The 115048-nt window shown below is 71.2% G+C and carries 98 protein-coding genes and 2 pseudogenes (1 of these 100 only partly in view); 37 read left to right on the forward strand and 63 right to left on the reverse strand.

The annotated features are described in order from the left end of the window. The 5 genes from ACWDRB_RS28830 to ACWDRB_RS28850 all read left to right on the forward strand — a co-directional run. On the forward strand, positions 1 to 244 hold the final stretch of the coding sequence (locus ACWDRB_RS28830) for an amidohydrolase family protein (protein WP_449898750.1). The gene continues 605 nt to the left of window position 1, outside the view; 244 of the gene's 849 nt are visible here — the last part of the coding sequence; its start codon lies beyond the left edge, outside the window; the stop codon is at positions 242 to 244. A 43-nt stretch (positions 245 to 287) separates the two neighbouring features. Continuing rightward, complete coding sequence (locus ACWDRB_RS28835) at positions 288 to 1394, forward strand: Gfo/Idh/MocA family protein (RefSeq protein ID WP_449898752.1); 1107 nt, start codon at positions 288 to 290, stop codon at positions 1392 to 1394. Next, positions 1391 to 2392 (forward strand): LacI family DNA-binding transcriptional regulator, encoded by a 1002-nt coding sequence (locus ACWDRB_RS28840; protein ID WP_449898754.1) that lies wholly within the window; start codon positions 1391 to 1393, stop codon positions 2390 to 2392. Before ACWDRB_RS28835 ends, ACWDRB_RS28840 begins: the two co-directional genes overlap by 4 nt. 163 nt (positions 2393 to 2555) lie before the next feature. Then, positions 2556 to 3587, forward strand: a complete 1032-nt coding sequence (locus ACWDRB_RS28845; RefSeq protein ID WP_449898757.1) for a LacI family DNA-binding transcriptional regulator — start codon at positions 2556 to 2558, stop codon at positions 3585 to 3587. Beyond that, positions 3584 to 5587: a beta-galactosidase gene (locus ACWDRB_RS28850; RefSeq protein ID WP_449898759.1), complete on the forward strand. Its 2004-nt coding sequence runs from the start codon at positions 3584 to 3586 to the stop codon at positions 5585 to 5587. The genes ACWDRB_RS28845 and ACWDRB_RS28850 overlap by 4 nt, the downstream gene beginning before the upstream one ends. Positions 5588 to 5620: 33 nt before the next feature. On the opposite strand, the pseudogene ACWDRB_RS28855 reads toward ACWDRB_RS28850, so the two are convergent. Continuing rightward, positions 5621 to 6522 (reverse strand): annotated as a pseudogene (locus tag ACWDRB_RS28855) (RNA-guided endonuclease InsQ/TnpB family protein); the annotation flags it as partial. 140 nt (positions 6523 to 6662) lie between these two features. Between ACWDRB_RS28855 and ACWDRB_RS28860 the strand changes: the two are divergent. Further along, the gene (locus ACWDRB_RS28860; RefSeq protein WP_449898761.1) at positions 6663 to 8048 is read left to right on the forward strand and encodes a GH1 family beta-glucosidase; all 1386 of its coding nucleotides are present in this window, start codon (positions 6663 to 6665) and stop codon (positions 8046 to 8048) included. Here ACWDRB_RS28860 and ACWDRB_RS28865 read toward each other — a convergent pair. From ACWDRB_RS28865 to ACWDRB_RS28875, 3 genes are read right to left on the reverse strand one after another with little or no spacing between them, the layout of a single operon-like run. Beyond that, entirely contained in the window at positions 8045 to 8875 is an 831-nt protein-coding gene (locus tag ACWDRB_RS28865; protein WP_350735210.1) for an SAM-dependent methyltransferase, read from the reverse strand. The two genes, ACWDRB_RS28860 and ACWDRB_RS28865, sit on opposite strands and share 4 nt — an antisense overlap. A gap of 54 nt (positions 8876 to 8929) precedes the next feature. After that, positions 8930 to 9955, reverse strand: a complete 1026-nt coding sequence (locus ACWDRB_RS28870) for a hypothetical protein (RefSeq protein ID WP_449898763.1) — start codon at positions 9953 to 9955, stop codon at positions 8930 to 8932. A gap of 36 nt (positions 9956 to 9991) precedes the next feature. After that, positions 9992 to 10639: a nitroreductase family protein gene (locus tag ACWDRB_RS28875; protein ID WP_449898765.1), complete on the reverse strand. Its 648-nt coding sequence runs from the start codon at positions 10637 to 10639 to the stop codon at positions 9992 to 9994. 62 nt (positions 10640 to 10701) lie between these two features. Between ACWDRB_RS28875 and ACWDRB_RS28880 the strand changes: the two genes are divergently transcribed. After that, positions 10702 to 12108 carry an APC family permease gene (locus ACWDRB_RS28880; protein WP_449898768.1) on the forward strand — a complete coding sequence of 469 codons (1407 nt, stop codon included), beginning with the start codon at positions 10702 to 10704 and terminating at the stop codon, positions 12106 to 12108. A 36-nt stretch (positions 12109 to 12144) separates the two neighbouring features. On the opposite strand, the gene ACWDRB_RS28885 is transcribed toward ACWDRB_RS28880, so the two are convergent. From ACWDRB_RS28885 to ACWDRB_RS28900, 4 genes are read right to left on the reverse strand one after another with little or no spacing between them, the layout of a single operon-like run. After that, complete coding sequence (locus ACWDRB_RS28885; RefSeq protein ID WP_350735203.1) at positions 12145 to 13140, reverse strand: LacI family DNA-binding transcriptional regulator; 996 nt, start codon at positions 13138 to 13140, stop codon at positions 12145 to 12147. Positions 13141 to 13195: 55 nt separating this feature from the next. Further along, on the reverse strand, positions 13196 to 14053 hold the full coding sequence (locus ACWDRB_RS28890) for a carbohydrate ABC transporter permease (protein WP_350735199.1): 858 nt from the start codon (positions 14051 to 14053) through the stop codon (positions 13196 to 13198). Next, positions 14053 to 14937: a carbohydrate ABC transporter permease gene (locus ACWDRB_RS28895; protein ID WP_449898773.1), complete on the reverse strand. Its 885-nt coding sequence runs from the start codon at positions 14935 to 14937 to the stop codon at positions 14053 to 14055. Before ACWDRB_RS28895 ends, ACWDRB_RS28890 begins: the two co-directional genes overlap by 1 nt. Beyond that, complete coding sequence (locus ACWDRB_RS28900) at positions 14934 to 16250, reverse strand: ABC transporter substrate-binding protein (protein ID WP_449898775.1); 1317 nt, start codon at positions 16248 to 16250, stop codon at positions 14934 to 14936. The genes ACWDRB_RS28895 and ACWDRB_RS28900 overlap by 4 nt, the downstream gene beginning before the upstream one ends. Before the next feature lie 180 nt (positions 16251 to 16430). Between ACWDRB_RS28900 and ACWDRB_RS28905 the strand changes: the two genes are divergently transcribed. The 3 genes from ACWDRB_RS28905 to ACWDRB_RS28915 all read left to right on the forward strand — a co-directional run bounded on the left by ACWDRB_RS28905 (position 16431) and on the right by ACWDRB_RS28915 (position 20504). Continuing rightward, positions 16431 to 18410 (forward strand): beta-galactosidase, encoded by a 1980-nt coding sequence (locus tag ACWDRB_RS28905; protein ID WP_449898778.1) that lies wholly within the window; start codon positions 16431 to 16433, stop codon positions 18408 to 18410. Positions 18411 to 18420: 10 nt separating this feature from the next. Beyond that, positions 18421 to 19518 carry a glycoside hydrolase family 53 protein gene (locus ACWDRB_RS28910; protein WP_449898781.1) on the forward strand — a complete coding sequence of 366 codons (1098 nt, stop codon included), beginning with the start codon at positions 18421 to 18423 and terminating at the stop codon, positions 19516 to 19518. A 152-nt stretch (positions 19519 to 19670) separates the two neighbouring features. Continuing rightward, a complete protein-coding gene (locus ACWDRB_RS28915) occupies positions 19671 to 20504 on the forward strand; it encodes an SAM-dependent methyltransferase (protein WP_449898783.1) in 834 nt (277 codons plus the stop codon). 4 nt (positions 20505 to 20508) lie between these two features. Here ACWDRB_RS28915 and ACWDRB_RS28920 read toward each other — a convergent pair whose 3' ends face one another. From ACWDRB_RS28920 to ACWDRB_RS28945, 6 genes are all read right to left on the reverse strand, one after another. After that, on the reverse strand, positions 20509 to 20883 hold the full coding sequence (locus ACWDRB_RS28920; protein WP_350735188.1) for a YchJ family protein: 375 nt from the start codon (positions 20881 to 20883) through the stop codon (positions 20509 to 20511). A 5-nt stretch (positions 20884 to 20888) separates the two neighbouring features. Continuing rightward, positions 20889 to 21725, reverse strand: coding sequence for an NAD-dependent protein deacetylase (locus tag ACWDRB_RS28925; protein ID WP_449898787.1), 837 nt, complete (start codon positions 21723 to 21725; stop codon positions 20889 to 20891). 56 nt (positions 21726 to 21781) lie between these two features. After that, positions 21782 to 23542: an ABC transporter ATP-binding protein gene (locus tag ACWDRB_RS28930; protein ID WP_449898790.1), complete on the reverse strand. Its 1761-nt coding sequence runs from the start codon at positions 23540 to 23542 to the stop codon at positions 21782 to 21784. Continuing rightward, positions 23539 to 25284 (reverse strand): ABC transporter ATP-binding protein, encoded by a 1746-nt coding sequence (locus tag ACWDRB_RS28935; RefSeq protein WP_449898792.1) that lies wholly within the window; start codon positions 25282 to 25284, stop codon positions 23539 to 23541. The genes ACWDRB_RS28930 and ACWDRB_RS28935 overlap by 4 nt, the downstream gene beginning before the upstream one ends. A 132-nt stretch (positions 25285 to 25416) precedes the next feature. Continuing rightward, a complete protein-coding gene (locus tag ACWDRB_RS28940; RefSeq protein WP_449898794.1) occupies positions 25417 to 26892 on the reverse strand; it encodes a hypothetical protein in 1476 nt (491 codons plus the stop codon). Then, a complete protein-coding gene (locus tag ACWDRB_RS28945) occupies positions 26892 to 29591 on the reverse strand; it encodes a hypothetical protein (RefSeq protein ID WP_449898796.1) in 2700 nt (899 codons plus the stop codon). Before ACWDRB_RS28945 ends, ACWDRB_RS28940 begins: the two co-directional genes overlap by 1 nt. 314 nt (positions 29592 to 29905) lie before the next feature. On the opposite strand from ACWDRB_RS28945, the gene ACWDRB_RS28950 reads away from it, so the two are divergent. Both ACWDRB_RS28950 and ACWDRB_RS28955 read left to right on the forward strand, forming a co-directional pair. Next, on the forward strand, positions 29906 to 30994 hold the full coding sequence (locus ACWDRB_RS28950) for a PP2C family protein-serine/threonine phosphatase (RefSeq protein WP_449898799.1): 1089 nt from the start codon (positions 29906 to 29908) through the stop codon (positions 30992 to 30994). Between the two features lie 142 nt (positions 30995 to 31136). After that, positions 31137 to 32246 carry a pyridoxal phosphate-dependent aminotransferase gene (locus tag ACWDRB_RS28955; RefSeq protein WP_350735174.1) on the forward strand — a complete coding sequence of 370 codons (1110 nt, stop codon included), beginning with the start codon at positions 31137 to 31139 and terminating at the stop codon, positions 32244 to 32246. Positions 32247 to 32296: 50 nt separating this feature from the next. Here the strand turns inward: ACWDRB_RS28955 and ACWDRB_RS28960 are convergent, their stop codons facing one another. Beyond that, positions 32297 to 33346, reverse strand: a complete 1050-nt coding sequence (locus tag ACWDRB_RS28960; protein ID WP_449898801.1) for a glycerophosphodiester phosphodiesterase family protein — start codon at positions 33344 to 33346, stop codon at positions 32297 to 32299. A 214-nt stretch (positions 33347 to 33560) separates the two neighbouring features. On the opposite strand from ACWDRB_RS28960, the gene ACWDRB_RS28965 reads away from it, so the two are divergent. The 4 genes from ACWDRB_RS28965 to ACWDRB_RS28980 all read left to right on the forward strand — a co-directional run bounded on the left by ACWDRB_RS28965 (position 33561) and on the right by ACWDRB_RS28980 (position 38629). Continuing rightward, on the forward strand, positions 33561 to 35159 hold the full coding sequence (locus ACWDRB_RS28965; RefSeq protein WP_350735171.1) for an ABC-F family ATP-binding cassette domain-containing protein: 1599 nt from the start codon (positions 33561 to 33563) through the stop codon (positions 35157 to 35159). A gap of 113 nt (positions 35160 to 35272) precedes the next feature. Then, positions 35273 to 35488 carry a helix-turn-helix domain-containing protein gene (locus tag ACWDRB_RS28970; RefSeq protein WP_020547488.1) on the forward strand — a complete coding sequence of 72 codons (216 nt, stop codon included), beginning with the start codon at positions 35273 to 35275 and terminating at the stop codon, positions 35486 to 35488. Positions 35489 to 35639: 151 nt separating this feature from the next. Further along, positions 35640 to 36455, forward strand: a complete 816-nt coding sequence (locus ACWDRB_RS28975) for an enoyl-CoA hydratase/isomerase family protein (RefSeq protein ID WP_449898804.1) — start codon at positions 35640 to 35642, stop codon at positions 36453 to 36455. Positions 36456 to 36742: 287 nt separating this feature from the next. Further along, positions 36743 to 38629, forward strand: coding sequence for an ABC transporter ATP-binding protein (locus tag ACWDRB_RS28980; RefSeq protein WP_449898806.1), 1887 nt, complete (start codon positions 36743 to 36745; stop codon positions 38627 to 38629). On the opposite strand, the gene ACWDRB_RS28985 is transcribed toward ACWDRB_RS28980, so the two are convergent. Then, positions 38601 to 39485, reverse strand: coding sequence for a sulfotransferase family protein (locus tag ACWDRB_RS28985; RefSeq protein ID WP_449898808.1), 885 nt, complete (start codon positions 39483 to 39485; stop codon positions 38601 to 38603). The genes ACWDRB_RS28980 and ACWDRB_RS28985 overlap by 29 nt on opposite strands. Positions 39486 to 39543: 58 nt before the next feature. On the opposite strand from ACWDRB_RS28985, the gene ACWDRB_RS28990 reads away from it, so the two are divergent. Together ACWDRB_RS28990 and ACWDRB_RS28995 are read left to right on the forward strand one after the other, a co-directional pair. Next, complete coding sequence (locus ACWDRB_RS28990; protein ID WP_449898811.1) at positions 39544 to 40437, forward strand: S66 peptidase family protein; 894 nt, start codon at positions 39544 to 39546, stop codon at positions 40435 to 40437. A gap of 32 nt (positions 40438 to 40469) precedes the next feature. Continuing rightward, positions 40470 to 41339, forward strand: coding sequence for a hypothetical protein (locus tag ACWDRB_RS28995; protein WP_449898813.1), 870 nt, complete (start codon positions 40470 to 40472; stop codon positions 41337 to 41339). Between the two features lie 34 nt (positions 41340 to 41373). Here ACWDRB_RS28995 and ACWDRB_RS29000 read toward each other — a convergent pair whose 3' ends face one another. The 11 genes from ACWDRB_RS29000 to iscB form a co-directional block, all read right to left on the reverse strand. Continuing rightward, on the reverse strand, positions 41374 to 43674 hold the full coding sequence (locus ACWDRB_RS29000; RefSeq protein WP_449898815.1) for an ATP-binding cassette domain-containing protein: 2301 nt from the start codon (positions 43672 to 43674) through the stop codon (positions 41374 to 41376). 111 nt (positions 43675 to 43785) lie between these two features. After that, complete coding sequence (locus ACWDRB_RS29005) at positions 43786 to 46368, reverse strand: exo-rhamnogalacturonan lyase family protein (protein WP_449898817.1); 2583 nt, start codon at positions 46366 to 46368, stop codon at positions 43786 to 43788. Continuing rightward, the gene (locus ACWDRB_RS29010; RefSeq protein WP_449898819.1) at positions 46365 to 46985 is read right to left on the reverse strand and encodes a rhamnogalacturonan acetylesterase; all 621 of its coding nucleotides are present in this window, start codon (positions 46983 to 46985) and stop codon (positions 46365 to 46367) included. Before ACWDRB_RS29010 ends, ACWDRB_RS29005 begins: the two co-directional genes overlap by 4 nt. Beyond that, a complete protein-coding gene (locus tag ACWDRB_RS29015; RefSeq protein ID WP_449898821.1) occupies positions 46982 to 47881 on the reverse strand; it encodes a carbohydrate ABC transporter permease in 900 nt (299 codons plus the stop codon). Before ACWDRB_RS29015 ends, ACWDRB_RS29010 begins: the two co-directional genes overlap by 4 nt. Positions 47882 to 47893: 12 nt before the next feature. After that, on the reverse strand, positions 47894 to 48865 hold the full coding sequence (locus ACWDRB_RS29020) for an ABC transporter permease (RefSeq protein ID WP_449898824.1): 972 nt from the start codon (positions 48863 to 48865) through the stop codon (positions 47894 to 47896). A 57-nt stretch (positions 48866 to 48922) separates the two neighbouring features. Further along, entirely contained in the window at positions 48923 to 50356 is a 1434-nt protein-coding gene (locus ACWDRB_RS29025) for an extracellular solute-binding protein (protein ID WP_449898826.1), read from the reverse strand. A gap of 116 nt (positions 50357 to 50472) precedes the next feature. Next, positions 50473 to 51102 carry a YesL family protein gene (locus ACWDRB_RS29030; RefSeq protein ID WP_364260146.1) on the reverse strand — a complete coding sequence of 210 codons (630 nt, stop codon included), beginning with the start codon at positions 51100 to 51102 and terminating at the stop codon, positions 50473 to 50475. 123 nt (positions 51103 to 51225) lie between these two features. After that, positions 51226 to 51882 (reverse strand): DUF1961 family protein, encoded by a 657-nt coding sequence (locus ACWDRB_RS29035; protein ID WP_355200675.1) that lies wholly within the window; start codon positions 51880 to 51882, stop codon positions 51226 to 51228. A gap of 108 nt (positions 51883 to 51990) precedes the next feature. Beyond that, positions 51991 to 53010 carry a LacI family DNA-binding transcriptional regulator gene (locus tag ACWDRB_RS29040; protein WP_357742406.1) on the reverse strand — a complete coding sequence of 340 codons (1020 nt, stop codon included), beginning with the start codon at positions 53008 to 53010 and terminating at the stop codon, positions 51991 to 51993. Positions 53011 to 53303: 293 nt separating this feature from the next. Then, on the reverse strand, positions 53304 to 53960 hold the full coding sequence (locus tag ACWDRB_RS29045) for an acVLRF1 family peptidyl-tRNA hydrolase (protein ID WP_449898831.1): 657 nt from the start codon (positions 53958 to 53960) through the stop codon (positions 53304 to 53306). Between the two features lie 163 nt (positions 53961 to 54123). After that, positions 54124 to 55686 (reverse strand): RNA-guided endonuclease IscB, encoded by a 1563-nt coding sequence (gene iscB / locus ACWDRB_RS29050; RefSeq protein WP_449898833.1) that lies wholly within the window; start codon positions 55684 to 55686, stop codon positions 54124 to 54126. A gap of 496 nt (positions 55687 to 56182) precedes the next feature. On the opposite strand from iscB, the gene ACWDRB_RS29055 reads away from it, so the two are divergent. Together ACWDRB_RS29055 and ACWDRB_RS29060 are read left to right on the forward strand one after the other, a co-directional pair. After that, positions 56183 to 57208 (forward strand): EAL domain-containing protein, encoded by a 1026-nt coding sequence (locus ACWDRB_RS29055; RefSeq protein WP_449898835.1) that lies wholly within the window; start codon positions 56183 to 56185, stop codon positions 57206 to 57208. 63 nt (positions 57209 to 57271) lie between these two features. Continuing rightward, positions 57272 to 58549, forward strand: coding sequence for an aminotransferase class V-fold PLP-dependent enzyme (locus ACWDRB_RS29060; RefSeq protein ID WP_449898837.1), 1278 nt, complete (start codon positions 57272 to 57274; stop codon positions 58547 to 58549). Positions 58550 to 58558: 9 nt separating this feature from the next. On the opposite strand, the gene ACWDRB_RS29065 is transcribed toward ACWDRB_RS29060, so the two are convergent. The 7 genes from ACWDRB_RS29065 to ACWDRB_RS29095 all read right to left on the reverse strand — a co-directional run bounded on the left by ACWDRB_RS29065 (position 58559) and on the right by ACWDRB_RS29095 (position 65451). Next, positions 58559 to 59164 (reverse strand): response regulator transcription factor, encoded by a 606-nt coding sequence (locus ACWDRB_RS29065; RefSeq protein ID WP_318786876.1) that lies wholly within the window; start codon positions 59162 to 59164, stop codon positions 58559 to 58561. Then, on the reverse strand, positions 59161 to 60303 hold the full coding sequence (locus tag ACWDRB_RS29070) for a sensor histidine kinase (RefSeq protein WP_449898840.1): 1143 nt from the start codon (positions 60301 to 60303) through the stop codon (positions 59161 to 59163). The genes ACWDRB_RS29065 and ACWDRB_RS29070 overlap by 4 nt, the downstream gene beginning before the upstream one ends. Before the next feature lie 231 nt (positions 60304 to 60534). Then, positions 60535 to 61269 (reverse strand): ABC transporter permease, encoded by a 735-nt coding sequence (locus ACWDRB_RS29075; protein ID WP_449898843.1) that lies wholly within the window; start codon positions 61267 to 61269, stop codon positions 60535 to 60537. Further along, positions 61269 to 62153, reverse strand: coding sequence for an ABC transporter ATP-binding protein (locus tag ACWDRB_RS29080; protein WP_449898845.1), 885 nt, complete (start codon positions 62151 to 62153; stop codon positions 61269 to 61271). Before ACWDRB_RS29080 ends, ACWDRB_RS29075 begins: the two co-directional genes overlap by 1 nt. A 93-nt stretch (positions 62154 to 62246) precedes the next feature. Next, a complete protein-coding gene (gene hisG, locus ACWDRB_RS29085; protein WP_363969986.1) occupies positions 62247 to 63092 on the reverse strand; it encodes an ATP phosphoribosyltransferase in 846 nt (281 codons plus the stop codon). A 64-nt stretch (positions 63093 to 63156) separates the two neighbouring features. After that, the gene (locus ACWDRB_RS29090; protein WP_192785690.1) at positions 63157 to 63420 is read right to left on the reverse strand and encodes a phosphoribosyl-ATP diphosphatase; all 264 of its coding nucleotides are present in this window, start codon (positions 63418 to 63420) and stop codon (positions 63157 to 63159) included. A gap of 63 nt (positions 63421 to 63483) precedes the next feature. Further along, complete coding sequence (locus tag ACWDRB_RS29095) at positions 63484 to 65451, reverse strand: zinc ribbon domain-containing protein (RefSeq protein WP_449898849.1); 1968 nt, start codon at positions 65449 to 65451, stop codon at positions 63484 to 63486. Positions 65452 to 65874: 423 nt separating this feature from the next. On the opposite strand from ACWDRB_RS29095, the gene ACWDRB_RS29100 reads away from it, so the two are divergent. From ACWDRB_RS29100 to ACWDRB_RS29115, 4 genes are all read left to right on the forward strand, one after another. Then, positions 65875 to 66915: a LacI family DNA-binding transcriptional regulator gene (locus ACWDRB_RS29100; protein ID WP_350740085.1), complete on the forward strand. Its 1041-nt coding sequence runs from the start codon at positions 65875 to 65877 to the stop codon at positions 66913 to 66915. Positions 66916 to 67120: 205 nt separating this feature from the next. Continuing rightward, positions 67121 to 68365 carry an extracellular solute-binding protein gene (locus tag ACWDRB_RS29105; protein WP_363969992.1) on the forward strand — a complete coding sequence of 415 codons (1245 nt, stop codon included), beginning with the start codon at positions 67121 to 67123 and terminating at the stop codon, positions 68363 to 68365. Positions 68366 to 68419: 54 nt separating this feature from the next. Then, positions 68420 to 69331 (forward strand): carbohydrate ABC transporter permease, encoded by a 912-nt coding sequence (locus tag ACWDRB_RS29110; protein ID WP_350740079.1) that lies wholly within the window; start codon positions 68420 to 68422, stop codon positions 69329 to 69331. Then, positions 69331 to 70290 (forward strand): carbohydrate ABC transporter permease, encoded by a 960-nt coding sequence (locus ACWDRB_RS29115; RefSeq protein ID WP_350740076.1) that lies wholly within the window; start codon positions 69331 to 69333, stop codon positions 70288 to 70290. The genes ACWDRB_RS29110 and ACWDRB_RS29115 overlap by 1 nt, the downstream gene beginning before the upstream one ends. On the opposite strand, the gene ACWDRB_RS29120 is transcribed toward ACWDRB_RS29115, so the two are convergent. The 14 genes from ACWDRB_RS29120 to ACWDRB_RS29185 all read right to left on the reverse strand — a co-directional run bounded on the left by ACWDRB_RS29120 (position 70280) and on the right by ACWDRB_RS29185 (position 85765). Then, on the reverse strand, positions 70280 to 71287 hold the full coding sequence (locus ACWDRB_RS29120) for a glycoside hydrolase family 5 protein (protein WP_449898853.1): 1008 nt from the start codon (positions 71285 to 71287) through the stop codon (positions 70280 to 70282). The two genes, ACWDRB_RS29115 and ACWDRB_RS29120, sit on opposite strands and share 11 nt — an antisense overlap. Beyond that, complete coding sequence (locus ACWDRB_RS29125; protein ID WP_449898856.1) at positions 71284 to 73779, reverse strand: glycoside hydrolase family 2 protein; 2496 nt, start codon at positions 73777 to 73779, stop codon at positions 71284 to 71286. The genes ACWDRB_RS29120 and ACWDRB_RS29125 overlap by 4 nt, the downstream gene beginning before the upstream one ends. 2 nt (positions 73780 to 73781) lie before the next feature. Then, positions 73782 to 74837, reverse strand: a complete 1056-nt coding sequence (locus tag ACWDRB_RS29130; RefSeq protein ID WP_449898858.1) for a LacI family DNA-binding transcriptional regulator — start codon at positions 74835 to 74837, stop codon at positions 73782 to 73784. 119 nt (positions 74838 to 74956) lie between these two features. Next, complete coding sequence (locus ACWDRB_RS29135; RefSeq protein ID WP_449898861.1) at positions 74957 to 76918, reverse strand: DEAD/DEAH box helicase; 1962 nt, start codon at positions 76916 to 76918, stop codon at positions 74957 to 74959. Between the two features lie 308 nt (positions 76919 to 77226). Continuing rightward, positions 77227 to 77586: a metal-sulfur cluster assembly factor gene (locus tag ACWDRB_RS29140; protein WP_350740061.1), complete on the reverse strand. Its 360-nt coding sequence runs from the start codon at positions 77584 to 77586 to the stop codon at positions 77227 to 77229. Next, positions 77583 to 78020: a Fe-S cluster assembly sulfur transfer protein SufU gene (sufU, locus tag ACWDRB_RS29145; RefSeq protein ID WP_350740058.1), complete on the reverse strand. Its 438-nt coding sequence runs from the start codon at positions 78018 to 78020 to the stop codon at positions 77583 to 77585. The genes ACWDRB_RS29140 and sufU overlap by 4 nt, the downstream gene beginning before the upstream one ends. Positions 78021 to 78022: 2 nt before the next feature. After that, complete coding sequence (locus tag ACWDRB_RS29150) at positions 78023 to 79279, reverse strand: cysteine desulfurase (RefSeq protein ID WP_449898864.1); 1257 nt, start codon at positions 79277 to 79279, stop codon at positions 78023 to 78025. Continuing rightward, positions 79276 to 80022 carry a Fe-S cluster assembly ATPase SufC gene (sufC, locus tag ACWDRB_RS29155; RefSeq protein ID WP_449898867.1) on the reverse strand — a complete coding sequence of 249 codons (747 nt, stop codon included), beginning with the start codon at positions 80020 to 80022 and terminating at the stop codon, positions 79276 to 79278. Before sufC ends, ACWDRB_RS29150 begins: the two co-directional genes overlap by 4 nt. 5 nt (positions 80023 to 80027) lie before the next feature. After that, entirely contained in the window at positions 80028 to 80348 is a 321-nt protein-coding gene (locus ACWDRB_RS29160) for a non-heme iron oxygenase ferredoxin subunit (RefSeq protein WP_350740049.1), read from the reverse strand. Continuing rightward, positions 80345 to 81466: a Fe-S cluster assembly protein SufD gene (gene sufD / locus ACWDRB_RS29165; protein ID WP_363970015.1), complete on the reverse strand. Its 1122-nt coding sequence runs from the start codon at positions 81464 to 81466 to the stop codon at positions 80345 to 80347. Before sufD ends, ACWDRB_RS29160 begins: the two co-directional genes overlap by 4 nt. Continuing rightward, a complete protein-coding gene (sufB, locus tag ACWDRB_RS29170; protein WP_350740043.1) occupies positions 81466 to 82878 on the reverse strand; it encodes a Fe-S cluster assembly protein SufB in 1413 nt (470 codons plus the stop codon). The genes sufD and sufB overlap by 1 nt, the downstream gene beginning before the upstream one ends. Further along, complete coding sequence (locus ACWDRB_RS29175; protein ID WP_449898979.1) at positions 82875 to 83573, reverse strand: helix-turn-helix transcriptional regulator; 699 nt, start codon at positions 83571 to 83573, stop codon at positions 82875 to 82877. The genes sufB and ACWDRB_RS29175 overlap by 4 nt, the downstream gene beginning before the upstream one ends. Before the next feature lie 95 nt (positions 83574 to 83668). Next, positions 83669 to 84895, reverse strand: coding sequence for a multidrug effflux MFS transporter (locus ACWDRB_RS29180; RefSeq protein WP_449898871.1), 1227 nt, complete (start codon positions 84893 to 84895; stop codon positions 83669 to 83671). Between the two features lie 93 nt (positions 84896 to 84988). After that, entirely contained in the window at positions 84989 to 85765 is a 777-nt protein-coding gene (locus tag ACWDRB_RS29185) for a VOC family protein (protein WP_449898873.1), read from the reverse strand. 146 nt (positions 85766 to 85911) lie between these two features. On the opposite strand from ACWDRB_RS29185, the gene ACWDRB_RS29190 reads away from it, so the two are divergent. Together ACWDRB_RS29190 and ACWDRB_RS29195 are read left to right on the forward strand one after the other, a co-directional pair. Further along, positions 85912 to 86820 carry an ABC transporter ATP-binding protein gene (locus ACWDRB_RS29190; RefSeq protein ID WP_449898875.1) on the forward strand — a complete coding sequence of 303 codons (909 nt, stop codon included), beginning with the start codon at positions 85912 to 85914 and terminating at the stop codon, positions 86818 to 86820. Then, the gene (locus tag ACWDRB_RS29195; RefSeq protein ID WP_449898877.1) at positions 86817 to 87614 is read left to right on the forward strand and encodes an ABC transporter permease; all 798 of its coding nucleotides are present in this window, start codon (positions 86817 to 86819) and stop codon (positions 87612 to 87614) included. The genes ACWDRB_RS29190 and ACWDRB_RS29195 overlap by 4 nt, the downstream gene beginning before the upstream one ends. A 6-nt stretch (positions 87615 to 87620) precedes the next feature. On the opposite strand, the gene ACWDRB_RS29200 is transcribed toward ACWDRB_RS29195, so the two are convergent. Beyond that, positions 87621 to 88814: an MFS transporter gene (locus ACWDRB_RS29200; RefSeq protein WP_449898880.1), complete on the reverse strand. Its 1194-nt coding sequence runs from the start codon at positions 88812 to 88814 to the stop codon at positions 87621 to 87623. 103 nt (positions 88815 to 88917) lie between these two features. On the opposite strand from ACWDRB_RS29200, the gene ACWDRB_RS29205 reads away from it, so the two are divergent. After that, positions 88918 to 89832 carry an EamA family transporter gene (locus ACWDRB_RS29205; RefSeq protein WP_397371723.1) on the forward strand — a complete coding sequence of 305 codons (915 nt, stop codon included), beginning with the start codon at positions 88918 to 88920 and terminating at the stop codon, positions 89830 to 89832. A gap of 321 nt (positions 89833 to 90153) precedes the next feature. Here the strand turns inward: ACWDRB_RS29205 and ACWDRB_RS29210 are convergent, their stop codons facing one another. The 8 genes from ACWDRB_RS29210 to ACWDRB_RS29245 are packed head-to-tail and all read right to left on the reverse strand — an operon-like array spanning position 90154 to position 97442. Continuing rightward, the gene (locus ACWDRB_RS29210) at positions 90154 to 90822 is read right to left on the reverse strand and encodes a GntR family transcriptional regulator (protein ID WP_350740024.1); all 669 of its coding nucleotides are present in this window, start codon (positions 90820 to 90822) and stop codon (positions 90154 to 90156) included. 12 nt (positions 90823 to 90834) lie between these two features. Continuing rightward, a complete protein-coding gene (locus tag ACWDRB_RS29215; RefSeq protein WP_449898884.1) occupies positions 90835 to 91770 on the reverse strand; it encodes an ornithine cyclodeaminase family protein in 936 nt (311 codons plus the stop codon). After that, positions 91767 to 92780 (reverse strand): proline racemase family protein, encoded by a 1014-nt coding sequence (locus tag ACWDRB_RS29220; protein WP_449898886.1) that lies wholly within the window; start codon positions 92778 to 92780, stop codon positions 91767 to 91769. Before ACWDRB_RS29220 ends, ACWDRB_RS29215 begins: the two co-directional genes overlap by 4 nt. After that, complete coding sequence (locus tag ACWDRB_RS29225) at positions 92777 to 93778, reverse strand: proline racemase family protein (protein WP_350740016.1); 1002 nt, start codon at positions 93776 to 93778, stop codon at positions 92777 to 92779. The genes ACWDRB_RS29220 and ACWDRB_RS29225 overlap by 4 nt, the downstream gene beginning before the upstream one ends. Further along, on the reverse strand, positions 93775 to 94668 hold the full coding sequence (locus tag ACWDRB_RS29230; protein ID WP_363970032.1) for a dihydrodipicolinate synthase family protein: 894 nt from the start codon (positions 94666 to 94668) through the stop codon (positions 93775 to 93777). Before ACWDRB_RS29230 ends, ACWDRB_RS29225 begins: the two co-directional genes overlap by 4 nt. Positions 94669 to 94690: 22 nt before the next feature. Continuing rightward, positions 94691 to 96064 carry an FAD/NAD(P)-dependent oxidoreductase gene (locus ACWDRB_RS29235; protein WP_449898890.1) on the reverse strand — a complete coding sequence of 458 codons (1374 nt, stop codon included), beginning with the start codon at positions 96062 to 96064 and terminating at the stop codon, positions 94691 to 94693. After that, positions 96061 to 96303: a (2Fe-2S)-binding protein gene (locus tag ACWDRB_RS29240; protein WP_185076981.1), complete on the reverse strand. Its 243-nt coding sequence runs from the start codon at positions 96301 to 96303 to the stop codon at positions 96061 to 96063. The genes ACWDRB_RS29235 and ACWDRB_RS29240 overlap by 4 nt, the downstream gene beginning before the upstream one ends. Continuing rightward, a complete protein-coding gene (locus ACWDRB_RS29245) occupies positions 96300 to 97442 on the reverse strand; it encodes an NAD(P)/FAD-dependent oxidoreductase (protein ID WP_350740008.1) in 1143 nt (380 codons plus the stop codon). Before ACWDRB_RS29245 ends, ACWDRB_RS29240 begins: the two co-directional genes overlap by 4 nt. 316 nt (positions 97443 to 97758) lie before the next feature. Between ACWDRB_RS29245 and ACWDRB_RS29250 the strand changes: the two genes are divergently transcribed. Beyond that, complete coding sequence (locus ACWDRB_RS29250; protein WP_449898893.1) at positions 97759 to 98754, forward strand: COX15/CtaA family protein; 996 nt, start codon at positions 97759 to 97761, stop codon at positions 98752 to 98754. Positions 98755 to 98816: 62 nt separating this feature from the next. Next, complete coding sequence (locus tag ACWDRB_RS29255; RefSeq protein ID WP_449898895.1) at positions 98817 to 99524, forward strand: SanA/YdcF family protein; 708 nt, start codon at positions 98817 to 98819, stop codon at positions 99522 to 99524. Here the strand turns inward: ACWDRB_RS29255 and ACWDRB_RS29260 are convergent. Together ACWDRB_RS29260 and ACWDRB_RS29265 are read right to left on the reverse strand one after the other, a co-directional pair. Next, positions 99500 to 100690 carry a PrsW family intramembrane metalloprotease gene (locus ACWDRB_RS29260; RefSeq protein WP_350739999.1) on the reverse strand — a complete coding sequence of 397 codons (1191 nt, stop codon included), beginning with the start codon at positions 100688 to 100690 and terminating at the stop codon, positions 99500 to 99502. The two genes, ACWDRB_RS29255 and ACWDRB_RS29260, sit on opposite strands and share 25 nt — an antisense overlap. An 82-nt stretch (positions 100691 to 100772) precedes the next feature. After that, positions 100773 to 101717 (reverse strand): heme o synthase, encoded by a 945-nt coding sequence (locus tag ACWDRB_RS29265; RefSeq protein ID WP_350739996.1) that lies wholly within the window; start codon positions 101715 to 101717, stop codon positions 100773 to 100775. 248 nt (positions 101718 to 101965) lie between these two features. Here ACWDRB_RS29265 and tkt point away from each other — a divergent pair, with 248 nt between their 5' ends. Genes tkt through pgl form a run of 6 tightly spaced genes read left to right on the forward strand, consistent with a single transcriptional unit; the run spans position 101966 to position 110135 of the window. Beyond that, positions 101966 to 104074: a transketolase gene (gene tkt / locus ACWDRB_RS29270; RefSeq protein WP_364260248.1), complete on the forward strand. Its 2109-nt coding sequence runs from the start codon at positions 101966 to 101968 to the stop codon at positions 104072 to 104074. 7 nt (positions 104075 to 104081) lie between these two features. Continuing rightward, entirely contained in the window at positions 104082 to 105173 is a 1092-nt protein-coding gene (tal, locus tag ACWDRB_RS29275; RefSeq protein WP_449898898.1) for a transaldolase, read from the forward strand. Next, the gene (locus ACWDRB_RS29280) at positions 105173 to 106786 is read left to right on the forward strand and encodes a glucose-6-phosphate isomerase (RefSeq protein ID WP_449898981.1); all 1614 of its coding nucleotides are present in this window, start codon (positions 105173 to 105175) and stop codon (positions 106784 to 106786) included. Before tal ends, ACWDRB_RS29280 begins: the two co-directional genes overlap by 1 nt. A 1-nt stretch (position 106787) precedes the next feature. Further along, entirely contained in the window at positions 106788 to 108413 is a 1626-nt protein-coding gene (gene zwf / locus ACWDRB_RS29285; RefSeq protein ID WP_449898900.1) for a glucose-6-phosphate dehydrogenase, read from the forward strand. Then, entirely contained in the window at positions 108414 to 109328 is a 915-nt protein-coding gene (locus ACWDRB_RS29290) for a glucose-6-phosphate dehydrogenase assembly protein OpcA (RefSeq protein ID WP_449898902.1), read from the forward strand. It begins immediately after the preceding gene. Between the two features lie 33 nt (positions 109329 to 109361). After that, the gene (gene pgl, locus ACWDRB_RS29295; protein ID WP_357742282.1) at positions 109362 to 110135 is read left to right on the forward strand and encodes a 6-phosphogluconolactonase; all 774 of its coding nucleotides are present in this window, start codon (positions 109362 to 109364) and stop codon (positions 110133 to 110135) included. Positions 110136 to 110227: 92 nt separating this feature from the next. On the opposite strand, the gene add is transcribed toward pgl, so the two are convergent. Next, positions 110228 to 111277: an adenosine deaminase gene (add, locus tag ACWDRB_RS29300; protein ID WP_449898905.1), complete on the reverse strand. Its 1050-nt coding sequence runs from the start codon at positions 111275 to 111277 to the stop codon at positions 110228 to 110230. Between the two features lie 99 nt (positions 111278 to 111376). Here add and ACWDRB_RS29305 point away from each other — a divergent pair, with 99 nt between their 5' ends. Continuing rightward, positions 111377 to 112123 carry a class I SAM-dependent methyltransferase gene (locus ACWDRB_RS29305; RefSeq protein WP_449898907.1) on the forward strand — a complete coding sequence of 249 codons (747 nt, stop codon included), beginning with the start codon at positions 111377 to 111379 and terminating at the stop codon, positions 112121 to 112123. Here ACWDRB_RS29305 and ACWDRB_RS29310 read toward each other — a convergent pair. From ACWDRB_RS29310 to ACWDRB_RS29320, 3 genes are all read right to left on the reverse strand, one after another. Next, positions 112112 to 112687, reverse strand: a complete 576-nt coding sequence (locus ACWDRB_RS29310; RefSeq protein ID WP_350739974.1) for a TetR/AcrR family transcriptional regulator — start codon at positions 112685 to 112687, stop codon at positions 112112 to 112114. The two genes, ACWDRB_RS29305 and ACWDRB_RS29310, sit on opposite strands and share 12 nt — an antisense overlap. A gap of 11 nt (positions 112688 to 112698) precedes the next feature. Beyond that, positions 112699 to 113568 carry an oxidoreductase gene (locus tag ACWDRB_RS29315; RefSeq protein ID WP_449898911.1) on the reverse strand — a complete coding sequence of 290 codons (870 nt, stop codon included), beginning with the start codon at positions 113566 to 113568 and terminating at the stop codon, positions 112699 to 112701. A 76-nt stretch (positions 113569 to 113644) separates the two neighbouring features. Further along, entirely contained in the window at positions 113645 to 114391 is a 747-nt protein-coding gene (locus ACWDRB_RS29320) for a hypothetical protein (protein ID WP_449898914.1), read from the reverse strand. A 72-nt stretch (positions 114392 to 114463) separates the two neighbouring features. Here ACWDRB_RS29320 and ACWDRB_RS29325 point away from each other — a divergent pair. Next, a pseudogene (locus ACWDRB_RS29325) lies at positions 114464 to 114880 on the forward strand (Clp protease N-terminal domain-containing protein); the annotation flags it as partial. Positions 114881 to 115048 lie beyond the last annotated feature (168 nt).

A 115048-nucleotide genomic window follows, 5' to 3' on the forward strand; every position in this document is an offset into this window, starting at 1 on the left:
GGCGGCCGACGCCGCCACGTGGACGGCCGGGGACCTGCGGCCCTACGTGGAGCACGCGCTGGAGGCGTTCGGCCCCGAGCGGCTGATGTTCGGCAGCGACTGGCCGGTGGCGCTGCTCGCCGGCGACTACGCGAAGGTGTGGCGGGAGACGAACGTCCTGCTGTCGGGGCTCCCGCCCGCCGACCGCGCGGCCGTACTCGGCGGCACCGCCACCCGCTTCTACAGCCTCCAGGAGGCGCCATGACCCGCCGCCACATCCCCGGCCTGCTCGCCCGGGAGGCCGCCGCGTGATCGACGTGTTCGCGCCCATCTCCGCCGCGGCCGACCTGTCCATCCCGGCCGCGCACCGCCTGCCCGTCGCCGTCGTCGGCGCCGGGGCCATCGTGGACGTGGCCCACCTGCCCGCCTACCGGCAGGCCGGGCTGGAGGTGACCGGCCTGTACGACCTCGACGCCGATCGCGCCGCCGAGGTGGCCCGGCGGCACGGGGTGCCCAGGACGTACGGCTCGCTGGAGGAGCTGCTGGCCGACGAGCGCGTGGCCGTGGTGGACATCGCCGTCGCGCCCGGCGCGCAGCCCGGCATCGCGCGGGCGGCGCTGGCGGCGGGCAAGCACCTGATGTGCCAGAAGCCGTTCGCGCCCGACGTGGCGACCGGCCGGGGCATCGTCGACCTGGCGGCGGCCAGCGGCCTGAAGGTCGCGGTCAACCAGCAGCTCCGCTTCGACGAGGGCATCGCCGCCGCCCGGGCCATGGTGCGCGCGGGCTGGATCGGCGAGCCGACGGCGATGACGTTCACCGTGAACATCCTCACCGACTGGAGCGCCTGGGGCTGGCTGGTCACCACCGACCGGCTGGAGATCGTCTACCACTCCATCCACTACCTGGACGCGATCCGCTCGATCCTGGGCGACCCCGAGCTGGTCTTCTGCACCGGCAGCCGCACGCCGGGCCAGCTCGCCAAGGGCGAGACGCGCACGATGAGCACGCTGGTGTACCCGGGCGACCTGCGGGCGCTGGTGCACGTCACGCACGAGAACCGCGCCGGCGACCAGGAGGCGTCCTTCCGCCTCGACGGCACGCAAGGCGCGATCAAGGGCACGCTCGGCCTGCTGTACGACTATCCGCACGGCCGCCCCGACACCCTGGCCGTGCACAGCCGGGCGCTGCCGACGGACGGCTGGCTGCCGTACCCGGTGACCGGGCGGTGGCTGCCGGACGCGGTGGCCGGGCCGATGGGCTCGCTGTTGCGGGCCGTCGCGGAGGGCGGCGAGCCGGAGACCTCCGGCGCCGACAACCTCGGCACGCTGCGCCTGCTCGACGCGCTCTACCGCTCGATGGACACCGGCGAGAGCGTGCGCTGCCGCCCGGCGGACAGGGAAGGATCGTCGTCATGAAGCGTTCCCGGGTCACGCTGGCCGACGTCGCCGCCGTCGCCAAGGTCGACCGGGCGGTCGTCTCCCGCGTCGTCAACAAGGACCCCACGCTCAACATCCGGCCCGAGACGCGGGAGCGGGTGCTGGCGGCGGTCGAGGAGCTCGGCTACCGGCCCAACGTGGCCGCGCGGAGCCTGCGCACGTCACGGGCGCACATGTTCGGGCTGTTCATCCCCGACTTCGCCAACCCGGTCTACGCGGAGATCATCAAGGGCGCGGAGGCGGAGGCCGCCTCGCAGGGCTACGTGCTGGTCACCGGCAGCGCGTCGGGCGCGGCGCTGGGCGACTACATGGACCGGATCGGGCAGGGCCGCATCGACGGCCTGCTGCTGGCCGGGACCGGCGACGAGTCGGGGCTCATCGCGCAGCTCGACCGGTCCGCCATCCCGTGGCTCATGCTCAACAACCGCAGCAGGAGCCTCAAGCGCTACGTCATCCTGGACGACGCGCGGGCCGCCGCCCTGGCGGTGGAGCACCTCGTACGCCTGGGCCACCGACGCATCGCCCACCTGGCGGGCCCGGCGCGCGCCGACACGGCCACGCGCAGGTCGGCGGGCTACTCGGCGGCGATGCGCGAGGCCGGGCTGCCGGAGGGGCCGATCGTGGCGGCCGACTACACGCCGGCGGGCGGGGCGGCGGCGATGGCCCGGCTGCTGGCCGCCCCCGAGCGGCCGACGGCGGTGTTCGTCGCCAACGTGGCCTCGGCCATCGGGGCGATGGAGGGCGTGCGCGCGGCCGGGCTGGAGATCCCGCGGGACGTCTCGATCGTCGCCGTGCACGATCTGGAGCTGGCCGGCTACCTCAATCCCGCGCTCACGACGGTGCGCATGCCGCTGGGCGAGCTGGGCCGCCGCGGCGTGACCCTGCTGGCCAGCCTGAAGCCGGACGACACGGTGGCGGAGGTGCTGGCCGGGCCGATCGAGCTGATCCAGCGCCGGTCCACGGCTCCCCCGCCCTGAGCCGTCAGGCGTCACGAAGATCCGTCACGGGCCCGCCGGGAGGCGTGCGACGCCCTGCGCGCGGGCCCGTGATTTAGGACGACCGATTCCACCCCATTGACAGCCCCGCAAACCGCGTCCTACGTTGTGCGAAACGTTTCGACCCCAGCGGATCGGCAGTGGCATGTCTTCGATACGTGACGTGGCGGAGCGGGCGCGGGTCGCGGTGAGCACCGTGTCCGCCGCGCTCAACGGCACCCGCCCCGTGGCGGCGGACACCCGGCGGCGGATCGAGCAGGCGGCGGCCGAGCTGGGATACCGCCCGAGCCTGCTGGCCCGCGGCCTGCAGAGCAAGCGCACCCGCATCCTGGCCCTGCTGTACCCCACCCCGCGCAGCGGTTTCGGGCTGACCGAGATGCAGTTCGCCACCGGCGCCGCGGAGGCGGCCCGCGAGCTGGGCTACCACCTGCTGCTCTCCCCCGAGCACGCCGAGCCGGTCGAGGAGCTGCGCCACATCACGGGGCTCGGGCTGGTGGACGGCGTGCTGCTGATGGAGGTCGGGCTGGACGACGAGCGCACGGAGTACCTCCTGGAGGCGGGCGTGCCGTTCAGCATGATCGGGCGGACCCGCGACCCGGGCTCGATCGACTACGCCGACATCGACTTCGCGGCCACGGCCGCGGCCGCCGTGGCGCACGTGGCCGGGCTCGGGCACCGCAAGCTGGCCTTCTTCAACCTCTCGGCCGACCGGCACGCGGCGCGGTACGGGCCCGCGATCCGGGCCGGAGCGGAGTTCGCCGAGGCCGCCCGCGCGGCCGGGATCGGCTACGTCGACGACTTCCGGCCCGGCTCGGCCGACGAGGGCAGGCAGGCGTTCGAGCGGCTGGTCGCCGCGCATCCCGACACGACGGCGCTGGCGGTGATGGACGACCACGCGGCGGTCGGGGTGATCGCGGCCGTGGCGGCGCGCGGCTGGCGGATCCCCGAGGACCTGACCTTGCTGCTGGTGCTGTCGTCGGCGCGAGTCGCCGAGATGTTCCACCCCAGGCTCACCACGCTGGAGCCGCCGAGCGCCGAGCTGGGCGGCCTCGGCGCCCGCATGCTCATCGACCGGCTGGAGGGCGACGGGCCGCCCGCGCAGCGGCTGCTGCCCTGCCGCCTCGTCGTCGGCGACAGCTCCGCACCACCCCGCGAAGGCGAAAGGACCGGATCGTGACGGGACGACTGGGCACGCACACGCTCACCGCCGGGCGCGGGCTGCTGTTCGGCGGCGACTACAACCCCGAACAGTGGCCCGAGCACGTGTGGGCCGAGGACGCCGAGCTGATGCGGGCCGCCGGGGTCAACCTCGTCACAGTCGGCGTCTTCAGCTGGGCGCGCATCGAGCCGGAGCCGGGCAAGCGGGACTTCGCCTGGCTGGACCGGGTGCTCGACCTCATGGGCGAGGCCGGGATCGCGGTGGACCTGGCCACCCCCACCGCCTCGCCTCCCCCGTGGCTGGGGCACCGGTGGCCGCAGACCCTGCCGGTCGACGAGGCCGGGCACCGCCTCTGGTACGGCTCGCGCAACCAGTTCTGCCCGTCGTCCCCCGTCTACCGGGAGCGGGCGCTGGCGATCGTGAGCGACCTGGCCGACCGGTACGCGGGCCACCCGGCCCTGGCGCTGTGGCACGTGGGCAACGAGTACGGCCAGGTCTGCCACTGCGACGACTCCGCCGAGGCGTTCCGCGCCTGGCTGCGGGAGCGCTACGGCGACCTGGACGCGCTCAACGAGGCGTGGGGCACCACGTTCTGGAGCCAGCGCTACAGCGACTGGGCCGAGATCCTCACCCCGCGCCGCGCCCCTTACATCATCAACCCCTCCCAGCAGCTCGACTTCTGGCGTTTCGGCTCCGACGCGCTGCTCGCCCACTTCCGCGCCGAACGCGACCTCCTGCGCGCCAGAACCCCCGGCATCCCGGTCACCACCAACTTCATGGGCCTGTTCAAGCCGGTCGACTACTGGTCGTGGGCGGACGAGGAGGACATCGTCTCCAACGACCACTACCCCGACCCGTCGGACCCGCTCGCGCCCGCCCGCACGGCGCTCACCCACGACCTCATGCGCGGCCTGGCCAAGGGCAGGCCGTGGCTGCTGATGGAGCAGGCCGCCGGCGCGGTCAACTGGCGCCCGCACAACCCGCCCAAACCACCCGGCCGGCTTCGGCTGGAGTCGCTGCAGGCGCTCGCCCGCGGCGCGGACGGGCTGTGCTACTTCCAGTGGCGGGCCTCCCGGTTCGGCGCCGAGCGCTTCCACTCCGCGATGCTCCCGCACGCGGGACCGGACACCCGCCTGCACGCCGAGGTCCGCGCGCACGGCCGGGAGCTGCGCGAGCTGGCGTCCGTGGCGGGGCAGCCGGTGCCCGCGCGGGTGGCGATGGTGTTCGACTGGGCGAGCTGGTGGGCGCTGGAGGAGCGCGGCCGGCCCAGCGACCGCCTGAACGCGACCGACCAGCTCTTCGGCTACTACCTGCCGTTCTGGGAGCGCGGCGTGACCGTGGACCTGGTGCCCCCGTCGGCCGACCTGCGCGGCTACGCCCTGGTCGTGGTGCCGAACCTGTTCCTGCTCCGTGACGAGGACGCCGCGGCCGTGACCGCCTACGTGCGCGGGGGCGGGGTCCTGGTCGTGGGCCCGTTCTCGGGGATCGTGGACGAGCGGGCGCATGTGCGTACCGGACGGTTCCCCGCGCCGCTGCGCGAGGTGCTCGGCGCGTCCGGCGAGGAATGGCGGCCCGTGGACGGCCCGGTGCGCTGCCGGTGGGTCTCCGGGGCGGAGTTCACGGCGCACGCCTGGACCGAGCTGGTCACCGCGGAGGGGGCAGAGACGGTGGCCGAGTTCGCCGGGGGCGGGCCTGCGCTGTTGCGGCACCGGGCCGGGCAGGGGGTCGCCTGGTACGTGGCGACGATGCCCGAGCCGGACGCGCTCGGCGAGCTGGCCGCGCGAGCGCTGGCCGACGCGGGCGTGCGGGGAGTCCTGCCGGACCTGCCGCCCGGTGTCGAGGCGGTGCGCCGCGGCGAGGTGCTGTTCCTGCTCAACCACGGCCCGGAGGCGGCGCGCGTGCCGCTTCCCCACCCGGCCACCGACCTGCTGACCGGATCGGCCGCCGGCGACCCCGCGGACTGCCACGTCACGCTGGCGCCGCAGGCGGTCGCGGCCCTCGTTCAAGGAGCGGATTGACCTCCTCCCCTCGTAAACGAGGGGAATTCCAACCGTCGCCGGTCGGCTTTCCTGCTTCACTGCCGGTCGCCCGCCCGAGAGGACTCTCGTTGAGGTCTTACACCAGCTCCACAGGCGTTTCAGCTCTCCGCCAGCCCGGCGGCGAGCACGTTGCGTGCGGCGTTGACGTCACGGTCGTGGACCGCGCCGCAGCCGCAGGTCCACTCCCGGACGTTCAGCGGCATCGCTCCTTGCAGAGTCCCGCAGGCCGAACACAGCTTGGAAGAGGGGAACCAGCGATCCACCGCCACCAGCGTGCGCCCGTACCAAGCCGCCTTGTACTCCAGCATCATCCGCATGTCCCGCCAGGCCGCATCCGAGATGGCGCGGGCCAGCGAGCGGTTCTTGACCATGTTGCGGACCGTCAGGTCCTTCACGGCGATCACTTGGTTCTCGCGAACAAGCCGTGTGGTCACCTTGTGCAGATGATCCCGGCGCCGGTCGGCGATCCGCGCGTACACCTTCGCCACGCGCAGCCGGGCCCTGGCCCGGTTGCGCGATCCCTTCTCCTTACGGGCCAGCGATCGCTGAGCACGGGCCAGCCTGCGCCCATCGGCACGCTCGTGACGCGGGTTGACGATCTTCTCACCGGTCGAGAGCATGGCCAGCGCCATGATGCCCGCGTCCACGCCCACCGACGCCTCGACCGGCGGCAGCGGCGAGACCTTCTCCTCGAGGAGGATGGACACGAACCACCGCCCGGCCGCGTCCCTCGACACCGTGACCGTGGACGGCTCGGCCTCCTCGGGCAGCGGACGCGACCACACGATGGTCAGCGGCGCGTCCATCTTCGCCAGAAAGAGTCGGCCCTCACGCCAGCGAAACGCCGAACGGGTGTACTCCGCGCTCGCGCGCGCCTTCTTCCTGCTCTTGAAGGTCGGATACTTCGCCCTGCGCTTGCAGGAAGACCAGCCAAGTGCTGCTCGATTGTCGTAGACGGCGGTCCGCCTGACGGCGAACCACCATTCCTGCCTCGCTATGCAGGTGTGCCTTTTCTCTCTGGTTTGAAAGCCTGAGCATCCATAAAGGAGTTTGAATGACCACCTTCCCCGAGAACTTCCTGTGGGGCACCGCCACCGCCGCCTACCAGGTCGAGGGCGCCTGGAACGAGGACGGCCGCGGCCCGTCGATCTGGGACACCTTCTCCCACACCCCGGGACTGGTGACGGGCGGCGACACCGGTGACGTGGCCTGCGACCACTACCACCGGCTGGAGGAGGATCTGGACATCCTCGCCGGCCTGGGCGTGGGCGCGTACCGGTTCTCGATCTCCTGGCCGCGCGTGCAGCCGGGCGGCCGGGCCAACCAGCCGGGCCTGGACTTCTACTCGCGGCTGGTGGACGGGCTGCTCACCCGCGGCATCGCCCCCGTCGCCACGCTCTACCACTGGGACCTGCCGCAGGAGCTGGAGGACGCGGGCGGCTGGCCGAACCGCGACACCGCCCACCGCTTCGCCGAGTACGCCGACCTCATGGGCCGCACGCTCGGCGACCGCGTCCGCACCTGGATCACCCTGAACGAGCCGTGGTGCTCGGCCTACCTCGGCTACGCCTCCGGCGTGCACGCCCCCGCCAGGACCGAGCCCGCCGCCGCCCTGGCCGCCGTCCACCACCTCAACCTCGGCCACGGCCTGGCCGTCCAGGCGCTGCGCGCGGTCGTCGACCCGGCCGCCCAGATGTCGGTCACGCTCAACCTGCACCACGTGCGCGGCGTGTCCGACCAGGACGCCGACGCCGTACGCCGCGCGGACGCGCTGGCCAACCGGGCCTTCCTCGGCCCCATGCTGGAGGGCGCCTACCCGCGCGACCTCATCGCCGACACCGCCGCCGTGACCGACTGGTCGTTCGTGCGCGACGGCGACGAGGCCACCGCGTGCCAGCCGCTGGACGTGCTTGGGGTCAACTACTACAACCCGACGCTGGTCCGCCAGTGGGACGGATCCTCCGAGCGGGCGACCGCCGACGGGCACCAGGACGGGGCCGCGTCGCCGTGGATCGCCTGCGACGACGTCGAGTTCGTCTCCCAGCCTGGCCCGTACACCGAGATGGGCTGGAACATCGACGAGACCGGCCTGACCGAGCTGCTGCTGCGGCTGCACCGCGACTACCCGTCCATGCCCACGATGATCACCGAGAACGGCGCGGCCTTCGCCGACGTCGTCGACCCCGACGGGCGGATCCGGGACGAGCGGCGCGTCGACTACCTGCACCGTCACCTGTCCGCCGTGGCCGAGGCGATCTCGGCGGGGGCCGACGTACGTGGATACTTCGTGTGGTCGCTGATGGACAACTTCGAGTGGGCGCACGGGTACGCCAAGCGGTTCGGGATCGTGCGGGTGGACCCGGACACGCTCGAGCGCACCTGGAAGGACAGCGCCCACTGGTACCGCGACGTGGTCGCCACCGGAAAACTGCCCGCCTAAGGCTTGCGGGCGACGCCTCCGACGAAGGTGTGGTACGTGATGCCCGGCGTGGCGCGGTCGTCGGGGCCCGGGCGCCACTCGGGCAGCGGCACCAGGCCGGGCTCCAGCAGTTCGAGACCGTCGAAGTAGGCGAGGATCTCCTCGCGGGTGCGCCACCGACCGGTGCCGAGGTGGTCGTTGAAGATCCGCTCCGCCTCGTACGCCTGCTTCGACACCTCGGGGTGTTCCTCGCCCGGGTTGTGGAAGTGCGAGATCACCACGTGGCTGCCCGGGGCGAGCGGCCCGATGAGCGCGGCCGCGACGCCGGCCGGGTCCTCGTCGTCGCCCAGGTGGTGCAGGATCCCGAACATCAGCAGCCCGACCGGCTCGCTGAAGTCGATCAGCGAGCGCGTCTTCGGGTCGTCGAGGATCTTCCCCGGCTCGCGGGCGTCGGCCTCGACGATCGTGGTGCTGGCGTCCACGGCGAGCAGGGCGCGGCCGTGGACGAGCACGATCGGGTCGTGGTCCACGTAGACCACCCGTGACTGCGGCGCCACCGCCTGGGCGATCTCGTGGACGTTGCCCTGTGTCGGCAGGCCGGAGCCGATGTCCAGGAACTGGCGGATGCCCGCCTCGGCCGCCAGGAAGTGGACCGTGCGCCGCAGGAACTCCCGGTTGGCCATGGCCGCCTCGGGCGCGTCGGGCGCGACCTTGAGAGCGGCCGCCGCCACCTGGCGGTCGATCTCGTAATTGTCCTTGCCGCCGAGCATGTAGTCATAGACGCGGGAGACACTGGGCTTGCCGGTGTCGATCCCGCGAGGCGCGCGCTCCTGCTCGCTCTCGGGCACTGTCGGCTCCTTGGTCGGATGGGTGGAGCCATGATCCTAATTGGCAACCCCGATTTATGCCGATATTTCGTGACGCAACAGGCGAGCGGCTCCGGCCATCGCCCGCATCTTGCCCTCGGCCGACTCGCGCGGCAGATATTTCATCCCGCAGTCGGTCGCGATGACGATCCGATCGGGCGGCACGTGGCCGAACGCCCTGCGCACCCGCCCGGCCACCACCTCGACCGGCTCGACCTCCGGCGTGGACAGGTCGATCACCCCGAGGATGACCGTCTTGTCCTTGAGATCGGACAGCACGCCGAGGTCCAGCCCCGACTGCGCGGTCTCGATCGACACCTGCCGCACCGGGCATCCGGCCAGCTCGGGCAGGAACGAGTACGCCTCCGGCCGCTCGTGGATGATGGCGGCGTACCCGAAGCAGATGTGCACCGCCGTCGTGCCGGTGACGCCGTCGAGCGCGGCGTTGAGCGCGGCCAGCCCGTAGGCGCGCGCGGCCTCGGGCCTGGCCTGCATGTACGGCTCGTCGATCTGCACGATGTCGGCCCCGGCGGCGAACAGGTCGCGGATCTCGGCGTTGACCGCCGCCGCGTAGTCCATCGCGGCGGCCTCGGCGTCCGGGTAGTGGTCGTTCTGCGCCTGCTGGCTCATGGTGAACGGCCCCGGCACCGTCATCTTGACCGGGCGATCGGTGCGCGCGCGCAGGAACCGCAGGTCGCCCACCTGGACGGGGGCCGGGCGGCGGATCGGGCCGACGATGCGCGGGACCGGGTTCGGGTGGCCGCTGCGGTCGAGCGCCGTGCCCGGGTTGTCGAGGTCGACGCCCTCCAGGGCGGTGGCGAAGTGGTTGGAGTAGCTCTCGCGGCGCATCTCGCCGTCGGTGAGGATGTCGAGCCCGGCGCGTTCCTGGGCCCTGATCGCCAGCTCGGTGGCGTCGGCCTGGGCCTGGGCCAGATGCTCGGGCGGGATCCGCCACAGCTCCCTGGCCCGTACCCGCGGCGGGAACCGCCCGGCGAGCCTGGCCCGGTCGATCAGCCACTCCGGCTGCGGGTAGCTCCCGACCAGCGACGTCGGCAGGATCACGAGTGCCTCCTTCTCCCGGATCCTCCTACTGTGCGCCTACCAGCGATCGACGTGAAGCACTTCGTCGAGCGACTGCCGCTTCGCCGGGGCGAACGTCTCGCCGAGGAAGTAGGCGGTCGGGATGAGCACGCCCTGGCGGACGTCGCCGGGGATGCCGAGCAGCTCGGCGATCTCGCTCTCGTACGCCAGGTGCAGCGTCGTCCACGCCGTGCCCAGCCCGCGGGCGCGGGCGGCCAGCATGTAGCTCCACGCGGCGGGCAGCAGCGACCCCCACAGCCCGGCCTGGTTCCCCTGGGGCAGCCCGTCGCCCGACACCGTGATGCACCCGATCACCAGCACGGGCACGTCCCCCATGTGCTCGGCCAGGTACAGCGAGCTGTCACCAACCCGCCGCTGCTGCGCCGCCCGGACCGGGTCGTCCTGGAACAGCGCCCGCGCGGAGGAGCCGGACTCGAAGTACGCCTGGTGCGAACGCTCGTAGTAGCCGCCGATCGCCTTGCGCAGCTCGGGATCGGTCACCACCATCCAGTGCCACCCCTGCCGGTTGCCGCCGCTGGGCGCCTGGAGCGCGACCTCGAGGCACTCGCGCACGAGCTCCAGGGGGACGGGGCGGGTGAGGTCGAGACGCTTGCGCACGCTGCGCGTGGTGGTGAGCAGCTCGTCCGGGCTCAGTTCGATCGTCATACGGCCATCATGCCCCCCGCGATCACGGTTTCCCCGCGGCTCCCAGCGAGAAGGACTAACACATGTCCCAAACCAGACCCCCCAGTCCAGCCGAGGAGACCAGCGGCGCCGACGAGCCGAGTCTGAAGCAGGTGATGGGCCCCGGCCTGTTGCTGCTGTTCATCGTCGGCGACATTCTCGGCACCGGGATCTACGCGCTGACCGGCGAGATCGCCGGCGAGGTGGGTGGCGCCGCCTGGCTGCCGTTCGCCATCGCCTTCGCCGTCGCGTTGATCACCGCGTGCTCGTACCTGGAGCTGGTGACGAAATACCCGCAGGCCGCGGGAGCCGCGCTGTACGTGCACAAGGCCTTCGGCAAGCACCTCCTGACCTTCCTGGTGTGCTTCGCGGTGATGTGCTCCGGCATCACCTCTGCCTCGGCGGCGTCCCGGGCCTTCGCCGCCAACCTCGCCACCGGCTTCGGCCTGGACGTCGGCAACGGCGTCATCCTGCTGATCGCGCTGGCGTTCATGCTCCTGGTCCTGGCCGTCAACCTCCGCGGCGTCGGCGAGAGCGTCAAGATCAACGTCCTGCTCACCGCGGTCGAGCTCTCGGGTCTGCTGATCGTCATCCTGGTCAGCCTGTACTTCATCCTCGGCGGGAACGCCGACTTCTCCCGCGTCGTCACCTTCGAGACCGCCTCAGACAAGAGCGTGTTCCTGGCGGTCAGCACGGCCACGTCGCTGGCCTTCTTCGCCATGGTCGGGTTCGAGGACTCGGTCAACATGGCGGAGGAGACCAAGAATCCGGCCCGGATCTTCCCTCGCATGATGTTCACCGGGCTCGGGATCACCGGGTTGATCTACGTGCTCGTGTCCATCTGCGCCGTCGCCGTGGTCCCCGTCGGACAGCTCTCCGAGAGCGAGACCCCGCTCGCGACGGTGGTGCAGACCGCGGCCCCCGGCTTCCCGATCTCCGATCTGCTGCCGTTCATCTCGATGTTCGCCGTGGCGAACTCCGCGTTGATCAACATGCTGATGGCCAGCCGGCTGCTCTACGGCATGGGCAAGCAGGGCGTGCTGCCGCCCTTCCTGGCCAAGGTGCACCCGGGGCGGCGCACACCGCAGGCGGCGATCGTGTTCACCACCGTGATCGCCCTCGGGCTGATCACGTTCGTCTCGCTGAGTCCCGACAGCCCGGTCGTGTCGTTGCTGGGCGGGACGACCTCGCTGCTCCTGCTGGCGGTCTTCGCGCTGGTCAACGTGTCCGTTCTCGTCCTGCGCAGGGAACACGCGGCGACCGAGCACTTCAGCGCGGGGCGCGTCCTGCCCGTGGTGGGCGCGATCACGTGCGTGTACCTGGTCCTGCCGTGGTCCTCCGGACGTCCCTCCGGCCAGTACGAGATCGCGGGCGTGCTGCTCGCGCTCGGCCTGGTCCTCTGGGTGCTCACCTGGTACGCCCGCAGGAAGGAGAACGCGAACGCCGGCTGACCGGGCCGCCCGGCACGCGCCCGGCGGCTCACCGGATCAGGCCGACTCGCGGATCACCAGCTCCGTGGGCAGTACCACGGGATCCACGTGCTCGGCGCCGTCGATGAGCGCGAGCAGCAGGCGTACGGTCTCCTGCGCCACCTCCGCCAGCGGCTGGCGGATCGTGGTCAGCGGCGGGTGCGTCGAGAGGGCCACCGACGAGTCGTCGAAGCCGCCCACCGCCACGTCGTCCGGCACCCGGCGGCCCGCCGCCCGCAGGGCGGCCAGGGCGCCGGCGGCCATCAGGTCGGAGGCCACGAAGACGGCGTCGATGTCGGGGGTGCGGGCCAGCAGCTCGGTCATCGCCCGCTCGCCGCTGGCCTGCGTCCAGTCCCCGTGCGCGATCAGCTTCTTCGTCGCCTTGCGGCCCAGCACGTCGGCGAAGCCCTCCAGGCGCTGGATGCCGCCGGGGGTGTCCATCGGGCCGGTGATCATGGCGATGCGCCTGCGGCCCTGGTTCACGAAGTATTCGGTCATCTGGCGGCCGCCCAGGCGCTCGTCGGCGGCGGCGTACGGGATGACGCCCTCGCTGCCGATGACGGCGCCGCAGGAGACAGCGGGCGGACCCGAACGCAGCGCGTCGATGAACGGGTCGCCGGCGTGCGTCGACATCAGCAGCACCCCGTCGGCGTGGCCGCCCCGGACGTAGCGGACCACCCGCTCGCGGTCGCCCTCGTCGCCGGCCAGCATCATCACCAGCGACAGGTCCCGCTCGGCCAGCATCCTGATGGCGACCCGGATGGTCGTGCTGTAGTTGGGGTCCTCGAACAGCTTCTCGTGCGGCTCCGACAGCACCATCACGATCGATCCGGTGCGCTGGGTGACGAGGCTGCGGGCGGCCCGGTTGACCACGTAGCCGGTCTCCGAGATGGCCCGCTCGATGGCCACGCGTGCCGCCGGGCTGACGTACTTGTCGCCGTTGAGCAGCCGGGACACCGTGCCGCGGGACACTCCCGCGGCGGCGGCGACGTCATGGATCGTAGGGCGCTTCATTTCACGGCTCCGGAGGACAGGTCGGTCTTCCAGTATCGCTGCATCGTAGGGCGCTTCATTTCACGGCTCCGGAGGACAGGTCGGTCTTCCAGTATCGCTGCATCGTGAGGAAGAGCGCGATCAAGGGGACGAGCGACAGGAAGGCCCCGGTGAGGATCAGGTTGTAGAGCGAGGGCTGGTTCGCCCCCGACTCCAGCAGCGTGAACAGGCCCACCGTGAGCGGGAACTTGCCGTCGTCGCCGAGCATGATGAACGGCAGCAGGAAGTTGTTCCAGATGGCCACGAACTGGAACAGGAAGATCGTCACCATGCCCGGCACCATCAGCGGCAGGGCCACCCGGTACATCAGCCGCCACTCGGTGGCCCCGTCGATCCGTCCCGCCTCCAGCAGCGAGTCGGGGATGGCCGCCGTGGCGTAGATGCGGGCCAGATAGATGCTGTACGGGTGCAGGATCTGCGGCAGCAGGACGGCCCAGTAGGTGTCGGCCAGCCCGACCTTGGAGAACAGCAGGTACTGCGGGATCGCCAGCACCACGGCCGGCACGAGGATGCCGCCGATGAGCAGGTTGAAGATGAGGTCGCGGCCGGGGAAGCGGAACTTCGCCAGCGCGTACCCCGAGATCGCCGAGACCGCGGTCGAGAGCAGCGCGCCGCCGCCCGCGTACAGCAGCGTGTTGGCCGCCCACAGCCAGAACACCCCGTCCCGGTAGGCGAACAGCTCGGTCACGTTGTCGGCGAACCCGGTCCCGAAGGCCAGCGTCGAGGTGGTGAACAGCTCGCCCGGCGACTTGGTCGCCGCGATCAACACCCAGAGCACCGGGAACAGGCAGTAGATCGCGCCGAGCAGGAGCAGCCCGGTCGGGGCCACCCCCCACGGCGTGCGCGCGACCGTCGCGCGGTGTGTCGTGGCCATCAGCCCTCCCCGAAGGCGCGGTTGCGGACCACGCGCAGGAACCCGAACGACATGACGAGCGAGATCGCCGCGATGACGATCGAGGTGGCGGCTGCCGAGTACAGGTCGCCGGTGACGAAGGCGTCGCGGTAGACCTTCATGAGCGGGCTCCACGTGGAGCTGATCGTGTTGGTCAGCGGCCGCAGCGCGGTGGGCTCGGTGAACACCTGGATGGTCGCGATGATCGAGAAGACGGTGGTCAGGATGATCGCCGGGGTGAGGATCGGGATCTTCACCCGCAGGGCGATCTGGAGCTCGGACGCGCCGTCCAGCCGCGCGGCCTCGTACAGGTCGCGCGGGATCGCCCGGAGCGTGGTGTAGAGCACGAGCATGTTGAAGCCGGTCCCGCCCCACACCGCCACGTTCGCCATGGAGAACGTGACGGTGCTCGCGCCGAGGAAGTCGATGTCCAGGACGTCCCTGATGGGGCTGAGCGAGGGCAGGTAGAGGAAGCCCCACAGCAGCGTGGCGGCCACGCCCGGCACCGCGTACGGCAGGAAGATCGCGATCCGCGAGAACCGGGCCAGCCGTACCCGCGCCGAGTCCAGCAGCAGCGCGAACAGCAGGGCCAGCCCCAGCATCACGACCAGCACCAGCGCGCCGTAGCCGAGCACGCGCAGCCAGCCGTGCCACAGCTCGGAGTCGGACAGGGCGGCGGAGAAGTTGTCGAAGCCGACGAAGATCTCCTTCCGCGCGCCCCTGCCCAGCCCGAGCCCGGACACCTTGGTACGGCGCGTCGCCAGCCAGACGGTGTACCCGATGGGGACCGCGAGGAAGAGCGTGAACAGCACGATCGCGGGGGTCAGGAACAGGTACGGCCACGCCCCCCTCCCGGACTTCTTCATGAGGCGATCTGGAATCCGGACTTGCGCATGTCGGCGACGGTCGCGTCCTGCATGCCCTGGATCGCGTCGGAGAACGATGACTTGTTCTGCACGGCCTTGTCGAAGTTGTCCTTGAAGGCGTTGTACGTCACGCCGACGTTCGGGCCGAAGGTGAAGCCGCGGGCGACGGCGGAGACGGCGGCGGCCTGCTGCCAGAAGTCGGGCTGGTTGGAGAAGTAGTCGGGCGCCTGGCCGAGCGACGACTGGGCCTTGGTGGCGGCCGGGTAGATGGCGGCCTCCTTGACCAGCAGGTCCAGGGCTGCGGGGTCGGTGTTCATCCAGGTGGCGAACTGGGCGGCGGCGTCCCTGTTCGGTGTCTTGGCGGACACAGCCGTGGACGAACCGCCCCAGAAGCCGCTGAAGTTCTCGCCCGCGTTCCACTGCGGCAGCGGCGCGGCGGCCCACTTGCCCTTGGCCTTGGGCGCGTTGCTCGCCAGCACGCCCGGCGCCCAGACCGCCGACGGCCAGGTCAGCAGCTTGCCGTCGTTGAGCGCCTTGTTCCACTCGGGGGTGAAGAACGGCATGTCGTCGATGACGCCCTCCTTGACCAGGCCGCCCCAGTAGTCGGCGACCTTCTTGGTGGGCTCGTCGGCGATGCCGACCTTCCAGGACTCGCCGCTGATCGACCACCACTGGGCCCCGGCCTGCTGGGCCAGGCCCGTGAACGCTCCCGGATCCTTGCTGGAGAACGTGCCCAGGTACACCTTCGGGTCCTTCCTGTGCACGGTGCGCGCGGCGTCGGCGTACTCCTGCCAGGTCTTGGGGACCGCGATGCCGTACTTGTCGAAAAGGTCCTTGCGGTAGAAGAGCATCATCGGGCCGCTGTCCTGCGGGATCCCGTACACGCCCTCCGTGCCGAGCGTGACCAGGCCCCACAGACCCTCGGCGAACTCGCCCTTGATCGAGGCCGTCTCGGCCTTGATGTCGGCCACCGCGTCGGCGGCGACGAACGAGGGAAGGTGCTGGTACTCGGCCTGCACCAGGTCCGGCGGGTTGCCGGCCTTGGCCGCGGTGAGGAACTTGGCGGCCGCGTCGTCACCGCCCGCCTGCTTGCTGACCGTGACCTGGATGTCCGGGTGCGACTGGTTCCAGACGGCGGCGATCTTGTCCATGTTGGGGGCCCAGGTCCAGTACGTCAGCTTGACCGGTCCCTTGGCGGCGGCCGTGGGGCTCTGCGCCGCCTCGGTGCTTCGGGCGGGTTCGCTGGACCCGCAGCTCGCGAGAGCAGCCGTGAGCACGACGGCCAGGGCGGCTCCGAGGCGGTTGGCGCGCATGCGTACCTCCAGAAAGTTCTGTGAACGTGCACAGAGTGAAACAGGCGCGAAACGCCAGTCAAGGGGTCGTTATGCTCTCGTTAATCAGCCATTATCGGGATAAGTCAGGGCGGCTGTTCCCGGGGAGACCGGGTGGGCGCTACTGTGCACGTTCACAGAAGAGCTTCTCTAGGGGGATGGATGTATCCGGAGCGTCCTGCCGGCATCGCCTTTGGCGGCGACTACAACCCGGAGCAGTGGCCACGCGAGATCCTGGAGGAGGACGTGGCCCTGATGCGCGAGGCCGGGGTCAACCTGGTCAGCCTGGGCCTGTTCTCGTGGGCGCTGATGGAGCCCGCGGAGGGGCGCTACGAGTTCGGCTGGCTGGACGAGATCGTCGACCGGCTGCACGAGGCGGGGGTCGCCGTCGACCTGGCCACGCCGACCGCCGCCCCGCCCGCCTGGTTCATCCGGAAATATCCGGACGTGCTGCCGGTGACCAGGGAGGGGACGCGGATCGGGTTCGGCGGCAGGCAGAGCGCCTGCTCCAGCGCCCCGGCCTTCCGCGAGGCGACCGTGCGGCTGGTGCGCGCGCTGGCCGAGCACTACCGCGGGCACCCGGCCGTGGTCATGTGGCACGTGCACAACGAGTACGGGGCGCCGCTCGGCGAGTGCTACTGCGAGCACAGCGTGGCGGCCTGGCACGGCTGGCTGAAAGCCACCTACCGGGATGTTTCCGCATTGAACGAGGCCTGGGGCGCCACGTTCTGGGGCCAGACGTACACCGACTGGGCGGAGATCGACGCCCCCCGGTTCAACCACACGGTCGTCAACCCGGCCCAGCGCCTCGACTACGCCCGCTTCAGCGACGGCCAGCACCGCGAGCACTACGCGCTCCAGCGCGACATCCTGCACGAGCTCACCCCCGGCATCCCCGTGACCACGAACTTCGCCGGCACCGTGAACTGCAAGTCCACCGACCTGTGGCAGTGGGCCCGCGAGCTGGACGTGGTCGCCAACGACCACTACCTGCGGGCCGAGCGGCCGGACAACCACATCGACCTGGCCATGTCCGCCGACCTGGCCCGCTCGGTGGCGGGCGGCGCGCCGTGGATGCTCATGGAGCACTCGGCTGGGGCGGTCAACTGGCAGCCGCGCAACATCGCCAAGCGCCCCGGCGAGATGCGCCGCAACAGCCTGGCGCATGTGGCCCGCGGCTCGGACAGCGTGCTGTTCTTCCAGTTCAGGGCCTCGAGGTTCGGGGCCGAGAAGTTCCACTCGGGGATGGTGCCGCACGCGGGGACCGGCTCCGAGCAGTGGCGCGAGGTGGTCCGGCTGGGCGCCGACCTGCGCGGGCTGGCCGGGCTGCGGGGCAGCCGGGTGCCGGCCGAGGTGGCGGTGGTCTGGGACTGGGAGTCGTACTGGGCGCTGGAGCTGGACTGGCGGCCGTCGGTGGACCTGACGTTCAGGGAGCGGATGGACGCCTTCTACGAGGCGCTGTGGCGGGAGCACGTCACGGTGGACTTCGTCCACCCTTCCGCCGATATTTCGGGATATCGGCTGGTGGTGGCGCCCAGCTCGTACCTGCTGACCGAGGCGTCCGCCAAGAACCTCCACCGGTACGTGGAGGCGGGCGGCAACCTGCTCGTCTCCTACTTCTCCGGCATCGTGGACGAGCACGACACCATCCACCCGGGTGCCCACCCCGGCGCGCTGCGCGAGCTCCTGGGCCTGTCGATCGAGGAGTTCCACCCGCTGCGCGAGCACGAGACGGTGACGCTGGCGGGCGGCGGCACGGCCCGGATCTGGTCCGAGCGGATCCACCCGGCGGGCGCGGTCGCCGTACGCGACTTCGCCACCGGACCCGACGCGGGACACCCCGCCGTCACCCGCCACGACCTGGGCGCCGGATCCGCCTGGTACCTCGCCACCGCACCCGCCACCGGCTTGCGCGAGCTCCTCGGCCAGGTGCTCGACCACGCGGACGTGTCCCGGCCGCGCGGCCTCCCCGACACCCTCGAACTCGTCCGCCGGGGCGGCCACGTCTTCCTGATCAACCACGGCGACGAGCCCGTGACGGTCGAGGGGGTGTCCGGGACCAGCGTGTTCGACGGCGTACGGCACGAAGGATCGGTCACCGTCGCGCCCGGCGCGGTCACGGTCATCGCCACCACCCCCTAGGGAGACCTCGATGAAACGCATCCTGACCACGCTCCTGTTAGTGCTCGCGTCCCTGACCGTCGCGCACCCGGCCCAGGCGGGGGTGCTGCGGATCAGGGGCGCGGACGTCTCCAGCCTCGCCAAGTCGGAGGCGTACGGCGGCGTCTACCGCGACGCCCGCGGCCGCGAGGGCGACGCGCTGCGCATCCTGTCGGACGCCGGGCTCAACTACATCCGGCTCAAGGTCTGGGTGAACCCGGCCGACGGCTACAACACCAAGGCGCGGATCCTCCCGGTCGCCAAGCGGGCCAAGGCGCAGGGCATGAAGCTCCTGGTGGACTTCCACTACTCCGACACCTGGGCTGACCCGGGCAAGCAGTTCAAGCCCGCCGCCTGGGAGTCGCTCACGCTCGACCGGCTCGCGCAGGCCGTGTACGACCACACGTACGACGTGCTCGCCGCCCTGCGCCGCCAGGGCACGACGGCGGACATGGTGCAGGTGGGCAACGAGATCAACGGCGGCCTGCTCTGGCCGGACGGCTCCAACGCCGACTGGCCGAGCACCGCCTGCCTGCTGAACGCCGGGTACGACGCGGTCAAGCGGGTCTCGCGCGCGACCAAGGTCGTGCTGCACCTGGCGAACGGGGGCGACAACGGGCTGTACCGGTGGTGGTTCGACAACGCCGCCGCCCACGGCATCCGGTACGACGTGATCGGGCTGTCGTACTACCCGTACTGGCACGGGACCCTGGAGACGTTCCAGGCCAACATCAACGACGTGGCCACCCGTTACGGGCGGCCGGTGGTCGTGGTGGAGACGGCGTACCCGTTCACGACGGAGGACGACGACGGCTGGCCGAACATCATCGTCTCGTCGGAGCCGTACCCCGGCTACCCGGCGACCCCGCAGGGCCAGGCCGCGATGCTGGCCAAGGTCGCCGACATCGTCCGGCAGGTCCCGGACGGGCTGGGCCTCGGCCTGTTCACCTGGGAGGCGACCTGGACCGGCGTCAAGGGCAACGGCTGGGACCCGGCGGACCCGTCGTCGGGCAACGGCTGGGAGAACCAGGCCCTGTTCGACTACGCCGACCGCGCCCTGCCCGCCATGCGCGTCCTCGGCCACGCCTGACTTCCCGCACGCACCCGTCCCCGGAGCTGCCGAGCCGAGCCTGACACGGAATCCTGACCGGCATTTACCGAAATTGCGGAAATCTGGCTTACCGCGACACTATGATCGCTTTACGCCACCTCCGCACCACGGTGCGTACCCGAAGGAGCCCCATGGTCGACCGCCGGCCGGAGCGCGCGCCGCGCGGAATCGACACCTCCAGGCCCAACGTCTCCCGTGTCTACGACTTCATGCTCGGCGGCAAGGACAACTACGAGGCCGACCGCGAGATGGCGCTGCGGACGCTGGAGATCGTCCCGGACGCGCCGGAGGCGGCGCGGGCGAACCGGGAGTTCCTCGGGCGGGTGGTCAGGTTCCTGGCGGCACAGGCCGGGCTGCGCCAGTTCCTGGACCTCGGCTCCGGGCTGCCCACGCGGGACAACGTCCACCAGATCGCCCAGTCGGCCGCCCCCGGCAGCCGGGTCGTCTACGTCGACCACGACCCGATCGTGCTCGTCCACGGCCGCGCGCTGCTGGCCGTGAACGACGACACCACGGTCGTCGAGGCCGATGTCAGGGACCCGGACGCGGTCCTCGACGACCCGGAGACCAGGCGCCTCATCGACTTCGGCGAGCCGGTGGGGCTGCTGATGTTCGGCATCCTGCATCACCTGGCCGACCACGAGGACCCGGCCGGGATCGCCGCCCGCCTGATGGCCCGCCTTCCGGCCGGCAGCCACCTGGCCGTCTCCCACTTCTACGACCCGGGCACGGAGCACCCCGAGGCGTCCGCCCAGGCGTACGGCGCCGAGAAGCTGTTCAACGAGACCCTGGGCACCGGCCGGTGGCGCACCCGTGAGGAGATCCTCGCCTGCTTCGACGGCCTGGAGCTGCTGGAGCCCGGGCTCGTGCCGCTGCCGGAATGGCGGCCCGCCTCCGGCGACCTCGCCTGGCCCGGCCTGTCCCGTCACACGCTGGCCGGCGCCGTCGCGCGCAAGCCCCGATGAGGGATTACAGCGCGCCCGCGTACACCCAGCGACCCTCGAAACGGACGAACCTGCTGTTCTCCTCCATCTCCCCCGGATTGCCGCGTTCGACGTAGTGGGCGCGGAAGCGCACCGTGCCCTCGGTGTGGACGACGCTGCCGCCGGTCGTCTCCAGCACCTCCAGCCGCACCCAGCGCGTCTTCCTGTCGAGGTCGAGCCGGGCCGGGCGGGCGGACGGATGCCAGGTGCGCAGCAGGTAGGCGGCGTCTCCCACGCCGAACGCGCTGTATCTGGACCGCATGAGCTGCTCGGCGGTGGCGGCCGCCGCCTCGCCCCGATGGAGCCTGCCGCAGCAGTCCTGGTAGGAGGCGGGCAGGCCGCACGGGCATGTACGAGGCATGACCCCTATTGTGCCGGGACCGGCAGCCGGGTCGTGAGCTCGGTCAGCGTGGGGCCGAGCGGGGCGTCCAGGGTGAGCGAGGCGTCGGCGTCGCCGCCGGTCTCCCCCTGGTTGACGATGGCGATGGGGATGCCGAGCGAGGCGGCCTTGGTGACGAACCGCAGCCCCGACCTGACCGTCAACGACGACCCCAGCACCAGCAGCAGGCTCGCGCCCGCCACCAGGGCGAAGCATTCGTCCACGCGGGGCCGGGGAACGTTCTCGCCGAAGAACACCACGTCGGGCTTGAGCACCCCGCCGCACGCCACGCAGTCGACCATCTGGAACCCGGTGACCTGCGCGTCGGTGAGCACGGCGTCGCCGTCGGGGTTGATCCGGGCGGCGGCGGCCTCCCAGGCGGGGTTGGCGGCCCGCAGCCGCCGCTCCAGCTCGGCGCGGGGCGTGCGCTCGCGGCACGACAGGCACACCACCCGGTCGAGCCCGCCGTGCAGCTCGATCACCCGCCGCGCCCCGGCGGCCTGGTGCAGGCCGTCGACGTTCTGGGTGACGATGCCGGCGAGCAGCCCGCGCCGCTCCAGCTCGGCCACCGCCTGATGGCCGGCGTTGGGCCGGGCCTGGCCGATCTCCCGCCAGCCGACGTGGCTGCGCGCCCAGTATCGCTGCCGCGCCTGCGCGCTGCCGACGAAGCGCTGGTATGTCATCGGCTCCGCGCGCCGGGCCCGGCCGGTCGGCCCCCGGTAGTCGGGGATGCCGGACTCGGTCGACAGGCCCGCTCCGCTGAGCACCGCCACGCCTCCGCCCGCGACCAGCTCGGCCAGTCGTGTCACTGTCACACCCTCCATGGTGCCCGATCTCCGCGCCCGCCCGTCCCCCGGCTCTGGGGACGGGCGGGTCACGCTCAGTCGCCCGTGCGTTCCTCGGCCTCGGCGATCCGCTCGGCGCTCCACAGCCGCCGCATCTCCGGGCAGCTCTCCAGCAGCTCGCCGAGCCGCCCGCGCCCCGCGACCAGGCCGCCGTCGAGCACCACGATCTGGTCGGCGCGTTCGAGCGCGGCCTGCCGGTGGGAGACGACCAGCAGGGTGCCGTGGCCGGCGATCCGCTCCCACAGGAGCCGCTCGGTCTCGACGTCGAGCGCGGACGACAGGTCGTCCACGACCAGCAGGTCCGGGTCGCGTACGAGGGCGCGGGCCGCGGTGGCCCGCTGCACCTGCCCGCCGGACAGCCGCACCCCGCGCGGCCCCACCACCGTGTCGAGCCCGTCGGGCATCGCGGCCAGGTCCGGCTCGAACGCGGCCAGCTCCAGCGCCCGCCCGATCTCGGCGTCGGTCGCGGGCCGGCCGAGGAGCAGGTTCTCGCGCAGGGTCTCGGAGAACAGCCTCGGCACCTGGCTCGCGTACGCCGCCCGGCCGGGGACGAGGAACGTGCCCGGGTCGCCGACGGGCACGCCGTTCCACGAGATCGTGCCCTCGTCCAGCGGCAGGAGGCCGAGCAGGGCGCGTACCAGGGTGGTCTTGCCCGAGCCGACCGCGCCCGTCACGACCGTGAACGAGCCGCGCTCGACGCGCAGGTCGATCCCCCGCACCCCGCCCGCGCTCAGCCCGCGAACCTCCAGCACCCGGAGCGGGCCCGGGTGCGGGGGCACGGCCGCGACGGCCGGTGGGTCGCGGCGCAGCCAGACGTCGGCGCCGCGCGACAGGTCGCCGGCGCTCTCGTGCGGCGCCATCAGCCGGGTGAGCCGGTCGGTGGCGACCGCGGCCTGCGGCAGGCGGTAGAGGACGGTGCCGATCGACCGGGGAAGAGCCGTGAGCCAGCCGACGTAGCTGGTGAACAGCGCGAGGTCGCCCACAGTGAACTCGCCGCCGCGCATCGCGGGGGCGGCCAGGAGCAGGACGAGCCCGATGCTGAGCTCGACGGTCGCGCCGGTCGTGGCGTCCAGCAGGTCGGTGGCCAGGCGGTCCTTGACGGCGGCCGCGCGCCGCCGCCGGTTGTGCTCGCGCAGCCGCTCCAGCGCCGCCTCCTCGGCTCCCGCGGTCTTGATCGCGAGCACGCCGCCGAAGATCTCGCCCACGTACGCCGTGACGGCCGCCCCGAGCGTCCTGGCCCGCTGGTGCAGCCGCCCGATGGTCTGCCGCATGAGCCTGCTCAGCACGCCGATCGCGACCATCGGCAGCACCAGCGCCACCGTGATGACCGGATCGACGGACGCCATGATCGCCAGCGCGGCGACGGCGAAGAGCGTCGTCCCGGCCAGGCTGACGCTCTCGTCGGTGAAGTCGACCGCGTCGGCCACGTCGTCCCGCAGGCGGGCGACGGACTCGCCGGGCGAGTGCGGCAGCCGCGCCGAGGCGGGGCCGCGGGCGGTCAGGACGGAGCGCAGGGTGTTGGCGCGCAGCAGGGTGGCCGCCGCGGCCCACCAGTAGACCCCGTACGTCCACGCGATGACGATCATCAGGCCCCGGGCGACCTCCACGCCCACGAACGCCGCGCACAACCACAGCGCCCAGCCCAGGTCGCCGCCGAGCCCGTCGAAGATCCGCTGCAGGACGAGCCCGCTCGCCAGCGGGATCACGTGGACGGGCAGCCAGAGCAGCGCGCCGACGAGGTATCGGCGGAAGTCGAACGTGGCCAGCCTGGTGGCCACCAGCATGACCGGCTTCACCGGCTCACCCCCGCCAGGTCGAGCAGGCGCCCGAACCTGCTGCCGGGGGCGGCGGCGAGGTCGGCGCGGCGGCCGTACTCGACGATCTTGCCGTGGTCGAGCACGGCTATCTTGTCCACGCGCGACAGCGAGGACAGGCGGTGCGCGATGATCACGCCGGTCCGGCCGTCGAGCAGGCGGTCGATGCTCCGCTCGATGCGGCGTTCGGTGGCGGGGTCGAGCCTGCTGGACGCCTCGTCGAGCACGACGAGCCCGGGGTCGGCGAGGAACGCGCGGGCGAACGCGATGAGCTGCGCCTCCCCCGCCGACACCTCGCGCAGCTCGGTGTCGAGCCCGCCGGGCAGTCCGGCCAGCCAGTCGCCCAGCCCGACGCCGTGGAGGACCTCCCGCAGCCGCGCGTCCCCAGGGGACGGCCGGAAGAGCGTCAGGTTGTCGCGCAGGCTCGCCGCGAAGAGCTGCACGTCCTGCGTGACCACGCCGATCCGCGTTCGCAGGGACGCCTGGTCGGCCTCACGCAGGTCCAGCCCGCCGACCCGGACGGCGCCCTCGGTCGGGTCGTACAGGCGCAGCGCCAGGCGGGCGAGCGTGGTCTTGCCGCTGCCGGTGCGCCCCACCAGGCCGAGCGTCTCGCCGGGGGCCAGCGTGAGGGTGACGCCCGACAGCACCTGCTCGTCGTCGCCGGGGTAGGCGAAGCCGACGCCGTCCAGGCGCAGGCCGAGCGGGCCGGTCGCGGGCAGGGGCCGGGTGCCCTCGGGCAGCGTGCGCCGCTCGGCCAGCAGGTCCGCGATGCGGGCCAGACCGGCCAGCGCCGCCTGGTACTGCCTGATCTGGTCGATGAGCCGCTCGAACGGCGTCCGTACCATCAGCGTGTACTGGAAGATCAGCACGGCGGTGCCGACCGTGAGCGTCCCCGACCGCAGCGCCCAGGCGGCGAGCCCGAGCATGATCGCGGTGCCCGCGGCGAACGCCACCGACGTGCCCGCCAGCAGCGTGGTCCCGATGCGCGCGTCCCTGACCTCGGCGCGGTAGAGGGCGGCGCTGACCTGGTGGAAGCGGCGTACGGTGTGCTCGCCGGCGCCGTTGGCCCGCAGGTCCTCGGCTCCGGCCAGCCGCTCCTCCAGCATGCCGAACAGCCGCGCGCTCGCCGCGCGTGACCGGGCGGCGGCCGGGACGGCCAGCCGCTGGGCGCGGGCCATCCCCCACCCGATGAGCAGGCAGTAGACCAGCAGCGCGCAGCCGATGCGCCAGTCGACGCCGAACACGATGACGACCACCCCGGCCAGGAGCAGCACGCTGGCCACGACGTCCATGAGGAACGCGACGACGAAGTCGGCCACGGCCACGACGTCGCCGTCCACGCGTTCGATCATCTCGCCGGGCGTGTGCCGGCCGTGGAAGCCCAGGTCCAGGCCGAGCGCGTGCCGGGCGAGGCGCTCGCGCAGGCGGTTGGTGCCGTCCCAGGCCAGACGGCCGGCCAGCCACGCGGTGACGAGCCGGGCGGCCTGGCCGGCGACGGCCAGCGCCAGGTAGCCGACGGCGATCAGGGTCAGCTGTCTGATGCTCGCGCCGCCGATCGCGTCGTCCACGAAGCGGCGGGTGATCTGCGGCGCCGCGAGCGGGAGCGCGGTGGCGGCGGCTATGGCCGCGACGAGCGCGGCGCTCCGGCGGGGTCCTGGGCGCAGCAGACGCAGGACGGAGGTGTTATGCGGTGGAATCCGTTGGTCGAATGATCTCGATGACAAACGTCATGCCCTTTGGATAGGAGGTCTCATTGCTCTGGCGGGACATGAACGTTGTCCTCATCGCCGACCTCCTTGATCCGATGGGCTCGCTCCCGGGAGTACAGCAGCCCCGCGCGGGCCGGGGCAACCGGTTTACCCGCTCCCCCTCAGCACCCCGGCCCGCGCCAGCCCGTCGGTCAGCCGCGCGCGGGCGGGGCCCGGGAGGCAGTCGAGGGCGTGCGGGTCGTCGGCGGCCAGCCGGGAGACGGGCACGACCTGGTACGGGTTGAGCCGGAACGACCGCCCTGACCGCAGGCTCACCGCGAACGTCCCGGGCCCGCACCCGTCGGGCCCGGCGCCGCCGGCCACCACCTGCACGCACGGGTCCCATCCGGGAACGGACTCCGCGCCGGACACGGAACAGGCGGCCAGGCGCCCCGGCGGCAGCCCGGGAAGCCGCTCCAGCCACTCCTTGATCATGCGGGTGACCTCGTAGGCCCGCATCGTGTCGGGCGCGTCGAACTCCACCCACCTGACCAGGTCGTCCCCGGCCTCCGGCGGGAAGCGCACGCTCTGCCCGGCCCACTCCGAGCGGATCGCCATCCGGTACGGCCGCAGCCCGGCCAGCCGGACCCCGCCGGCGCCAGCCGCCAGCAGCTCGACGGACTCCCCCGCGGCGCCCGCGGCCACGCCTGGCGCGCCCAGCACCAGCTCGCACGTCACCGGCACGCCCGGCGGGATCGCGGCCAGCAGCCGCCGCAGGTTGACGGTCCACCCGTTCAGGCCGGTCACGGCGGCCAGGAAGTCGATCCGCGTCACGGCGATCGTCAGGCCGCGGCAGCGCGCCAGGACGTCCCCGGGGAAGGCGGCCACCCGCTCCGCGTCGAGCCATCCGGCCCACGGCCCGCCCGCGGGCGGACGGCACGCCCCGGTCACCCAGCGCACCTGCTTCCCCGGCCGGGTGTCCGAGGCGTCCCGCGACCGTGCCCCCTCGACGGGCCCGGCGTCAGTGTCCTTCCCTTTGCCGGCGCGCCACAAGGGGCGGATCACCCGTTCGGGCGACCACGCCGAGAACTCGACCCCGGCCAGCTCCGGCACGCGCCGCAGCGCCGTGCCGTGCTCGGCCACGAGCCGCCCGCACAGCGTCACCCACCCCGCTCCCAGCGCTCCCACCAGCGCGAACGCCGCGGGAAGCTGCCGGGCGCCGTCCAGCGCGACGTGCGCCCGCCGCCCGCCGGCGACCTCCGCGGCCAGCTCGACCTCGGGCCGGAACACCTCGCACCGCCCGGCCGCGCCGAGCACGTCCCTGCTGCTCTGCATGCTGCCCTCGGCCAGCTCCAGGTCGTCGATGCTGAGCCGGACCGCGGGGTCGGCCGCCAGCCGCAGCGCGGTGCCCACCGCTCTGAGGCGGGCGTCGTCGAACGCCTGCCGTTCCAGGACGGCCGCCGCCGCCCGCTCGAGCAGCGCCGCGAGCGGCCCGCCGTCGAGCCGTTCGGCGGCGGCCCGCAGCCGGGACGGGTCGGCGAGGCGTTCCACGACGTGTTCGTTGAGGTCGAGCACCTCGGCTCCGGGGGGCGGCACGACCTCGGTGGTGAAGTCGGTGAGCGGCGGGACGACGAGCAGCTCCATCAGCGACACTCCCCCTGCCACGGGTACGGATGCGCCGCCCGCGCGCCCGGGGCCACCGGGTCGGCCACCCGCGAGCACGAGTCCGCGCGCACGTCCGCCGGTCCCGGATAGCGGGCGACCGCCCGCGAACGCGTCGCCGGCGCCGGGGAGCAGGTGCCGGTCACCTCCGGCTTCGGCCGGGACGCCGGGCTGCGGCCGGCCGGGCGCAGGTAGACGCAGCGGAGCTCGGCGGCGAACCGGAGCCCGCCGTCGCGCAGCCAGCACTCCTCCGGCCCCGGCAGGGTCTCCGTCAGCGTGAGCCGTTCGGCCGTGGCCGCCAGCCGGCCCAGCCCCTCGACGAGCGCGGGCGAGCGGGTGTCCACGTGGATCGGCCGGCGTTCGCGGGGGGACGCGGCGAAGAACGTCACGGGCAGGTCGTGCGTCTCCCGCAGCCGCGCCATCGCGACCAGCAGCTCGCGATCCCCGACCGCCTGCCCGAGCGCCTCGAACGACGCCCGCCCCACGCGCCACGCGCGCCGCGAGATGACCACGTTGTCCCAGGTCAGCCGGGGCACCCGGGAGAGGTGCCGCAGGTCCGGCCGGCGAACCCTGGGCAGGGCGAGCGCCGTGTGCAGCGCCGTGTCGTCGTGCTCGCCGTTGTGCAGCAGCAGCGGCCCGTCCACCCCCTTGGCCCGCAGGACGGCCCGGCGCCCGTCGCTGTGCACGTACAGCTCGTCGAGCCCGATCCGGCGCCGCCCGCCGTCGGCCGTCACGCCGCCCAGCTCCAGCACCGGCCCGGGGAACTCCAGCGGCGGCCGGCCGGTGGTGCGGCGCGAGATGACGTTGAGCGCGGTGTGGCCGCCGAGCGCCCGCACGATCGCCGCGTCCCGCTCGGCGACGAGCGCGGCGCCGTCGGGGTGGAACTGCAGGGCCCACGGCGTCAGCAGCGCGACGTCGTGGAGGTCGCCGAGGACCAGCGGGGTCAGCCCCGGCTCGTACGCCTCCAGCGACGGCGCGGCCACCATGACGTCGGCCGAGCAGAGCACGGGCGCGGCCGGCGGCTCGGGGTCGTCCAGCAGGCCCGCGAGGTCGACGGTGGCGGCGCCGGGCGGGGCGGCGCGCACGATCGCGGCGATCCGCTCGGCGAGGCGGTCGCCGTGGCGGATCTCCAGGTCGCCGGTCGCCCCCAGCACCTCGGCCAGCCCGAACGTGCCCGCGCCGAGCCGGCCGGCGAGCAGCCGGTTGGTGCGCTGCCTGGTCAGCTCGGCGTCGGCGGCGAGCAGGTCGAGCACCTGGGGCACGCGGCCTTCCAGGTCGGCCGCCAGCCCTTCGCCGACGGTCACCCGGAGCGTGCCGGCCGCGGCCTCGTGCACGACCGCGCGGTCGTCGCCGGGCCGGTCGCCGGGCCGGTCGTCGTGCGCCCGCCCGCTGCCGGCCAGCGTCTCGACCCGCCGCTGCAGGGCCAGCTTCACGTCGGGAGAGGCGGCGGGATACTGGGCGAGCAGCTCGGTGATCTCCCGCACGCGCCGCCCCACCGGCAGGTCGCCACCCGAACGGTGGGCGTCCGGACGGGGAGCCTCCGAGCGGGGAGCGTCTGGGCGATGGGCGTCCGGGCGCGGGACATCCGAGCGCAGGGCGTCCGAGCGCGGGACGTCCCGGCGGTGGGCGTCCGGGCGGGGGGTTTCGGCGGGGAGGCGTTCGCGTAGCCAGGAGAGCGGGTCGGAGACCGTGGCCGGCGGGCAGAGATCGTGGGTGAGCAGCCCGCGGCGCACCGCCACCGCCAGGGCCGCCGCGGCCTGCTCCAGCTCCGTCCCCGACTCGGCGGCGATCTCGGCCAGTGTCCGGCTCCCGTCGCACAGCGCGACGAACGGCGCCGCGTCGGGCACGGCGTCCGGCACGGCGCCCGTCCAGGTCCGGCGGCGCGGCACCAGCCCCGCCACGAGCGCCGGGTCGGCCAGGACGCGCTGCTGGAGCGACTCGCCCACCCAGCCGGCCGGGTACGCGACCCGCCGCGGCCGCTCCCGGTGGCCCGACCAGGTGTGGCCGCCGGCCGCCGCGGGCTCGACGCGGCCGTGGCCGAGCGGCCCGAAGGAGCACGTGGCGCAGAGCCCCTGCAGGACCGAGCCGACCAGGCGCCGCAGCCGGCCGCCCTTGGCGACGCCGCGCCGCAGGTCGCGGTAGAGGCCGGGCGCCGAACGCACGAGGGCGTCGAGGAAGCGCTCGTCGGCCGCGATCCCGGCCACGGCCGCGCGGGCGAGCGCCGCGTCGGCGGCCGTCGTGCCCGCCAGGGCGAGCCGGGCGTCCTCCAGCGACCCGGTCACCTCGTTCCAGGCGGCGAGCCAGCCGGCGGGCGCGGGCGTGTCGCCCGGGAGCGGGCGCAGGTCACGCAGGCGGCTGCGCAGACCACGCGGCAGCCGCCCGCTGCCCGTCCCGCGTGCGGAACGGGCGTCCCCGCCTACGGCGCTGCGGGCCGGACGGGGGTCCTCGGCCGAGGCGCGGCGGGCCGGGGCCTCGGCAGGGGCACGGCGGGCCGGCCCCTCGGCCGGGGCTCGGTGGGCCGGGGCCTCGGCGAGCAGGTCGAGCGCCCGCCGCTCCAGCCGGACGACCTCGGCGGCCGCCGCCGCGGCCCGCGGGTAGGCCAGGGATCGGACGAGCTCCCAGGCGAAGCCCGCGCTCCGGACGGTCACGGCCGGCAGCAAAGTCCAGTCCTGCTCGCTCACACGGCCACCCCTTCTCGCGCGGAATTACACCCGGCACGTCTTAACTCAAAATGCTTACAAGATCATCTTTGCTTGTCAATGAGACCGTCGATGAGAAATCAATGAGCAATTCATGACGCCCCGACCACCGACACCTGCAAATCCCGCCATAAGATGCAGAGTCGTTTACTTCTGGTTTTCATCCCCTTATCCGCCCTGCACAGAGGCCAGATCCGGGTGCGACGGCCCGAATTCGGCCGCTCATTTCACGGTTTTCTTCCGTACGTTCGAGAAAACCGCCGTTACGCCGTTCCATGACGGGGGATGAAGGACTCGTGACGGATGGCGGGCGACGCAAAGAGCCGAATCTCTCGACACCGGCGTTCGTCGCCGGGCTCGTCGTCATCACCGCGGTGGTGGCCGCGCTCGACATCCTTTCGGGCACGGCTGTGCGGCTGTTCCCGCTGCTGATCTTCCTCCCGGCGATCGTGGCCGGGCTGGGCACCGTGCGGCAGACGGTCGTCGCGTCGCTGTGGGTGGTCCTGGCGGCGGCGGGGGTCACCACGTACCTGGGCGGCGAGCTGGACGACAACCTGCTGGCCGCCGGGTTCACGGCCGTGTTCGGCGCGCTGAGCGTCTTCGGCTGCGCCTACCGGGTGCGGCGCGAGGAGGAGGTGCACCGGCTGCGCTCGGCGGCGGCCGCCCTCCAGCAGCTGATCGTGCGCCCGCTTCCGCTGCGCACCGCCGACGTCGTCATCGACGGCCTCTACCAGCCGGTGGAGGAGGACACGATGGTGGGCGGCGACATGTACGAGGTCGCCGTCTCCCACCACGGCACCCGGGTGCTCATCGCCGACGTGCAGGGCAAGGGGCTGCCCGCCATCGGGACCGCGCTGGCCGTGCTGGGCTCGTTCAGGGAGGCGGCCTACCGGGAGGAGACCCTGGCCGGGGTCGTGGAGGCGATGGAGAACGCCGTGGCCAGGCAGAACACCTTCGCCGCCACCACCGGGGAGCCCGAGCGCCTGGTCACCGCCCTGGTGCTGGACATCAGCCGGCAACTGGACGTCGAGGCGGTCAACTGCGGGCACATCGCCCCGTACATGATCCACCGCGGTGACGCGCTGCAGGTCAGCCTCGGGGAGCCGTCCGTGCCGCTCGGCGTGGGCACGCTCGCTCCCGGGCCGCGCGGCGGCGCGCGGTTCGCGTTCCCGCCCGGCGCGGCGCTGGTGCTGTGCACCGACGGCGTCACCGAGGCCCGCGACCCCCGCGGCGCCTTCTACCCGCTGGAGGAGCGCCTGGAGGGCTGGGCCCCCGACCCTCCCGACCGGCTCGCCCAGGCGCTCGGCGAGGACCTCCGCGCGTTCACCAGGACCGCGCCGCGCGACGACATCGCGATCCTCACGCTACGCCGGTCCGAGTCCTGACCTGCCGGGAACGGGCTCGCGCACCGTCATGAACCGGTCGCTCCACCCACGCGTACCTACACACATCGGACATGTCCATGGAGGTGTCGTGGAGCTCAGCCTCTTGCGGGCACAGGCTCACAGCCCGTCGTATTTTTCGTTGATGCGTGCCTCGTCAGGAGAGCGCGCGCCGGTTGACTTCTGCATCCCGTGCAACCCATATTTCCCGACCCCGGAGATCTTCGAGCATCTCGGGAGAAACCTGGAGACGATTCTCAAGTTCTATCCGAGCGACGCGGGCACGATCACCGCGGAGCTCTGCGCCACGCTCGGGCTCCACCCGAAGACGGTCGCCATGGGCAACGGGTCGACCGAGTTGATCACCTGGATCGATCACCTGCTGGTGCGCGAGAGCCTCGCGGTGCCCATCCCGACCTTCGGGCGCTGGACCGACCAGCCGCTGGAGACGGGCAAGCGGGTGGACATGTACCCGCTGCTGGAGAGCCGCAACTTCACCCTCGACGTGCAGGACTACGTCTCGTTCATCCGCATGCGCGGCTCCCGGGTCGCGGTGATCTGCAACCCGAACAACCCCGACGGCGGCTACCTGCCCAAGCACGAGGTCCTGCAGCTGCTGGACGAGCTCATCGACCTCGACCTGGTGATCGTGGACGAGTCGTTCGGCGACTTCGTGGACTGCGAGCCGGACGCGGGGCTGGCGGCGGAGGCGGCGGTCCGGCCGAACGTGATCGTGCTGCGCAGCCTGGGCAAGAACTTCGGCCTGCACGGCATCCGGTTCGGCTACATGGTCGCCAACCCGGCGCTGGCCGGGCGGGTGCGCGACGCTCTGCCCAAGTGGAACCTCAACTCGTTCGCCGAGGTCATCGTGTTCATGATGCGGCAGTTCATGGGCGAGTACCACAACAGCCTCAGGCTGGTGGGCGCGGACAGGCGGGCCATGTTCCAGCAGCTCAGCACCATGCCGGGGCTGTCGGTGTTCGCGTCGCAGGGCAACTTCCTGCTGATCAAGCTGCCGCCCGGCTACGACGGGGTGGGACTGCGCGACCACCTGCTCTCCGAGCACGGCGTTTACGTGCGCGAGTGCGGCAACAAGCTGGGCACGACCAGCCAGTTCATCCGCCTGGTCGTGCGGCCGCAGGACGACGTGCGGCGGCTGCTCATCGGCATGACGCAGTTCCTGTACTCCGGCAGCCTGCACGAGATCCCCGTCATCGGGGTCCACCACCGGCACGTCAACCCGCTGTCGGCCTGAGATTCCGCCCGGGCCCCGGCAGCGCTCCGCCGGGGCCCGGGCGGGCCCCGCTACTGCCGGTGGAGCCGGTAGCGCTTGGGCAGCTTGAACCCGCGCTCGGCCATGATCTGCCGCAGCCGGTCGGGGTAGTCGGTGATGATGCCGTCCACGCCGTCGTCGATGAGCTTGTTCAGCGTCGGCCCGTCGTCGATCGTCCACGGGATCACCTTGAGGCCGAGGGCGTGCGCCTGGTCGACCATGTCCTTGGTGACGTACGCCTGGTAGCCGGGGTCGGTCACCTTGCCGTTCTGCGGGAACCCGTGCACCGGCGAGAACGCGTCCGCCCCGAACGACTTGACCGCCTTGAGCGGGTCGCCGCCGAAGTCGTCGATGTCGATGCCGCCCAGCCAGGGCGAGGCGCCCGGCTGTCCGGTCTGCAGGAAGTCGCGGTTGGTGAGCGCGACGAGCGGCAGCCGCGGCTCCAGCTCCCGCATCCGCATCAGGGCGCCCCAGTCGAAGCTCTGGATCGTGACCTGCCGCAGCATCCCGGCCTGCCGGATCTCCTGCAGCGTCACCTGGACGAACTGCTCCCTGGGCGCCGTCTCGCTCGGGGCCCCGGCCTCCACCTTGGTCTCGACGTTGAGCTTCACGCCCCACGCCCGGTACCGGCGCACCAGGTCGAAGACCTCGCGCAGCATCGTCATCGGCGCCCCGGGCACCGCCCGCTGCCCCGGGAACTCCGCCAGCGTCTGCGACCCGCAGTCCATGGTCCTGACCTGCTGGAGGGTGAGCGTGTTGATGTACTTGCCGACGTACGGGAACTCGGGGTCCCCGGGCACGGCGGGCGCCGTGTCGCGGCACTTCCTGTTGCTGATCCGCCTGTCATGCGTGACGACGGCCTGGCCGTCCTCGGTGATCTGCACGTCGAGCTCCAGCGTGCCGACGCCGAGCTCCAGCGCGTTCGCGAACCCGGGCAGGGTGCTCTCCACCACGAGCCCGAGCCCGCCCCGGTGCGCCTGGAGGTCGAACGCGCGCCGCCCGTCGGCGAGCGCCGCCTCGGGCGTGGCCGTCAGGGTCACCGCTGCCGCCGCAAGGACCGCGAGCCATCTCTTCTTGTTCACACGCGACAAGATCTGGCATGACGGGGACGGCCGGGCGTACGCGAGATGAGCGCGGGACGAAGCCTTCGCGATCAGGCGCCCTGCCCACGGCGGGGGGCCAAGCTGCCGACGCGTGGGTCCGAACAGCCTACACTGATCCGTATGCATACTCCCGATTGATCTGGCGTCGCACGCCTCAATCCTCCGTTTCCTAGCTCGGGAGTGTTCCGCCAACATGATCATCGCCAGTGACATAGAGCTGCGCGCGGGCGCGCGGCTGCTTATCGAAAAAGCGTCGTTCCGGGTCAACCCGGGCGACAAGATCGGGCTCGTCGGGCGCAACGGCGCGGGCAAGACGACCCTCACCAAGGTGCTGGCGGGCGAGGGCCTGCCCGCCAGCGGCGCCGTCACCACCAGCGGCAGCGTCGGCTACCTCCCCCAGGACCCGCGCACCGGCGACCTGGAGGTGCTCGCCCGCGACCGCATCCTGTCGGCGCGCGGTCTCGACGAGGTCATGCGCAAGCTGCGCGAGGCCGAACTCGGCATGTCCTCCGCCGACGACCGCACCCGCGAGAAGGCCGTCAGGAAGTACGGCAGGCTCGAGGACCAGATGCACGTGCTGGGCGGATACGCGGCCGAGTCCGAGGCCGCGTCCATCGCCTCCAGTCTCGGGCTGCCCGATCGCGTGCTGTCACAGCCGTTGCAAACGCTTTCCGGCGGTCAGCGCAGACGCGTGGAATTGGCGCGAATTCTTTTCAGCGGGGCGGAAACTCTCCTTCTCGACGAGCCGACAAACCACCTAGATGCCGACTCAATCGGGTGGCTTCGTGATTTTTTGCGTTCGCATCAAGGCGGCTTGGTGATCATCAGCCACGACGTCGGTCTTCTTGAAGCGACGGTCAACAAGGTCCTGCACCTGGACGCCAACCGCTCGGTGATCGATCACTACAACGTCGGCTGGAAGGCCTACCTCGCCCAGCGCGAGACCGACGAGAAGCGCAGGAAGCGCGAGCGCGCCAACGCCGAGAAACAAGCAGGTGCGCTGCTCGCGCAGGCCGACAAGATGCGCGCCAAGGCCACCAAGGCCAAGGCCGCGCAGGACATGATGCGGCGTGCGCACCGGTTGCTGTCGGGCACCGAGGAAGAGCGCCAAAGCGACAAAGTGGCGCGGTTGCGCTTCCCCGAGCCGCAGCCGTGCGGGCGCACTCCGCTCACGGCCGAAGGGCTGTCCAAGTCGTACGGCTCGCTGGAGGTCTTCACCGACGTCAGCGTGGCCATCGACCGAGGTCACAGGGTCGTCATCCTCGGTCTGAACGGTGCCGGCAAGACCACGCTGCTGCGGATTCTCGGCAACATCGAGACTCCCGACACGGGCGAGATCCGGCCCGGCCACGGCCTCAAGGTCGGCTACTACGCCCAGGAGCACGAGACCCTCGACGCCGGCCGCACCCTGCTGGAGAACATGCAGTCGGCCGGGGGCCAGTTCACCGACACCGAGCTGCGCAAGGTGCTCGGCTCGTTCCTCTTCACGGGCGACGACGTCGACAAGCCCGCCGGGGTGCTGTCCGGCGGCGAGAAGACCCGGCTGGCGCTGGCGATCCTCGTGCTGTCGAGCGCCAATGTCCTCCTTCTCGACGAGCCCACGAACAACCTCGACCCGGTCAGCCGCGAGCAGGTTCTCAATGCTCTGAGGTCCTATTCAGGAGCAATCGTCCTAGTCACACATGACGAGGGTGCCGTTGACGCCCTGTCACCGGATAGGGTGATCTTGCTACCGGACGGAACTGAAGACGCATGGAGCGACGAATTTTCCGATCTTGTGGCACTTGCCTGATCTTAATTTGAGTGGGTACGGATCTTTTCCCGTGGAGTAGGTAGCCGATCCCGCTGAAATGACTGATCATGGCGGAGTAACGCTGCGGAAGTCCGGCACTACAGGAGGTACTCGTGGCCGAGACACTGAAGAAGGGCACCCGGGTCACCGGGGCCGACCGGGAAAAACTGGCCGGCGATCTCAAGAAGCGCTACGCCGCGGGCGAGAGCATTCGCGCCCTGGCCGCTTCGACCGGTCGGTCTTACGGGTTCATCCACCGCATCCTGAGCGAGTCCGGCGTGACTCTGCGCGGGCGCGGCGGGGCGACCCGAGGCAAGTCCAAGCGCTGACGGCCGCCTCGGAACGTGCGACCGCAGCCGCCCGTCCCTAGTCAGCCATACCGTCGCGCCCGGGCCAGAACCATGTTCTGTAGGCTCGGGCGCGACGGTCAGCACACTGGGCGCGCACTCCTTGCGCGACCAGGACTGGAGGGAGCGGGCGATGGCGGCAGCACAGGCGCGACAGCGCGGGGGGAATGCGGACGAGGTCTCCGTCACGGCGGAGCACGGAGTTCGTCTCGAGGTGGACGGTGAGATAGCGACGATCACGCTGGACCGGCCGGAAAAGCGGAACGCGCAGACGTTCGCGACATGGTCGGCGCTGGCTCGGATCGGCGAGAGCCTGCCCGAGCAGGTGCGCGTAGTCGTCGTGAAAGGTGAGGGACCGTCCTTCTCGGCAGGGATCGACCTGCGGATGTTCACACCTGAGGGGGTGCCCGGACAGGGCTCGTTCAGCTCGGCGGCCAAGAGCGACGACGCATCCTTCGAGCAGCGCATCAGCCAGGCACAGGCGGGGTTCCTGTGGCTGCGCCGCCCGGAGATCGTTTCCATCGCCGCAGTGCAGGGGTACGCGATCGGTGCGGGGTTCCAACTCGCGCTCTCCTGTGACCTGCGGATCGTGGCCGATGATGTTTCCTTCTGCATGAAAGAGCCCGCACTGGGCCTGGTGCCCGACCTGACGGGGACCAAGCCCCTGGTCGAGCTGGTGGGCCTGGCCAAGGCGATCGACATCTGCCTGACCGCCAGGACCGTGCACGCGGACGAGGCCATGCGCATCGGCCTCGCGGAGCAAGTGGTCGCTCGGGGCGACCTGGATCAAGCCGTACGAGACAAGGTCGCGGAGCTGCTGGCCGTCAACCGGGACGCGGCGATCGCGACGAAGCGACTCCTCCAGGGGGCGCAGGGCCGCTCCCTGGAGGAGCAGTGTGCGGCCGAGCGGATCGAACAGGCGGCCCGCATCAAGGCCCTCTTCGCCTGACCCATCGGACGGCCGCCCCTCGGAGGCGCGGGGCCCTCGCGGGCTCGCCCTGGACGGCCGCCCGCCACCGCTGCCCCATCCGGGCGTCCGAGGCGAACCCAGGGCCGCCTCGCGTCCTCAGGCTCCCCGAAGGACGGACGTGGCGACGGCGGCGAGCGCCCTGGTCACGCGGGTGGGCGGTAGGTTGGGAGGGGCGGCGGCGCCGGTGGGTTTCGCGCTGAGCGGACGGGGGAATCGCCGGGCGCGCCGGCGGTGCTCTCTCCCGTGGAGAAGGAGGGATCCCCCGGATGGCGATGATGGGAGGGGGTTTCGGCCCCAACGTTATGGCGTCCCTGCGGCGCGACGGCTCGGTGACCAAGCAGCGGCTGCGGCCCGGCACCGTGCGGCGCATCGCGCGCTACGCCAGGCCGTACAGGACGCACATTGCCGCGTTCCTGCTGCTCGTCGTGGCGGGCGCGGTCATCGTGATCGCCAACCCGCTGCTGATGAAGGCGATCATCGACGACGGCATCCTGGCCAGGCGGCCGGGCGTCGTGGTCGGGCTGGCGGTGACGATCGGCGCGCTGGCGCTGGTGGACGCCGGGCTGACGCTGGTGCAGCGGTGGTTCTCGGCGCGCATCGGCGAAGGGCTGATCTACGACCTGCGCACCGAGGTGTTCGACCACGTGCAGCGCATGCCGGTGGCGTTCTTCATGCGGGCCCAGACCGGCGCGCTGGTCAGCAGGCTCAACACCGACGTGATCGGCGCGCAGCGGGCGCTGACGAGCACGCTGTCGTCGGTGGTCTCCAACGTGGTCAGCCTGGTCCTGGTGCTGGGTGCGATGCTGGCGCTGTCGTGGCAGGTGACGCTGGTCGCGCTGGTGCTGCTGCCGATCTTCATCGTGCCCGCCAAGTTCGTCGGGCGGCGCATGTCGGCGCTGACGCGCGAGCAGATGCAGCTCGACGCCGAGATGAGCTCCGTGACGACCGAGCGGTTCAACGTGGCGGGCGCCATGGTGGCCAAGCTCTACGGCCGCCCGGAGGACGACGCGGAGGTGTTCGGCCGCAGGGCGGCCCGGGTGCGCGACGTGGGCGTGACGGTCGGCATGTACGGCACCGTCTTCCGGGTCGCGCTCGGGCTCGTCGCCGCGCTGGCCACCGCCCTGGTGTACGGCATCGGCGGCGTCCTGTCGGTGTCCGGCGTCTTCGAGCTGGGCACGCTGGTGGCCCTGACCGCCCTGCTGATGCGCCTGTACGGCCCCCTCACGTCCCTGTCGAACGTGCACGTCGACGTGATGACCGCGCTCGTGAGCTTCGACCGCGTCTTCGAGATCCTCGACCTCAAGCCCATGGTGGCCGAGCGGCCCGGCGCCGTGCCGATCCCCGGCGGGCCGGTCACGATCGAGTTCGACGACGTTCGCTTCCGCTACCCGGCCGCCGAGGAGGTCTCGCTGGCCTCGCTGGAGTCGGTCGCCAGGCAGGACAGCGGCCCGTCGTACCCCGTGCTCAAGGGCATCTCGTTCACGGCCGCGCCGGGCCGGCTGGTCGCCCTGGTCGGCCACTCGGGCGCGGGCAAGACGACCATCACGTCACTGGTGTCCCGCCTGTACGACGTCAACGAGGGCGCCGTGCGCATCAACGGGCTCGACGTGCGCGAAGCCACCCTCGACTCCCTGCGCGACACCGTCGGAGTGGTCATGCAGGACGCTCATCTCTTCCATGACACGATCGGGGCCAACCTCCGCTATGCCAGGCCGGAGGCGAGCGACGAGGAGATCTGGGAGGCTCTCAGGGCCGCGCAGATCGGCGACCTCGTGGAGGGCCTGCCCGAGCAGCTCGACACCGTCGTGGGCGACCGCGGCTACCGGCTGTCGGGCGGCGAGAAGCAGCGCCTCGCGCTGGCCCGGCTGCTGCTCAAGGCGCCGCGCGTGGTCGTGCTCGACGAGGCCACCGCCCACCTCGACTCGGAGTCCGAGGCGGCCGTGCAGGTGGCGCTGAAGACCGCGCTGGAGGGCCGCACCTCGCTGGTGATCGCGCACCGGCTCTCGACGATCAGGGAGGCCGACGAGATCCTGGTGATCCACGAGGGCCGCATCGCCGAGCGGGGCCGCCACGAGGAGCTGCTGGAGCGCGGCGGGCTCTACGCCGAGCTCTACCGCACCCAGTTCACCTCTTCAGGTAGCCCAGGCGGTTGAGCTCCTCCCTGGCCACCTTCTCCACCAGCTCCAGATCGGGTCCCCGGAGCTTGGCGCGCCAGGCGCCGACCTTGGGGACGCCGGTGTCGTACAGGACGACCTTGGACACCCGTGTCTCCAGGAACTCCGCGAGCGTGGCGACCGACGGCGCCGGCTTGTGCACCAGGTCCTCGTAGCGCAGCGTCAGGAGCTGCCCCTCGGGCAGCGTCCTGCGCAGCTCGGCGCTCATGCGCACGGCGCTGCGCCAGCGCAGGGCGCTCTTGCCCGCCGCCGGCATGCCCTTCCAGCGCTCGAGGTGCTCGTCCTTGTTGACGCCCAGGAACGGGTTGGGGAACTCGGTCTGCTCCGTCAGCATGGCCGGCTTGAACCAGGCCAGGCACGCGGGGTCGTCGAGCATGCCGGCGACCACGTCCCTGCCGTCGCGGATGAGCTGCACGAACCGCGCGTCGGGGAACGCCTGGAGCAGCACGGTGGCGCTGTAGAGCAGGTCGGGGCTGCCGTCGCCGAACCTGGTGATGTCGCCGGCCGAGACGCAGGGACCGGTCCCTGTGACGCCGCCCGCCTCGCGGCACGGCTCGGCGCACTGGCCGCACGATCGGGGCAGCACCTGCCACGACTCGGCGAGCGCGTCGCGCATGACGCGTACGGCGCCGGAGGTCTGGCCGATGGACGGCTTGCGGGCGAAGGCGTACACCACGTGCGCCACACTCGCGCGGCCCATGGTCACATGGAAGCCGGGGGATCGTTTCAGGGCGCGGGCCAGCAGGTCCGTACCGGAATGCGGCGCTCCGATCAGGAAGACCGGCCGGCGGACCTTGATGCCGTTGACCACGAGGATGTGGGGCGGAAGTCGCATACGAGAGGTAAGTGTGACACCGTTTTCCACGTGTACGAGCCAAACGAGGAGTTGATCCATGCGACCCGGTGACACCGTCGCCGTCGTCTCACCGTCGGGGCCGCCCAGCGCGGTGCTGCTGAGGCGTGGCGTGGAGCGACTGGAGGGCCTCGGGCTGAAGGTGGTGGTGGGCGCGCACGCGCTCGACCGTCAGCCGCTCGACTACCTGGCGGGCGACGACGCCGCCCGGGCCGCCGACCTGCAGTCCGCCTGGTGCGACCCGGCCGTCTCTGCGGTGTTCTGCTGCCGCGGCGGGTACGGCGCCGCCCGGCTCCTCGACCTGCTCGACTGGGACGCCATGCGGGCCGCCGGCCCCAAGGTCCTGCTGGGGTCGAGCGACATCACGGCGCTGCACAACGCGTTCGCCATCGAGCTGGGCGTGCCCACGCTGCACGGGCCGATGGCGGCCTGCGACGTGCTAGCCGCCGAGGAGGGGCCCGAGCCGCGCACGTGGGAGAGCCTGCGGGCGGCGCTGTTCGGGGCGCCCCAGACCGTCCGGGGCGAGCGGGCGCTGGTGCCGGGGCGGGCCGAGGGCGTGCTGGCCGGGGGCAACCTGTCGTTGCTGGCCTCGATGTGCGGGACCCGGTGGCAGCCGTCGTTCGCGGGCAGGATCGCGTTCCTGGAGGACATCGGGGAGGAGCCGTACCGGATCGACCGCATGCTCACCCAGCTCCTGCAGGCGGGGGCGTTCGAGGGGGTGCGCGGGATCGCGCTCGGCTCGTGGGTCGACTGCGGTGACCCGTACGCGGTGCTCGAGGACCGGCTCGGGAGGCTCGGAGTGCCCGTCCTGGCAGGGCTTCCGGTGGGGCACGGGTCGCCCCAGGTGAGTGTGTGGCTGGGGAGACTTGGGGTTATCGATACCGAATCGTGCTCGCTAGCGGGCATCGTCAGTGATGAGGGGCAGGCAAGGTAGAGGGACGAATCCGACAGAAGGGGACACGGCGCGTGAGCTTGTTCAAGCGTGACCGCCGGCCCTCGCGCCGGCCGGTCGAGGATGTCGACCTGGACTCGCTGCTCTCGCTCGTCGCGGAATCCCTCGGATACTCCTTCGAGTTCGCCAAGGACGGCGGCTCCGTGACGCTCAGAGGCGACATGGAGCTGGTCGTCAGGCTCACCGGGCTGCGCCGCGAGGCGGGCCGCCGGGCCAGGGAGGACTGGCCCATGCTGGTCTCCGAGCACCTCGCGCACGCCGTGGCCACCGCGGGCGAGCGGCTGGACGTGTGCGACCTGGAGCAGGCCCGCCCGCTGCTGCGCACCCGCGTGGACGCCGTGGACGCGGTGCCCGACCTGACCCGCGTGGTGGGCCGCCACCTCAACGCCGACCTGGTGGAGCTGCTCTTCGCGGGCTCCCGGCCGGTGCGGCCCGAGCAGGCCGGGTGCTGGCCCGTGGCCGCCGCGAAGGCGATCGACCTGGCCGTCTCCAACGTCCGCCGCGAGGAGCGGCTTGAGGTGGAGACGATCCTGCTGTCCGGCACGCCGGTGACGCGGCTGACCGCCATGACCCCGGCGGCCGCCACGCACCTGCGGTGGCTGGGCGACTACCTCCCCGTGCCCTCCGACGGGGTGCTCGTGGTGCTGCCCGACCCGTACACGCTGCTCGTGCACCCGGTGGACGGGATCGGCGTGGTGCGCGCCATCGAGCGGCTGCGGGTGCACGCGGCGCGCACGGACGGGCTGAGCTCGCAGGTCTACTGGTGGCACGAGGAGCGGCTGACGCTCATCAGGGCCGACATCGTCACCCAGGACGGGCAGACCAGGCTCGTGGTGGCGCCGCCGCCGGAGTTCGCCCGCGTCCTGGCCCGCCTGGCCGTCTGAAGGGCCTGGGGCGGGCTCCAGGAGCGCGGAACGGTCAGGTCCTGCTCACGTAGTCGCGCAGGTGGATCGCGGTGAGCGAGGTGCCGTCGGCGACCAGCTCGCCGGGGGTGCCGGAGAAGACGACCTGACCGCCGTCGTGACCGGCCCCGGGGCCGATGTCGATGATCCAGTCGGCGTGCGCCATGACGGCCTGGTGGTGCTCGATCACGATGACCGTGTTGCCGTCCTCCACCAGGCGGTCGAGCAGGGCCAGGAGCTGGTCCACGTCGGCCAGGTGCAGGCCCGTGGTGGGCTCGTCCAGCACGTACGTGGTGCCGCTCTTGGCCATGTTGATGGCCAGCTTGAGCCGCTGCCGCTCGCCGCCCGACAGCGTGGTGAGCGGCTGGCCCAGGCCCACGTAGCCGAGCCCGACGGCCACCAGGCGGTCGAGGATCGTGCGGGCCTGCCGCTCGGTCAGGAAGTCGCGGGCCTCGGCCACCGGCATGTCGAGCACCTCGCCGATGTTCTTGCCGCGCAGCGTGTACGTCAGCACCTCCGGCGTGAACCGCCGGCCCTCGCACTCCTCGCACACCGACGCCACGCCGGCCATCATGGCCAGGTCGGTGTAGATCAGGCCGATGCCCTTGCAGGCCGGGCAGGCGCCCTCGGAGTTGGCGCTGAACAGGCCGGGCTTGACGCCGTTGGCCTTGGCGAACGCGGCGCGGATCGGGTCGAGCAGGCCGGTGTAGGTGGCCGGGTTGCTCCGGCGCGAGCCGCGGATCGGCGACTGGTCGGCCACCACCACGCCCTCGCGCCCGGCGATGTAGCCGTGGATGAGGGAGCTCTTGCCCGACCCGGCCACGCCGGTGACCACGGTCAGCACGCCGAGCGGGACCTCCACGCTCACGTCCTTGAGGTTGTGCAGCGTGGCGCCCGTGATCGACAGGTGGCCGGCCGGCTTGCGGACGTCGTCGCGCAGGCGTACCCGGTGGTCGAGGTAGCGGCCGGTCAGCGTGCCGGAGGCGCGCAGCCCGTCGAGGTCGCCGTCGTAGCACAGGCTCCCGCCCGCCGTGCCCGCGCCGGGGCCGAGGTCCACCACGTGGTCGGCGATGGCGATCGTCTCCGGCTTGTGCTCGACGACGAGCACCGTGTTGCCCTTGTCGCGCAACTGGAGCAGCAGGTTGTTCATGCGCTGGATGTCGTGCGGGTGCAGCCCGGCCGTGGGCTCGTCGAAGACGTACGTGACGTCGGTCAGGCTGGAGTTGAGGTGGCGCACCATCTTGACCCGCTGCGCCTCGCCGCCGGACAGCGTGGACGACTCGCGGTCGAGGCTCAGATAGCCCAGGCCGATCTCGACAAGGGACTCGAGCGTCGAGCGCAGCCCGTCCAGCACCGGGCCCACGGCCGGGTTGCCGATGCCGCGGACGAAGTCGGCCAGGTCGTTGATCTGCATGGCCGCGCACTCGGCGATGTTGCGGCCGGCGATCCGGGCGGACCGGGCGGCCTCGTTCAGCCGGGAGCCGCCGCAGGACGGGCAGAGGGTGAGCTTGAGCGCCCGGTCGGCGAACGCCCGCGCCGAGGGCTGCATCGACTCCCGGTCCTTGCCCAGCAGGGTCCGCCTGACCTTGCCGGCCAGGCCCTCGTAGGTGAAGTTGTTGGTGCCGTACTTGAGCTTGGTGGGGGGCTTGTGCAGGAAGTCCTCCCACTGCTCGGGCGTGAAGTCCTTCAGCTTGACGGCCGGGTCGAACAGCCCGGACCCCGCGATGACCTGCCACTGCCAGCTGTCCACCGGGTATCCCGGGACCTTGATCGCCCCGTCGTTGAGCGACAGCTCGCGGTCGACCAGGGCGTCGACGTCGATGGTGGACGCCTTGCCCAGCCCTTCGCACTCGGGGCACATGCCCTCGGCCAGGTTGAAGCTGAAGGCGCCGGCCCCGCCGACGTGGGGCTCGCCGACGCGGCTGAACATGATCCGCAGCATCGTGTGCGCGTCGGTGGCCGTGCCCACGGTGGAGCGGGCGTTGGCTCCCATCCGCTCCTGGTCGACGATGATGGCCGCGCTCAGGTTGTGCAGCGCGTCCACGTCGGGGCGGGCCAGGCTCGGCATGAACGACTGGATGAACGACGTGTACGTCTCGTCGATCAGCCGGCGCGACTCCGCGGCGATCGTGTCGAAGACGAGCGACGACTTGCCGGAGCCGGACACCCCGGTGAAGACGGTGAGGCGGCGCTTGGGGAGATCGAGGGAGACGCCCTTGAGGTTGTTCTCCCGCGCGCCGCGGACCTGGATGAGGTCGTGGCTGTCGGCGGCGGTGTGATCGCGGTGAACGGCGCTGGCCTGGCGGCTGGAAACCACGGAACCCTTCCATCTTCGGATTTGTTGCCATAGGGGAAAGCCGGGACAGCGTACAGCGCCGCCCCGACATTTCCAGGTTCCGTACAGCGTACCGTACGTCATACGGTACGGTTATGACCCCTTCAGCTGCGCTCCGATCAGGGCGAGGTTGTGGATGGCGGCCAGTCCGTACTGGGCGGCGCCGTTGGTGCTGACGAAGGCCGCCTCGTGCACCGGGGACAGCACGTGCGGCCCGTCCACCAGGTTCAGGCGCCAGTCCTTCTCCCGCTGCATCGGGTTGCTGTTGAGCTGGTCCCCCTCGTCCAGGGAGAACTTGCGCCACGCCCAGGCGGCCAGGCCGGCGTCGCCCGTGCGGGCGGCCGCGTACGCGGTGAGCCTGCTGTGCGCCTGGATCAGCGAGATCCCGCTCAGCCGCTCCCCCACCTCCGCCTCCTGCTGCTCGGGCGGCGCGAGGTAGAGGCGGCAGTACTGCAGCCACGCCTGCTCGAACCCGGGCACGTCCAGGTCGAGGCCGATCAGCTCGGCGCACATCTCCGGCAGCCCGAACAGCGACGACAGGTGCGAGACGGAGATCTTGTCCCGGGAGGTGTCGAACCGCCCGGTCGCCAGGTCCAGCCGGGCCTCGCCGGTCAGGAAGCCGTTCGGCAGCGCGCCGATGTCGGCCATCGTGCCCAGCAACCGGTCTCTGGCCCGCTCGTCGCCGTAGCGCTCCCACCGGGTCAGCCACGCGGCCGCGAGCGATCCCCAGTCGGTGCCGAGGCCGACCGACAGCGCCGACGGGTCCGGCGTGTAGACGTCCTCGCGCACCTTGCGCTGGGGGTCGATGACGGTGAACGTCTCTTCGGGGACGCTCAGCTCGTCCATCAGGTCGCCCGTGCGCTCGTCGGCGGTCAGGTAGTAGTAGAAGCGGCGGTAGGCGGCGTTGGAGATGCGCAGCTGCTTGCAGCTGCACCCCCAGTGCTGCACGTTGTGCCTGCTGCCCAGGCCCTTCCAGCGCCCCGCGTGGTAGACGTCGACCTCGCCGGTGTGGCGGGTCATCGACTCGGCGAAGCGGAAGACGTCCGGCCGGCCCGTGCGCAGGTACTGCAGCCACAGCCACAGGTCGGGCGAGAGCTCGGAGTTGTCCCAGGCGTAGCCGCCCACGTCGTAGCGCCAGGTGTGGCGGTCCGGGTCGTAGGTGTGCATGACGTCGCCGTAGTCCCAGAACCCGTACCACCTGCGCTGCTCGCGCTCGCGCACGTACAGGTCGAACAGGAAGTCCAGCCGGTCCTCGATCTCGGCGTGGGCCGGCGTCGAGCGGTCGGGCAGCTCCCAGACGCCGAAGACGCCCGCCTCGCGCATCCGCTCGGGGGACACGGCCAGCAGCCCCGGCTGGTTCATCGCGGTCGCGTGCCGGGACAGGTCCTGCGCGGACGGCGTGGCCTCGTAGGCGCGCAGGGTCAGCTCGTGCGTGCGCGCCACGCCGTGGGCGTCGCCGAAGCCGGGCTCGTAGTCCTCGTAGGTGACCTCCAGGCCCTCGAGCTGCTCGGCGAAGGTGTCCTGGCCCATGCCGTCGTGGTAGAAGCGCAGGTCCATGGCGGGCGCGGACGGCGACCACAGCCAGGCGGTCACGGTGGCCAGGTCGGTGGCCGCGTTCCTGACGTCGAGGCGGGTGGGGTGCAGGCGCCAGAAGTCGCGCAGCCCGAAGCCGAGGCCGCCGCCGGCGCCGCCGACGTAGCCGTAGCCGGCCGAGCGGGTGCCGGAGGGGATCGTCACCCAGGAGTGGCCCTCGGCGGTGCGCTTGCGCAGCGTGAAGCCGTCGGCGGAGCCCTGGTCGAGGGTGTAGTCGTTCCAGGTGGGGATGAGGTGCAACCGGTTGGCGACCTCGGGGGCGATCTCGCCGACCGGCCGGCCCTCGACCTGCGCCCGCCGTACGGACTCGCCGGGGTCGCGGCGCAGGCCGGTCAGCCCGCGCACGGCCTCGGTGAGGAAGCCGCCGCTGCCGGCCAGGCGCACGTGCCGGTCGTGCGGCTCGTCCCGCATGACCACGTCGGCGCTCAGCCCGAGCCCGGCCAGGAAGTCGCGCTCGGGGTCGCCGTCCCAGACGAACGTGTGCATGATCCGCACCTGCTCGGCGCCCGCGTGGAAGTACAGGCGCACGGTGAACGGCAGCCAGTCGCCGTGCCGGCCCTCCAGCCGGACGACCGCGCGCACGGGCCCGTCCTGCTCGACCGTGACCGTCTCGACCTGCCCCGTGGCCCGCGAACGGGCCACCGCACCGCCATCGTCGGGCGTGGGCTCGCTCTGGCGGAGGCTGACCAGGCGCACGTCCCTGGCGATCTCGCGGCTCCCGCGCGAGATCGAGCGGGCCAGCGTGCCGCCGGACTCCTCGATCGTCCAGGTGACCACGCCGGTGCTCACGGTCAGCACGCCGTCCCGGCGGGCCACGGTGACGGGGGTGGCGGCCGCGGCGGGCTCGCGTCCGGCCTCGATCCGGTACGACAGCTCCGCGGGCCGCGCGCCGATCGCGTGGGCCGACCACTTGACCGAGCCGTCGGGCCAGGTGGCGGTCACCCAGCTCTGCACGGGCACCTCGCGGCCCTCCGGGTCGGCCAGCGCGAACGGCGCATCCCGCTCGACCGCGCCGCGCGGCCACGGAACCCCCCAGGTCACCCCCTGCTCCCCCGGTCGGTCCAGCCAGCGAAGTGCCGTCATCGGATCTCCTTCAGTCGTTCGGCGACGATCGCGGCCACCTCGTCGGCGCCGCGGAAGCTGAAGTGGGTGTCGTCGGCCACCCCGTCGGGGTAGAGCGGGTGCTCCCCCGGCTTGAAGTGCGTGAACAGGCTCCTGGAGCCGTCGGGGCCGAGCCGTTCGTACAGCTCGGTGGTGGCGGCGGTCAGGTCGATCAGCGGCACGCCCTCGGCGGCGGCCAGCGCCCGCACCCGGTCGGGGTAGTCGCCGTGCGTGGGCACCAGCCGGTCCCCGCCGAACCGGCGCCGCTGCACCGGCGTGCACAGCACCGCCGACGCCCCCGCCCCGCGCGCCTCCTCGACGAAGGCGCGCAGGTTGTCCTGGTACGGGATCGCGGGATCCTTCTGGTCGTTGTGCCCGAACTGGATCACGACCACGTCTCCGGGCACGACCTCGCACAGCAGCGCCGCCCACAGCCCTTCGGCCCGGTGGCCGGCCGTGGTGGCGCCGCCCTTGGCGAAGTTGCGCACGGGCTCGCCCGCGTACGCGCCGAGCTGCGCCCCCCACCCGGACATGGGCGCCTCCCAGGCCGGGCACGCGGCGACCGTCGAGTCACCGGCCAGGAGGATGGCGCGACTCACTCCTTGACGCCCCCGATCAGGACGCCCTTCGCGAAGTGCTTCTGCAGGAACGGGTAGAAGAGCAGGATCGGCAGCGTCGCGATCACCACGACCGCGAACTTCAGGCCCTGCTCCGGCGGCACGAACGTCCTGTCCATGTTCGCCAGCGCGTCGGCCTGGTCAGCGCTGGTCAGCTGGCGCACCAGGATCTGCAGCGTCCATTTGCTGGGGTCGCTGATGTACAGCAGCGGCGACATGTAGTCGTTCCAGATGCTCACCGCGTAGAACAGCGCGAAGGTCGCGATGATCGGCTTCGACAGCGGCAGAACGATCTTGAAGAAGACGCCCATCTCGTTGCAGCCGTCGATGCGCGCCGCCTCCTCCAGCGCCTGCGGCAGCTCCTGGAAGAAGCTCTTCACGATGATCAGATAGAACGGGTTGATCGCCAGCGGCAGGATCAGCGCCCAGTAGCTGTCCAGCAGCCCCATGTCGCGCACCACCAGGTAGGTGGGGATCATGCCGCCGGAGAAGACCAGCGTGAAGATCACCAGGTTGAGCACCAGCGTCCGGCCCGGCAGGTACCGCTTGGCCAGCGGATACGCCATGGTGAACGTCAGCACCAGCTGCACCACCGTGCCGACCGCCGTCACGACGATGGTCGTGAGCAGGGCGCGGACGAAGGTGGGGGTGGAGAAGATGAACGTGTACGTGTCCGTGATGAACTTCTCCGGCCACAGGAAGAACGGCCGCGCGGCGATCTCCGACTCGCTCGCGAAGGACCCCGCCAGCACGTACAGCAGCGGCAGCACCGTGACCAGCGCCAGGCCGACGAGCACGGCGACGTTGATCACGTCGAACACTCGGCTGGTCACGGTGCTGTACTCGGTGTTCAGCTTCTTGTGCTTCATGCTGTTCATGTCCAGGGCCCCCTAGAGCAGTCCACGCTGGCCGAGGCGCTTGGCCAGCCAGTTGGAGCCGAAGATCAGGATGCAGCCGACGACGCCCTTGAACAGGCCGACGGCGGTGGAGTAGCTGATGGCGCCCTGGGTGATACCGGTGTAGTAGACGTAGGTGTCGAACACGTCCGCCACAGAGCGGTTCAGCGAGGTGGTCATGAGCCAGATCTGCTCGAAGCCCGTGTCGAGCAGGTTGCCCGAGGTGAGGATGGCCATGACGACGATCGTCGGGCGGATCGCGGGCAGCGTGACGTGCCAGAGCTGGCGGAAGCGGCTGGCGCCGTCCATGCGTGCCGCCTCGTACAACTGCGGGTCCACACCGGCCAGCGCGGCCAGGTAGATGATCGTGCCCCAGCCGGTCAGCTTCCACATCTGCTGCAGGATGATCAGCGGCCGGAACCACTCCTCCTGAGCCACATAGTCGATCTTCGCGGTGTCGCCGAGTATGTCGCGGATCCATCCGGAGAGCACCCCGTAATCCGCGGAGAACAGCAGATACGTCAGCGACGCGACGATCGTCCAGGACAGGAAGTGCGGGATGTACATCACCGACTGGACCGAACGCTTGAGCACGTTGATCCGCAGCTCGTTCAGCAGCAGCGCGACGATGATCGGCGCGGGGAAGATGAAGACCACGGTCAGGAGCGCCAGGAACAGCGTGTTGAACATCAGCCGGCCGAAGTCCGGCCCGGTGAACAGATCCTGGAAGTGCTGGAAGCCCACCCAGGGACTGCCGGAGTAGCCGAGGAACGGCAGGAAGTCCTGGAAGGCGATGGTGATGCCGTACATCGGCAGGTACTTGAAGACTGCGAAGTAGACGACGCCCGGAAGGAGCATCAGGTAGAGCCAGCGATAGCGCGCCAGGGCGGCGCCCAATCCCGGCCTCCGGCGTCGGCCGGGCTTGCTCGCCGCCCTCGCGGGAGGCGGCGCCAGGTCGGTGGCCACAGCGGCCTCCTTTCATGTGAGGGGCCCGGGCACGGCGGCCCGGGCCCCTCAGGCGGATCAGTTGATGCCGAGCTTGGAGACCAGGTCGTTGATCTCGGTGGCGACCTGCGTGCCACCGGCGTCGTACCAGCGCTTGATCTCGCCCTTCAGCTGCTCTTCGGTCATCTCACCGGAGAGGTACTTGATCCGGGCGTCGGGGATGATGTCGTCGAGCTGCGCGCCCTTGGCGACGGCCGTGGGTGAGACCACGGGCAGCGCCGGGTTGAACACGGCCGTCTTGAGGTCCTCGTTCATCAGGTCCAAGCCCAGCTTGATCATGTCCTTGTACGGCTGGCCGGACGGCGTGCGCGCGTAGGCGAGGCCGCCGTACGTCGTGTCGCCCTTGAAGCCGAGCTGGGTGAAGGCCTGGTCGACGTTGTCCTGGACGACCCTGACCGCGGGGTCGGTCTCGTTGATCAGCGCGGCGGTGTCGCCCTCGGCCTTGAAGTTGCGCCCCTCGATGCCGTTCTGGACCAGGACCTGGCCCTCCTTCGACCCCAGCTTGTCCAGGACCTTCAGGACGTTGTCGAGGTCCTGCTCGGTCCGCACGCTCTGCTTGGAGATCGCGATGGCGTCGTTGTAGCCGGTGAACGGCAGGGAGAACTTCTTGCCGTCGGCGCGCTTGAGGTTGCCGACCATGGCGACCTTGTCGCCGTAGTCCTTGTCGCCGGGGTCCCTGAACTTGTCGAGCAACGCCCTGGAGCGGACGTTCACGTCGATGATGATGCCGCCCTTGCCCTGGAAGAACGGATCGTCCCACTTGGCCGTGTCGTAGCTGGCGAAGTCCGGGTTGACCAGGCCCTCGTCGATCATCTTCTTCAGGAACTTGTTGGCCTCGAGGAACTCGGGGGTGTCGAAGCCGGGGACCAGCTTGCCGTCGCGCTCGCCCCAGCCGTTCGGGGCGCCGAACCAGGTCTCGAGCGTGTCGTAGGGGCTGGAGCTGGCGTACTTGCCCGGCCACTTCGGGATGATCAGGCCGTAGGTGTCCTTCTTGCCGTTGCCGTCGGGGTCCTTCTCGGCGAACGCCTTGGCGATGGTGTAGAGGTCGTCGACGGTCTCGGGCAGCTTCAGGTCGAGCTTCTCCAGCCAGTCCTTGCGGATCATGACCGCCGAACGCAGCATGGGCCGCATCCGGGGGATCGAATAGGACTTGCCGTTGATGGAGGCGTTGAGCACGCGGCGCTCGTCCGTCGGCTTCAGGTTCGGGTACTTGTCCAGCTTGTCGCTCAAGTCCCAGAACGCCCCGGCCTGTGCGGCCTTGACGAACGCCGGACCGTGCGGGTCCACGACGATGAGCTGCGGCACGTTGCCCGAAGCCAGCGTGACGTTGACCTTGTCGGCATACTCGGCGTTGGGAACCCAGTTGATCTTGAGCTTCTTGCCGAGGAACTTCTCGACCGCCTGCTGCATCTCGCCCTTCGGGTCGGGCGCGGCGCCGAACAGCTTGGTCATGATGGTCAGCGTGTTCGGATCGCTGGCGGGCGCTTCACCGCCTGAGCAGGCCGAGGCGGTGAGTGCAGCCGTGAGCGTTAACACACCGGCCAGAAGCCGGCGACGACGGGATGCGCTCATGAGTTCCCTTTCGAATGCAGATGCGCCTCGTTCTCCGCGAAGAAGCGCTGGCAGAGCCACGTGTTGAGATAGATCCACGCGCCGAAGCTGATCACCGGCGCGAGGATGGGCGCCGCCGAGGTCGCGTAGGCGATGGCTGATAGCGCTAGCAGCAACAGCACGGACGAGGCCGGGCGCAGGAGCGCTAGCTGCGCCGCCTTGGGCCAGTAGGCCCGTAGCGGCAGATCGTAGTGCGCGTACAGCGGTCCCACGTACGCCCCCACACCGGCGAGTGCGATGAGCGCCACGAAGGTCGCGATCCGCAACGCTCCCATGCTGGGCCCGAGAGCGGAGAGGTAAAGATAGTTGCCGACCAGGACGGTGGCCAGCGCCGCCACGGGCAGGACCAGCAGCGAGGCCCGGACGAACTCCCGTCGGTAGACGGTCCAGAATTCGGCCCAGCCATGAAACGATTCATTACGAGTCCGCCGCCGAGCCAGCGTGTACGCGGCGACAGTGGCGGGCCCGAGCCCGCCGATCACGCCTCCAGCGAGCGTGAAGACGATCCACATCAGGTTGAGCTGGACCGCCCAGATGAGCTCTGAGCAGGCAGCTTGAAGCCTGATAGACATGGCGGGATGGTTCATCCGGCACCACCTCTCGTGGCATGTGCACGGATTCGGGGGTGGGGTTGTTGCACCGCGATTCCTGCCCCGTTACAAGCCAGTGAACGGCGGTTGGTGCGAAATTAGTGTTGAATCGACTCAAAGTCAATGACGAGATACCCGGAGATTTGCGTACTCTCCGATCAGCGGGGCCATCTGCCGGAACCCGACCTTGCCTCCGGCCAGGGCGGGACCGCCGATCGAGCCGTCGTCCGCCCAGCGGAACGAGACCAAATCGTTGACCGAGAACGTGACCGTCCCGGCCCTGACCTCGAGGCGCATCGCGTACGGGCCCTCGGCGTCCAGCACCGCGGGCAGCGGGTCGGGACCCTGCGCGACCAGGTGGAATCCGTGGCTCTTGCGCAGGTTGCAGGTGTGCAGGGCGCGTTCGGAGGCCCACATCCGGCGGAAATAGGAGACGTGGTAGGCGTCGATGTCGCCGTGGTGGTACTGGTCGTACGGGCCGGTGCGGGTGGCCAGGCCCGGGTCGAACAGGTCCTCGCCGTTCCTGCCGCGGGCATGGAAGAACATGATGGCCAGGCCGGGTTCTCGGACGGGCCAGAAGTCCCATTCGATCCGCACGTCGGCGGGGAACTCCTCGGGACACCAGAGCACCAGGTTGGCCGCCTGGCCGTCCGAGGGCGGTCTGAGGCTCTCCAGGCGCAGGCGTCCCTGGGGGAAGGAGGTGGCGCCGTCCCCCTCCAGGCGGAATCCTGCCAGGTCATCGGGGGTGGCCAGGGGGTTGCGGTAGAGCTCGGTCAAGGGGGCTCCTTCAAGGGGTCGCTCGGCTCGCCGGGAACGTGCGCACGCCGAACGGAGCCGGCGGGCGCACGGCCGTCGGCGATGAAACGGTTCATGGACGCGCCGGGGTCAGGCGCGCCGATCGAACGCGCTCGACTCCCGGATCACCAGGTCGGGCTGGAAGATGACCTGCCGGTGCCGGTGCTGCTCCGGGTCGGCGACCTCTTCGAGCAGCAGGTCGATCGCCGTACGTCCGAGCAGCTCACGGGGCTGCCGGATCGAGGACAGCGGCACCGCGGCGGCCGCGGCGAAGTCGATGTCGTCGTACCCGATGATGGCCAGATCCTCGGGCACGCGCAGTCCGTGCGTGGCCATCGCCTGTAAGAAGCCCAGCGCCATCATGTCGTTCGCGCAGAACGCCGCCGTCGGCCGCTCGTCGGCGGGCAGCGCCGCGACGCGCTCGCCGACGGCCCGGCCCTCCGCGACGGTCAACGTGGGAGCGGTGGAGGTCAGCAGCTCGACCGCGCCGTCGGCCGCGGCCACGGCGCTGCTGATGCCCGCGTGCCGGTCGGCCACCTGTCTTATGGACGTCGGCCCGCCGACGAACATGATCCGCCGGTGCCCCCGCTCGATCAGGTGGGCGCCGGCGATCTGGCCGCCGAGCCGGTCGTCGACCGCCACCGAGCACTGCAGGCCGGTCGCGGGGCTGTCGACCAGCACCACGGGCGTGCCGCGGGCGGCCAGCTCCTCCAGCCAGGGACTTTCCATCTCCACCGGGGTGATCAGTATGCCCATGACGCGCTGCTGTTCGAGCTGGTCGAGGTGGCGGCGCTCGCGGCCGGGGTCGCCAGCGCTGTTGCAGAGCACCACCATCGAGTCGTGGTCGTCGGCCACCGACTCGGCGCCCTGGGCCACGTCCACGAAGAACGGGTTGGAGACGTCGAGCACGACGAGGCCGACCGTGCGGCTACGGCCCACCCGCAGGTGGCGGGCCACCTCATTGCGGACGAAGCCCAATTTCTTGATCGCTTCGAAGACGCGTTCGCGTGTGGCGGGGGACACGATCTCCGGGCGGTTGAGCACATTGCTCACCGTGCCCACCGAGACGCGCGCCAGCTGCGCGACCTCCTTGATGTTCCTGGTCGCCATCGATCCTCACGAGGCCGTGCTGCTTGAAATGCATAATCCGCTACTTGGCGGTGGTCCGCTGAACGCGGCCCACCGAAGGTGCTGCGGCGGGCCGCTTTGAAGCGGTCCACCGTGGATGCGCCCTACCGCTACCTGCGGCGATCCGCTGGACGCGGTACGCCGTGGGCGCAGGGACAACGGATGGACCGCCGATGGCGGTCCTCCGCGAACTCTCGCATCATAGCGGCATTCAAGATTCTTTTGAATCGTCTCAAACTCTCAAACCGGTCACGGGGCCGCGTGAAGGGATGAGGTCAGGACGGATCGACGATGTGGATGCGGGCCGCGCGGAAGGACGCCGGGGTGTCCCGGAGCACCGCCAGCCGAGGATCGGGCACCACCAGGAACGGCTCGGTCTCCAGAGCCAGCAGGGGCGCGAGCCGCCGGTCGGCGCGCAGGGCGTCCATGGCCCGGCGGTCGCCGCCCAGCACCACCCCGTCCAGCTCCCCCAGGTACGGCGTCAGCACCCGTACCGCCGTCTCCACCGCGTCGTCGTACGCCTGCGCCGCCTGGTTGCGCCGCCGCCGGGCGAAGCGCTGCTGCGACCACCCGCCCGCCGCCGTACGCCCCTGCACCAGCCGCGACCCCACCTTGGAGGCCACCAGCGACGCCCCGGAGAAGACCCCCGCCGCGTAGCCCCCGAGCCGCACCAGGAACACCCCCACCTGCCGCGCGGCCTGGGCGTGCGTGACGAACCGGGTGACGTGCGGCGGCCCCGGCGGCGTCATGGGCGGGAACGGCACGTGCAGCTCGGCCAGGGCCCCGTCGTCGGCGAGCAGCCGCACGACCCGTTCGTCGCCGGTCGCCGTGAAGGGCCCGTGACGCCCCGCGAACCCGTCGATCCACGGATGCAGGCGCTCCGGCGGCACCGTGACCCACCGGCCGCCACCCCTCGCCGGACGCGCGCTCATGCCCCGAAGGCTAACCGACCGCGCGGCCGGGACAACCTGCAAACCGAACGACATCCCCCACAACCGGCGGGGGACCTAAAGCGGAAGGTCGGTGAATTTCGCGGGGCTCTGTGGCTCCCGAAACGGCCGGATCATTAGATCAGCCCCATGGAGACCCGTGCCTTCAGGCAGGCGAGGAAACGGCGTCCGGCCTGGATGATTCGTTCTGAAAGGTGTAGGCGTATCCGTCCCCCCGTTGCAGCAGGCGGACGTGACGATGGCTGAGGTCCTTAACAGTCCCGTGGGCGGTGGTGACGTTGAAATATCCGGTGGCGCGGACGGCGACGCGACCCATGTGGGTGCCCTGCTTCTTGCCGGTGGGGACGACGGCGATCACCAGGTCGCCGGTGGCATAACCGAAGAACCGTTTCTGGCGAGGAAGGCGCAAGCGAGGAAACCCGTGCCGGTCGGTACGAGTGCGGGTGTGGGTGCCGCGGCCGGTGCATCCGGCGACCAACACCGCCGACACGGTTTCGGTGACGGTGTCGAGCTTGCCCACGGCTAAAGCGTCCAGAGTGTGGCTCTTGGGCAGGCGGTTGCGGGTGCGGTTCCACTTCGTGCGGCCACCCGAGGCCACGTGGGTGGGCAGGCGGGCGTCGAGTTCCTGCCACAGCGCCCAGCGGGTGGACTGCACCGCAGCGGCGTCCCGCAGCGGAACCTTGGCCTGCGCCAGGATCGCGGCCAGCAGCTTCGGCTTGCGGGCGAGGAAGTCCTCGACCAGTTGGTTGCCTTTGGCCTGGTTGCAGGGCACGCAGGCCAGGGTCAGATTGGAGACCCGGTCCGAGCCGCCCAGGCTGCGTGGGTGGATGTGGTCCAGGTTCAACGGCACATCCGACAACTCACAGTAGGCGCATCGTCGCCCCCACTTGGCCAGCAGGTACTCGCGGACCTCGTTTCCGTGCAACGTCCCGTGCTGGTATTCCACCCCTTCCAGGGATCGGCCGACGCGGAGGGCATGGGTGTCGAAGGCGACCCGCTCCAGGTGCACCGCCCGCACCGGCGCCCAGCGGCACAGCCGGTCGATCCAGGAGACAGTGGTGGCCACCCGATGGTGCAGAGACGGCGGCAGCCAGCCCTTGGGGCGGGTGCGGTTGGCAAAGCGCGGCTTGCGATAGCGCAGGTTCCGACTGCGGCGGCCACGCCGATAGGCGGCCCGCTGCCCCATCTTCCTGCGAATCCGGGCGCCGCGATGGTCGAGTTGAATGGCGTAGCGGGCTCGGCGCTCGCCTGCCTTGGCGGTGAACACGGCGATGCCGGTGTGCTGAGAGCCGGGGTCAATGCCCAGTTCTACCCCGTCTACCTCGCTCCCATCGACGGTGCGGTCCTTCAATCGGATGACGAACGGTGTACGGCGGTGCACTGCGGCCCGGCCCTTCTTCAGCAACTGGCGCGCCCTGGCCGGAGTGCAGGGCTGTAGCGGTCGTCCGTGCTTGTCGAGCACGAACACATAGGGATGGGACTCACGTCCCTTCTCCCGGACCTGGCGGTCCAGGGTGACGCCCCCTGCGGCAGGTGAACCGCTGAGGGTCTCCTCTCGCACATGTCCCGCGCCGGGTGCCGCCTTGCGGCGGCCCTCGGCCCCCGTTTCGTCCCTGATCCCGGGGTTGTCTGCTGAACCGAGTTCCAGAGCAAGCCGCTGAGGAAGCACAGCCTGGTGGATCATCTGTCCTGCGCGGAACGTAGCCAACGTCGGTCACCTCCTACCTCGGTGTTGGCTGGTGCTGGTAACACACGGGCTGTCAGCCGTCTCGGCTAAAAGCCCCCACGTTTACGTGGGAGATCCGGTTACGGGGCTGGTGAGCAGGGGGACGACACGTTCAATATTCCGCCGATAGCTGGAGCCGCAGAAGACCCCGCTTCACATTGAGTAATCGCCACAATACCAAGAGTTTGCCCAGCGGCGTAGAACAAGTGCGCGATACGCGCCGACTGGCTCATGTGCGACCCGACCGGTCGGCTGCAATCGGAGGTGCACACGCCTGGACGGCGTCATGACTCACGGGCCACTGCCCTTGGCTGGACACGCGTCCATGCACCAAGGCAACGGACCCTGTAGGTCAGCAGCGCTCCAGGAAACCGAAAAACTTTCCCCTCTCGGCCAGCGGGGAACTGGAGGGTAAATGTCGGTAAATTCTGTTTCGTTGGCCTTCTGCAAGTCCAGCTATCAGCGGAATTATCTGAACGTGTCGTCCTCCCTGCTCACCAGCCCCGTTGTGGACCTCGACACTGGGGCGGTCATCGCGCACCCCGCGGTCGTCGACCAAGGAGGCACACTCCGGGCAATTCCGCTGCCCATGGTGCTGGAGCTGCCTGTCAGGGTCGTCCTGGCGGGCGCGGGTGCCCTGGCGCCTCTGCACGAGTCGCTCCGAAGAGCCGGCAGGCATCCCCGCGAGGCGATCCTGCTGCTCACTGGACCGTGCCACGAACAGGACCGGCCGCTGCTCAAGGTCGGGCTCGACGGCCTGCGCACGATCGGCTACCTGCTCGGCTTCGCCGACGTCGGCACGAGCGGCGCGGCCCTGGACCTGGTCGCCGACACGAGCCCGTACCTGCTGGCCCTCGACCCCGAGATGGTCACCCGCATCCCCGGGGACCATCGCGCGACCGCGGTGGCGCGGTCGGTGGTGACGCTGGCCCGCGGCATCGGCGCCCACGTGCTCGCCCCCGGCGTCGAACGCGAGCCGCAGGTCGCGGTGGCCCGCGGCCTCGGCGTGCGGCTGGCGCACGGTCCGCTGCTGGCCCCCGGCCCCGACGGCAAGGTACGGGTGCCGCTCCCGGTCACCGACGAGCCGGTCTCCGTCATGCTCGGGCCGCGCGTCCAGGAACTGCTCATCCCGGCGGTGACGCTGCCCGCGGAGGCCAAGGCGGAGGACGCGGTCAAGGCGTTCGGGCACGAGCCGACGATCACCAGCGTGATCCTGGTGGACGAGTTCCAGCGGCCCAAGGGCAGCCTCGACCGCAGCCGGTTCCTGCTGTCGTTCGCGGCCCGGTACGGGCACGCGCTGCACGGTTCGAAGCCGGCGCAGCGGCTGGCCGACCCGCCCCGCACGGTGCCGCGGACGACCCCGGCGATCGCGGCCATGCAGGCGGCGGGCCGGGACTCGGCCCGCGTCTATGACGACCTGGTGGTCACCGACGAGATGAACCGCTGCCTCGGCATCGTCCGCGTCTCCGACCTCATCAGGCAGGTCGCCGCGATCAGGAGTTGACGAACGACTCGCGTGGGGGTCCTGGGCGCGGGCGCGCGACCGGGATAGGAAGTAGCCATGCGGATGGACAGGAGAACCCTGCTCGGGGCGGGGATGCTGGCGGGGCTGGCAAGCGGGTGCACGACCAGTACGCCTGCGGTGAAGCCTGAGTTCGACCCCGGCGACTGGGCGTCCGTGCGGGCCCAGTTCGCGCTGGACCCGGCCTTCGGGCAGTTCGCGGCGTTCGTGCTGGCGCCCGCCCCGGCGCCGGTCCGCGAGACGATCGCCAAGCACCGCGACGCGCTGGACGCCGACCCCGAGTACACGCCGCCCGGCGCGCAGTCGCCCGACCAGACGGTACGCGAGGCCGCGGCCCGCTATCTGGGCGCCAGGGCGGAGGAGGTCGCGCTGACCGACAGCACCACCATGGGTCTGGCCCTGCTCTACTCCGGCCTCAGGCTGCGCCCCGGCCAGGACGTGCTGACCACCGAGCACGACTTCCTCGCCACCCACGAGGGGCTGCGGCTGCTGGCCGAGCGCACGGGCGCGAAGGTGCGCAAGGTCAGGCTGTACGACGACCCCGCCCGCGCCGACGCCGGCCGGATGGTGGCGGCGATCAAGGCCGGGCTCGGCCCGCGTACCAGGGTGGTCGCGGTCACCTGGGTGCATTCCAGCACCGGCGTGCGCCTGCCCGTCCGCGCCATCGCCGACATGCTCGCCGAGGCGAACAAGGGCCGCGACGAGCACGACCGGGCGCTGCTGTGCGTGGACGGCGTGCACGGGTTCGGCGCGATGGCCGACGGCCCCGGCGACCTGGGCTGCGACTTCCTGGCCAGCGGCACGCACAAGTGGCTGTTCGGGCCGCGCGGCACCGGCATCGTGTGGGGCAGGGCCTGGGACGCGGTCTCCCCGATCATCGCCAGCTTCAGCGGAGCGTCGTTCCAGGCGTGGCAGGGCGGCGCCTCCCCGGGGGCGAGCACGGCGGAGCTGGTCACGCCGGGCGGTTTCAAGGCGTTCGAGCACCGGTGGGCGATGCCGCAGGCGTTCGGGTTCATGACGGCGATCGGCAAGGACCGGGTGCGGCGGCGCACGCAGGAGCTGGCCACCGGGCTCAAGGACGGCCTGGCCGCGATCCCGCAGGTCACGCTGGCCACGCCGCGGGCGCCCGAGCTGTCGGCGGGCCTCGTGTGCTGCTCGATCGAGGGGATGGCGCCGATGGAGGCCGTCGACCGGCTGCACGCGGGCAAGGTGATCGCGAGCGTGACGCCGTACGACCCGCCGCTGCTGCGCTTCGGCACCAGCATCGTGACCACCCCCGAGCAGGTGGACCAGGCGGTCAAGGCGGTGGCCGGGCTCCGCTGAGCCCGGGTGTCAGAGCCAGCCCTGGGCCTTGGCGCGCTGCACCGCCTCGATGCGGTTGCGGGCGTGCGTCTTCTGGATGGCCGAGGACAGGTAGTTGCGCACGGTCCCCTCCGACAGGTGCAGTTTGCCGGCGATGTCGCCGATCGTGGAGCCGTCCACCGCCGCCTCCAGCACGTCCCGCTCCCGCGCCGACAGCGGGTTCGGCCCGGCGCTGAGGGCCGCCGCGGCGAGCCCGGGGTCGATCACCCGCTCCCCCGCGTGCACCCGCCGGATGGCCGCGGCCAGCTCCCTGGCCGGGCTGTCCTTCACCAGGAACGCCGAGGCCCCGGCCTCCATGGCGGTACGCAGGTAGCCGGGCCGCCCGAACGTGGTCAGGATCATCACCCGGCACCCGGGCACCTGCCGCGTGATGCTCGCGCAGGCCGCGAGCCCGTCCATGCCGGGCATCTCGATGTCCAGCAGCGCGATGTCGGGCCGGACCTTGGCGGCGACCGCGACCGCCTCCTCCCCGTCGGCGGCCTCGCCGGCCACCTCGATGTCGGGCTCCAGGCCCAGCAGGGACGCCAGCGCGCCGCGTACCATGCCCTGGTCCTCCGCCAGCATCACGCGGATCACGCGCACGCCTCCTTCCCGACCGGCACCAGCACCCGCAGGTGATGGCCGCCGCCCCGCGCCGGGCCCGCCTCCACCGTGCCGCCCGCACCCGCCACCCGCTCGTTGAGCCCGCTCAGCCCGCTGCCCATCGCGTACGGCCCGTCGCCGCCCGTTCCGTTGTCCATGATCTCCAGGGTGGCGTGTCCGGCGTCGAACGTCACCCTGATCTCGCACCGGGTGGCCCGCGCGTGGCGCACGACGTTGGTGACGCCCTCGCGTACGGACCAGCCGAACAGCCCGTCGAGCAGCTCGGGCAGCGGCGTCCCCGAGACCCGCACCTCGGCCGCCACGCCCGCCGCGCGTAACACGGTCCTGGCGTTGTCGAGCTCCTCGGGCAGGCTGCGCTGGCGGTAGCCGGTGACGGCCTCCCGCACCTCCGTCAGGGCCTTCCTGGCGACGGTCTCGATGTCGGTGATCTCCCTGTGCGCCTGCGGCGAGTCCTCGGACAGCCGTCCGGCCAGCTCGCTCTTGAGCACGATCAGCGACAGGCTGTGCCCGAGCAGGTCGTGCAGGTCGCGGGCGATGCGCAGCCGCTCCTCCGTGGCCGCCAGCCGGGCCACCTCGTCCTGGGCCAGGCGCAGCTTGACGGTCAGCGCCCTGGTGTTGCGCACGCTGATGAACAGCACGCCGAGCGTCAGCACCTGCAGGCCCAGGACGATGATCGTGTCGGCGTCGTCGTGATTGACGAGACCGGCGCCGACGACGACGGCCAGCTGGGCGATCACGGCCGCGACGGCCCACAGCGGCGGCAGCGTGAACCCGTACAGCACGACGGTGTAGACCGGCAGGCTCAGCCAGGGGCCGCCGAAGGCGGTGGCGCCCACCACGCCGAGCACGCTGGTCACCAGGAGCAGCGGATAGGTCAGGCGGCTGTGGTCGAACATGCCCTTGTTGATCAGCACCGTCGTGAGGAAGGACGCGACGAACGCGACGAGCAGCACCGACGCCCACACCGCCCGGGCCCCCGTCACGGTGCCCCCCACGATGTCGCTGATGGGGAAGACCAGGTAGACCAGGCCCACGGAGATGCCGATGAGCCGCCGCTTGCGCGACGGCTTGCCATCCGCGTCCCCGAAGGTGATCCTCTCGGCGAAGCTCATGGAGACTCCTTGGACGAGGAAACGCGGCGCGACGCCCCGTGTTCCGCTGCAGTGTGTGAGGCGGCGATGACCAAGCCGCCGCCCGCCCGATTCGCAGGATCCTCGCCGCCGGGCCGGCGGAGCGGTGAAACGCCTGTGGAGCTGGTGTAAGACCTCGGGCGGTCGGCGGTGAAGCAGGAAGATCCGACCCGCGAGGGCCGGAATCCCCCGGCTTCGGCTGTGGGGAGGATGTCAAACCCGTACGGTAGCCCGATGATAAAGGTAGGCGGCCGCGCCCCCCAGCGCGACCGCCCACCCGACGACGACCAGCACGTCCGTCATGGGCAGGCCCTGGCCGGCGACGATGCTCTGGCCCAGCCTGGCGTAGTGGAACGACGGGGTGACGTCCGCGACCGTGCGCAGGGTGTCGCCGAGCACCTCGGGCGGGAACCACAGCCCGCCGGCGATCGCCAGCGCGAACATGCAGATCATCGCGGCCGGCTGGGCGGCGTCGGCCGAGAGCACGGACCCGATGGCCAGGCCCAGCGCGACGAACGGCAGCACGCCGAGCCAGAGCGCGAGCAGCAGCTCCGCCCAGGTGCCGAGCGACAGCGACACGTGCTGCTGCACCACGGCGGCCAGGCTCACCAGCACCAACGAGGGCAGCACGAGCACCATGGTGGCGCCGAGCTTGGTCACGATGATCGCCCAGCTCGGCAGCGGGGTGATCTGGAGCTGGCGCAGCCAGCCGGACTGCCGCTCGGTGGCCCACGGCACGGCCGAGCTCATCATGGACGAGGCCAGCGCCCCGTAGGCGGCCATCGACACCATCAGGATGACGCTGTACCTCACGCCGCCCGCATCGGTCTGGTTGCCGTAGATGTTGGCGTTGATGAGGTAGAGCAGGACGGGGAAGGCGACCACGAAGATCAGGTAGCGCCGGTTGCGCAGCATCCGCAGGGCCTCGGTCTTGGCGTAGTAGAGCATCAGGACTCCCTGGTCAGGGCGAGGAAGGCGGATTCGAGGTCGGCGCTGGAGAGCTTCAGCTCGCTCACGTCGAGGGTGGTGCCCCGGTAGAGCGCGGCGAGGGTGGCGTCGGTGTCGGAGGTGTGCAGGGTGACGACGCCGCCGGCGACCTCCACGGCGGTCACCCCGGGCAGCCGGTCGAGCCCGGCCGCGGGCTGCTCGCCGAGGGCGAAGCTGACGGTGTGGCCGCCGGCCCCGGCCTTGATCTCGGCGGCGGTGCCGTCGGCGGCCAGCCGGCCCTTGGCGATGACGATCACCCGGTCGGAGTGCTCGTCGGCCTCCTCCAGGTAGTGGGTGGCGAACAGCACGGTCCTGCCGTTGGAGGCGTAGTCGTGCATGCTGGCCCAGAAGCGCAGTCGCGATTCCACGTCCATGGCCGCGGTCGGCTCGTCGAGCAGCAGGATCTTGGGCGCCCCCGCGATGGCCAGGGCGAACCTGACGCGCTGCGACTGGCCGCCGGACAGCTTGTTCGCCCGCCGGCCCGCGAGCTCGGTCAGGTCGGCCAGCTTGAGGATCTCGTCCAGGGCGAGGGGGTTCGGGTAGAGGCGGCGTACCAGGTCGATGAGCTCTTTGACGGACAGCTCGGGGATGAGCGCGCCGTTCTGGAGCATGGCGCCCATCTGGCCGGCCCGGACGGCCTCGTCGGGGGTGCGCCCGTGCACGGCGACCGTGCCCGCGGTGGGCTTGAGCAGGCCGAGCAGGAGGTTGATGGAGGTGGACTTGCCGGCGCCGTTGGGGCCGAGCAGGGCCACGGTGTTGCCTGGCTCGATCGCGAGGGAGAGGTCGTCGACGGCGAGCACGTCCCCGTAGTGCTTGCTGACGTGGTCGAACACGATGGCGTTCATGAAAAGAACGCTATGGCCGCGGCTTCCGGCCGGTTAGTGCGTTACCTCCGGCGTTGGCCGTGACATTTGTCAGGCCAACGCCGGGGCCGGACGTCACACGCGGCAGGCGTAGATGTCGGTGATCAGGATCGCCCGCGCGCCGATGTCCCAGAGCTGGTCCATCACCAGCTGGTGGCCCTGACGGCGGACCATGACGCGCACGGCCACCCAGCCCTCGCGGTGCAGCGGGGAGACCGTGGGGCCCTCCATGCCGGGTGTGAGGGCGATGGCCTCCTCGATGCGCTCGGCCCGGATGTCGTAGTCCATCATCACGAAGTCGCGGGCGTGTACGACTCCCTGGATACGGCGGACGAGCTGCTGGGCGGCGGGCGTGTCGGGCGAGCTCTGCTGCTTGATCAGCACCGCCTCCGAGCGCATGATCGGCTCGCCGAACACCTCCAGGCCGACGTTGCGCAGCGTGGTGCCGGTCTCGACGACGTCGGCCACCGCGTCGGCCACGCCGAGCCGGATGGCGGTCTCGACGGCGCCGTCGAGCTTGATCACGCGGGCGTCGACGCCCTCGTCGGAGAGGTATTTGTCGAGCAGGCCCGCGTAGGAGGTGGCGATGCGGCGGCCGTTGAGGTCGGCGGCCGAGGTCATCGTGCCGGCCGCGGCGGCCAGGCGGAAGGTGGAGCCGCCGAAGCCGAGCGGCATGATCTCCTCGACCGGCGCGCCGGAGTCGACCAGCATGTCACGGCCGGTGATGCCGACGTCGAGCGTGCCTTCGCCGACGTAGACGGCGATGTCGCGGGGTCGCAGGAAGAACAGCTCGCAGCCGTTGGCCTCGTCGACGACGACGAGCTCCTTGCTGTCCCGGCGGGGCCGGTAACCGGCCTCCTTGAGCATGTTCTGGGCCGCCTCGCTGAGCGAGCCCTTGTTGGGTACTGCCAGACGCAGCATGTTCGGGTCCTCGATCTGTCTCGCTGTTGCTTCTCAAGGGGCTTGGTGGCGGGCGCCGGGCGCCCTAGAGATGCTTGTAGACCTGGTCGAGGCCGATGCCCTTGGCGATCATGAGCACCTGCACGTGGTAGAGGAGCTGGGAGATCTCCTCGGCGGCCCTGTCGTCTGACTCGTGCTCGGCGGCCATCCAGCTCTCGGCGGCCTCCTCGACGACCTTCTTGCCGATGGCATGGACGCCGGCGTCGAGGGCGGCCACGGTGCCCGAGCCCTCGGGCCGGGTCCTGGCCTTCTCGGACAGCTCGGCGAACAGCTCTTCGAAGGTCTTCATGGTCTCTCTCGTGGTTGGCTGACGTGCTTGTCAAGCGTCTCTGAGCAGCGTAGCGATCCTATCTCAGACATGACTCTGGATCGCTTCCCACCGGGGTGGGGTGGCGTGCGCGTGGAGGTGGAACCCTGCGCCTAACGCTGCCCCGCGTGGACGGTGTCGTCTGGTGGGTGTGCTGATCGCCTGCCCGCCCTGGTGCCGGTGGGCTGCGCGGGGCAGCCTCCTCCGGTCCGTTGGTGCGGGTCCCTCCGGACGCTGACCCGCCTGGCCGTTGGGCCGGGCGGGGGAGGGTGCCCTGCGTCGACTGGGCGCGGAGCGTGTGGTGTGACGCCGGGTGGGTCCGGTCTTCGACCGGTCCTTCCGGTTGGTCTTGGGGTCGAGAGGGCTGAGGACAGCCTTGGCCTCGAGCGTGTTTGCCACGGAGCGGATCGCTCTCTGCCCGGTTGCCTGGTCCACGGCGGTGGTGGCCTGGTGGGTGAGGCCGCGGGCGGCGATGCGGCGCCAGGCGCCATGGTCACGGTCACCCTGCCAGCCACATGCTGGATTGGGGCAGATCGCCCACTTCCACCCTGCGACCGCGGGCTTGTCCGGCGCTTTGCAATGCCGTAGCGGAGTCAGACATTGCGGGCATTGCTTGGAGGTGTTGCGGGCGGGCACGGTCACCACGGCGATGCCGCTCTCGGCGGCCAGGTGCCGAATGCGGTCCGAGATCTGGCCGCGCACCTGCTGCGACAACCGGGTGTTCAGGGTGCGGCCCATCCCACGGGCCTCCAATGAACGCAGATCCTCCAGATAGATCGCCGTCGCCCCGGCAGCGGCCGCCTGGTCTACCGCCCAGCGTGCCGCCGACCAGGCCAGCGCCTCGTTGAGACTGGTACGGCGCGTGGAGATGTGTCGGATCTCCGCGGACAAGACCTCCAGCTTGCCTTCCAACGCCGGATGCGCCTGATGCGATTTGCGTCCATCGATCAGGCGCTGGTAGCAGTCCGCCCGGGAGTGTAGCCACTCGGACAGGCGGCGAAGACGATGTTGCTTGGCCAGCACGCCCGCAGCGCGGAATTCCGCTCCGGCACCGAGCGCGGTCAAGCGCCCGTCCGCATGGAGTCGTACCGCGCCCGCGGACAGCAACGTGTTGAGACCCCAATCCACTCCGAGCGCGACGGTGTGGCCGGTGCGCTGGGCACGCGGCACAGCGTGTGTGTAGGCCACCTCGGCGCGCACGTTCTGGCCCTGGACGCGCAGGGTAGGCAGGTGCAGCACCGCTGCGGCGGGAACAGTCGGGGGCAGAATGATCGGGCAGGCAACCCATGCCCAGTCCGCATACCTCTGCGGGTCTGGCCGAATGGGCAGTTGGAGCCGCAGCAGCGCCCGCTGCGGGTTGCTGTCGCTGCGCTCGAAGGTGGCCTGCTGACGATCGCAGGCGGCCAGCAGCAGTATCGCGGCCGTGCGGGGTGCGCCCTCCAGTTCGAATACGTCGACTGGCAGTCGCCCCTCGACGTGCAGGAATGAGGCGATCTGTCGGGTACGGGCCTTTATGAGGCTGGAGGGCAGATCCCGGCCGCCGGGAACGGCAGCGCGCACGGCGTTCCATTCCTCGGCCGTGCGCTTCAGCGAGTCGGCGGGCCAGGTGGCCAGCACGCCGGCGGTCACCCCGGCCCGCCAGGCGGCGGAGCGCAACAGGCGTCCGGCTTGCTCCTGGGACATGCGTACGATGCGGTCGTTGACTGTCACACCCTCCGGCGCACCGGCCGTCCACCCGAGCCGCCTCAGCGCCATCCAAGCCTGCGACGGCAGACGTCGCCCGCCGGCATCCACTCCGCCCGCCAGCACCTCGACGTCGGCACGGTTCCAGTGCTCGGCCAGCAACCCTGCAGCCATGACCGACATCAACTCGGCGCACCAGCCGACCCGCTCGGCCAGCACCGCCGCGGACACCAGTTCGCCGCTCTTCTCCGCCACCCCGCCACGCAGCAGCGCGCGAGCACATGCCGTGTAGGCGGTCTCGCCTGCGGCCAGCCTCAGACGTCGCTTCACCGGCCACCCCCGCCACCGGCGCGTGGGCCACATCGCGCCAGTACAAGACGCTCAGGCCTCGCCGAGAACAACACAACCACCGGGCCAGGAGATCCGCTGCGTCGCCTTGCCTGCGGCACGCTCTTGGTCAACACGGCCTGCGCAGGTAGGCACACTCCGCTGGTGCGCCCTGGCCTGGCACACCCGATCGAGAGCAAACTTGCCTGCGTGCACCTCACCCTCACCCAATCCTCACCTTGAGTGACCGATAGGTTACCAATCTTTGGTCTGGTTGTAGGCCCCAGAAGGCGTCGAAGTCGGCGCTCACCGTAACGGCGATCGCCTCGGCGCGATCATCCGGTCACAGGCGGCGGGCGAATGATGCCAGGAACGCCTCCGTCGTCGCTGATACGGTTCAGTGAAAGTTTCAGAGAGGAGCACGGGGTGAAGAGGCCAACGATCGCCGACATCGCCAGACGGGCCGGCGTGTCCAAGGGGGCTGTCTCCTACGCGCTGAACGGCCAGCCCGGTGTCTCCGCCGAGACCAGGGCGCGCATCCAGGCGATCGCCCAGGAGATCGGCTGGCGGCCCAACGTGGCCGCGCGCTCGCTCAGCGGCGCCAGGGCCGACGCCATCGGCCTGGTCCTGTGCCGCCCGGCGCGCTTCCTCGGCGTGGAGCCGTTCTTCATGGAGCTGATCAGCGGCATCGAGGGCGAGCTGGCGGCCAGCTCGTGCGCGCTGATGCTGCAGGTGGTGGCCGACCACGAGGCCGAGATCGCGGTCTACCGGCGCTGGTGGGGCGAGGGCCGGGTGGACGGCGCGATCCTGGTCGACCTGCACGCCGACGACCCCCGGATCCCGGTGGTCGAGCGGCTGGGCATGCCGGCGGTGGTGACCGGCCACCCGTCGGGCACCGGCTCGCTGCCCTCGGTGTGGTCGGACGAGGTGGCCGTGCTGCGCGAGGTGGTCGAATATCTCGCGGCGCTCGGCCACCGGCACATCGCCAGGGTGGCCGGGCTGCCGGCGCTGCTGCACACCAGGATCAGGGACGAGGCGTTCGCGGAGCTCTGCGCCGAGTCGGGCGTCGGCGAGCATCCGGTCGTCCACACCGACTACACGGGCGAGCAGGGCGCCCGCGCGACCAGGCGGCTGCTCAGCTCCCGGGCCAGGCCCACCGCGATCGTCTACGACAACGACATCATGGCGGTGGCGGGGCTGTCGGTCGCCCAGGAGATGCGCCTGGACGTCCCCGCCGAGCTGTCGATCGTGGGCTGGGACGACTCGCCGCTCTCCCAGGTGGTGCGGCCGTCGCTGACCGCGGTGACCAGGGACATCCCCGCCTGCGGCGCGCACGCCGCGCAGACCCTGCTCCGGCTGATCGGCAGCGGGGAGACGGGGAGCCTGGAGGGGCCGCCGGCGCGCCTGCTGCCTCGGGGCAGCACCGCCCCCGCGGGCCGTGACCGAACCGTTTCACGGGCGATGTAGCCACAGGTCAGCGGCTCCATAAGGGGAAACATTTCAGCAATCTCCAAGGCTGGCTATTGTAACTTACCCGTTTAAGTGGTGAGATCCCTACACCATTGAATTTGGGCGCCAGTCGTGGGGATGCCCTCGCACATCCGCACGCCCTTCGCAGGGGAGTCCCGGCGCCCATCCGACCGATAGATCGGACAGCTCCATGCGACGAACGATGGCAGCGTGCAGCGCGGTCCTGCTGACGGTCCTGAGCGCGGCCTGCGCCACGAGTGGCCAGACGCAGACCAAGCAGGCAGACCAGAACGCCCCCGCGACCCTGTCCTTCTGGTCCACGGGCGGAGACGACGAGACCGCGACCTTCCAGAAGGCGGCCGACCTCTACCACCAGAAGCATCCGAACGTGACGGTCAAGGTGCAGACCCTGTCGTGGAGCGACGCGTACGCCAAGTTGCTGGCCGCGGCCACCAGTCGCAACGGGCCCGACGTCATCTCCGGCGGCATGACCTGGACCATCCAGTTCGGCACCAGGGGCGCCATGGTGGACCTGCGCAAGTACGGCGCCGACTCGCTCAAGGCGCAGGCGCTGCCCGCCCAGTGGGAGTCGGCCATCTCCCCTGACGGCTCGGTGTACGGCGTGCCGCTGGACATGTCGACCCTGGCCCTCTACTACCGCACCGATCTGCTGGAGAAGGCCAAGGTCGAGCCGCCCAAGACCTGGGAGGAGCTGACCGCGGCCATCGACAAGCTCAAGGCCGCCGGCGTGAAGAAGCCCTACAGCCAGGACTGGGGCAACCTGGACTGGATCGGCTACTTCAACTACCTCTACCAGGCGGGCGGCTCGTTCTACACCGCCGACTGCAAGCCCTCGCTCAACACCCCGGAGGCCGAGAAGGCGCTGACGTACTGGGCCGACCTGTACAAGAAGCACGGCGCGCCGACCGCCACCGTGGAGGGCTCCGACGCGCTGGACACCGGCACCGCGATGGTGGTGGCGGGCAACTGGATCGCCAAGGGCATCGACATCAACAAGCCGAAGCTGAAGGGCAAGTGGGCGATGTCCACGATCCCCGCGGGGCCCGCCGGGCCGACCGCGTTCATCGGCGGCCGGGCGATCGGCGTGACCTCCTTCAGCAAGTACGTCGAGACGGGCGCGGACTTCGTCAAGTTCATGTACAGCGACGAGGCCATCGCCGCGATCTCGGACGAGGCCAGGAAGCGGAACATCTCCTACATCTCACCGCGGGCCGACAAGATCGTGAACGGCTCGGTGTTCGCGCCCGAGCAGGCTCAGGTGTTCGAGGCGTCGATCAAGACGGGCAAGGCCGCGCCGGGCTGCCCGGGCTGGGACGAGAGCGCGCCGGACGTGACCAAGCAGCTCCAGTCGGTCATCCTGGGCAAGTCGGATGCCAAGACCGCGCTGGCGGAGGCCGCCAAGGTCATGGAGCGCAACGCCGGTTAGCCGCTCGCCGGGACCGGCCTGGCCCCGGTCCCGGCCCCGATCCAGGAGTCTGACATGGCTTCCCCCATCCCCCTGCGCAGCAGGCTCCGCCGCTACGGCACCTCGTACGCGATGCTGCTGCCCTTTCTCGCGCTGTTCGCGGGCTTTCTGATCTGGCCGCTGGCCAACTCTCTCTATCTGAGCTTCACGAAGTTCGACGGGATCAACCCCGCCGCGTTCACCGGCCTGGAGAACTTCCAGCAGCTGGCCTCGGACGCCAGGTTCCGCCACGCGCTGGGCAACACGGCCCTGTACGTGGTCGCGTCGGTCGTGCTCGGCACGCTGCTGTCGCTGGGCCTCGCGCTGGCCTTCAGCGGCACGAGCTGGCTGCACCGGATCATGCGCACGGTGTTCTTCCTGCCGTCGGTGACCTCCTCCATCGCGCTCATGCTGATGTGGAAGTGGGTCCTCTACCCCAGCGACGTGGGCCTGGCCAACACCATCGTGGGCTGGTTCGGCGGCAAGGCCGTGGCCTGGCTGGCCACGCCGGGGCTGACGATCCCCATCCTGGTGGTGATGTCGGTGTGGGGCGGCATGGGCTACGGCATGGTGCTGTACGTGGCCGGCCTCGGCTCGATCCCCGAGGAGTACTACGAGGCTGCCAAGATCGACGGCGCCTCGACCTGGCACCGCTTCCGCCACATCACGCTGCCGCTGCTGCGTCCCGTCACCACGTACGTGGTGGTGACCGGCCTGATCGGCGCCTTCCAGGTGTTCGAGGCCGTCTACATCGTCTTCTCGTCGGGCGCCAACACCATCGGCGGCGTGCTCGACTCGGGCCTGATGATCGTCCCCTACCTCTACGACCAGGGATTCACCCACTTCAGGCTGGGCTACGCCTCGGCGATCGCCTGGGTGCTCTTCCTGATCATCTTCGTGCTGAGCCTCGTCAACCTGCGCGTGGGCCGCGCCATGAAGGAGCTGTGATGGCCGTCGCCCCGATGGACACGATCGCCCCCGCGCCGCAGCCGTCCCGGCACGCGGCCCCGGCGGGCGGCAGCCGGCGCGCGAAGATCAACGGGCATCTGCTGCGCCTGCCGTTCTACCTGCTGGCGCTGACGATGATCGCGCCGTTCTACTGGCTGCTCATCACGGTGTTCAAGCCGCCGAGGGAGCTGGCCAGGACGCCGCCGTCGTTCGTGCCGCAGTCCCCCACGGTCGCCAACTTCTACGACACGGAGTGGAGCCCCAAGGGGATCAACCCCGGCCACCTGGCGGGCATCTTCCAGCGCTACCAGGTGGACATGGGGTTCTGGCGGTTCATGCTCAACAGCCTCGTCATCACCACCGCCATCACCGTCGGGTCGCTGCTGATCTGCTCGCTGGCCGCGTACGTGATCTCCAAGCACGACATCAAGGGCCGGCGGACGATCTTCCTGCTGATCATCGCCTCGATGATGGTGCCCTGGCAGACGACGCTGATCCCCAACTACGTGATCATGCGGAACCTGGGCTGGCTGGACAACTACGCCGCCTACATCGTGCCGGCGCTGGCCAAGGCGTTCGTGCTGTTCTTCCTGGTGCAGTTCCTGCAGTCGCTGCCGAACGAGCTGATCCAGGCGGCCAGGGTGGACGGCGCCGGGGAGTGGCGGATCTGGTGGAAGATCGTGCTGCCGCTGCTGCGGCCGGCGCTCGCCGCGATGTCGATCTTCATCGTGCTCGCGGAGTGGAACAACTTCCTCTGGCCGCTCATCATCGTCCAGAGCGACGAGATGGCGAACATACCCGTCGCTCTGGCCAGGCTCAACTCCTACTACGTGGGACCCGATCACCAAGGCGCGATCATGGCGGGCGGGCTGCTCGCGTCGGTCCCGACGATCGTCTTCTTCGTGATCTTCCAGAAGTACTTCACCCGCGGCATCGCCCTCAGCGGCCTCAAGGGCTGACCCGGTGCGCCTGGAGCAGCTCCAGGAGGTCCCGGTCCACCGGGAACCCGTCGAGTTGCTCGAAGCGCGCACCGGGCCGCCGGTGCCCGATCACCCCGAACGGCCCCTGGAACTCCCACAACGCGTATCCCCAGCCGAACGAGGCGAACACGCCGAGCACGTCGGACAGCCAGCGCAGCGCGACGTCGTTCGGCGTGTGGTCGTAGCAGCCGAACTCGCCCACGTGGACGGGCACACCCTGCCCCGCCACCTCGCGCCACGGCGCGTAGAAGTCGCGCAGCGCGGCCCGGTCCCAGCGTCGTCCCTGGTAGTCGCAGGGGTAGGCAGGCTCGGCCAGGCCCTGTGAGCCGGGCCACCATTCGGCCCGGTAGTGGCTGACGCTCATCGGCGCGTAGCCGCGGGTGCTGTGGACGACGCCGTGGACGGTGCCGAGGTCGGCCAGCTCCGGCACGGCCAGGTGGCCGCCGCCCAGCCCGTCGATCACGATCGGCCGGTCCGGGTCGGCCCGCCGGATCTCCGCCACCACGCGGCGGATCACCGTCTCGTGCGCCGCCCTGGTGAACCCCCGCTCCCCCACGGAGGGCGGCTCGTTGACGAGGTCGAACGAGAGCTCGTCGCCGGGCACGCCCCGGTAGCGGCGGGCGAAACCGGTCCAGATGGCGGCGAAGCCATCCTGCGCCTCGCGGTCGGCCCAGAGGTTGTGGTGCTCGCTCTCCCACCCGGTGATCACGTAGCCGGGGGCGCGGTGGAGGTTGAGCGAGAGGTGCAGGCCGCGCTCGCGGCAGGCGTCGAGGTAGGTGTCCAGCACCTCGAGCACGCGCTCGTCGGGGTGGGCGTAGTCGAGCCCGTCGGTCCAGAAGCGGTAGTCGCACGGCATGCGGACGAAGTCGAAGCCCCACGCGGCGATCGCGTCCAGCACCCGCTCGTCGACGGGCGCGGGCTTCACGCCGGGGTCCTTCCAGAACATCCACTGCAGGTTGAACCCGTATCGCCTCATGCTTCCACCACCACATCGTTGACGCAGCGCAGCACCGGCACGCGGACGAGGGCCTGCTCGTCCAGGCCCGCCGTGTCGATCAGGAACTCGGCCCGCTCGCCCGGCAGCAGCGTGACGAGCTGGTCGTCGGCCTCGGCGGCCGGGTCCAGCCGGTCGGGGAAGACGGCCAGGTCGCGCAGGAGCGTGCGCGCGGTGACCGTCAGCCGGAGCCCGCCGGGGACGGCCTCGGCCGCGGTGTCGTAGCGCGGCTCGGGCAGGCGCAGGTCCCGGTCGGGCGCGAAGAACCACAGCGCCCGCGCCACCGCCTGGTCGCCACCGCCCGGCGCGGCGATCCCGGTGGCGATCGGCTCGCCTGCCCGGTCGTCCGGCTCGGTGATCGCGGCGGTGATCAGCTCGCTCGCCGGGTCGCCCGGCTCGGCGACGGGCGCGGCCAGCGGCAGGGTGACGACCGCCCGGGGCGGCACGTCCAGCGCGAGGTCCTGCGCCGCGAGCTCGCTGCCGTCGAAGCCGTGCCGTACGGCCCGCGCCGACGCCCGCCACGGCCGCGCGCTGTCGTTGACGGCGACCAGCGCCATCCCGCCGTCGCGCGGCTGCACCGTCAGCAGCCGATCGGCGTACGCCCTGCGCAGCGCGTGGAACAGCGGCTTCCTCCGCCCGTCCCCGTCCACGGCCGACCACGACGTGACCGGCCAGCAGTCGTTGAGCTGCCACACCACGCTGCCCGCGCAGTGCGGCCACAGGGCCCTGAAGTGCTCCACCCCGAGCTGGATGGCACGCGCCTGGTTGACCTGGGTGACGTAGTGCCAGTCGTCGAAGGTCCCGGGGACCGGGAAGTGCGGCTTGAGCCCGGCGGCCAGCTTGAGGTTGCCGTCGACGGCCTTCTGGTGGTGCAGCAGGCCCCGGGAGTCGGGCAGCAGCGGCTCGTCGCTGATCGCCCGGCGGATCGTGGCGTACGCGGCGGGCCCCTGGAAGCCGAACTCGGCGGCCATGCGCGGCCGGTAGTCGCGGTAGACGGTGTAGTCGCGTTCGTTCCACACGTCCCAGATGTGCATGGTGCCGCGGGCCGGGTCGTTGGGCGGCAGGTCCATGGAGCCCGAGTAGGGGCTGCCCGGCCAGTACGGGCGGGTCGGGTCCAGCTCGGCCACGACGCGCGGCAGCGTCTCCAGGTAGAAGCCGCCTCCCCAGCTACGTCCCTGGAGCGGCTCCTGCCAGCCCCAGTCGGCGTAGCCCTCGATGTTCTCGTTGTTGCCGCACCACAGGACCAGGCTCGGGTGCGCGCTCAGCCTGGCCACCTGCTCGCGCGCCTCCGCCTCCACCTCGGCCCCGATCGGGTCCTCCTCGGGGTAGGCGGCGCAGGCGAACGGGAAGTCCTGCCAGACCATCAGCCCGAGCCGGTCGCACAGGTCGTAGAAGTCCTCACTCTCGTACAGGCCGCCGCCCCACACGCGGACGAGGTTGACGTTCGTCTCGCAGGCCTGGGCGAGCCGGGCGGCGTAGCGCTCGCGGCCCACCCTGGTGGGGAAGCAGTCGTCGGGGATCCAGTTGACCCCTCTGACGAACACCTCGACCCCATTGACAGCCAGGGTGAACGCGCCGTCCTCGGTACGCAGCCGCACCTCGCGCAGCCCGATCTGGCGGCGCCACACGTCCTCGCCGGCCGTCACCTCGAGCTCGTAGAGCGGCTGCTCGCCGTACCCTCGCGGCCACCACAGCTCCGGGTCGGGCACCTCCAGCGTGAGCACGGCCTCGTCGCCGTCCTCGGGGATCACGGCGCGGGCCGTCACCCCCTTGATCGCCGCGCTCACCTCGGCGGCGCCCGTCTTCTCCACCCGGACGTGCACGTCCACCCTGGCCGTCCCGTCCTCGACGGTCACCAGCGGCCGGACCTCGGCGATCCTGGCCCCGCTCCACTCGTGCAGCCCGATCGGCCGCCAGATGCCCGCCGTGATCAGCGTCGGGCCCCAGTCCCAGCCGAAGTTGCAGGCCATCTTCCTGATGAAGTTGTAGGGCTGGGTGTAGGCGCCCGGCCGGTGGCCGAGCTCCTCCCGCAGCCGCTCGGCGTATTCGAGCGCCGACCCGAACGTGACCGTCAGCCGGTTGCTCCCGGTCCGCAGCGCGTGGCGCACGTCGAACCGGTACGAGCGGTGCATGTTCGCGGACTCGCCCACCCGCACGCCGTTGAGCTCGACGGCCGCCACGGTGTCGAGCCCCTGGCACACGAGGTCGACGTGCTCGTGCCCGGTGCCGTCCCACGAGAACTCCGTCTCGAAACGCCACTCGGTGCGCCCGATCCAGGCCAGGTGGGTCTCGTTGTCGTCGAGGTAGGGATCGGGGATCAGCCCCGCGGCGAGCAGATCGGTGTGGACGCAACCTGGGACGGTGGCCGGGGCCCGCACGTCGCCGCTCGCGGAGCGGACGGTCCAGGCTTCATGAAGGGGGCGGAACGGGCTCATCAACCCTCCGGGCTCGAGCAGCGGGAATTGCAATCGCATCACTAAACCCGTTTAGTTTCAATGTTTCCGACCATTAACTGAACGGGTTCACGTACGGGCGCGGTGCTGCCCCTGCTGACCATGCGCGGGTTGGCCTGCCGCGCGTCGGTCACCTCGCGGCCCTGCACCAGATCGAGCAGGGCACGGGCGGCGTGGGCGCCGCAGGCGGCGATGTCCCTGCTGACCGCCGTCAGGTGCGGCCGGGCCAGCAGGCACAGGGCGGAGTCGTCCCAGGCCACGACGGACAGCTCGCCGGGCACCGAGATCCCGGCCTCGCGGGCGGCGGCGGTGCCCGCGACCGCCATCACGTCGTTGTCGTACACGATGGCGGTGGGCCGGTCCGGCCCGCGCAGGAGGTCGAGCGTGGCGCGCTCGCCGCTCTCGCCGCTGTAGTCGGCGTACACGGTGACGCTCTCGACGCCCAGCCGGGCGGCGGTGGCCCGCATGGCGGCGGTCCTGACGCCGGTGTGCATGAGCTCCTCGGGGCCCGCGACCCTGGCGATCCTGCGGTGCCCCAGCCCGGCCAGGTGCTCGATCACGGCGGCGAGCGCGCCGCCGTCGTCGATCCACACGGCGGGCAGCCGCCCGGTCCCGCCGGGGCCGCCGATGACCACGGCGGGCAGCCGCAGCTCCTCCAGCACGGCGATCCTGGCGTCCTCGACCCGCAGGTCCACGACGAACACCCCGGCGACCCGGTGCTGCGCCCACCATTTGCGGTAGATCGCGATCTCGGCCTCGTGGTCCTCGGTCATCTGCAGCAGCAGCCCCACGGACGCGGCCGACAGCGTGGCCTCGATGCCGGAGATCAGCTGCATGAAGAACGGCTCCAGCCCCAGCGTGCGCGCCGGGCGGTCCACGACCAGGCCCAGCACGTCCGGCCGGCCGTCGAACAGGGCCCGCGCCAGGCTGTTGGGCTGCCAGCCCAGCTCGGCGGCGATGGCCTGGATGCGGCGGCGCGTCTCGCTGGAGACACCGGGACGGCCGTTCAGCGCGAACGACACGGCCCCTTTCGAGACGCCGGCCCTGCGCGCGATGTCGTCGATCGTGGGTCGCTTCATCGGCCGCCCCTTGGATTTACCGGTTCATATATGTCGCCAAGCGCGACTCTACGGCAAATGACACCGCCCGCCGCACCCCTTGCGGGGTCCGGCGGGCGGATGGGAGATGAAGCGGCGGGTCAGCGCTCGAAGCGACGGCCCGAGTTGCGGCTGTAGCCGCCGCCGTTGCCGCGCTCGTCCGAACGGCCACCGCCCGAGCGGTAGCCGTCGCGCGGGCCGCGCTCGTCCGAACGGCCACCACCGGAGCGGTAACCGTCGCGCGGGCCGCGCTCGTCGGAGCGGGGGCCACGATCGCGGTCGGCCGAGAACGGGCGGCTGCGGTCGGAGGCGTAGCGTCCGCCGCGGTCGTCCGAACGGTAGCCGCCGCCACCGCGCTGGCCGCGGTCGTCCTGGCGGAACGGCCGGTCGTCCGAGCGGTAGCCGCCGCGCGGCCCGCTGTCACGGCGCCGGTCGTCCCCGAAGGTGCGCGGCTCCTGCGAGCGCCCGAACGGCCGCTCACCCTCGGCGTGCGGCCGGGAACGACGGTCCTCGCCGGAGTTGAAGGGCCGCTCGCCGTCCTGGTGACGGCGCGGGCGACGGTCCTCGCCGGAGTTGAAGGAACGCTCGCCGTCCTGGTGACGGCGCGGGCGACGGTCCTCGCCCGACCCGAACGAACGCTCGCCGTCCTCGTGACGCCGGGGGCGGCGGTCGCCGTCGAAGTCGCGGCGGGGGCGGCGGCCGTTGCGGCGCTCGCCCTGACCGCCGCCGCCCTCACGGCGGGGGCGCAGAGGCTTGCGCACGTCCGGCTCCCAGACCGGGATGGCCTCGCCGCTCGGCATGCGGGCGCCGGTCACCTCGGCCACCCGCGGGTGACCGGGCGTGGCCTTCAGGCGGAACGGGTGGATGCCGGCCCGCCGGGTGAGCGCGTCGGTGGAGCGGCGCTCGCTGGGCAGCACCAGCGTGACCACGGTGCCCTTCTCACCGGCGCGGGCGGTGCGGCCACCCCGGTGCAGGTAGCTCTTGTGGTCCTGGGGCGGGTCCACGTGCAGCACCAGGCTGATGTTGTCGACGTGGATGCCGCGCGCCGCCACGTCGGTGCAGACGAGCACGTTGATGGCGCCCTCGCGGAACTCGGCGAGGATGCGGGTGCGCTGGTTCTGGCGCTTGCCGCCGTGCAGGCCGCCCGACTTGACGCCGACCCTGGCCAGCTGCTTGCAGAGCCGGTCGACGCCGTGCTGGGTGCGGACGAAGATGATCGTACGGCCCTCACGGTTGGCGATCTCGGCGATGACGTCGAACTTCTCGTCGCGCGTGACCTGCATCACGTGGTGCTCCATGGTGTCGACCGGCGAGGTCGCGGGGGCCACGGAGTGGGTGATCGGGTTCTTGAGGAAGCGCTGCACCAGCTTGTCGACGTCGCCGTCGAGCGTGGCGGAGAACAGCAGCCGCTGCCCGTCGGTCGGGGTCTGCGCGAGCAGGTCGGTGACGACGGGGAAGAAGCCGAGGTCGCACATGTGGTCGGCCTCGTCCAGGACGCTGACCTCGACGTCGGCGAGCGAGCACTCACCCTGCCGGATGAGGTCGCCGAGCCGGCCGGGCGTGGCGATGACGATGTCGACGCCGCGCCGCAGCGCCTCGATCTGCTTGCCCATGGACATGCCGCCCACGACGACCTTCATGCGCAGGCCCAGGCCGCGGCCGAGCGGCTCCAGCGCGTCGTGCACCTGGAGCGCGAGCTCGCGGGTGGGCACGAGGATCATCGCGCGGGGGTGGCCGGGGGCCGGCCGCACGCCCGCGAGGCGGGCCATGGTGGGCAGACCGAACGCGAGCGTCTTGCCGGAGCCGGTCTGGCCGCGGCCGAGCACGTCGTTGCCGGCGAGCACGTCGGGAATGGTCGCGCTCTGGATGGGGAACGGGCTGTCGATGCCCTGCTTGGCCAGCCCGGTGATGAGCGGCTTGGGCAGGCCGAGCAGCTCGAACTCCGACGGCCTCGGGTCGGCGTCTCTGCCAGAGGCCGAGGCCGTCTGGCCGGAAGGGGCCGGCGAGTCGGAGCCCGCCGCACCGGCGGTCTCGTCGAACGCGGGCATGACAGCGTCAAGCATGGTCACGAAAGTCGTGCCTTTCAGTCGAAGTGGCACGTCACTTCTGCGAAAGGACGAGCCGGGACGTGCGGCGCACGCCGCACAGGGGTTCTGGTCACCCGCCGTACGGGCGGGTCAAATCATTTAAGGGGGGAACACACCGGGCACCGGCCGCAGGCGATGCAGACGCGCGATGAGACGTCAGGTGCGTTTGGTACCAACGCCGGGATGCTATCTGAAATTCCCCGGACGGGCCCGGACCTTCCGCAACCCTCTATGGCACGCTGAAACGGCTGACGAGTCAACATCAGCCGTTTCAACAGAAAAGATCAGACATTGAATCCTAGCATACGGAGCTGATCGCGCCCTTCGTCGGTGATCTTGTCCGGGCCCCACGGCGGCAGCCAGACCCAGTTGATCTTGACGTCGGACACCATGCCGTCGAGCGCCGAGTGGGCCTGGTCCTCGATGACGTCGGTCAGCGGGCAGGCCGCGCTGGTCAGCGTCATGTCGATGGTGGCCACGGGCCGCGCGCCGTCGGCGGGGTCGAGGTTGAGCCCGTAGATGAGGCCCAGGTCGACCACGTTGATGCCGAGCTCGGGGTCCACGACGTCCTTGAGCGCCTCCATGACCTCTTCGACGGTGGTCTCGCCGTCGAAGTCGGTCGGAGTCTCCACCGGCTTACTCATCGGGCACTCCTCACTACCGCATCCTTGTAGGCCATCCACGAAAGCAGCGCGCATTTGACGCGCGCCGGGAACTTGGCCACGCCCGCGAACGCGACCGCGTCGCCGAGCACCTCTTCGTCCGCCTCGACCTGTCCCCTGCCCTGCATGAGCCTGGTGAACTCGTCGACCACGGAGAGCGTCTCCTCGACCGTCGAGCCGGTGGCGAGCTCGTGCAGCACCGAGGCGGCGGCCTGGCTGATCGAACAGCCCTGTCCGTCGTAGGAGACGTCCAGGACCTTGCCCCCGTCGCCCACCTTCACCCTGAGCGTGATCTCGTCACCGCACGTGGGGTTCACGTGGTGAACCTCGGCGTCGTACGGCTCACGCAGCCCCCGCCCCTGCGGGTGTTTGTAGTGCTCCAGGATCAGCTCCTGGTACATCGACTCGCCGATCATGGCTATGCGAACACCTTCTGAACGTGATGGAGGCCGCGGACCAGAGCGTCGATCTCGCCCGTGGTGTTGTACAGGTAGAACGACGCCCGCGTGGTCGCCGGTATTCCAAAGCGTAGGTGCAGGGGACGCGCGCAGTGGTGACCGACGCGTACGGCGACGCCGAACTGGTCGTCGAGGATCTGGCCGACGTCGTGCGGATGGATGCCCGCCAGCGTGAACGACACCGTGCCGCCCCGCTGCTCCAGCGAGTCGGGCCCGATGAGGCGCAGGGTGGGCACCTCGCGCAGGGCGTCGAGCGCGTAGGCCGTCAGCGTGCGCTCGTGCGCCTCGATGGCCTCCATGCCGACCTCGGTGAGGTAGTCGACGGCCGCGCCCAGCCCGATGGCCTCGACGATCGGCGGCGTGCCGGCCTCGAACTTGTGCGGCACCGGCGCGTACGTCGAGTGGTCCATCCAGACCGCCTCGATCATCTCGCCGCCGCCCAGGAACGGGGGCATGGCGTCGAGCAGCTCGGCCTTGCCCCACAGGACGCCGATGCCCGACGGGCCGACCATCTTGTGGCCGGTGAAGGCCACGAAGTCGGCGCCCAGCTCGGTGACATTGACCGGGTGATGCGGCACGGACTGCGACGCGTCCAGCATGATCAGCGCGCCGACCTCGTGCGCCCGCCTGGCCACCTCGGCGACCGGGTTGACGGTGCCGAGCACGTTGGACTGGTGGGCGATCGAGACGATCTTCGTCCGTTCGGTGATCACGGACGGGTCGTAGTCGAGCCGTCCCTCGTCGGTGACGCCGAACCACTTCAGCGTCGCGCCGGTGCGCTGCGCGAGCAGCTGCCACGGCACGATGTTGGAGTGGTGCTCCATCTCGGAGATGACGATCTCGTCGCCGGCCCCGAGCGTGAAGCGCGGATCGGTGTTGATGGGGTTGCCGAAGGCGTACGCGACGAGGTTGAGCGCCTCGGAGGCGTTCTTGGTGAAGATCACCTCGTCGCGCGACGGCGCCCCGACGAACGCGGCGACTCTGTCGCGGGCGCCCTCGTAGGCGTCGGTCGATTCGGCGCCGAGCACGTGCATGGCCCGTCCGACGTTGCTGTAGTGCAGCGCGAAGTGGTCACGCATGGTCTCGATGACCTGGTTGGGCTTCTGTGAGGAGTTGCCCGAGTCGAGATAGACGAGCGGGCGCCCGTCGGGCAGCTCGCGGGAGAAGACCGGGAAATCCTTCCTGATCTTCTCCACGTCAAAGCTGATCTGAGTCATGCAGATGCCTTCGTGTACTGCTCGTAGCCCTCGGCCTCGAGCTTCTCGGCCAGCTCGGGGCCGCCCTCCTCGACGATCCGGCCGCCCGCGAAGACGTGGACGAAGTCCGGCGTCACGTAGCGCAGGATGCGGGTGTAGTGCGTGATCAGCAGCACGCCGGTCTCGCCGGAGGCGCGGAAGCGGTTGATGCCCTCCGACACCACGCGCAGCGCGTCGACGTCGAGGCCGGAGTCGGTCTCGTCGAGCACCGCGATCTTCGGCTTGAGCAGCTCGAGCTGGAGGATCTCGTGGCGCTTCTTCTCACCGCCGGAGAAGCCCTCGTTGAGGTTGCGCTGGGCGAAGGCGGCGTCGATGGACAGCGCGTCCATGCCGTTCTTGAGGTCCTTGGCGAACTCGCGCAGCTTCGGCGCCTCGCCGCGGACCGCGGTGACGGCCGAGCGCAGGAAGTTCGAGACCGACACGCCGGGGACCTCGACCGGGTACTGCATGGCCAGGAACAGGCCCGCGCGGGCCCGCTCGTCGACCGACAGCTCCAGCAGGTCCACGCCGTCGAGCAGCACCTGGCCGCCGGTGATCGTGTATTTCGGGTGACCGGCGATCGCGTAGGCGAGCGTCGACTTGCCCGAGCCGTTGGGGCCCATGATGGCGTGGGTCTCGCCGGAGTTGACGGTCAGGTTGACGCCGCGCAGGATTTCTTTGTCCTCGACGGCGACGTGGAGGTCGCGGATCTCAAGGGTGGACATTGTTGTTATGACTCCTTCGAGAGCGAGACGAGCACGTCATCGCCGTCGATCTTGACTGTGTAGACGTTCACGGGCTGGGTCGCGGGCGGGCCGGTGGGCTTGCCGGAGCGCACGTCGAAGCACGAGCCGTGCAGCCAGCACTCCAGGGTGCCGTCGTAGACCTCGCCCTCGCTGAGCTTCACCTCGGCGTGGGAGCAGACGTCGCGCAGGGCGAACACCTCGCCGCCCTTGCGCACGAGCGCCACCGGCGTCTCGTCGACCTCCACCCCGATGACTCCCCCGTCGGGGATGTCGTCGAGCTTGCAGACCTTCTCGAACGAACTCATCGCGCGAGCTCCGCCTCCAGCGCGCTCAGCACGCGCTCGCGGATCTCCTCAACCTCGATCTTCTCGACGAGCTGGCCGAGGAAGCCCCTGATGACCAGGCGGCGGGCCTCGTCGTAGGGGATGCCGCGGGCCTGGAGGTAGAAGATGTGCTCGTCGTCGAGCCGGCCGGAGGCGGAGGCGTGCCCCGCCCCGGCGACCTCGCCGGTGAGGATCTCCAGGTTGGGCACCGAGTCGGCGCGGGCGCCGTCGGTCAGGATGAGGTTGCGGTTGAGCTCGTAGGTGTCGGTGCCCTCGGCCTCGACCCTGATGATCACGTCGCCGATCCAGACGGCGTGCGCGTCCTCGCCCTGCAGGGCGCCGCGGTAGTCGACGTTGCTCTTGCAGTTGGGCTGCGAGTGGTCGACCAGCAGGCGGTGCTCCAGGTGCTGCCCGGCGTCCACGAAGTAGACGCCCGACATGTCGGCGTCGCCGCCGGGAGCGGTATAGGACACGTTGGGCGACAGGCGTACGAGGTCGCCGCCGAGCGTCACCGCGAAGCTGCGGAACGTCGCGTCCTTGGCCAGCTGCGCGTGGTGGTGGGAGACGTGGACCGCGTCGTCGTCCCAGTCCTGCAGGCTGACGACCCTGAGCGAGGCCCCGTCGCCGACGACGAACTCGATGTTGTCGGCGTAGACCGCGCTGCCCTTGTGGTCGAGCACGACCACGGCCTCGGCCAGCGGCTCCACCTTGACCACGATGTGGCCGTACGCGGCGCCGTCACCGGAGCCGGTGAGCGTGAGCACGGTCGGCTTGGAGGTGACGGCCTCGCGCGGCACCGTGATGACGGTGGCCTTCTCGAAGCTGTTCCACGCCTGGGCGCTGACCCGGTCGGTGGGCACGAAGGCCTTGCCGACCCGGGCGTCGTCGCGGCCGACCGTCTCGACCGTGACCTCGGGCGCCGCGTCGACGTCCACCCGGACGTGACCGACGGCCTCGGCCTTGCCGCTGTGCAGGCCCTTGAGGCGGGAGAGCGGCGTGAAGCGCCACGCCTCCTCGCGCCCGGTCGGGACCTCGAAGTCGCCCAGCTCGTAGGACGCCTTCTCGTGCAAGGTCGACAAGGGCTTCTCGTTCAGGCCCATCAGCCGACGGCTCCTTCCATCTGCAGCTCGATCAGCCGGTTGAGCTCGAGCGCGTATTCCATGGGCAGCTCACGCGCGATCGGCTCCACGAAGCCGCGCACGATCATCGCCATCGCCTCGTCCTCGTCGAGCCCGCGGCTCATGAGGTAGAACAGCTGGTCCTCGCTGACCTTGGAGACCGTGGCCTCGTGGCCCATCTTGACGTCGTCCTCGCGGACGTCGACGTAGGGGTAGGTGTCGGAGCGGCTGATCTGGTCGACCAGCAGGGCGTCGCACTTGACGGTGCTGGCGCTGCCGTGGGCGCCCTCCTCGATCTGCACGAGACCGCGGTAGGAGGTGCGGCCGCCGCCGCGCGCCACCGACTTGGAGATGACGCTGGAGCTGGTGTTGGGCGCCAGGTGCACCATCTTGGAGCCGGCGTCCTGGTGCTGGCCCTCGCCCGCGAACGCGACGCTCAGCGTCTCACCCTTGGCGTGCTCGCCCATCAGGTAGACGGCCGGGTACTTCATCGTGACCTTGGAGCCGATGTTGCCGTCGATCCACTCCATGGTCGCGCCCTCGTAGGCCACGGCGCGCTTGGTGACCAGGTTGTAGACGTTGTTCGACCAGTTCTGGATGGTCGTGTAACGGCAGCGGGCGTTCTTCTTCACGATGATCTCGACGACCGCGCTGTGCAGCGAGTCGGAGGAGTAGATCGGCGCGGTGCAGCCCTCGACGTAATGGACGTAGCTGTTCTCGTCCACGATGATCAGGGTCCGCTCGAACTGGCCCATGTTCTCGGTGTTGATCCGGAAGTAGGCCTGCAGCGGGATCTCGACCTCGATGTTCGGCGGCACGTAGATGAACGAGCCACCGGACCACACGGCGCTGTTGAGGGCGGCGAACTTGTTGTCGCCCACCGGGATGACCGAGCCGAAGTATTCCTGGAAGATCTCCGGGTGCTCCTTCAGGCCCGTGTCGGTGTCGAGGAAGATGACGCCCTTCTCCTCGAGGTCCTCACGGATCTTGTGGTAGACGACCTCGGACTCGTACTGGGCGGCGACACCGGCGATGAGGCGCTGCTTCTCCGCCTCGGGGATGCCGAGCTTGTCGTAGGTGTTCTTGATGTCGGCGGGCAGCTCGTCCCAGGAAGCGGCCTGCTTCTCGGTGGAGCGCACGAAGTACTTGATGTTGTCGAAGTCGATGCCGGTGAGGTCAGAGCCCCAGGTGGGCAGCGGCTTGCGGTCGAACAGGCGGAGGCCCTTCAGGCGAAGGTCGAGCATCCACTCCGGCTCGTTCTTGAGAGCGGAGATGTTGCGGACGACCTCCTCGGACAGGCCGCGCTTGGCCGCCGCCCCGGCGGCATCCGGGTCGGCCCAGCCGAACTTGTAATTCCCGAGGCCTTCCAGCTCCGGGCGGTCGGTGACAGTCACCTTCCGGTCTCCTTGCTCTTGTCTCTATGTGCGGATTCACCCAGCGACTGTGGGCTCACATGTGTCGTGCAGACCCCGTCGCCGTGGGCGATCGTGGCCAGGCGCTGCACCGGGGTGCCGAGCAGCTGCGCGAACGCCTCTGTCTCGGCCTCGCAGAGCTGCGGGAACTCCGCAGCCGCGTGGGCCACCGGGCAGTGGTGCTGGCAGAGCTGGTCGCCGCCCGACTTGGCCTTGCTGGCCGAGGCGGCATACCCCTCCGCCGACAGCGCCTGCGCCAGCACTTGTACGCGCTGGTCCGCCGGCACCGTCCGCATGACCGGCTCCAGCCGCTTGAGCAGGCTCGAGACCTGCAGGCGGGCGAAGTCGGCCACCGCTTCCTCTCCCATGCGCTCGGCCAGGAAGCGCAGCGCGCTCCCGGCGAGGTCGTCATAGGCGTGCTCGAAAGCACTGCGCCCCGCGTCGGTGATCGCGAACAGCTTGGCGGGGCGTCCGCGCCCGCGCTGCCCGCGCGGCCCGACCGTGCGAGGCTCTATCATTCCGTCAGCCAGCAGCGCGTCCAGGTGGCGGCGGACGGCGGCGGGGGTGAGCCCCAGCCGCTCGCCCAGCGCGGCGGCCGCGACGGGACCATGCTCAAGGATCAGCCGGGCGACGCGGGCACGCGTGCTCCGCTCGCTTCCTGGCTCGATCCCTTGCATGTTTTTCACAACATCAGTGTGCCGTAATTCCTTCCCGGTTCACAAACGGATCTGAGCAGCCCGGGAATGGAATTTCTCACGCAGGGTAGCCTTACCTAACTCTTCCGCAGGAAGGCGAAGGTCAAGCTTGAGCAAAGGATGAGGCCCAGCATCACGCAGGCCATCGGCACGGCGCTGGTGGCGCCCGCGAGACCGACCAGCGGGGCCGCGGCCGCGCCGAGCGCGAACTGCAGCACGCCGAGCAGGGCCGAGGCGCTGCCGGCGATCTGCGCGGGCTGGCTGGCCAGGGCCAGCGCGCCGGTGGCCGGCATGACCAGGCCCTGGCCGAGCATGATGACGAACAGCCCGCCCACGATGCCCCACAGGCCGAGCCCGGTGAGCGCGGCGGTCAGCAGCAGCGAGGCGCCGGTCAGCGCGACGGCGAGCCCGGTGATCACGAGGGTCACCGGCGGCACCCGTCCTGACAGCCGGCCGCCGAGCTGGGCCATGGCGGTCAGGCCGAAGGCGTTGAGCCCGAAGATGAGCGAGTACTGCTGCGGCGTGGCGCCGTACACCTCCTGGAGCACGAACGGCGAGCCGGAGATGTAGCCGAACATGGCCGCGAACGCCAGACTCGCGGTCAGCGCGGTGCCCATGAACATCCGGTCGCGCAGGAGCCTGCCGAACGTGCCGACCGTGTGCTTGAGGCCGCCGCTCTCGCGCTCGGCCGCGGGCAGCGTCTCGCGCACGCCCCCCAGGACGGCCAGCAGCAGCACGATCCCGGCGACGCTGAGCGCCACGAACACGCCGCGCCACGAGGTGAACTCCAGCAGCTGCGCGCCGGCGATGGGCGCCAGGATCGGCGCCAGGCCGCTGACCAGCATGAGCGTGGCGAAGATGCGGGCGATGGCGGCGCCGTCGTACAGGTCGCGGACGACCGCCCGCACGATCACCAGCGCCGCGCCGCCCAGCACGCCCTGCAGCAGGCGGAAGGCGATGAGCATGGGCACCGACGGCGCGAACGCGCACAGCAGCGAGGCGACCATGAAGCCGGCCACGCCCACGATCAGCGGTGTCCTGCGGCCGCGCACGTCGCTGACCGGACCGGCGATCACCTGGCCGATGGACACGCCGATGAGGCAGGCGGTGAGGGTGAGCTGGACCTGCGCCGGCGCGCTGAGCATCTCGGAGGTGATGGCGGGCAGCGCCGGGAGGTACATGTCGATGGACAGGGGCCCGATCGCCGACAAGGCGCCCAGGATCACCAACAGCAGCCCGCGGCTGCTCCTCCTCCGCTCGATCCCGATGGTGGACGTGGACGTGGCTTCGGCCGCCACGGACATGCGTGATCCCCTCTCCCTCGCAGGCCTTTGGCCCACGAGGGCCGAGAGATCAAACCAGGATCCGGTCCTCCGAATTCCCGGTCATCAGATATTTCACGCGATTTCGTGAAGCTGGATGACGGAGAACGTCGCGCCCTGGGGATCGGTGAGCATCGAGAACCGGCCGGGCGGCGCCTCCATCCCCCGCACCAGCACGCTCGCGCCGGCTCCCTCGGCCGCGGCCGTCGTGGCTTCGAGGTCGGCGACCGCGAAGTACGTCATCCAGAACGACGGCGTCGCCGCCGGGTAGTCGGAGAACATCTCGACCATGCCCGCGACGGCCCGCTCCCCCATCTGCCACTCGGTGTACTTGATCCCGTCCATCTCCTGCAGCCGCGGCATCCAGCCGAAGACGGCCGGGTAGAAGCTCTCGGCGGCCGACGGGTCGCGCGTGACCAGCTCGTTCCAGCAGAACGAGACGGGCTCGTTGACCAATTGCGCGCCGTGGTGGTTGCCCGCCTGCCAGGCGGCCGCGTACGAGCCGTCAGGGGCCTGGAAGACCGTCATGACGCCTTCGTCGAAGACCGCCATCGGCTCCATGGTGACGGCGCCGCCGGCGTTCCTGACGCGCTCGGCGAGCGCGGCGGCGTCGTCGGTGGCGACGAACATGTTCCAGAACGAGGGCGACCCCGCGCCCATGACCGGCCCCAGCCCCGCGACCTGCCTGCCCTGGTAAAGGAACATCCCGTAGCCACCGGCCTCGGGGTCGTCGATCATGTCGGCCTGCCAGCCGAAGACCTCACTGTAAAACCGGGCGGAAGCTTCGACGTCGGTGCTGGACAGGTCCACCCAGCACGGGATTCCCGGGTCGTACCCACTGCGTTGCGCCATTGCGCCCTCCTGCTACATGGAGCTCGTCGTCAGACTTTCACCTCTGTTGGCGCCTTTCTGGGAAATGGCCGGGTCAAGACATGTCCAAATCCGGCCAACCCCACCTGCGGCTCGAACCGCCTGCCCCAGTCCCTAAACTCGTGGCCATGGAGTCCCCAGCCGTCGAGATCATCGGCCTGGTCAAACGCTACGGCGGCATCACGGCCGTGGACGGCCTCACGCTGCGCGCCGAGCGGGGCGCGGTGACCGCCGTGCTCGGGCCCAACGGCGCGGGCAAGACGTCCACCGTGGAGATCTGCGAGGGGTTCCGCAGGGCCGACGCGGGCACCGTCCGCGTGCTCGGCCTGACGCCCACGCTGCCCGAGCTGCGGCCGCGGGTGGGGGTCATGCTGCAGTCGGGCGGCGTGCCGCCCGCCATGCGCTGCGCCGAATGGCTGCGCCTGGTCTCGCGCTTCTACGCCCGTCCCCTCGACGCGGAGGCGCTGCTGACGCGGCTGGGGCTGGCCGATCACGTACGCACCCCCTACCGGCGGTTGTCGGGCGGGCAGCAGCAGCGGCTTTCGCTGGCCGCGGCCGTCGTCGGGCGGCCCGAGCTGGTCTTCCTCGACGAGCCGACGGCCGGGCTCGACCCGCAGGCCAGGCACGCCTGCTGGGAGCTGGTGGGCGAGCTGCGCGGGGCGGGCGTGTCGGTGGTGCTGACCACGCACCACATGGACGAGGCCGAGCGGCTGGCGGACCAGGTCGTGATCATCGACAAGGGCCGGGTGGTGGCCGAGGGCAGCCCGGCCTCGCTGACGGGCGCCGAGCGGCAGCTGCGCTTCCGGGCCCGGCCGGGGCTGGCGCTGGAGGAGCTGCTCAACGCGCTCCCCACGGGCAGCGCGGCCAAGGAGTCGCCGGCCGGGCACTACATCATCGAGGGTCAGGTGGGTCCCGAGCTGCTGGCCACGGTGACCGCCTGGTGCGCGGCCGAGGGCGTCACGGCCGACGATCTGCGCATCGAGCGCCGCACGCTGGAGGACGTCTTCCTGGAGCTGACGGGCAGGGAGCTGCGATGACCGGATCGGAGCGCGCGCCCGCCGGGCAGATCGCGCTGGACTTCACGCCCGCGCCCGGGGCGGCGCCGTTCCCGCGCATGGTGCTCGCCCAGGCGGGCGCGGAGATCCGGGCGATGCTCCGCAACGGCGAGCAGCTGCTGCTCACCCTGATCATCCCGGTGCTGCTGCTGACCGGGTTCTCGCTGGCGCCGCTGATCGACATCGGCGGCGGCAGGCGCATCGACTTCCTGGCGCCCGGCGTGCTGGCGCTGGCCGTCATGTCCACGGCCTTCACCGGCCAGGCCATCGCGACCGGCTTCGAGCGCCGCTACGGCGTGCTGAAGCGGCTGGGCGCGACCCCGCTGTCCAGGGCCGGGCTCATGCTCGCCAAGACGTCCGCCGTGGTGGCCGTGGAGGTCATCCAGGCCGTGGTGATCGTGTGCGTCGGCCTGGCGCTGGGCTGGCGGCCGCACGGGTCGTTCCTGAGCGCGGCGCTGCTCATCGTGCTGGGCACGGCGGCGTTCAGCGGGCTTGGGCTGCTCATGGCCGGCACCCTGCGCGCGGAGGCCACCCTGGCCGCCGCCAACCTCGTCTACCTGCTGCTGCTGGGGGCCGGCGGGGTGATCTTCCCGCTGTCGAAGTTCCCCGAAGGCATGCGCCAGGTCCTGGAGTTGCTGCCCATCTCGGCCCTGACCGGCGGCCTGCGCGCGGTCCTCGCCCACGGCGCCGCGCTGCCCCTCGGCCCGCCGGCCGTGCTGGCCGTGTGGGCGGTGCTGTCGCTGGGGCTGGTCTCGCGTACGTTCCGCTGGGAGTAGCTCGGCTCACCCGGTCCGGGGCAGCTCGCCGTGCAGGGTGCCGTAACGACGCCTGGTGAGCGCGGCCGCGGCCGTCAGCGGGATCGCGGCGGTGGCCGCCAGGCCGAACAGCAGGGCGTAGCGGCCGTGCTCGGCCAGCGGGCCGGCCGCCCACGACGCGACCGCGCTGCCCACGAAGAGCGCGCAGGCGAAGAAGGCGATCGTCGTCCCCCTGGCCTCGGGCACCACTGACGTCGCCCACGTCTGCAGCGAGGAGTGCAGGAAGGACCAGCCGCCGCCGAGCAGCAGCGCCGTGACCGCCACGGTGGCCATGTCCACGTGCACGGCGACGATGGCGAACCCGGCGCAGAGCTGCGCCCCGCCCACCGTCATCAGCACGGGAGTGGGCCAGCGCCCCGACAGCCGCCTGACGAGCTTGGTGAACAACCACAGGCCCAGCCCGTACGCGGTGATGGCGAGCCCGGCCACGGCGGCGGCGTACCCCGCGTGCTCCAGGGCGGTGGCCAGGAACGGCATGGCGCCGAGCATGATCGCGCCCTCGACGAACGCGAGCCCGAACACCAGCAGCGCCCAGCCGTGCCCGAGCACCGCGCCCAGGTACCGGCCGACACCGAACCCCCGGCCGTGCGGGAGGGAGCGGGACGGCTCCGGCAGCGAGCGCAGCGCGAGCGCGCAGGCCAGGGCGCAGGCGGCGGGCACGGTGAACGCCACCCGCCAGTCCACCAGGCCCGCGAGCACCCCGCTCAGCCCGGTGGCCAGGGCCGTGCCGAGGGCGGCGGCGCCCATCAGATCGGTCAGCGCGCGTTGCCGGGTCGACGGCTCCACGGTGTCGCCCACGTACGTCAGCCCGGTCGGGATCACCGCGCCGAAGCAGGCGCCCGTCACGATCCTGGCCACCACCAGCGCCCCCAGGACCGGCATCAGCGCCGAGGCCAGCCCCGCCAGCGCCGCGCCGAACAGCGTCCCGCGCATCACCCGCACCCGGCCGAACCGGTCGGACAGCAGCCCCCACAGCGGCTGGGTGAGCCCGTAGGCGAGGTAGTAGCCGCTGGCGGCCGCGACGGCGGCGGACAGCGGGACCTTCAGGTCCACCGCGATCAGCACGAGCATGGGGCTCACGGCGAAGCGGTCGAAGCTGCTGACGAACGAGGCCGCGGACAGGGCCAGCGGCGGCCGGGCGAGACTCGTGGGGGACTTCATACGATCAATGATCCAAGAGCCATCCATAACACCCTATGTCGGGTCATGTCGCAGGCCACGAGTACGCTCTGACCGTCATCCCCTGAAGCCCGTGAGGAGTCCTGTGACCGCGTTCGCCCTCGACGATCCCTTCGATCGCGGCTCCGGCCTGCCCAGGCCGGGAAACCTGCTGCGCACGGCCGCCGACTCGATCCCGCCGTCCGGGCTCGTGCTGCTGGCCATCGTCTCGGTGCAGCTGGGCGCCGGGTTCGCGAAGGAGCTGTTCGCGGCGCTGCCGCCGAGCGCGGTGGTGTTCCTCCGGATCACGGCCGGGGCGCTGATCATGGGGGCGCTCGTCCGGCCCCGGCTGAAGGGCCTGTCCTGGCGCGACTGGGCGGTGGGGATCGGGTTCGGGGTGACGCTCGCCCTCATGAACCTGACGTTCTACGAGGCTTTGTCGCGGCTGCCGATGGGGATCGCGGTGGCCATCGAGTTCCTGGGGCCGCTGGGGGTGGCCGTGGCGGCCTCGCGGCGCAGGATCGACCTGCTGTGGATCGGCCTGGCGGGCGCGGGCGTGGTGCTGCTGGCGCCATGGGGGCAGTCGGCGTCGGTGAGCTGGCTCGGCATCGGGTTCGCGATGCTGGCGGCCGTCGGCTGGGCCGGGTACATCCTGCTGTCGGCGGCGGCCGGGCAGCGATTCCCCGGGACGAGCGGGCTGTCGTTCGCGATGATCGTCTCAGCCCTGGTGGTCGCCCCCGTCGGCATCGCGACGGGCGGGGCGGAGCTGTTGCAGCCGGAGCTGCTGCTGATCGGGCTCGGCGTGGGGCTGCTGTCGTCGGTGATCCCGTACTCGCTCGAACTCCAGGCGCTGCGGCGGATGCCCAAGCACGTGTTCGGCATCCTCATGAGCCTGGAGCCGGCCGTGGCGGCGCTGATCGGCGTGATGCTGCTGAACGAGGTCCTGCACGCGCAGCAGTGGGCGGCGATCGTCTGCATCGTGGCCGCCAGCCTGGGCTCGACCCGGCGGCGCAAGGTCTGACGCGGGAGCTGTGGCGGGCCGCCGCGCGCCCGTGGGATGGGGTCTCGGGCGCGCGGCGGAGGGCTCGGCTTTGGTGGGCGGGGTAGGCCGAGCCCATGGAAGGTCAGCGGAGTGCGGGTGTCCGCGTGACCAGGCATGCGCCACCCACCGGAATCGGTGGTGGCCGGTCCGCTTGGGACCTGGACGACGGGGCCGCCGGCGGACGCTTGGGGCGTCGCTCTTTCGACCCGAGATGAGAGTACCGCCATCCCGGTCCGCGCGATCCCCGAATGTCAGAACTTAGTGGGCGAAAAACGGACGAGTCCACCCACCAGCAGCTTCTCAGTGCTCGGCCCAGATCCCCCGCACGTGGCCGATGTGCTCCTTCATGAGGTGTTCGACGGCCTGGCGGTCGCCGCTCTTGAGGGCGTCGAGCAGCGCCAGGTGCTCCCTGGCCGACTCGCCCAGCACGTCGCGCTCCCGGAGCTGGGACAGGCCATAGAGCCTGGCCCTGTTGCGCAGGTCGCGCACCACCTCGACCAGGTGGGCGTTGCCCGCCAGGGTCAGCAGCTCGACGTGGAAGCGCAGGTCGGCGTCCACGTACGCGAGCAGGTCACCGCGTTCGGCGGCCGAGACGATCTCCTCGGCGACGGGCCTGAGCCGCTCGAGCTCCGCCTCCCGCGCGCCACCGGCCAGCCGCGCGACGGTGGGCACCTCGATCAGCTGGCGGATCTCGGTGAGCTCGTCGAGGTCGCGGTCGGACAGCTCGGTCACCCGGAAGCCCTTGTTACGTACCGCCTCGACCAGGCCCTCCTTGGCGAGGTCGAGCATGGCCTCGCGCACCGGCGTGGCCGAGACGCCGAACTGGGCGGCCAGCACCGGCGCGGAGTAGACCACTCCCGGCCGCATCTCGCCGGTGATCAGCGCGGCACGCAGCGCGTGCGCGACCTGCTCGCGCAGGCTCTGCCGCTCCCCCACCATCGGCAGGTCGAGCCGGTCCTCGGCAGCCATCCGCATCCCTTTCTACTTCCAAGCCTCGTACGCGGCGGCCGCGACCACGAGGTCCTCCCAGGCCATGCCCGTGCTCTTGAACACGCGCGGCCCCGTGCCGGCGACCACCCGACCCGCGACGAGGTCGGCGAGGTTGCCCGCGAGATGACCAGCGGTGATCGTGCCCTCGCGGATCGGGATGAGCAGATCGCCCGCCTCCTCCAGGGCGGCCGCCCTGGCCTCGACGACCACGGTGGCGCGGGCGATGAGGTCGCCGTCGAGCTCGCGGGCGCCGGGCTCGTGCGACCCGACCGCGACGACGGTGCCGCCGTCGCGGGCGAGCTTACCCGGGAACAGCGGTTCTCTCGCTGTCGTGCAGCACGCGACGACGTCGGCCCCGGCCAGTGCCTCCGCCGCGTCGGACCGCCGCAGGGCGCGGGCGGTCAGGCCGAGCGCGCGGCAGCGGCCGGCGAGCGCCTCCGCGCGGTCCTGGTCGCGCCCGACCACGGTCACGTCCTCGATGGGCCGCACCTCCCGCAGCGCGAGCACGTGCCCCCACGCCTGCGGGCCGCTCCCGAACACCACCAGCCGCCGGGCGTCCCCGTCCGCCAGGTGGCTGACGGCGAGCGCCGAGACGGCGGGGGTGCGCAGGGAGGTGAGCGCGATCCCGTCCAGGGCCGCGAGCGGGGTGAGGGTGTCGCCGTCGAACAGCAGGTACGTCCCCTGGATCCGGGGCAGCTCGCGATCGGGGTTGCCGGGCGTGATGGTGACGGCCTTCACCCCCGCGTACCGTCCGGCCGCGGCGGGCATGAGCAGGAGCTGCCCGGCCGGCAGGTCCACGATCGGCCGCTGCGGCGTGGCCTCGGGGTCGAGGCCGGCGCGCAGGGCGTCCTCCAGGATCCCTACGGCGCGCCCCATCGGCACCAGCCGCTCCACTGTGGCGGCGTCGAGATATGGCAGTACGGTCATCGCAGCGTGAACCCCACACCCATCGGATCGTCGGAATCGAGCTCGAAGACGTGCCGCCCGGTCCGGTAGGCCATGCCTTCGATCTCCGGGACGACCCCCTCGTCGCGTACCTCGGCCACGCGCGCCAGGAAGGTGCTCCCGACGACGCTGTCGTGGATCAGGGGCGCGCGCAGCCCCGAGTCGTGCAGCAGCGCCATCCGCGCCGCCGTGCCCGACCCGCAGGGCGAGCGGTCCACCTCCCCGTCGGCGAACACCGTCACGTTCCGCTGGTGCGCGGCCCCGTCCCGGTCCGGCAGCTCGTCGTAGAAGATCACGCCGTAGACGCCGGACAGCCGGTCGTCGGACGGGTGCCGGGCGGCCGGATGGTCCGCCAGATCCGCCTTGATGCGGCGGGCGTGGCCGATGAGCGCCGTCAGGTTCGCGGGCTCCACGGACAGGCCCACCGCCGCGGCGGGCAGCGACGCGTAGATCGCGCCGCCGTACGAGACGTCGACCTTGGTCCTGGCGGCGGCCACGTCCCGCGCCACCACGAACGACGGCACGCTGACGAACGTCACCCCGGTCACCTTGCCCCCGGAGCAGCGCACCCGCGCCGTGACGCGCCCCGACGGCACGTCGACGACCACGTCGGTCTCCCCGTCGGGGTCGGCGGCCACCAGCCCCTCGTGCACGGCGTAGGCGCCGAGCGCGATGGTGCCGTGGCCGCAGGCGGTGGAGAACCCGTCCTTGTGCCAGAACAGCGCCCCGAACGCGGCCCCCGGGTCGTCCGGCGGGACGAGGAAGCAGCCGTACATGTCGGCGTGGCCGCGCGGCTCCTGGCACAGCAGCCGCCGCACGTCGTCGAACCGGGGGTCGGCGACGGCGGTGGAGCGGCGCGAGAGCACGTCCGCCCCGGGGACCTCGGGCACGCCGCCGGTCACGATCCGGAACGGCTCCCCGCCCGTGTGGTAATCGGTCGTCGTGATCGTGGTCCCGGCCAGGCCGGAACCACGTTCGTCACGCTCGCTCACAGCTCGAACCCGGCGGGGAACGGGTCGCGCGGGTCAAGGAAGTATTGGGCGGTGCCGGTGACCCAGGCGCGGCCGGTGATCGAGGGCACGACGGCCGGCTCGCCGCCCACGGTGGTCTCCTCCAGCAGCCGCCCGATGAACCGGGTCCCGATGAACGACTCGTTCACGAAGTCCCGGCCGAGCGGCAGCTCCCCTCTGGCGTGCAGCTGCGCCATCCGCGCGCTGGTGCCGGTGCCGCACGGCGAGCGGTCGAACCAGCCCGGGTGGATGGCCATCGCGTGCCGCGAGTGGTGGGCGTCCGAGCCGGGGGCGGCGAAGTAGACGTGGTGACAGCCGCGGATGCGGTCGTCCTCGCGGTGCACGGGCTCGTCGGCCGCGTTGATCGCCTCCATGGTGGCCAGGCCGGCGGCGATGATCTCGTTCTTGGCCCTGCGGTCGAAGGGCAGGCCGTAGGAGTCGAGGTCGACGACGGCGTAGAAGTTGCCGCCGTACGCGAGGTCGTACGGGATCTCCCCGAACCCGGGCACCTTCACGACGGCGTCCAGCCGGTCGCTGTAGGAGGGCACGTTGCGCAGCGTCACCGCCATGGCCTGGCCGTCCTCGACGGCCACGTCCACCTCGACGAGCCCGGCGGGCACCTCCAGGCGCACGGTGGTGACCGGCTCCACGACCTCGACCATGCCCGTCTCGACGAGCACGGTGGCCACGCCGATGGTGCCGTGCCCGCACATCGGCAGCAGCCCCGACACCTCGATGAACAGCACGCCGTAGTCCGCGTCCGGCCTGGTGGGCGGCTGCAGGATGGCGCCGCTCATGGCGGAGTGGCCGCGCGGCTCGGTCATCAGCAGGGTGCGGATGTGGTCGAGGTTGTCACGGAAGTAGACGCGCCGCTCGGCCATGCTCGCGCCCGGGATCACGCCTATCCCGCCGGTGATGACGCGGGTGGGCATGCCCTCGGTGTGGGAGTCGACGGCGTGGAAAACGCGTTTTGTCCTCATCGCAGCCCTTCTGCCAGTGCCTTCTCGGTCGCCGCTCGCACGATAGCGGCCTGCTCGTCCGTCAGCGGCTGCCTGGGCTGCCTGCACGGCCCGCCGTGGCGGCCCGCGAGGTCCATGGACAGCTTGATGGCCTGGACGAACTCCGTCTTGGAGTCCCAGCGCAGCAGGGGGTGCAGGGTCCGGTAAAGAGGCAGCGCGGTCTCCAGGTCGCCGGCGACGGCGGCGCGGTAGAGCGCGGCGTTGGAGACGGGCAGCGCGTTGGGGTAGCCGGCGATCCAGCCGACGGCCCCGGCCACGGCGAGCTCGAGCAGCACGTCGTCGGAGCCGATCAGCAGGTCCAGCTCGGGGGCCAGCTCGGCCAGCTCGTACGCGCGCCGCACGTCGCCGCTGAACTCCTTGATCGCCACGATCAGCCCCTCCTCGTGCAGCTTGGCCAGCAGCGCGGGAGTCAGGTCCACCTTGGTGTCGTACGGGTTGTTGTAGGCCACGACGGGCAGGCCCACCTTGGCGACCTCGCGGTAGTGCTCGATGACGGCCCGTTCGTCGGCGCGGTAGGAGTTGGGCGGCAGCAGGAGCAGCGAACCGCAGCCGGCCTCGGCCGCCTGCTCGGCCCACCGGCGCGACTCCGCGGCGCCGTACGCGCCCACTCCGGCCATCACCCGGCGCCCGCCCACGGCCTGGACGGCGGTCTCGACCACCTTGGCCCGCTCCTCCGCGGTGAGCGTCTGGTACTCGCCCAGCGAACCGTTGACCGCGACGCCGTCGCAGTCGTTCTCGACCAGCCAGCGGCAGTGGTCGGCGTAGCCGTCGTAGTCGACGGAGAGGTCGTCGCGCAGGGGCAGCGCGGTGGCCACCATGATGCCGTGCCAGGCTTTGGTGCGGTTGTCCATTAGAAAGTCCTCCATGTCAGGGTCAGTGGGCGGGGGGAACGTCGGGAAGATCGGAATCGTCGGGAAGCTCGGCGAGGGCGCCGAGGGTGACGGGCTGGGCGATGGGGCGGCGGGGCGGCCGCTGCGGCTCCCCGGCCAGGCAGGAGACGGCGTAGCCGCAGATGCGGCCCTGGCACCAGCCCATGCCGGGCCTGGCCAGCAGCTTGATCGAGCGCGCGTCGGTGGCGCCGAGGTCCTGGGCCTCGCGTACGCGGGCGAGCGGCACCTCCTCGCAGCGGCACACCAGCGTGTCGTCGCGCAGCCAGCCCTGCCAGCCGGGTTTGACGGGGTACGCCCGCTGCAGCGCCTCCCCGAAGGCCCGCCCGCGCTCCCTGCGCCGCAGCAGCAGCCCCGAATCGGCCCTTGAGGAGCGCGAGTCGGCCACCACGGCGCGGCCGGCGATGCGGCCCTCCGTCTCGGACAGGAGCCAGCCGCCCACGCCCGTGGGCTCCCCGGCGGCCCAGACCCCGGGGACGGAGGTGCGCTGGGCGGCGTCCACGTCGAGCACGGGGCTGCCGTCAACGTCGTTCCGGGTGGCGCAGCCGAGCTGGGTGGCCAGTTCGATCTGCGGCACGAACCCGTACCCGACGGCCACCGTGTCGCACGCGACGACGCGGGTGGAGAGAACGTTCCACTCCTGGTCGAGGCGGGCCACGGTGACGGACTCCACCTCGCGCTCCCCGTGCGCCGCGACCACCGCCTGGCGCGTCCGGTACGGCACGCGGTGCCTGGCCAGGCTCGCGGCGTACCCGGCGGCCTCCCCGGCCTTGCCCAGGGCCAGCAGCGGATGCCTGGCCAGCCCGAGCCCGCCGTTCGCCTCCAGCACCCCGAGCACCCGCGCTCCCGCCGCGGCCAGCCCGGTGGCCACGGGCAGCAGGAACGGGCCGGTGCCGGAGACGACGATCCGCCTGCCCGCCACGACGCCGTTGCCCTTGAGCAGCGCCTGCGCGCCTCCGGCGGTCAGGACGCCGGGCAGGTCCCACCCGGGGAACGGCAGCGGCCGGTCGTGCGCGCCGGTCGCGATCAGCAGCCGCCGCGCCCGCAGGACGACCTGCCGCTCCGTTGAGTCGGCGCCACGGGTGACGCAGTGCACGACCAGGTCCCCGTCCGGCTCGCGAGTGACGCTCCACACCTGGTGGCGCAGCAGCACCTCGGCGCGGGTGTCCAAAGCCCGCGCCTGCCGCAGGAACCGGTCCAGGCCGGGCGCGGGCTTGGGGTCGGCGGCGTGGCGGAAGTACTGGCCGCCGAGCCGTACGGAGGAGTCCAGGAGCGCCACCCGCAGTCCGGCCAGCGCCGCCGTGAGCGCGCCGGCCACCCCCGCGGGCCCGCCGCCGATCACCACCAGGTCGTACGTCATGACGTCGTCACCTCGTCACCGGGCGCGGCCTCCACCAGGCAGGCCCGCTCAGGGGCCCGCCCGTTGACCGAGATCAGGCAGTCGAAGCAGACCCCGATCCCGCAGAACAGCCCGCGGGGCCGCCCGCCGAAGCGGGTGCTGCGCCACGACCGCACCCCGGCCGCGTGCAGCGCCGCCCCGATCGTCTGCCCGGGCACGACGGGTACCGGACGCCCGTCGATCGTGATGTGGAACGTCAAGAGGACTCCTCCGCGAAGCGATCCGGCCGGAAGGGCCGCAGGTCCAGGTCGGTCGGGGAGCCGGTGAGCACCTGCGCGAGCAGGTGGCCGGTCGCCGGGGCGAGCCCGATGCCCGCCCCCTCGTGCCCGCAGGCGTGATAGAGCCCGGGAACACGCGGGTCGGCGCCGATGACGGGCAGGTGGTCGGGGCAGTACGGCCGGAACCCGCAGTACGACCTGATGGCCCGCACCTCGCGCAGCGCGGGGAACAGCGCCACGGCCTGCTCGGCCAGGCGGGCGAGCACCGGCACCGACGTCGTCCGGTCGAACCCGACCCTTTCCCTGCTGGCCCCGATGAGCACGGTGCCCGCGGGCGTGCCCTCCACGACCGCCGACGTCTCCAGGGCCTCCGAGTCGCTGGCCACGTTCGTGACGTAGGCGGCGGTGTAGACCTTGTGCCTGATCAGCGGCTCCGGCAGCGGCTCGGTGACGAGGATGAACCCGCGCCTGGGCAGGATCGGCAGATCGACTCCCGCCAGCGCGGCCACCTCGCCGCCCCAGGTGCCCGCCGCGTTGATCACCGCGTCGCCGAGCACGTCACCCTGGGAGGTGCGCACACCCGCGATGCGGTCCCCCTTCCGCACGAACCCGGTCACCGCCGCCCCGAGGCGCAGCCGGAGCGTTCCGTGGCCGAAGCTCTCCGCGCCGTGCCTGAGCAGGCGCGCGGCGGCCAGCATGGGCTGCACCTGGGCGTCCTCGGGGTAGTACACCCCGCCGGCCAGGCCCTCGGCCAGGTGCGGCTCGTAGTCGCGCAGGGATTCGCCGGGCACCAGGGTGTGCTCCACGTCCTGCTTGGCGGCCAGCTCGGCGAGCTGCCGCCGAACCTCGGGGGTCTCGGCGACCACCAGGCCGCCCTTGGGCTCGAACTCGAAGCCGCCGAGATCCGCGAGCGAGCGCCAGAGCCGGTTGGACAGCAGGGCCAGCTCCAGCTCGGGGCCCGGCTCCTTGTCGGACACCAGCACGTTGCCCTCGCCGGAGCCGGTCGTGCCGCCCGCCACGGGGCCACGGTCGACCACGGTCACGTCGAGACCGGCGCGCGCGGCGTAGTAGGCGCATGCGGCGCCCACGACTCCGGCGCCGACCACGATGACGTCGGACATCCATCACCTCCCAGGTCTGTAATATGTCACATACCCCGCTCTCTTGAGAAGGCCTTTTCCACTGGACGGACGACACCGCCGCCCCCTGCCTCCGCCGCTACCCACCGACGGCATATCACCACCTCACCGCACCCGGCCAAGCTCCCTTCGCGGAGGGGTGGCCCACGCGCCCCGCCGCCCGCCCACCACCCGCGCGGATGCGCTTTGAGTGAGGCCCGCGGGAGGAGCGTGGGCGGTCGAGCCGAGGGGGCGTGCGTGGTCAGGGGTGGGGTGACCGATGGGGGGACCGGGTGGGTGGGCCCGTACCATCGATGGCGTGAAGCTACCCACGGACCACCCCAACCGCCACGTGCGCCGCCTGTTCTCCTTCTGGGCGCCCACGACGCAGTCGATGCGGGCCTGGGCGATGGCGTCCGTGGTGGTCAACGCGGGCATCGCGGTGACGGGCGCGGGCGTGCGCGTCACCGGTTCCGGGCTGGGCTGCCCGACCTGGCCCAAGTGCACGCCGGACAGCTTCATCCCGGTCGCGCACCCCGAGGTGTCGATGCTCAACATGCTCGTCGAGTTCGGCAACCGGCTGCTGACGTTCCTGGTGCTGGCGGTGGGCGTGGCGTGCGTGCTGTCGGCGTTCCGGCTGGCGCCGCGCAGGCGCTCGCTGATGACGCTGGCGCTGCTGCAGCCGGCGGGCGTCCTGGCCCAGGCGCTGTGGGGCGGCCTGGTGGTCAGCACGATGCTCAATCCGTTCACGGTGGGCATGCACTTCCTCATCTCCATCGGCCTGATCGCCGCCTGCTGGATGCTGTACGCCCGGGCGGGCGAGGGCGACGGCCCGGCGCAGCGGGTGGCCCACCGCGACATCCGCAGGCTCGGCTACGCGCTGCTCGCGGCCGTGTTCGCGCTGCTGGTGGTCGGGGTCGGGGTGAGCGGCACGGGCCCGCACTCGGGCGACGAGATGGCCTCCCGCTTCGACCTCGACATCGAGGCGGTGGCCCGGCTGCACGCCGACGTCGCGTACATCGTGGTGGGGCTGACGTTCGCGCTGCTGTTCGCCCTGCACGTGAGCAAGGCGCCGCGGCCCGCCCGGCGGGCGGCGCTGGCGCTGCTGGCCGTGGAGCTGGGTCAGGGTGTGATCGGCTACACGCAGTACTTCCTGGCCGTGCCCGCCGCGCTGGTGCTGCTGCACGTGCTCGGCTCCACGCTGGTCTGGATCGCCGCGCTCAGGGTGGTCACCTCGCTGCGCACCCGCTCCCCGCAGACCGCCCCCGCCGACCACTCCCCCGCCGAAGCCGCCGGAGCTCCCGCCGCCGTCTGAGTGGATATGCCAGGGTATGAGGGGATCGGTCCGCCACTCCCCCACCCCCTGGAGGGTGAGATTTGTTACTGAAAGTCCGCCCCACTCGGAAGGCCCTGCGGCGCGCGTACCAGGGTCTGGTGCTGGTCAGCGTGCTCTCCCTGGCGCCCATGACGTGGGCCTGGCTCGGCAGTTCGACGCACCGGGTGACGGCCGTGGGCGACGCCTGGCTCGGGCGGGTGCCGGCGGCGCAGGCCGCGCTGGTGCTGGGCGCGGGCCTGTACGGCACGCAGCCCACCCCGATGCTGGCCCACCGGCTCGACATCGCCGCCGAGCTCTACCGGGCCGGCAAGGTACGGGCCCTGCTGCTGTCGGGCGACAACAGCCGCAAGGAGTACGACGAGCCGACGGCCATGCGCGACTACCTGCTCCGCAGGGGCGTGCCGGAGCGGGTGATGGTGCTGGACTACGCGGGGTTCGACACGTGGGACTCGTGCGTGCGGGCGCGCAAGGTGTTCGGGGCGCGGCAGGTGACGGTCGTGACGCAGGAGTTCCACCTGCCCAGGGCCGTGACGCTGTGCCGGACGGCCGGGCTGGAGGCGTTCGGGGTGGGTGACGACTCGACCAGGGAGTTCGCCGCGCCCACGTACGCCTACGCCACCCGCGAGCTGCTCGCCACCGCCAAGGCGTTCGCCGACGCGATGGTGCTCCACTCCGACCCGGTCTATCCGGGCCCGCGCGAGGTCTCCCTGACGAACATCCTGGCTCAGCCCGGCGCGCCGGGGGCGTAGCCGGGCGGCGGGGTGCCCCGCGCGGCCGACCTGGCGTGCGCCGTCGGCACCGGGAAGTCCGCCCGGGCCGTGCTCATGCACTCCAGCAGCGCCCGCTGCTCCTCGTGGAAGCCCTGCTCGTCGACCATGTGGCGGGCCGCCCGCTCGTGCAGCAGGCCCAGCTCGGTGGCGGCCAGCTGGTAGTCGCGCATGGCGCGCAGCCCGCGCTTGCCGCCGTGGGCCTTGGCCCACTGCCTGGCCTGGCGCCGCCGGGGGAACGTCGACAGCATGTAGATGTCGGCCTGGGTGACCAGCTTGGTCGGCTCGTACGGCGGCAGGTAACGCTGGATGAGGGCCACGATGCGCCGCCGGTCCTTGAACACCACGCCGATGAGCACGATCAGCACGGCCAGCAGCGCCAGGTAGGCCACCACGAGCCCGGGGAAGCCGCCATAGGAGGCCAGGCCGTTCCACAGGCCGTGCAGGATCATCGCGCCCGACCAGCCCGCCAGGATGTAGAAGACCCGCTCGGGGCCTTCGCGCCGGGCGGCGTAGGCCACGGCGACACCGATCATGGAGCTGAACAGCGGGTGGGCCAGCGGCGACAGGATGCCGCGCAGCACCACGGTGACCGCCAGCCCCTTGACGCCGGAGTTGGACAGCGCGGCGAGGTAGTAGCTGACGTTCTCGCTCATGGCGAAGCCGAGCCCGACCATGCTGGCGTAGATGATGCCGTCGGTGGGGCCGTCGAGCTCGGCCCTGCGGAACCTGAGCAGCCCGAGCAGCACCAGCCCCTTCATCGTCTCCTCCACCACGGGCGCGCCGAAGGTGGCCGCGACGTTGCGGGCGCCGGCCTCCGACAGCTTGGCGGTGTCGATGATGTAGTGCAGGTTGAGGTAGTTGATCAGGCCGGCGACCAGCACCGCGACGCCCGCGCCCCACGCGAAGGCGAAGATCAGGTTGCTGCGCGGCTCCGGCTCCATCCGGTCGAGCGCCAGCACGGCCGCCAGCAGCAGCGGCACCGGCGCGAGCGCCAGCGCGAGCGCGATGAAGAACTGCACCGGAGCGCCGTTGAGCACGTCGAAGGAGAACGAGACCAGAGCGCATACGCCGGTGAGGACAAGCCCGATGATCAACGCGAACGACGGGCGGTCCTTCAACACCCAGCGTGGATCACGGGTCGCCATACGGTGACTTTAACGGATCAGAGGGCCGGGGTCCGTGCCGGTCAAGACAGCCTCACCGTCCGGACACGCGGCCGCATGACCGTCAGGCCAGCAGCGGGTCGATGGCCACGGCCAGGAACAGCAGCGCCAGGTAGGCGTTGGACCAGTGGAAGAAGCGCATGGGGCGCAGGTCGACGCCGGTCTTGCCGGCGTTGAGCCGGGCCAGCAGGCGGTGGACCTCCCACAGGCACATGGCGCCGAGGACGGCGGCCACGATCGGGTAGAACAGCGTGGTGCCGGCCACCGGCCACAGCGCCAGCGAGCACAGCACGGTCGCCCACGTGTAGGCGATCGACTCCAGGATCACGCGCCGCTCGGTGGCCACGACGGGCAGCATGGGCACCTTGGCCGCCGCGTAGTCCTCCTTGTAGCGCATGGCCAGCGTCCAGGTGTGCGGCGGCGTCCAGAAGAACACCACCCCGAACAGCACCAGCGGCGCCCAGTCGAGCCGCTCGGTGATGCCGGCCCAGCCGATCATCACCGGCATGCACCCCGCGATGCCGCCCCACACGATGTTCTGGGCCGTGCGGCGCTTCAGGATCATCGAGTAGACGAGCACGTAGAACAGGATCGCCCCGGTGGACAGCATGGCTGCCAGCCAGTTAGTGGTCACCCAGAGGCCCACCAGGGACAGCACGCCGAGCACGATGCCGAAGACCAGCGCGCCCCGCGGCGACACCTGGTGCCTGGCCAGCGGCCTGCGGCGGGTGCGGCGCATCTTCTGGTCGATGTCGCGATCCACATAGCAGTTGAGCGCGTTGGCACTGCCCGCCGATAGGGTGCCGAACACCATGACCGAGATCGACGTCCACAGCGGTGGCAGGCCGCCCGCCGCCAGGAACATCACCGGAAGCGTCGTGATCAGCAGCAGCTCGATGATCCGCGGCTTGGTGAGCGCGATGTAGGCCTTGACGATCATGCCGATCGAGCGCGGCCCCTCCACCTGCGGAGATCGGGCCGTCGCCTGCCTGTTGGTCAGCACCGTCAAGGCGCTTCCAGCCTGTGCGGAGTCAACGCGTAACCTCTGATTAGAGCGGATCCATGGGTGGGCGCCGTGACGCCCCTGCGAACAAACAAACTGTAGTCGCAGGGGCGGCCGGTCCGGCCAATGGGGGGCTTGCGCCGCACATGGACACGTGCGGGTGGGATGGGAATCGTTCGCCAGCTCCACTCGGTTAGGGTCCCGTGTGGGCGGGATAGCCAATCAATGACTACTAGATTCCGGAGATCGAGCACTTGAGCACCGAACTCGTGCCAGCCCTCGAATGGACCGACCTGGACAAGCAGGCGGTCGACGTCGTTCGAGCCCTGGCGATGGACGCAGTGGAGAAGGCGGGCTCGGGTCACCCCGGCACCGCCATGAGCCTGGCTCCCGCCGCATACCTGCTGTTCCAGCGTGTGATGCGTCACGACCCGACGGATCCCAAGTGGGCCGGGCGCGACCGTTTCGTGCTGTCGTGCGGTCACTCGAGCCTGACGCTCTACATCCAGCTCTACCTGTCCGGCTACGGCCTCACGCTCGACGACCTGCGCCGGCTGCGCCAGTGGGACAGCCTCACGCCCGGTCACCCCGAGTACGGCCACACGGCGGGCGTCGAGACCACCACGGGCCCGCTCGGCCAGGGCCTGGGCAACGCGGTCGGCATGGCGATGGCGGCCCGCCGCGAGCGCGGCCTGTTCGACCCCGACACCGAGGCCGGCGGCTCGCCGTTCGACCACCACATCTGGTGCGTGGTCAGCGACGGCGACATCGAGGAGGGCATCAGCCACGAGGCCAGCTCCATCGCCGGCCACCAGAAGCTGGGCAACCTCATCGTCGTGTGGGACGACAACCAGATCTCCATCGAGGACGACACGCTGATCGCCAAGTCCGAGGACGTGGTCAAGCGTTACGAGGCCTACGGCTGGCACACCCAGAGCGTCGACTGGACCGAGACCGGCGAGTACGCCGAGGACGTCCAGGCGCTCTACGACGCGCTGCAGGCGGCCAAGGCGGAGACCGACCGGCCGTCGTTCATCCGCCTGCGCACGATCATCGGCTGGCCGGCCCCCAACAAGAAGAACACCGGCAAGATCCACGGCTCGGCCCTGGGCGAGGCGGAGGTCGCCGCCACCAAGGAAGTCCTCGGCATGGACCCGGCCAAGACGTTCGACGTCCCGGCCGCGGTGCTGGAGCACGCCCGCGGCGTCGCCCAGCGCGGCCGCGCCGAGCACGCCGAGTGGGAGAAGGGCTACGCCGAGTGGCGGCTGGCCAACCCCGAGCGCGCCGAGGAGTTCGACCGCATCTCCCAGCGCGAGCTGCCCAACGGCTGGGCCAGGGCGCTGCCGTCGTTCGAGACGGGCGCGTCGATCTCGACCCGCAAGGCCTCCGGCGACGTGCTCAGCGCGCTGGCGCCGGTGCTGCCGGAGCTGTGGGGCGGCTCGGCCGACCTGGCGGAGTCGAACAACACCACGATGAAGGGTGAGCCGTCCTTCATCCCCGAGGAGTTCCAGACCAAGGAGTTCCCCGGCAACCGCTACGGCCGCACGCTGCACTTCGGCATCCGCGAGCACGCCATGGGCGCCATCCTCAACGGCATCGCCCTGCACGGCGGCACCCGCCCGTACGGCGGCACCTTCCTGGTCTTCTCCGACTACATGCGCCCCTCGGTGCGCCTGGCCGCGCTGATGAAGCTGCCGGTCACGTACGTGTGGACGCACGACTCCATCGGCCTCGGCGAGGACGGCCCCACCCACCAGCCGATCGAGCACCTGTGGTCGCTGCGCGCGATCCCCGGCCTCGACGTGGTGCGCCCGGCCGACGCCAACGAGACGGCATACGCCTGGAAGGCCGTGCTCAAGCACACCGACCGGCCCGCCGCTCTGGCTCTGACCAGGCAGAACCTGCCGGTCGTCGAGGGCACCAGCGCCGAGGGCGTCGCCCGCGGCGGTTACATCCTGCGCGAGGCCTCCGACGGCCAGCCCAAGGTCATCCTCATCGCCACCGGCAGCGAGGTGGAGATCGCACTGGCGGGCCGCGAGCTGCTGGAGGGCAAGGGCATCCCGACGCGGGTCGTGTCGATGCCGTGTGTCGAATGGTTCAAGGGGCAGGACATCGCATATAGGCAGACGGTTCTGCCTTCGTCGAACCGGGCTCGGGTCGCGATCGAGGCCGGCATCGCGCTCGGCTGGCACGAGTTCGTCGGCGAATGCGGCGAAGTGGTCGGTCTCGAACACTTCGGTGCCTCCGCCCCGTACAAGACTTTGTACGAGCTGTTCGGGCTGACGGCGGAGCGCGTGGCGGCGGCGGCACATGCGAGCCTGGCCAAGCTTGGTCAGGAAAAGGGCGAGACGACGGGAAACTGAAGAAGAGATGAGCGAGATCCTCAAGAACCTGTCCGGCCAGGGCGTTGCCATCTGGCTCGACGACATCAGCCGTGAGCGACTGCGCACGGGCAACCTGGAGCAGCTGATCCGCGAGAAGAGCGTCGTCGGGGTGACCTCCAACCCGACGATCTTCGCCAACGCGCTCAGCAAGGGCGACGCCTACGCCTCCCAGCTCCACGACCTCGCCGTACGCGGCGTGGAAGTGGGCGAGGCCGTGCGCGCCATCACCACCTACGACATCCGCTGGGCCGCCGACGTGCTGCGCCCCGTCTTCGACGCCACGGGCGGCGTGGACGGCCGCGTGTCGCTGGAGGTGGACCCGCGCCTGGCCCGCGAGACCGAGAAGACGGTCGCCGAGGCCCGGGCGCTGTGGTGGATGGTCGACAGGCCCAACCTGTTCATCAAGATCCCGGCCACGGTCGAGGGTCTGCCCGCGATCACGCAGGCGCTCTCGGAGGGCATCAGCGTCAACGTCACGCTGATCTTCTCCCTCGAGCGCTACCGCGCGGTCATGGACGCCTGGCTGGCCGGCCTCGAGGCGGCGCAGGCCAAGGGCCTCAACCTCGCCACGATCGAGTCGGTGGCCTCGTTCTTCGTCAGCCGCGTCGACACCGAGATCGACAAGCGGCTCGACAAGGTGGGCAAGCCGGAGCTGAAGGGCAAGGCGGGCATCGCCAACGCGCGCCTGGCCTACGCGGCGTACGAGGACGTGATGAACTCCGAGCGCTGGCAGCGCCTGCGCTCGGCGGGCGCCCGTCCGCAGCGGCCGCTGTGGGCCTCGACCGGCGTCAAGAACCCCGACTACTCCGACACCATGTACGTCGACCAGCTCGTCGCCCCCGGCACCGTCAACACGATGCCGGAGAAGACGCTCGACGCCACGGCCGACCACGCCAACGTCACCGGCGACACGGTGCGGCCCTTCTACGAGCAGGCCTGGAACACCATGGCCGCGCTCAAGGAGGCCGGCATCGACTACGACGACGTGGTGAAGGTGCTGGAGGACGAGGGCGTCGAGAAGTTCGAGGCGTCCTGGAACGAGCTGCTCGAGAGCGTCACCAAGAACCTGGTTCCGTGATGGAGGTGCTCTACCGCGAGGAGGGGGTGGCCTCGGCCGCTTCCTCCGTCGCGGGGCGCCTCGTCGCCGACGGCGTGCCCGCGCGGCTCGCCGCCGGCGACCCCACGCTGTGGGGTGAGGACGCCGAGCGGGAGGCGGCGGTCAGGCTCGGCTGGCTGACCCTGCCCCGCTACTCTCGCGAGCTGCTGCCCGTGCTGGGCGGGCTCGTCGAGCGGGCCCGCGCCGCGGGCCTGACCAACGTGGTGCTGGCCGGGATGGGCGGCTCGTCGCTGGCGGCGGAGGTCATCTGCGCGACCGCCGACGTGCCGCTCACCGTGCTGGACACGACCGACCCGGGGCAGGTGCGGCGCGCGCTGAGCGAGCAGCTCGACGCCACGGTGGTGGTCGTGGCCGGCAAGAGCGGCTCGACCGTGGAGACCGACTCCCTGCTGCGGATCTACGAGCGGCTGTTCACCGACGCGGGCCTGGCCCCCTCCGGCCGCGTCGTGGTCGTCACCGACCCGGGCTCGCCGCTGGAGAAGCGGGCCGTGGAGGCCGGTTACGCGCTGGTGCTCGCCCAGCCGGACGTCGGCGGCCGTTTCTCGGCGCTGTCGGCGTTCGGGCTGGTGCCCAGCGCGCTGGCGGGCGCCGACGTGGCGCGGCTGCTGGACGAGGCCGGGGAGGTGCTGCCGCTGCTGTCGCGCGACACCGGCAACCCCGGGCTCGACCTGGGTGCCGCGCTCGGCGGCGCGGCGCTGGCCGGGCGCGACAAGCTGCTGCTGGAGGACCAGCTCTCGGCCATCACCGGGCTGCCCGACTGGATCGAGCAGCTCGTGGCCGAGTCCACCGGCAAGCAGGGCAGGGGGCTGCTGCCCGTCGTGGGCGCCGACCCCAACGAGAGCGGCGACGAGCTGGTCGTCGCCATCGAGACCGACGTCGGGGACGTGCGCGTGGACGGGCCGCTGGGCGCGCAGTTCCTGGTCTGGGAGTACGCCACCGCCCTCGCGGGGCTGCTCCTGGAGATCAACCCGTTCGACCAGCCGAACGTGGCCGAGTCGAAGGCGAACACCGCGGCGCTGCTGGCCCTGCCCGACCTGCCGACCGGCGCGCCGTCGTTCGTGGACGGGCCCGTCGAGGTGTACGGCGCGGCCACGGCCCGGGACCTGCCCGGGCTGTTCGCCGAGTTGCTGAACGCGATACCGGCGGACGGCTATCTGTCGATCATGGCCTTTCTGGACCGGATGGCGGCCTTCGACGCCCCGGTGCCCGACGGGGCCGACTTCGAGCAGATGACCGACGCCTGGATGATGGCCGACCCGGCGACGCTGCGGGCGCTGCTCGCGCTGCGCACGAACCGGCCGGTGACGTTCGGGTGGGGCCCGCGCCTGCTGCACTCGACGGGGCAATACCACAAGGGCGGGCCGCAGAACGGGGTGTTCCTGCAGATCACCGGGGCGGTGGCCGAGGACGTGACGGTCCCCGGCCGGCCGTACACGCTGGGGCGGCTCCAGCTGGCCCAGGCGCTCGGCGACCTGGGGGCGCTCGAGACCCGCGGACGGCCCGCCGTACGACTGCATTTGACCGATCGCGCGGCGGGTGTCGCGCGTTTGCTCGCAGCAGCACAGGAGGCTTGACATGACTGACCCGGCAGCACCCGTGGAGGAGGCCGTCGCTGTCGACAAGACTGTGGCGGCCACTGTAGCCACCACAGCCGCGGGCACCGCCACCACCGAGGAGGTGGCCGCCGCCAACCCGCTGCGCGATCCGCGCGACAAGCGGCTGCCGCGGGTTGCGGGACCGTGCGTGATGGTGTTGTTCGGCGTGACGGGTGACCTGGCCAAGCGCAAGCTGTTGCCGGCGATTTACGACCTGGGCAACCGGGGGCTGCTGCCGCCCGGCTTCTCGCTGGTCGGCTTCGCCCGGCGCGATTGGAAAGACCAGGATTTCGCCCAGTTGACGCACGACGCCGTCAAGGCGCACGCCAGGACGCCCTTCCGCGAGGAGGTCTGGAAGCAGATCCGCGAGGGCATCCACTTCGTGCCCGGCGAGTTCTCCGACGACGGGGCGTTCGACGCGCTGGCCATGGCGCTGGCGGAGATCGACGAGACCCGGGGCACGGGCGGAAACTACGCGTTCTACCTGTCGGTGCCGCCGAAGTTCTTCCCCGTGGTGGTGGAGCAGCTCAAGCGGACCGGGCTGGCCGACGCGCCCGACGGGTCGTGGCGCCGCGTGGTCATCGAGAAGCCGTTCGGGCACGACCTCAAGTCGGCCCACGAGCTGAACGAGATCACCAACTCGGCCTTCCCGGAGAGCTCGATCTTCCGGATCGACCACTACCTGGGCAAGGAGACCGTCCAGAACATCATGGCGCTGCGGTTCGCCAACAACCTCTACGAGCCCATCTGGAACCGCGGCTTCGTCGACCACGTGCAGATCACCATGGCCGAGGACATCGGCATCGGCGGGCGCGCGGGCTATTACGACGGCATCGGCGCGGCCCGCGACGTGATCCAGAACCACCTGCTCCAGCTCCTCGCGCTGGTCGCCATGGAGGACCCGACCTCGTTCGACGCCTCGGCGCTGCGGCGGGAGAAGGAGAAGGTGCTCAAGGCCGTGCGGCTGCCGGCCAACCTGGCGCTGAACACGGCGCGGGGCCAGTACTCCGCCGGCTGGCAGGGCGGCGAGAAGGTGGTCGGCTACCTGCAGGAGGAGGGCATCTCGCCCGAGTCCACGACCGAGACGTACGCGGCCGTCAAGCTGGAGATCGCCAACCGCCGCTGGGCGGGCGTGCCGTTCTACCTGCGCACCGGCAAGCGGCTGGGCCGCCGGGTGACGGAGGTGGCCGTGGTGTTCCAGCGGGCGCCGCACCTGCCGTTCAGCAAGGACGACACCGAGATCCTGGGCCAGAACGCGCTGGTGGTGCGGGTCCAGCCGGACGAGGGCATCACCGTGCGGTTCGGCTCGAAAGTGCCGGGGACCGCCATGGAGGTCCGGGACGTCTCCATGGACTTCGCCTACGGCGAGTCGTTCCTGGAGTCGTCTCCGGAGGCGTACGAGCGGCTGCTGCTCGACGTGATGATCGGCGACCCGCCGCTCTTCCCGCACCAGCGGGAGGTCGAGCTGTCGTGGACGATCCTCGACCCGATCGAGGAGTTCTGGGCCACGCAGGGCCAGCCCGAGCCCTACGAGTCCGGTTCGTGGGGGCCGCCGTCGGCGGACGCGATGATGGCCCGCGACGGCCGCGTGTGGAGGAGACTCTAAATGACGACCTTCATGCTGTCGGACACGACGGCTGGGAAGATCTCGGCGCAGTTCACGCATCTGCGCCACCAGATGGGCGCGCCCGCCATCGGCATGGTGCTGACGCTCGTGGTGGTCTGCGAGGAGCGCCACCAGTACGACGCGCTGCGCGCGGCCACCGACGCGGCCCGCGAGCACCCGTCGCGCATCATCGTCGTGATCAACCGTGAGGCCGACGAGCCGATCAGGCTGGACGCGGAGCTGCGCATCGGCGAGTCCACGCCGGGCGAGGTCGTGGTCCTGCGCCTGTACGGCGAGCTGACCCAGCACGCCGACTCCGTGGTCAGCCCGCTCCTGCTGCCCGACACGCCCGTCGTGGTGTGGTGGCCGGGCGCGGCGCCCGACGTCCCGGCCAAGGACGCGGTCGGCGCCCTCGCGCAGCGCCGGATCACCGACGCCAGGGGTTTCGACGACGGCGGCGTCAAGTCGCTGGTGACCAGGGCCAAGGGATACTCCCGCGGCGACACCGACCTGTCCTGGGCCCGGCTGACGCCGTGGCGCAGCCTGCTGGCGGCCGCGTTCGACCAGCCGGTGGGCAAGGTCCGCAAGGGCGTGGTGGAGGCCTCTCCCGGCAACCCGAGCGCGCCGCTGCTGGCCGCCTGGCTGTCGGACCGGCTCGGCGCCCCGATCAAGGTCGTCGACTCCTCCGGCCCCGGGCTGACGGCCGTGCGCCTGCAGCTCAACGACGGCGACCTGACCGTGGTGCGGCACGACGCCCGCCTGGCCACGCTGTCGCGGCCGGGCCAGCCCGACCGGAACGTGGCCCTGACCCGGCGCCAGACCGCCGAGCTGATGGCGGAAGAGCTGCGCAGGCTCGACCCCGACGAGATCTACGAGGCCGCGGTCAAGCGGTTCGCACGCACGTACAAGGGATGACGTGGGACCGCAGTGGCTGAGAAAGTAGTACCTGTGAGCGTTCCCAGCGTGGTCGTCCACCGCGACGCCGATGTCCTGGCCAATGCCGTGGCGGCACGGATCATCACCCGCCTGGTCGACGTGCAGTCGGCCAAGGGGTCGGCCTCGATCGTGCTCACGGGCGGCACGGTCGGCATCGCCACACTGGCGGCGATCGCCGCGACCCCCGCCCGCGACGCCGTCGACTGGCGCCGGCTGGACATCTGGTGGGGCGACGAGCGCTTCGTGCCCTCCGGCGACAAGGAACGCAACGAGACCGGCGCCCGGGAGGCCCTGCTCGACCACGTGGACGTCAACCCGGAGCGGGTCCACGTCATGCTCGGCCCCGACTCGGGCCTGACGGCCGAGGAGTCGGCCGAGTCCTACGCGGCCGAGCTGCGCAGGGCGGCCCGGCCGGAGGACCACGGTCCCGTGCCCGGCTTCGACGTGATGCTGCTCGGCATGGGGCCCGACTCGCACGTGGCGTCGCTGTTCCCGGGCATGCCCGCGCTGTACGACACGCGCGCGGTGGTGGCCGTCCACGGCGCGCCGAAACCGCCGCCGACCCGCATCTCGCTGACGCTGCCCGCCATCCAGTCCTCGCGCGAGGTCTGGGTGGTGGCGGCCGGTGAGGAGAAGTCGGGCGCCGTCCGGCTGGCGCTGTCGGAGTCGGGGCACGTCCAGGTGCCCGCTTCGGGTGCCAGAGGGCGGGCGCGCACGCTGTTCCTGCTGGACCGGGCGGCGGCGAGCAAGATCCCGCCGGAGCTCGGGCGCATCTCGTCCCCCTGAGGCCGTGATTCCGAGCCCTGATTCCGAGCCCTGATTTCGGGCTCTGATTTCGGACGGGGCGGGGGCCACGCGGTTCCCGCCCTGTGTCGTCCCTACCCGGCCAGCTGGTCGATCTCCTCGATCAGCGCCTGCTTGCGCTCCTCGGCCAGGTACGACGCCCGCACGCCGTTCCTGGCCAGCTGGGCCAGCTCGGACTTGCCGAAGCCGAAGGCGCGGGCCGCGGCCCGGTACTCGTCGGCCAGCGTCGTGGCGAACATGGGCGGGTCGTCGCTGTTCAGCGTCACGTACAGGCCCTCCTCCAGCATCCGCGGCAGCGGGTGCCCGGCGAGGTCGGCGACCTGGCCGGTGCAGACGTTCGAGGTGGGGCAGACGTCCAGCGGGAGCTGGGTGTCGCGCAGGTGGGCGACCAGGCGCGGGTCGGCGAGGCAGTTGATGCCGTGGCCGATGCGTTCGGCGCCGTAGCCCTCGATGACCTCCCAGATCGTCTCGGGGCCGGACATCTCGCCGCCGTGCGGGACGCTGTGGAGGCCGGCGGCGCGGGCCGCCGAGAACGCCGATCGGTACGCGTCCCGATATTTCGGGCGCTCCTGCTCGATGCCGCCGATCCCGAAACCTACCAGCGCGGCGGGAGGTTCCTGGAGCGCGTGCTCCACGGTCACCTTGGCGGCCTCCTCGCCGTACTCGCCGGGGATGTCGAAGATGTACGCCATCTCCACCCCGTGATCGGCCAGCGAACGGGCGGCGGCCAGGTCAAGGGCCTCCGTCACCTCGCGCATGGACATGCCGACGATGTGGTGGGCGTACGGCGTCACCTGGAGCTCCACGTAGCGGGCGCCCTGCGGGGCCAGGTCGCGGGCCAGGCCGAGGACGAGGGTCGCCACGTCCTCCGGCTCCCTGACGAGCGCGTTGACGGCCCGGTACACCTGGGCGAAGTGCGGGAAGTCGCGGAAGGTGTAGAAGCGGCGCAGCTCCTCCTCGCTGGTGGGGACCGTGCTGCCGGGGTGGCGGCGGGCGAGTTCGAGCACGGTGGGGACCGAGGCCGAGCCGATCAGGTGCACGTGGAGCTCGACCTTGGGGAGCGCGTCGATGAAGGCGTCGATGGTGGCGTCGGTGGTGGCGTCGGTGGTGGCGTCGATGGTCATGGCGACGACCATACGAGCGATATTTCCCGAAAAAATAGCCTTCATGGGGAAATCTCACAGAAGAATGTCAGGATCGGCGGCTGGGATAGGGTTGAAGGCGTGACCAACGCCGAAGCGTACGATCGCGGCTTCGCCCACCTGAGCTCCCACACCGTCGGCCCCCTCCTCGATCGGGCGTGCGCGCCCCGCCTGCTCGACATCGGCTGCGGCACCGGCGTGGTCACCTCCGCGGCGCTCGCGTTAGGCGCCGAGGTCACGGCCGTGGACGCCGATCCCGGCATGCTCGAGCTGACCGCGCGCCGCCACCCGTACGCGACGATCCGCCAGGCCACGCTCCCCGAACTCCCCTTCGACGACGGGGAATTTGACGCTATAGCCGGAAATTTCGTCATCAATCATGTGCCCGACACGGCCAGGGCACTCAAGGAGCTCCACCGAGTGCTGCGTCCCGGCGGCACCATCGCGCTGACCTGGTGGAAGTCCGACGAGATGACCGCCACCAACGTCTTCGCCGACGCCATCGCCGCCGCCGGGGTCCCCTACGAGCCGCCGGCCCGGCCGTTCACCGGCAACGACACGCCGCGGCGCTTCACCGAGCTGCTGGAGGCGGCGGGGTTCGAGGCGGCGGCCGTCGATCCGGTGCGCTGGCGCCACCGGGTCGACCTGGCCACCTGGTGGGACGACATCGTGCAGGCGGGCGGCCCGCGCTTCGCGATGATCGCCAGGCAGCCGCCGGAGACCTTCGAGCGGATCAGGGCCTGCTACGCGCGGCTGGCGGCCCCGTACGAGCGGGAGGGCTTCCCCGTGTGCGCCTACCTGGCGCACGCCGCCCGGTCAGGCCTTTGACCAGGCGGTCACCAGCGGCATCAGCACCCCGTCGACCGACTCGGCCACGAACTCCGGCCCGAACGGCGGTCCCGCGAAGATCATCCGATGCCAGACCAGCGCCTCGGCGAGCGTGAAGAGCCGCCCGGCGTCGACGGGCCCGGACAGCTCCCCGCGCTCGGCGGCCCGCTCCAGCAGGGCTTGCACGTCGTCGAGGTCCTTGGTGGGCATGTGCGCGCGCAGGGTGCGCGCCAGCTCCTGGTTGGACACCAGCGTCGAGGACAGGCCGATGACGAGCGTGTGCTTGCGCTCCACCGTCTGGCACAGCCCGCGGAAGATGGAGACCAGGTCGCCGCGGAGCGACCCGGTGTCCTCGCCCGCGGGCGCGTCCATGTCGAAGCGCCGGCAGATGACGTCGACCACCAGCTCGGGCTTGCCCGACCAGCGCCGGTAGATGGTGGCCTTGCTGGCCCTGGCCCGTTTGGCGATCTGGTCGACCGACATCCGGTCGTAGCCGACCTCCGACAACAGCTCCATCGTGGCGTCGAGAATGGCCCTGTCGCGATCAGGGTCTAGTGGAGCCACGCACACGTCCTTCAGCTGTAGGCGATTTCATCGAATCGTACGCCCGTCAGTTCCGTCGACACGTCCCAGAGCCGCCTGGCGTCCGCCTCCGAGCGCGCCCTCTCCGACGGCGTGAGGCGCTTGAGCTTGGGGCCGATGAACTCGCCGCCGCGGACGTCGGGCGAGGTCGCGGCGTAGAGCGAGGGCACCGCCCCGGCCGCCGCCGACTTGAAGAACACGCCCATGAGGGGCTGTAGCGGCCCGAGCTTGACGATGTTCGTGGCGGTGGTGCCCGGGTGGGTGGCGACGCTGATGAGGCCCGTGCCGGCCCTCTCGGCGCGCCGTTGGAGCTCCAGGGTGAAGAGCAGGTTGGCGAGCTTGGAGCGCCCGTACGCGCCGAAGCGGCTGTATCCGCGCTCCAGGCCGAGGTTGTCGAAGTCGATCCTGCCCATGGCGTGGGCGTCGCTGGAGACGTTCACCACGCGGGCGGCGGGAGCGGCCAGCAGGAGCGGCAGCAGCAGGCCCGTGAGCGCGAAGTGGCCCAGGTGGTTGGTGCCGAACTGCATCTCGAAGCCGTCCTTGGTCTCCTGCCGCGCGATCATGCCGATGCCCGCGTTGTTGACCAGCAGGTCGAGCCGGTCGACGCCCTCGGCGAACCGCCTGACCGAGGCCAGGTCCGCGAGGTCGAGCCGGCCGTACTCGACCTCGCCGCCGGGCACCGCCCGCAGGATGTCCTCCACGGTCGCCTCGCCCTTCTCGGGCGAGCGCGCGGCGACGATGACGCGGGCGCCGTGCCTGGCCAGCTCCAGCGCGGTGGGCCGGCCGATGCCGCTGTTGGCGCCGGTCACGATGGCGGTCCTGCCGGTCAGGTCGGGGATGGAGTCGGGGGTCCAGCCGGTCATCGCCACTCCTCGGGTCTGGGCGCATGAATCGCTACTTGACTCATTGGTGTACGAAACCGTTTCGTACACCACCACCCTAGCCCAATCTCTGCCGCGCGTGCCGCTCCTCGCGCCGGGCGACTTCCAGCCGCTGCTCGCTCTCGGTGAGCCTCTTGCGGGCCTTGGCCAGCTTCCGCTCCAGCAGCGCCACCCGCTCGGCGCGCTCGTCGTGCTCCCGCACGGCGGACTCCAGCGCCGCCTGCCACTCCCGGTGCGCGGCCTCGGCCTCCTCGCGTTCCCTGGCCCTCCTGGCCTCGGCCTCCTCGCGCTTCTTCGCCTCGTCCTCGGGGGACGGCCGCCTGGCGGGCCGCTCACGCGGGACGGGGGCGGGGGCGAAGCCGCTGTAGCTGAGCGGCTTGACCAGGCAGCCCCGGCGCACCTGCGCGGCCGCGCCGGCGTCCACGATGGCGGACTCCAGCGTCTGGTCCACCTCGGCCGCCGCCGCGGGCGACAGGCCGCCCGCCTGCCTGACGAGCCTGCCCACCTTGCCCATGACGCCGGCGCGGCGCCGGGTCAGCTCGGCCAGCGCGTCGGCGTCCTGCTCCTGCCAGGCCGCGCGCAGCCGCTCCCCCACGTCGAGCAACTCGGCGAGCTCGTCGGGGCGCTCGCGGACGACCCGGTTCACGGCCCAGGCGGACACCGTGGGCTTGCGGAGCTTCGCTATCTCGCGGGTGAGCCCCGCCTCACCCGCGTCCTTGGCCGCGCGGGCCTCGGCCTCGCGCGCGGCGGTGAACTCGGACGGCGGCAGCGCGTAGAGCCGGCCGGCCACCTCGTCAAGATCCACACAGGTCAAATACCCCACATCCGCTGGTTTGTAGCGCATAGTGGAGGCAGTGGCAGTCGAACGGAGGCCCCCGTGTTCGAACGCTTCACCGACCGTGCGCGACGGGTCGTCGTCCTCGCCCAGGAGGAGGCGCGGATGATGAGCCACAACTACATCGGCACGGAGCACATCCTGCTCGGCCTGATCCACGAGGGCGAGGGGCTGGCCTCGCTGGTGCTCGACGGCTGTGGCGTGGAGCTCGACCACGTACGCGCCTTCGTCGAACGCGAGGTGGGCCACGGCGCCAAGTCGCCCAGCGGGCACATCCCCTTCACGCCGCGCGCCAAGAAGGTCCTGGAGCTGTCACTGCGCGAGGCCCTGCAACTGCGCCACAACTACATCGGCACCGAGCACATCCTGCTCGGGCTGATCAGGGAGGGAGAGGGGCTGGCGGCCCAGGCGCTCGTGGACGCGGGCGCGGACCTGGCGGACGTACGGCAGCGCCTGCTCGACCGCGTGGGCCGCGGCTCCAAGGAGCGACCCACCGAGATGTTCTTCGCCGGCGGCTCCGTGCTGGGCGAGCGGCTCACCCGCATCGAGGAGAGCCTGGAGCGCATCGAACGCCACCTGGGCATCCGGCCGCAGGCCGACAAGCGGCCGGAAGAGCCGCCACGCGAA

This window comes from Nonomuraea sp. NPDC003707 (genome assembly GCF_053587055.1).

Bases quoted from the DNA above. Each gene is read 5' to 3' on its own strand.
- ACWDRB_RS28840 (WP_449898754.1), top strand. From the start codon at position 1,391: ATGAAGCGTTCCCGGGTCACGCTGGCCGACGTCGCCGCCGTCGCCAAG.
- ACWDRB_RS28845 (WP_449898757.1), top strand. From the start codon at position 2,556: ATGTCTTCGATACGTGACGTGGCGGAGCGGGCGCGGGTCGCGGTGAGC.
- ACWDRB_RS28860 (WP_449898761.1), top strand. From the start codon at position 6,663: ATGACCACCTTCCCCGAGAACTTCCTGTGGGGCACCGCCACCGCCGCC.
- ACWDRB_RS28875 (WP_449898765.1), bottom strand. From the start codon at position 10,639: ATGACGATCGAACTGAGCCCGGACGAGCTGCTCACCACCACGCGCAGC.
- ACWDRB_RS28880 (WP_449898768.1), top strand. From the start codon at position 10,702: ATGTCCCAAACCAGACCCCCCAGTCCAGCCGAGGAGACCAGCGGCGCC.
- ACWDRB_RS28885 (WP_350735203.1), bottom strand. From the start codon at position 13,140: ATGAAGCGCCCTACGATCCATGACGTCGCCGCCGCCGCGGGAGTGTCC.
- ACWDRB_RS28890 (WP_350735199.1), bottom strand. From the start codon at position 14,053: ATGGCCACGACACACCGCGCGACGGTCGCGCGCACGCCGTGGGGGGTG.
- ACWDRB_RS28895 (WP_449898773.1), bottom strand. From the start codon at position 14,937: ATGAAGAAGTCCGGGAGGGGGGCGTGGCCGTACCTGTTCCTGACCCCC.
- ACWDRB_RS28900 (WP_449898775.1), bottom strand. From the start codon at position 16,250: ATGCGCGCCAACCGCCTCGGAGCCGCCCTGGCCGTCGTGCTCACGGCT.
- ACWDRB_RS28905 (WP_449898778.1), top strand. From the start codon at position 16,431: ATGTATCCGGAGCGTCCTGCCGGCATCGCCTTTGGCGGCGACTACAAC.
- ACWDRB_RS28910 (WP_449898781.1), top strand. From the start codon at position 18,421: ATGAAACGCATCCTGACCACGCTCCTGTTAGTGCTCGCGTCCCTGACC.
- ACWDRB_RS28915 (WP_449898783.1), top strand. From the start codon at position 19,671: ATGGTCGACCGCCGGCCGGAGCGCGCGCCGCGCGGAATCGACACCTCC.
- ACWDRB_RS28920 (WP_350735188.1), bottom strand. From the start codon at position 20,883: ATGCCTCGTACATGCCCGTGCGGCCTGCCCGCCTCCTACCAGGACTGC.
- ACWDRB_RS28925 (WP_449898787.1), bottom strand. From the start codon at position 21,725: ATGGAGGGTGTGACAGTGACACGACTGGCCGAGCTGGTCGCGGGCGGA.
- ACWDRB_RS28940 (WP_449898794.1), bottom strand. From the start codon at position 26,892: ATGGAGCTGCTCGTCGTCCCGCCGCTCACCGACTTCACCACCGAGGTC.
- ACWDRB_RS28955 (WP_350735174.1), top strand. From the start codon at position 31,137: ATGCGTGCCTCGTCAGGAGAGCGCGCGCCGGTTGACTTCTGCATCCCG.
- ACWDRB_RS28965 (WP_350735171.1), top strand. From the start codon at position 33,561: ATGATCATCGCCAGTGACATAGAGCTGCGCGCGGGCGCGCGGCTGCTT.
- ACWDRB_RS28975 (WP_449898804.1), top strand. From the start codon at position 35,640: ATGGCGGCAGCACAGGCGCGACAGCGCGGGGGGAATGCGGACGAGGTC.
- ACWDRB_RS28980 (WP_449898806.1), top strand. From the start codon at position 36,743: ATGGCGATGATGGGAGGGGGTTTCGGCCCCAACGTTATGGCGTCCCTG.
- ACWDRB_RS28985 (WP_449898808.1), bottom strand. From the start codon at position 39,485: ATGCGACTTCCGCCCCACATCCTCGTGGTCAACGGCATCAAGGTCCGC.
- ACWDRB_RS28990 (WP_449898811.1), top strand. From the start codon at position 39,544: ATGCGACCCGGTGACACCGTCGCCGTCGTCTCACCGTCGGGGCCGCCC.
- ACWDRB_RS29005 (WP_449898817.1), bottom strand. From the start codon at position 46,368: ATGACGGCACTTCGCTGGCTGGACCGACCGGGGGAGCAGGGGGTGACC.
- ACWDRB_RS29015 (WP_449898821.1), bottom strand. From the start codon at position 47,881: ATGAACAGCATGAAGCACAAGAAGCTGAACACCGAGTACAGCACCGTG.
- ACWDRB_RS29025 (WP_449898826.1), bottom strand. From the start codon at position 50,356: ATGACCAAGCTGTTCGGCGCCGCGCCCGACCCGAAGGGCGAGATGCAG.
- ACWDRB_RS29030 (WP_364260146.1), bottom strand. From the start codon at position 51,102: ATGAACCATCCCGCCATGTCTATCAGGCTTCAAGCTGCCTGCTCAGAG.
- ACWDRB_RS29040 (WP_357742406.1), bottom strand. From the start codon at position 53,010: ATGGCGACCAGGAACATCAAGGAGGTCGCGCAGCTGGCGCGCGTCTCG.
- ACWDRB_RS29045 (WP_449898831.1), bottom strand. From the start codon at position 53,960: ATGAGCGCGCGTCCGGCGAGGGGTGGCGGCCGGTGGGTCACGGTGCCG.
- ACWDRB_RS29060 (WP_449898837.1), top strand. From the start codon at position 57,272: ATGGACAGGAGAACCCTGCTCGGGGCGGGGATGCTGGCGGGGCTGGCA.
- ACWDRB_RS29070 (WP_449898840.1), bottom strand. From the start codon at position 60,303: ATGAGCTTCGCCGAGAGGATCACCTTCGGGGACGCGGATGGCAAGCCG.
- ACWDRB_RS29075 (WP_449898843.1), bottom strand. From the start codon at position 61,269: ATGCTCTACTACGCCAAGACCGAGGCCCTGCGGATGCTGCGCAACCGG.
- ACWDRB_RS29080 (WP_449898845.1), bottom strand. From the start codon at position 62,153: ATGAACGCCATCGTGTTCGACCACGTCAGCAAGCACTACGGGGACGTG.
- hisG (WP_363969986.1), bottom strand. From the start codon at position 63,092: ATGCTGCGTCTGGCAGTACCCAACAAGGGCTCGCTCAGCGAGGCGGCC.
- ACWDRB_RS29090 (WP_192785690.1), bottom strand. From the start codon at position 63,420: ATGAAGACCTTCGAAGAGCTGTTCGCCGAGCTGTCCGAGAAGGCCAGG.
- ACWDRB_RS29105 (WP_363969992.1), top strand. From the start codon at position 67,121: ATGGCAGCGTGCAGCGCGGTCCTGCTGACGGTCCTGAGCGCGGCCTGC.
- ACWDRB_RS29110 (WP_350740079.1), top strand. From the start codon at position 68,420: ATGGCTTCCCCCATCCCCCTGCGCAGCAGGCTCCGCCGCTACGGCACC.
- ACWDRB_RS29115 (WP_350740076.1), top strand. From the start codon at position 69,331: ATGGCCGTCGCCCCGATGGACACGATCGCCCCCGCGCCGCAGCCGTCC.
- ACWDRB_RS29120 (WP_449898853.1), bottom strand. From the start codon at position 71,287: ATGAGGCGATACGGGTTCAACCTGCAGTGGATGTTCTGGAAGGACCCC.
- ACWDRB_RS29125 (WP_449898856.1), bottom strand. From the start codon at position 73,779: ATGCGATTGCAATTCCCGCTGCTCGAGCCCGGAGGGTTGATGAGCCCG.
- ACWDRB_RS29130 (WP_449898858.1), bottom strand. From the start codon at position 74,837: ATGAAGCGACCCACGATCGACGACATCGCGCGCAGGGCCGGCGTCTCG.
- ACWDRB_RS29135 (WP_449898861.1), bottom strand. From the start codon at position 76,918: ATGCTTGACGCTGTCATGCCCGCGTTCGACGAGACCGCCGGTGCGGCG.
- ACWDRB_RS29140 (WP_350740061.1), bottom strand. From the start codon at position 77,586: ATGAGTAAGCCGGTGGAGACTCCGACCGACTTCGACGGCGAGACCACC.
- sufU (WP_350740058.1), bottom strand. From the start codon at position 78,020: ATGATCGGCGAGTCGATGTACCAGGAGCTGATCCTGGAGCACTACAAA.
- ACWDRB_RS29150 (WP_449898864.1), bottom strand. From the start codon at position 79,279: ATGACTCAGATCAGCTTTGACGTGGAGAAGATCAGGAAGGATTTCCCG.
- sufC (WP_449898867.1), bottom strand. From the start codon at position 80,022: ATGTCCACCCTTGAGATCCGCGACCTCCACGTCGCCGTCGAGGACAAA.
- ACWDRB_RS29160 (WP_350740049.1), bottom strand. From the start codon at position 80,348: ATGAGTTCGTTCGAGAAGGTCTGCAAGCTCGACGACATCCCCGACGGG.
- sufD (WP_363970015.1), bottom strand. From the start codon at position 81,466: ATGGGCCTGAACGAGAAGCCCTTGTCGACCTTGCACGAGAAGGCGTCC.
- ACWDRB_RS29175 (WP_449898979.1), bottom strand. From the start codon at position 83,573: ATGCAAGGGATCGAGCCAGGAAGCGAGCGGAGCACGCGTGCCCGCGTC.
- ACWDRB_RS29180 (WP_449898871.1), bottom strand. From the start codon at position 84,895: ATGTCCGTGGCGGCCGAAGCCACGTCCACGTCCACCATCGGGATCGAG.
- ACWDRB_RS29185 (WP_449898873.1), bottom strand. From the start codon at position 85,765: ATGGCGCAACGCAGTGGGTACGACCCGGGAATCCCGTGCTGGGTGGAC.
- ACWDRB_RS29190 (WP_449898875.1), top strand. From the start codon at position 85,912: ATGGAGTCCCCAGCCGTCGAGATCATCGGCCTGGTCAAACGCTACGGC.
- ACWDRB_RS29195 (WP_449898877.1), top strand. From the start codon at position 86,817: ATGACCGGATCGGAGCGCGCGCCCGCCGGGCAGATCGCGCTGGACTTC.
- ACWDRB_RS29200 (WP_449898880.1), bottom strand. From the start codon at position 88,814: ATGAAGTCCCCCACGAGTCTCGCCCGGCCGCCGCTGGCCCTGTCCGCG.
- ACWDRB_RS29210 (WP_350740024.1), bottom strand. From the start codon at position 90,822: ATGGCTGCCGAGGACCGGCTCGACCTGCCGATGGTGGGGGAGCGGCAG.
- ACWDRB_RS29215 (WP_449898884.1), bottom strand. From the start codon at position 91,770: ATGACCGTACTGCCATATCTCGACGCCGCCACAGTGGAGCGGCTGGTG.
- ACWDRB_RS29225 (WP_350740016.1), bottom strand. From the start codon at position 93,778: ATGAGGACAAAACGCGTTTTCCACGCCGTCGACTCCCACACCGAGGGC.
- ACWDRB_RS29230 (WP_363970032.1), bottom strand. From the start codon at position 94,668: ATGGACAACCGCACCAAAGCCTGGCACGGCATCATGGTGGCCACCGCG.
- ACWDRB_RS29235 (WP_449898890.1), bottom strand. From the start codon at position 96,064: ATGACGTACGACCTGGTGGTGATCGGCGGCGGGCCCGCGGGGGTGGCC.
- ACWDRB_RS29245 (WP_350740008.1), bottom strand. From the start codon at position 97,442: ATGTCCGACGTCATCGTGGTCGGCGCCGGAGTCGTGGGCGCCGCATGC.
- ACWDRB_RS29260 (WP_350739999.1), bottom strand. From the start codon at position 100,690: ATGGCGACCCGTGATCCACGCTGGGTGTTGAAGGACCGCCCGTCGTTC.
- tal (WP_449898898.1), top strand. From the start codon at position 104,082: ATGAGCGAGATCCTCAAGAACCTGTCCGGCCAGGGCGTTGCCATCTGG.
- ACWDRB_RS29280 (WP_449898981.1), top strand. From the start codon at position 105,173: ATGGAGGTGCTCTACCGCGAGGAGGGGGTGGCCTCGGCCGCTTCCTCC.
- zwf (WP_449898900.1), top strand. From the start codon at position 106,788: ATGACTGACCCGGCAGCACCCGTGGAGGAGGCCGTCGCTGTCGACAAG.
- ACWDRB_RS29290 (WP_449898902.1), top strand. From the start codon at position 108,414: ATGACGACCTTCATGCTGTCGGACACGACGGCTGGGAAGATCTCGGCG.
- add (WP_449898905.1), bottom strand. From the start codon at position 111,277: ATGACCATCGACGCCACCACCGACGCCACCACCGACGCCACCATCGAC.
- ACWDRB_RS29315 (WP_449898911.1), bottom strand. From the start codon at position 113,568: ATGACCGGCTGGACCCCCGACTCCATCCCCGACCTGACCGGCAGGACC.